Annotated in this window: 116 protein-coding genes, 1 rRNA gene, 1 pseudogene and 1 riboswitch (1 of these 119 running past the window's edge); of the genes and pseudogenes, 74 read left to right on the top strand and 44 right to left on the bottom strand. The window is 41.4% G+C overall.

What is annotated here, in order from left to right:
* Both gatA and gatB read left to right on the top strand, forming a co-directional pair.
* Window positions 1-738, top strand: partial view of an Asp-tRNA(Asn)/Glu-tRNA(Gln) amidotransferase subunit GatA gene (gene gatA, locus HNQ84_RS07735; RefSeq protein ID WP_435621727.1) — the 3' portion only. The gene continues 720 nt to the left of window position 1, outside the view; 738 of the gene's 1,458 nt are visible here — the last part of the coding sequence; the start codon falls outside the window, past its left edge; it ends in the stop codon at window positions 736-738.
* Between the two features lie 14 nt (window positions 739-752).
* Window positions 753-2,183, top strand: a complete 1,431-nt coding sequence (gatB, locus tag HNQ84_RS07730; protein WP_435621741.1) for an Asp-tRNA(Asn)/Glu-tRNA(Gln) amidotransferase subunit GatB — start codon at window positions 753-755, stop codon at window positions 2,181-2,183.
* Between the two features lie 40 nt (window positions 2,184-2,223).
* Here the strand turns inward: gatB and HNQ84_RS07725 are convergent, their stop codons facing one another.
* Complete coding sequence (locus HNQ84_RS07725; protein ID WP_435621726.1) at window positions 2,224-2,727, bottom strand: hypothetical protein; 504 nt, start codon at window positions 2,725-2,727, stop codon at window positions 2,224-2,226.
* A 180-nt stretch (window positions 2,728-2,907) separates the two neighbouring features.
* Here HNQ84_RS07725 and HNQ84_RS07720 point away from each other — a divergent pair, with 180 nt between their 5' ends.
* The 11 genes from HNQ84_RS07720 (at window position 2,908) to qoxD (ending at window position 17,742) form a co-directional block, all read left to right on the top strand.
* The gene (locus HNQ84_RS07720; protein ID WP_435621725.1) at window positions 2,908-4,389 is read left to right on the top strand and encodes a TIGR02677 family protein; all 1,482 of its coding nucleotides are present in this window, start codon (window positions 2,908-2,910) and stop codon (window positions 4,387-4,389) included.
* 11 nt (window positions 4,390-4,400) lie between these two features.
* On the top strand, window positions 4,401-5,567 hold the full coding sequence (locus tag HNQ84_RS07715; RefSeq protein ID WP_435621724.1) for a TIGR02678 family protein: 1,167 nt from the start codon (window positions 4,401-4,403) through the stop codon (window positions 5,565-5,567).
* Window positions 5,557-9,696 (top strand): TIGR02680 family protein, encoded by a 4,140-nt coding sequence (locus tag HNQ84_RS07710; RefSeq protein ID WP_435621723.1) that lies wholly within the window; start codon window positions 5,557-5,559, stop codon window positions 9,694-9,696. Before HNQ84_RS07715 ends, HNQ84_RS07710 begins: the two co-directional genes overlap by 11 nt.
* A complete protein-coding gene (locus HNQ84_RS07705) occupies window positions 9,680-10,912 on the top strand; it encodes a TIGR02679 family protein (RefSeq protein ID WP_435621722.1) in 1,233 nt (410 codons plus the stop codon). The genes HNQ84_RS07710 and HNQ84_RS07705 overlap by 17 nt, the downstream gene beginning before the upstream one ends.
* A 101-nt stretch (window positions 10,913-11,013) precedes the next feature.
* Complete coding sequence (locus tag HNQ84_RS07700; RefSeq protein WP_003398862.1) at window positions 11,014-11,316, top strand: ArsR/SmtB family transcription factor; 303 nt, start codon at window positions 11,014-11,016, stop codon at window positions 11,314-11,316.
* Between the two features lie 72 nt (window positions 11,317-11,388).
* Window positions 11,389-12,165 carry an SDR family NAD(P)-dependent oxidoreductase gene (locus tag HNQ84_RS07695; protein WP_032100975.1) on the top strand — a complete coding sequence of 259 codons (777 nt, stop codon included), beginning with the start codon at window positions 11,389-11,391 and terminating at the stop codon, window positions 12,163-12,165.
* Window positions 12,166-12,179: 14 nt separating this feature from the next.
* Window positions 12,180-13,529, top strand: coding sequence for an aldehyde dehydrogenase (locus HNQ84_RS07690; RefSeq protein WP_435621721.1), 1,350 nt, complete (start codon window positions 12,180-12,182; stop codon window positions 13,527-13,529).
* 377 nt (window positions 13,530-13,906) lie between these two features.
* Window positions 13,907-14,881: a cytochrome aa3 quinol oxidase subunit II gene (qoxA, locus tag HNQ84_RS07685; protein ID WP_435621720.1), complete on the top strand. Its 975-nt coding sequence runs from the start codon at window positions 13,907-13,909 to the stop codon at window positions 14,879-14,881.
* Entirely contained in the window at window positions 14,871-16,847 is a 1,977-nt protein-coding gene (gene qoxB, locus HNQ84_RS07680) for a cytochrome aa3 quinol oxidase subunit I (protein ID WP_435621719.1), read from the top strand. Before qoxA ends, qoxB begins: the two co-directional genes overlap by 11 nt.
* Window positions 16,837-17,442: a cytochrome aa3 quinol oxidase subunit III gene (qoxC, locus tag HNQ84_RS07675; RefSeq protein WP_435621718.1), complete on the top strand. Its 606-nt coding sequence runs from the start codon at window positions 16,837-16,839 to the stop codon at window positions 17,440-17,442. Before qoxB ends, qoxC begins: the two co-directional genes overlap by 11 nt.
* Complete coding sequence (gene qoxD, locus HNQ84_RS07670; protein WP_012573996.1) at window positions 17,443-17,742, top strand: cytochrome aa3 quinol oxidase subunit IV; 300 nt, start codon at window positions 17,443-17,445, stop codon at window positions 17,740-17,742.
* 15 nt (window positions 17,743-17,757) lie between these two features.
* On the opposite strand, the gene pstA is transcribed toward qoxD, so the two are convergent.
* From pstA to HNQ84_RS07650, 4 genes are all read right to left on the bottom strand, one after another.
* Window positions 17,758-18,597 (bottom strand): phosphate ABC transporter permease PstA, encoded by an 840-nt coding sequence (gene pstA, locus HNQ84_RS07665; RefSeq protein ID WP_435621740.1) that lies wholly within the window; start codon window positions 18,595-18,597, stop codon window positions 17,758-17,760.
* Between the two features lie 76 nt (window positions 18,598-18,673).
* Complete coding sequence (pstC, locus tag HNQ84_RS07660; protein WP_435621717.1) at window positions 18,674-19,594, bottom strand: phosphate ABC transporter permease subunit PstC; 921 nt, start codon at window positions 19,592-19,594, stop codon at window positions 18,674-18,676.
* Window positions 19,595-19,655: 61 nt separating this feature from the next.
* Window positions 19,656-20,528 (bottom strand): phosphate ABC transporter substrate-binding protein, encoded by an 873-nt coding sequence (locus tag HNQ84_RS07655; protein WP_183242865.1) that lies wholly within the window; start codon window positions 20,526-20,528, stop codon window positions 19,656-19,658.
* Between the two features lie 21 nt (window positions 20,529-20,549).
* Window positions 20,550-22,280 (bottom strand): stalk domain-containing protein, encoded by a 1,731-nt coding sequence (locus tag HNQ84_RS07650; protein ID WP_435621716.1) that lies wholly within the window; start codon window positions 22,278-22,280, stop codon window positions 20,550-20,552.
* A 199-nt stretch (window positions 22,281-22,479) separates the two neighbouring features.
* Between HNQ84_RS07650 and HNQ84_RS07645 the strand changes: the two genes are divergently transcribed.
* The gene (locus tag HNQ84_RS07645) at window positions 22,480-23,988 is read left to right on the top strand and encodes an HD domain-containing phosphohydrolase (protein WP_435621715.1); all 1,509 of its coding nucleotides are present in this window, start codon (window positions 22,480-22,482) and stop codon (window positions 23,986-23,988) included.
* A gap of 66 nt (window positions 23,989-24,054) precedes the next feature.
* Window positions 24,055-24,744 (top strand): hypothetical protein, encoded by a 690-nt coding sequence (locus HNQ84_RS07640; RefSeq protein ID WP_435621714.1) that lies wholly within the window; start codon window positions 24,055-24,057, stop codon window positions 24,742-24,744.
* A gap of 40 nt (window positions 24,745-24,784) precedes the next feature.
* Here the strand turns inward: HNQ84_RS07640 and HNQ84_RS07635 are convergent, their stop codons facing one another.
* From HNQ84_RS07635 to HNQ84_RS07620, 4 genes are all read right to left on the bottom strand, one after another.
* Window positions 24,785-25,417, bottom strand: a complete 633-nt coding sequence (locus HNQ84_RS07635; protein WP_435621713.1) for a PspA/IM30 family protein — start codon at window positions 25,415-25,417, stop codon at window positions 24,785-24,787.
* Window position 25,418: 1 nt separating this feature from the next.
* A complete protein-coding gene (locus tag HNQ84_RS07630) occupies window positions 25,419-25,901 on the bottom strand; it encodes a hypothetical protein (RefSeq protein ID WP_435621712.1) in 483 nt (160 codons plus the stop codon).
* Window positions 25,902-25,985: 84 nt separating this feature from the next.
* On the bottom strand, window positions 25,986-27,356 hold the full coding sequence (locus HNQ84_RS07625; RefSeq protein ID WP_435621711.1) for a sensor histidine kinase: 1,371 nt from the start codon (window positions 27,354-27,356) through the stop codon (window positions 25,986-25,988).
* On the bottom strand, window positions 27,346-28,017 hold the full coding sequence (locus tag HNQ84_RS07620; RefSeq protein WP_435621739.1) for a response regulator transcription factor: 672 nt from the start codon (window positions 28,015-28,017) through the stop codon (window positions 27,346-27,348). The genes HNQ84_RS07625 and HNQ84_RS07620 overlap by 11 nt, the downstream gene beginning before the upstream one ends.
* A gap of 204 nt (window positions 28,018-28,221) precedes the next feature.
* On the opposite strand from HNQ84_RS07620, the gene HNQ84_RS07615 reads away from it, so the two are divergent.
* The 12 genes from HNQ84_RS07615 to HNQ84_RS07560 all read left to right on the top strand — a co-directional run bounded on the left by HNQ84_RS07615 (window position 28,222) and on the right by HNQ84_RS07560 (window position 40,191).
* A complete protein-coding gene (locus HNQ84_RS07615) occupies window positions 28,222-29,184 on the top strand; it encodes an arsenic resistance protein (RefSeq protein WP_435621710.1) in 963 nt (320 codons plus the stop codon).
* A 17-nt stretch (window positions 29,185-29,201) separates the two neighbouring features.
* Window positions 29,202-29,639, top strand: coding sequence for an OsmC family protein (locus tag HNQ84_RS07610; protein WP_435621709.1), 438 nt, complete (start codon window positions 29,202-29,204; stop codon window positions 29,637-29,639).
* Window positions 29,640-29,778: 139 nt separating this feature from the next.
* Complete coding sequence (locus HNQ84_RS07605; protein WP_435621708.1) at window positions 29,779-30,978, top strand: NAD(P)/FAD-dependent oxidoreductase; 1,200 nt, start codon at window positions 29,779-29,781, stop codon at window positions 30,976-30,978.
* A gap of 12 nt (window positions 30,979-30,990) precedes the next feature.
* Window positions 30,991-31,515: a hypothetical protein gene (locus HNQ84_RS07600; RefSeq protein WP_032100990.1), complete on the top strand. Its 525-nt coding sequence runs from the start codon at window positions 30,991-30,993 to the stop codon at window positions 31,513-31,515.
* Between the two features lie 16 nt (window positions 31,516-31,531).
* Window positions 31,532-32,941, top strand: a complete 1,410-nt coding sequence (locus tag HNQ84_RS07595) for an MBL fold metallo-hydrolase (protein WP_435621707.1) — start codon at window positions 31,532-31,534, stop codon at window positions 32,939-32,941.
* Between the two features lie 66 nt (window positions 32,942-33,007).
* On the top strand, window positions 33,008-34,027 hold the full coding sequence (locus tag HNQ84_RS07590) for a PAS domain-containing sensor histidine kinase (protein ID WP_435621706.1): 1,020 nt from the start codon (window positions 33,008-33,010) through the stop codon (window positions 34,025-34,027).
* Window positions 34,008-34,640: a response regulator gene (locus tag HNQ84_RS07585; RefSeq protein WP_435621705.1), complete on the top strand. Its 633-nt coding sequence runs from the start codon at window positions 34,008-34,010 to the stop codon at window positions 34,638-34,640. Before HNQ84_RS07590 ends, HNQ84_RS07585 begins: the two co-directional genes overlap by 20 nt.
* A gap of 15 nt (window positions 34,641-34,655) precedes the next feature.
* Complete coding sequence (locus HNQ84_RS07580; RefSeq protein WP_435621704.1) at window positions 34,656-35,444, top strand: sulfite exporter TauE/SafE family protein; 789 nt, start codon at window positions 34,656-34,658, stop codon at window positions 35,442-35,444.
* A 101-nt stretch (window positions 35,445-35,545) separates the two neighbouring features.
* Window positions 35,546-36,472 (top strand): diacylglycerol kinase, encoded by a 927-nt coding sequence (locus HNQ84_RS07575; protein ID WP_435621703.1) that lies wholly within the window; start codon window positions 35,546-35,548, stop codon window positions 36,470-36,472.
* 64 nt (window positions 36,473-36,536) lie between these two features.
* Complete coding sequence (gene rlmD, locus HNQ84_RS07570) at window positions 36,537-37,907, top strand: 23S rRNA (uracil(1939)-C(5))-methyltransferase RlmD (protein ID WP_435621702.1); 1,371 nt, start codon at window positions 36,537-36,539, stop codon at window positions 37,905-37,907.
* Window positions 37,908-38,092: 185 nt separating this feature from the next.
* Complete coding sequence (locus tag HNQ84_RS07565) at window positions 38,093-39,304, top strand: MDR family MFS transporter (RefSeq protein WP_435621701.1); 1,212 nt, start codon at window positions 38,093-38,095, stop codon at window positions 39,302-39,304.
* 32 nt (window positions 39,305-39,336) lie between these two features.
* The gene (locus tag HNQ84_RS07560) at window positions 39,337-40,191 is read left to right on the top strand and encodes a transcriptional regulator (RefSeq protein WP_435621700.1); all 855 of its coding nucleotides are present in this window, start codon (window positions 39,337-39,339) and stop codon (window positions 40,189-40,191) included.
* 17 nt (window positions 40,192-40,208) lie between these two features.
* On the opposite strand, the gene HNQ84_RS07555 is transcribed toward HNQ84_RS07560, so the two are convergent.
* Both HNQ84_RS07555 and HNQ84_RS07550 read right to left on the bottom strand, forming a co-directional pair.
* Window positions 40,209-40,889, bottom strand: a complete 681-nt coding sequence (locus HNQ84_RS07555) for a formate dehydrogenase subunit gamma (RefSeq protein WP_055441763.1) — start codon at window positions 40,887-40,889, stop codon at window positions 40,209-40,211.
* On the bottom strand, window positions 40,867-41,919 hold the full coding sequence (locus HNQ84_RS07550) for a 4Fe-4S dicluster domain-containing protein (RefSeq protein ID WP_032100996.1): 1,053 nt from the start codon (window positions 41,917-41,919) through the stop codon (window positions 40,867-40,869). Before HNQ84_RS07550 ends, HNQ84_RS07555 begins: the two co-directional genes overlap by 23 nt.
* Window positions 41,920-42,092: 173 nt before the next feature.
* Here HNQ84_RS07550 and HNQ84_RS07545 point away from each other — a divergent pair, with 173 nt between their 5' ends.
* The 3 genes from HNQ84_RS07545 (at window position 42,093) to HNQ84_RS07535 (ending at window position 44,482) form a co-directional block, all read left to right on the top strand.
* Entirely contained in the window at window positions 42,093-42,737 is a 645-nt protein-coding gene (locus tag HNQ84_RS07545) for a peroxiredoxin (RefSeq protein ID WP_435621699.1), read from the top strand.
* 115 nt (window positions 42,738-42,852) lie between these two features.
* A complete protein-coding gene (locus tag HNQ84_RS07540; RefSeq protein WP_435621698.1) occupies window positions 42,853-43,338 on the top strand; it encodes a sigma-70 family RNA polymerase sigma factor in 486 nt (161 codons plus the stop codon).
* Window positions 43,325-44,482: an immunoglobulin-like domain-containing protein gene (locus HNQ84_RS07535; protein ID WP_435621697.1), complete on the top strand. Its 1,158-nt coding sequence runs from the start codon at window positions 43,325-43,327 to the stop codon at window positions 44,480-44,482. The genes HNQ84_RS07540 and HNQ84_RS07535 overlap by 14 nt, the downstream gene beginning before the upstream one ends.
* 19 nt (window positions 44,483-44,501) lie before the next feature.
* Here the strand turns inward: HNQ84_RS07535 and HNQ84_RS07530 are convergent, their stop codons facing one another.
* On the bottom strand, window positions 44,502-44,831 hold the full coding sequence (locus tag HNQ84_RS07530; protein WP_435621696.1) for a hypothetical protein: 330 nt from the start codon (window positions 44,829-44,831) through the stop codon (window positions 44,502-44,504).
* A gap of 227 nt (window positions 44,832-45,058) precedes the next feature.
* On the opposite strand from HNQ84_RS07530, the gene HNQ84_RS07525 reads away from it, so the two are divergent.
* Together HNQ84_RS07525 and HNQ84_RS07520 are read left to right on the top strand one after the other, a co-directional pair.
* The gene (locus HNQ84_RS07525) at window positions 45,059-46,120 is read left to right on the top strand and encodes a nitric oxide synthase oxygenase (protein WP_435621695.1); all 1,062 of its coding nucleotides are present in this window, start codon (window positions 45,059-45,061) and stop codon (window positions 46,118-46,120) included.
* A 116-nt stretch (window positions 46,121-46,236) separates the two neighbouring features.
* The gene (locus HNQ84_RS07520; RefSeq protein WP_435621694.1) at window positions 46,237-47,718 is read left to right on the top strand and encodes a methyl-accepting chemotaxis protein; all 1,482 of its coding nucleotides are present in this window, start codon (window positions 46,237-46,239) and stop codon (window positions 47,716-47,718) included.
* Window positions 47,719-48,009: 291 nt separating this feature from the next.
* Here HNQ84_RS07520 and HNQ84_RS07515 read toward each other — a convergent pair whose 3' ends face one another.
* Window positions 48,010-50,136: a bifunctional diguanylate cyclase/phosphodiesterase gene (locus tag HNQ84_RS07515; RefSeq protein WP_435621738.1), complete on the bottom strand. Its 2,127-nt coding sequence runs from the start codon at window positions 50,134-50,136 to the stop codon at window positions 48,010-48,012.
* A gap of 166 nt (window positions 50,137-50,302) precedes the next feature.
* Complete coding sequence (locus tag HNQ84_RS07510; RefSeq protein WP_435621693.1) at window positions 50,303-50,752, bottom strand: C40 family peptidase; 450 nt, start codon at window positions 50,750-50,752, stop codon at window positions 50,303-50,305.
* 225 nt (window positions 50,753-50,977) lie between these two features.
* On the opposite strand from HNQ84_RS07510, the gene HNQ84_RS07505 reads away from it, so the two are divergent.
* Complete coding sequence (locus HNQ84_RS07505) at window positions 50,978-51,667, top strand: TerC family protein (protein ID WP_435621692.1); 690 nt, start codon at window positions 50,978-50,980, stop codon at window positions 51,665-51,667.
* A gap of 127 nt (window positions 51,668-51,794) precedes the next feature.
* Here the strand turns inward: HNQ84_RS07505 and cdr are convergent, their stop codons facing one another.
* Window positions 51,795-54,236 carry a CoA-disulfide reductase gene (cdr, locus tag HNQ84_RS07500; RefSeq protein WP_435621691.1) on the bottom strand — a complete coding sequence of 814 codons (2,442 nt, stop codon included), beginning with the start codon at window positions 54,234-54,236 and terminating at the stop codon, window positions 51,795-51,797.
* Window positions 54,237-54,415: 179 nt separating this feature from the next.
* Here cdr and HNQ84_RS07495 point away from each other — a divergent pair, with 179 nt between their 5' ends.
* The 4 genes from HNQ84_RS07495 to HNQ84_RS07480 all read left to right on the top strand — a co-directional run bounded on the left by HNQ84_RS07495 (window position 54,416) and on the right by HNQ84_RS07480 (window position 57,621).
* Window positions 54,416-55,132 (top strand): arginase family protein, encoded by a 717-nt coding sequence (locus tag HNQ84_RS07495; RefSeq protein WP_435621690.1) that lies wholly within the window; start codon window positions 54,416-54,418, stop codon window positions 55,130-55,132.
* A 97-nt stretch (window positions 55,133-55,229) separates the two neighbouring features.
* Window positions 55,230-55,460 carry a FeoA family protein gene (locus tag HNQ84_RS07490; protein ID WP_006321986.1) on the top strand — a complete coding sequence of 77 codons (231 nt, stop codon included), beginning with the start codon at window positions 55,230-55,232 and terminating at the stop codon, window positions 55,458-55,460.
* Window positions 55,457-57,460 carry a ferrous iron transport protein B gene (feoB, locus tag HNQ84_RS07485; RefSeq protein ID WP_435621689.1) on the top strand — a complete coding sequence of 668 codons (2,004 nt, stop codon included), beginning with the start codon at window positions 55,457-55,459 and terminating at the stop codon, window positions 57,458-57,460. The genes HNQ84_RS07490 and feoB overlap by 4 nt, the downstream gene beginning before the upstream one ends.
* A 14-nt stretch (window positions 57,461-57,474) precedes the next feature.
* Window positions 57,475-57,621: a FeoB-associated Cys-rich membrane protein gene (locus tag HNQ84_RS07480; RefSeq protein ID WP_183242805.1), complete on the top strand. Its 147-nt coding sequence runs from the start codon at window positions 57,475-57,477 to the stop codon at window positions 57,619-57,621.
* A gap of 16 nt (window positions 57,622-57,637) precedes the next feature.
* On the opposite strand, the gene HNQ84_RS07475 is transcribed toward HNQ84_RS07480, so the two are convergent.
* The gene (locus HNQ84_RS07475) at window positions 57,638-57,916 is read right to left on the bottom strand and encodes an acylphosphatase (protein WP_435621688.1); all 279 of its coding nucleotides are present in this window, start codon (window positions 57,914-57,916) and stop codon (window positions 57,638-57,640) included.
* 113 nt (window positions 57,917-58,029) lie between these two features.
* Between HNQ84_RS07475 and HNQ84_RS07470 the strand changes: the two genes are divergently transcribed.
* Window positions 58,030-58,761, top strand: coding sequence for a DUF4397 domain-containing protein (locus HNQ84_RS07470; protein ID WP_435621737.1), 732 nt, complete (start codon window positions 58,030-58,032; stop codon window positions 58,759-58,761).
* A 12-nt stretch (window positions 58,762-58,773) separates the two neighbouring features.
* Here HNQ84_RS07470 and HNQ84_RS07465 read toward each other — a convergent pair whose 3' ends face one another.
* The 7 genes from HNQ84_RS07465 to HNQ84_RS07435 are packed head-to-tail and all read right to left on the bottom strand — an operon-like array spanning window position 58,774 to window position 64,252.
* Complete coding sequence (locus HNQ84_RS07465) at window positions 58,774-59,274, bottom strand: NAD(P)-dependent oxidoreductase (protein WP_435621687.1); 501 nt, start codon at window positions 59,272-59,274, stop codon at window positions 58,774-58,776.
* A gap of 4 nt (window positions 59,275-59,278) precedes the next feature.
* Window positions 59,279-59,986: a sirohydrochlorin chelatase gene (locus tag HNQ84_RS07460; RefSeq protein WP_435621686.1), complete on the bottom strand. Its 708-nt coding sequence runs from the start codon at window positions 59,984-59,986 to the stop codon at window positions 59,279-59,281.
* A 3-nt stretch (window positions 59,987-59,989) separates the two neighbouring features.
* Window positions 59,990-60,763, bottom strand: coding sequence for a uroporphyrinogen-III C-methyltransferase (gene cobA, locus HNQ84_RS07455; RefSeq protein ID WP_435621685.1), 774 nt, complete (start codon window positions 60,761-60,763; stop codon window positions 59,990-59,992).
* A 9-nt stretch (window positions 60,764-60,772) separates the two neighbouring features.
* A complete protein-coding gene (gene cysC, locus HNQ84_RS07450) occupies window positions 60,773-61,360 on the bottom strand; it encodes an adenylyl-sulfate kinase (RefSeq protein WP_183242954.1) in 588 nt (195 codons plus the stop codon).
* Window positions 61,360-62,436 (bottom strand): sulfate adenylyltransferase, encoded by a 1,077-nt coding sequence (gene sat, locus HNQ84_RS07445; RefSeq protein WP_435621684.1) that lies wholly within the window; start codon window positions 62,434-62,436, stop codon window positions 61,360-61,362. Before sat ends, cysC begins: the two co-directional genes overlap by 1 nt.
* 44 nt (window positions 62,437-62,480) lie before the next feature.
* On the bottom strand, window positions 62,481-63,527 hold the full coding sequence (gene cysP / locus HNQ84_RS07440; protein WP_435621683.1) for a sulfate permease: 1,047 nt from the start codon (window positions 63,525-63,527) through the stop codon (window positions 62,481-62,483).
* A gap of 17 nt (window positions 63,528-63,544) precedes the next feature.
* Window positions 63,545-64,252, bottom strand: a complete 708-nt coding sequence (locus tag HNQ84_RS07435; RefSeq protein ID WP_435621682.1) for a phosphoadenylyl-sulfate reductase — start codon at window positions 64,250-64,252, stop codon at window positions 63,545-63,547.
* A gap of 181 nt (window positions 64,253-64,433) precedes the next feature.
* On the opposite strand from HNQ84_RS07435, the gene HNQ84_RS07430 reads away from it, so the two are divergent.
* Entirely contained in the window at window positions 64,434-65,411 is a 978-nt protein-coding gene (locus HNQ84_RS07430) for an HD-GYP domain-containing protein (RefSeq protein ID WP_435621681.1), read from the top strand.
* Here the strand turns inward: HNQ84_RS07430 and HNQ84_RS07425 are convergent.
* A complete protein-coding gene (locus tag HNQ84_RS07425) occupies window positions 65,406-65,624 on the bottom strand; it encodes a DUF1128 domain-containing protein (RefSeq protein WP_032101018.1) in 219 nt (72 codons plus the stop codon). The genes HNQ84_RS07430 and HNQ84_RS07425 overlap by 6 nt on opposite strands.
* A gap of 57 nt (window positions 65,625-65,681) precedes the next feature.
* On the opposite strand from HNQ84_RS07425, the gene HNQ84_RS07420 reads away from it, so the two are divergent.
* The 3 genes from HNQ84_RS07420 to HNQ84_RS07410 are packed head-to-tail and all read left to right on the top strand — an operon-like array spanning window position 65,682 to window position 67,283.
* Window positions 65,682-66,152 (top strand): low molecular weight protein-tyrosine-phosphatase, encoded by a 471-nt coding sequence (locus HNQ84_RS07420; RefSeq protein WP_055441785.1) that lies wholly within the window; start codon window positions 65,682-65,684, stop codon window positions 66,150-66,152.
* Between the two features lie 13 nt (window positions 66,153-66,165).
* Window positions 66,166-66,429 carry a hypothetical protein gene (locus tag HNQ84_RS07415; RefSeq protein ID WP_032101020.1) on the top strand — a complete coding sequence of 88 codons (264 nt, stop codon included), beginning with the start codon at window positions 66,166-66,168 and terminating at the stop codon, window positions 66,427-66,429.
* A 20-nt stretch (window positions 66,430-66,449) separates the two neighbouring features.
* Window positions 66,450-67,283, top strand: coding sequence for a YihY/virulence factor BrkB family protein (locus HNQ84_RS07410; protein ID WP_435621736.1), 834 nt, complete (start codon window positions 66,450-66,452; stop codon window positions 67,281-67,283).
* A gap of 206 nt (window positions 67,284-67,489) precedes the next feature.
* Here HNQ84_RS07410 and HNQ84_RS07405 read toward each other — a convergent pair whose 3' ends face one another.
* Window positions 67,490-67,636: a BH0509 family protein gene (locus HNQ84_RS07405; protein ID WP_032101078.1), complete on the bottom strand. Its 147-nt coding sequence runs from the start codon at window positions 67,634-67,636 to the stop codon at window positions 67,490-67,492.
* 65 nt (window positions 67,637-67,701) lie between these two features.
* Window positions 67,702-68,874, bottom strand: a complete 1,173-nt coding sequence (locus tag HNQ84_RS07400) for an MFS transporter (RefSeq protein WP_435621680.1) — start codon at window positions 68,872-68,874, stop codon at window positions 67,702-67,704.
* Between the two features lie 140 nt (window positions 68,875-69,014).
* Between HNQ84_RS07400 and cax the strand changes: the two genes are divergently transcribed.
* Window positions 69,015-70,064, top strand: a complete 1,050-nt coding sequence (gene cax, locus HNQ84_RS07395) for a calcium/proton exchanger (protein WP_435621679.1) — start codon at window positions 69,015-69,017, stop codon at window positions 70,062-70,064.
* Between the two features lie 100 nt (window positions 70,065-70,164).
* A complete protein-coding gene (locus tag HNQ84_RS07390) occupies window positions 70,165-70,941 on the top strand; it encodes a YfkD famly protein (RefSeq protein ID WP_055441789.1) in 777 nt (258 codons plus the stop codon).
* A 35-nt stretch (window positions 70,942-70,976) separates the two neighbouring features.
* On the opposite strand, the gene yfkAB is transcribed toward HNQ84_RS07390, so the two are convergent.
* The gene (gene yfkAB, locus HNQ84_RS07385) at window positions 70,977-72,101 is read right to left on the bottom strand and encodes a radical SAM/CxCxxxxC motif protein YfkAB (protein ID WP_435621678.1); all 1,125 of its coding nucleotides are present in this window, start codon (window positions 72,099-72,101) and stop codon (window positions 70,977-70,979) included.
* Between the two features lie 113 nt (window positions 72,102-72,214).
* Here yfkAB and HNQ84_RS07380 point away from each other — a divergent pair, with 113 nt between their 5' ends.
* The 6 genes and pseudogenes from HNQ84_RS07380 to HNQ84_RS07355 form a co-directional block, all read left to right on the top strand.
* Window positions 72,215-72,409: an SE1561 family protein gene (locus tag HNQ84_RS07380; RefSeq protein ID WP_032101026.1), complete on the top strand. Its 195-nt coding sequence runs from the start codon at window positions 72,215-72,217 to the stop codon at window positions 72,407-72,409.
* 92 nt (window positions 72,410-72,501) lie between these two features.
* Entirely contained in the window at window positions 72,502-74,025 is a 1,524-nt protein-coding gene (locus tag HNQ84_RS07375) for a fumarate hydratase (protein ID WP_435621677.1), read from the top strand.
* A gap of 103 nt (window positions 74,026-74,128) precedes the next feature.
* Window positions 74,129-74,893 (top strand): delta-lactam-biosynthetic de-N-acetylase, encoded by a 765-nt coding sequence (pdaA, locus tag HNQ84_RS07370; protein WP_435621735.1) that lies wholly within the window; start codon window positions 74,129-74,131, stop codon window positions 74,891-74,893.
* A gap of 56 nt (window positions 74,894-74,949) precedes the next feature.
* Window positions 74,950-75,816, top strand: a complete 867-nt coding sequence (locus HNQ84_RS07365; protein ID WP_435621676.1) for a DNA-3-methyladenine glycosylase family protein — start codon at window positions 74,950-74,952, stop codon at window positions 75,814-75,816.
* Window positions 75,817-75,827: 11 nt separating this feature from the next.
* Window positions 75,828-77,186 carry a 23S rRNA (uracil(1939)-C(5))-methyltransferase RlmD gene (rlmD, locus tag HNQ84_RS07360; protein ID WP_435621675.1) on the top strand — a complete coding sequence of 453 codons (1,359 nt, stop codon included), beginning with the start codon at window positions 75,828-75,830 and terminating at the stop codon, window positions 77,184-77,186.
* Window positions 77,187-77,289: 103 nt separating this feature from the next.
* Window positions 77,290-77,685: pseudogene (locus HNQ84_RS07355) on the top strand (type I restriction-modification enzyme R subunit C-terminal domain-containing protein); the annotation flags it as partial.
* A 250-nt stretch (window positions 77,686-77,935) separates the two neighbouring features.
* Here HNQ84_RS07355 and HNQ84_RS07350 read toward each other — a convergent pair.
* Together HNQ84_RS07350 and HNQ84_RS07345 are read right to left on the bottom strand one after the other, a co-directional pair.
* On the bottom strand, window positions 77,936-78,172 hold the full coding sequence (locus HNQ84_RS07350) for a hypothetical protein (protein ID WP_032101031.1): 237 nt from the start codon (window positions 78,170-78,172) through the stop codon (window positions 77,936-77,938).
* The gene (locus HNQ84_RS07345; RefSeq protein WP_032101032.1) at window positions 78,163-78,717 is read right to left on the bottom strand and encodes a DUF3990 domain-containing protein; all 555 of its coding nucleotides are present in this window, start codon (window positions 78,715-78,717) and stop codon (window positions 78,163-78,165) included. The genes HNQ84_RS07350 and HNQ84_RS07345 overlap by 10 nt, the downstream gene beginning before the upstream one ends.
* Window positions 78,718-78,936: 219 nt before the next feature.
* Here HNQ84_RS07345 and HNQ84_RS07340 point away from each other — a divergent pair, with 219 nt between their 5' ends.
* From HNQ84_RS07340 to HNQ84_RS07325, 4 genes are all read left to right on the top strand, one after another.
* A complete protein-coding gene (locus HNQ84_RS07340) occupies window positions 78,937-80,379 on the top strand; it encodes a protein adenylyltransferase SelO (protein WP_435621674.1) in 1,443 nt (480 codons plus the stop codon).
* Between the two features lie 90 nt (window positions 80,380-80,469).
* Window positions 80,470-81,087: a Crp/Fnr family transcriptional regulator gene (locus HNQ84_RS07335; protein WP_055441799.1), complete on the top strand. Its 618-nt coding sequence runs from the start codon at window positions 80,470-80,472 to the stop codon at window positions 81,085-81,087.
* A 68-nt stretch (window positions 81,088-81,155) separates the two neighbouring features.
* Entirely contained in the window at window positions 81,156-81,344 is a 189-nt protein-coding gene (locus tag HNQ84_RS07330; RefSeq protein ID WP_435621673.1) for a YgaP family membrane protein, read from the top strand.
* A gap of 74 nt (window positions 81,345-81,418) precedes the next feature.
* On the top strand, window positions 81,419-82,156 hold the full coding sequence (locus HNQ84_RS07325; protein WP_435621672.1) for a FixH family protein: 738 nt from the start codon (window positions 81,419-81,421) through the stop codon (window positions 82,154-82,156).
* A 25-nt stretch (window positions 82,157-82,181) separates the two neighbouring features.
* Here HNQ84_RS07325 and adhP read toward each other — a convergent pair whose 3' ends face one another.
* Entirely contained in the window at window positions 82,182-83,195 is a 1,014-nt protein-coding gene (adhP, locus tag HNQ84_RS07320; RefSeq protein ID WP_435621671.1) for an alcohol dehydrogenase AdhP, read from the bottom strand.
* 233 nt (window positions 83,196-83,428) lie between these two features.
* Window positions 83,429-83,517: riboswitch (cyclic di-GMP riboswitch) on the top strand.
* Between the two features lie 111 nt (window positions 83,518-83,628).
* Between adhP and HNQ84_RS07315 the strand changes: the two genes are divergently transcribed.
* Window positions 83,629-85,320, top strand: a complete 1,692-nt coding sequence (locus HNQ84_RS07315; RefSeq protein ID WP_435621670.1) for a methyl-accepting chemotaxis protein — start codon at window positions 83,629-83,631, stop codon at window positions 85,318-85,320.
* Between the two features lie 58 nt (window positions 85,321-85,378).
* On the opposite strand, the gene HNQ84_RS07310 is transcribed toward HNQ84_RS07315, so the two are convergent.
* The 5 genes from HNQ84_RS07310 to HNQ84_RS07290 form a co-directional block, all read right to left on the bottom strand.
* Window positions 85,379-85,567: a YfhD family protein gene (locus HNQ84_RS07310; RefSeq protein ID WP_183242750.1), complete on the bottom strand. Its 189-nt coding sequence runs from the start codon at window positions 85,565-85,567 to the stop codon at window positions 85,379-85,381.
* A gap of 68 nt (window positions 85,568-85,635) precedes the next feature.
* Window positions 85,636-85,764 carry a YfhE family protein gene (locus HNQ84_RS07305; RefSeq protein WP_072242748.1) on the bottom strand — a complete coding sequence of 43 codons (129 nt, stop codon included), beginning with the start codon at window positions 85,762-85,764 and terminating at the stop codon, window positions 85,636-85,638.
* 94 nt (window positions 85,765-85,858) lie between these two features.
* Window positions 85,859-86,416: a GNAT family N-acetyltransferase gene (locus tag HNQ84_RS07300; RefSeq protein WP_339172750.1), complete on the bottom strand. Its 558-nt coding sequence runs from the start codon at window positions 86,414-86,416 to the stop codon at window positions 85,859-85,861.
* A gap of 245 nt (window positions 86,417-86,661) precedes the next feature.
* Window positions 86,662-87,789, bottom strand: coding sequence for an amidohydrolase (locus HNQ84_RS07295; RefSeq protein ID WP_435621669.1), 1,128 nt, complete (start codon window positions 87,787-87,789; stop codon window positions 86,662-86,664).
* 39 nt (window positions 87,790-87,828) lie between these two features.
* A complete protein-coding gene (locus HNQ84_RS07290; protein WP_435621668.1) occupies window positions 87,829-88,737 on the bottom strand; it encodes a TIGR01777 family oxidoreductase in 909 nt (302 codons plus the stop codon).
* Between the two features lie 68 nt (window positions 88,738-88,805).
* On the opposite strand from HNQ84_RS07290, the gene recX reads away from it, so the two are divergent.
* The gene (gene recX, locus HNQ84_RS07285; RefSeq protein ID WP_435621734.1) at window positions 88,806-89,606 is read left to right on the top strand and encodes a recombination regulator RecX; all 801 of its coding nucleotides are present in this window, start codon (window positions 88,806-88,808) and stop codon (window positions 89,604-89,606) included.
* Window positions 89,607-89,612: 6 nt separating this feature from the next.
* Here recX and HNQ84_RS07280 read toward each other — a convergent pair whose 3' ends face one another.
* On the bottom strand, window positions 89,613-90,281 hold the full coding sequence (locus HNQ84_RS07280) for an SDR family NAD(P)-dependent oxidoreductase (RefSeq protein WP_435621667.1): 669 nt from the start codon (window positions 90,279-90,281) through the stop codon (window positions 89,613-89,615).
* Between the two features lie 157 nt (window positions 90,282-90,438).
* Between HNQ84_RS07280 and HNQ84_RS07275 the strand changes: the two genes are divergently transcribed.
* Both HNQ84_RS07275 and HNQ84_RS07270 read left to right on the top strand, forming a co-directional pair.
* Window positions 90,439-92,085, top strand: a complete 1,647-nt coding sequence (locus tag HNQ84_RS07275; RefSeq protein WP_435621666.1) for an L-lactate permease — start codon at window positions 90,439-90,441, stop codon at window positions 92,083-92,085.
* Between the two features lie 52 nt (window positions 92,086-92,137).
* The gene (locus HNQ84_RS07270) at window positions 92,138-92,458 is read left to right on the top strand and encodes a YfhH family protein (protein WP_035048390.1); all 321 of its coding nucleotides are present in this window, start codon (window positions 92,138-92,140) and stop codon (window positions 92,456-92,458) included.
* A gap of 25 nt (window positions 92,459-92,483) precedes the next feature.
* On the opposite strand, the gene HNQ84_RS07265 is transcribed toward HNQ84_RS07270, so the two are convergent.
* The 3 genes from HNQ84_RS07265 to HNQ84_RS07255 form a co-directional block, all read right to left on the bottom strand.
* On the bottom strand, window positions 92,484-92,648 hold the full coding sequence (locus HNQ84_RS07265) for a YpzG family protein (RefSeq protein ID WP_006322047.1): 165 nt from the start codon (window positions 92,646-92,648) through the stop codon (window positions 92,484-92,486).
* A 1-nt stretch (window position 92,649) separates the two neighbouring features.
* A complete protein-coding gene (locus HNQ84_RS07260) occupies window positions 92,650-92,817 on the bottom strand; it encodes a small, acid-soluble spore protein K (RefSeq protein ID WP_435621665.1) in 168 nt (55 codons plus the stop codon).
* 81 nt (window positions 92,818-92,898) lie between these two features.
* Window positions 92,899-93,876, bottom strand: coding sequence for a metal-dependent hydrolase (locus HNQ84_RS07255; protein WP_435621664.1), 978 nt, complete (start codon window positions 93,874-93,876; stop codon window positions 92,899-92,901).
* A 55-nt stretch (window positions 93,877-93,931) separates the two neighbouring features.
* Between HNQ84_RS07255 and mutY the strand changes: the two genes are divergently transcribed.
* Window positions 93,932-95,020 (top strand): A/G-specific adenine glycosylase, encoded by a 1,089-nt coding sequence (gene mutY / locus HNQ84_RS07250; protein WP_435621663.1) that lies wholly within the window; start codon window positions 93,932-93,934, stop codon window positions 95,018-95,020.
* Between the two features lie 12 nt (window positions 95,021-95,032).
* Here the strand turns inward: mutY and yfhS are convergent, their stop codons facing one another.
* Entirely contained in the window at window positions 95,033-95,257 is a 225-nt protein-coding gene (gene yfhS / locus HNQ84_RS07245; protein WP_435621662.1) for a mother cell protein YfhS, read from the bottom strand.
* Window positions 95,258-95,356: 99 nt separating this feature from the next.
* Here yfhS and HNQ84_RS07240 point away from each other — a divergent pair, with 99 nt between their 5' ends.
* The 7 genes from HNQ84_RS07240 (at window position 95,357) to nikC (ending at window position 101,920) form a co-directional block, all read left to right on the top strand.
* Window positions 95,357-95,509 carry a gamma-type small acid-soluble spore protein gene (locus tag HNQ84_RS07240; RefSeq protein ID WP_435621733.1) on the top strand — a complete coding sequence of 51 codons (153 nt, stop codon included), beginning with the start codon at window positions 95,357-95,359 and terminating at the stop codon, window positions 95,507-95,509.
* A gap of 99 nt (window positions 95,510-95,608) precedes the next feature.
* Window positions 95,609-96,139: a nucleoside tri-diphosphate phosphatase gene (gene ntdP / locus HNQ84_RS07235; RefSeq protein WP_032101057.1), complete on the top strand. Its 531-nt coding sequence runs from the start codon at window positions 95,609-95,611 to the stop codon at window positions 96,137-96,139.
* A 191-nt stretch (window positions 96,140-96,330) separates the two neighbouring features.
* Window positions 96,331-97,344, top strand: coding sequence for an ABC transporter ATP-binding protein (locus tag HNQ84_RS07230; RefSeq protein WP_435621661.1), 1,014 nt, complete (start codon window positions 96,331-96,333; stop codon window positions 97,342-97,344).
* Window positions 97,319-98,287, top strand: a complete 969-nt coding sequence (locus HNQ84_RS07225; protein WP_435621660.1) for an ABC transporter ATP-binding protein — start codon at window positions 97,319-97,321, stop codon at window positions 98,285-98,287. Before HNQ84_RS07230 ends, HNQ84_RS07225 begins: the two co-directional genes overlap by 26 nt.
* Before the next feature lie 51 nt (window positions 98,288-98,338).
* Window positions 98,339-99,943, top strand: coding sequence for an ABC transporter substrate-binding protein (locus tag HNQ84_RS07220; RefSeq protein WP_435621659.1), 1,605 nt, complete (start codon window positions 98,339-98,341; stop codon window positions 99,941-99,943).
* 65 nt (window positions 99,944-100,008) lie between these two features.
* Window positions 100,009-101,013, top strand: coding sequence for an ABC transporter permease (locus HNQ84_RS07215; RefSeq protein ID WP_435621658.1), 1,005 nt, complete (start codon window positions 100,009-100,011; stop codon window positions 101,011-101,013).
* Between the two features lie 16 nt (window positions 101,014-101,029).
* Window positions 101,030-101,920 carry a nickel transporter permease gene (gene nikC / locus HNQ84_RS07210; protein ID WP_435621657.1) on the top strand — a complete coding sequence of 297 codons (891 nt, stop codon included), beginning with the start codon at window positions 101,030-101,032 and terminating at the stop codon, window positions 101,918-101,920.
* 29 nt (window positions 101,921-101,949) lie between these two features.
* Here nikC and HNQ84_RS07205 read toward each other — a convergent pair whose 3' ends face one another.
* The 3 genes from HNQ84_RS07205 to HNQ84_RS07195 all read right to left on the bottom strand — a co-directional run bounded on the left by HNQ84_RS07205 (window position 101,950) and on the right by HNQ84_RS07195 (window position 109,191).
* On the bottom strand, window positions 101,950-103,023 hold the full coding sequence (locus tag HNQ84_RS07205; RefSeq protein ID WP_435621656.1) for an FUSC family protein: 1,074 nt from the start codon (window positions 103,021-103,023) through the stop codon (window positions 101,950-101,952).
* A 139-nt stretch (window positions 103,024-103,162) separates the two neighbouring features.
* The gene (locus HNQ84_RS07200) at window positions 103,163-107,632 is read right to left on the bottom strand and encodes a glutamate synthase-related protein (protein ID WP_435621655.1); all 4,470 of its coding nucleotides are present in this window, start codon (window positions 107,630-107,632) and stop codon (window positions 103,163-103,165) included.
* A gap of 263 nt (window positions 107,633-107,895) precedes the next feature.
* Window positions 107,896-109,191: a glutamate-1-semialdehyde 2,1-aminomutase gene (locus tag HNQ84_RS07195; RefSeq protein ID WP_435621654.1), complete on the bottom strand. Its 1,296-nt coding sequence runs from the start codon at window positions 109,189-109,191 to the stop codon at window positions 107,896-107,898.
* A 133-nt stretch (window positions 109,192-109,324) separates the two neighbouring features.
* Here HNQ84_RS07195 and HNQ84_RS07190 point away from each other — a divergent pair, with 133 nt between their 5' ends.
* From HNQ84_RS07190 to perR, 6 genes are all read left to right on the top strand, one after another.
* A complete protein-coding gene (locus HNQ84_RS07190; RefSeq protein ID WP_435621653.1) occupies window positions 109,325-110,329 on the top strand; it encodes an ABC transporter ATP-binding protein in 1,005 nt (334 codons plus the stop codon).
* A complete protein-coding gene (locus HNQ84_RS07185; protein WP_435621652.1) occupies window positions 110,313-111,104 on the top strand; it encodes an ABC transporter permease in 792 nt (263 codons plus the stop codon). Before HNQ84_RS07190 ends, HNQ84_RS07185 begins: the two co-directional genes overlap by 17 nt.
* Window positions 111,105-111,108: 4 nt before the next feature.
* A complete protein-coding gene (locus HNQ84_RS07180) occupies window positions 111,109-111,894 on the top strand; it encodes an ABC transporter permease (protein WP_183242712.1) in 786 nt (261 codons plus the stop codon).
* A gap of 42 nt (window positions 111,895-111,936) precedes the next feature.
* Entirely contained in the window at window positions 111,937-112,335 is a 399-nt protein-coding gene (locus HNQ84_RS07175; RefSeq protein WP_435621651.1) for an ion channel, read from the top strand.
* Between the two features lie 10 nt (window positions 112,336-112,345).
* On the top strand, window positions 112,346-112,807 hold the full coding sequence (gene bcp / locus HNQ84_RS07170; RefSeq protein ID WP_183242708.1) for a thioredoxin-dependent thiol peroxidase: 462 nt from the start codon (window positions 112,346-112,348) through the stop codon (window positions 112,805-112,807).
* 184 nt (window positions 112,808-112,991) lie between these two features.
* A complete protein-coding gene (perR, locus tag HNQ84_RS07165) occupies window positions 112,992-113,435 on the top strand; it encodes a peroxide-responsive transcriptional repressor PerR (RefSeq protein WP_032101066.1) in 444 nt (147 codons plus the stop codon).
* 23 nt (window positions 113,436-113,458) lie between these two features.
* On the opposite strand, the gene HNQ84_RS07160 is transcribed toward perR, so the two are convergent.
* The gene (locus HNQ84_RS07160) at window positions 113,459-113,821 is read right to left on the bottom strand and encodes a DUF2614 family zinc ribbon-containing protein (protein ID WP_183242706.1); all 363 of its coding nucleotides are present in this window, start codon (window positions 113,819-113,821) and stop codon (window positions 113,459-113,461) included.
* A gap of 120 nt (window positions 113,822-113,941) precedes the next feature.
* Between HNQ84_RS07160 and HNQ84_RS07155 the strand changes: the two genes are divergently transcribed.
* Entirely contained in the window at window positions 113,942-114,829 is an 888-nt protein-coding gene (locus HNQ84_RS07155) for a nucleotidyltransferase-like protein (protein WP_435621650.1), read from the top strand.
* Window positions 114,830-115,017: 188 nt separating this feature from the next.
* A 16S ribosomal RNA gene (locus HNQ84_RS07150) occupies window positions 115,018-115,343 on the top strand; the annotation flags it as partial.

The raw sequence follows: 115,343 nt of genomic DNA, 5'->3' as shown, positions 1-115,343 counted from the left end.
GCAAATGTCGATGTACCAGATTACGTTTCTGCCTTAACAGGTGACATTCAAGGTTTAAAAATTGCGGTGCCGAAAGAATATTTAGGCGAAGGTGTATCAGAAGAAGTTCGCCAATCTGTTCTTCAAGCGCTAAAAGTGTTAGAAAGCCTCGGCGCAACGTGGGAAGAAGTATCACTCCCTCATTCAAAATATGCGCTAGCAACATACTACTTATTAGCGTCTTCCGAAGCATCGGCAAACCTTGCTCGTTTTGACGGTGTGCGTTACGGCTATCGGACAGATAATGCGAAAAATTTAATGGAGATGTACAAGCAAACGCGTAGCGAAGGATTCGGTAATGAAGTGAAACGCCGCATTATGCTTGGAACGTTTGCATTAAGTTCAGGCTACTATGATGCGTACTACAAAAAAGCGCAAAAAGTGCGGACGCTCATTAAACAAGACTTTGAAAACGTCTTTGAGAAATACGACGTCATTATCGGACCAACAACGCCAACGCCAGCGTTTAAAATTGGTGAAAAAACGAGCGACCCGTTAACGATGTACGCAAACGACATTTTAACGATCCCAGTGAACCTTGCTGGTGTTCCAGGTATTTCGATTCCGTGCGGATTTGTCAATGGTTTACCTGTAGGACTTCAAATTATCGGCAAACATTTTGACGAAAGCACAATTTACCGCGTCGCTCATGCGTTCGAGCAAGCAACAGATTATCATAAACAAAAACCAACGTTGTAAGGGGGGAATAAGTGATGAACTTTGAAATCGTCATCGGACTTGAAGTGCACGTCGAGCTGAAAACGAAATCGAAAATTTTCTCAAGCAGTCCAAACGCATTCGGAGCGCCCCCAAACACACAAACGAGCGTCATTGATTTAGGGTACCCGGGGGTTCTTCCAGTGTTAAATAAACAAGCGGTCGAATATGCGATGAAAGCGGCGATGGCATTAAATTGCGAAATCGCAACAGAAACGAAATTTGACCGGAAAAACTATTTTTATCCGGACAACCCGAAAGCGTACCAAATTTCACAGTACGACCAACCGATTGGACAAAATGGTTGGATTGAAATTGAAGTGAACGGTAAAAAGAAAAAAATCGGCATTACGCGCATTCATTTAGAAGAAGATGCAGGAAAGCTGACGCATACAGGTGACGGTTATTCGTTAGTCGATTTCAACCGTCAAGGCACGCCACTTATTGAAATTGTCTCTGAGCCAGATATTCGCTCGCCAGAAGAAGCGTATGCGTATTTAGAAAAATTAAAGTCGATCATTCAATATACAGGTGTATCCGATTGTAAAATGGAAGAAGGCTCACTTCGTTGTGATGCGAACATTTCCCTTCGTCCAATTGGCTCAGACAAATTTGGAACGAAAACGGAATTGAAAAACTTAAACTCATTTAACTTCGTTCGCCAAGGATTAGAATACGAAGCGAAGCGCCAAGAGAAAATTTTATTGTCTGGCGGCGTCATCCAGCAAGAAACACGCCGTTTCGACGAAGCGACGAAAACAACGATTTTGATGCGCACAAAAGAAGGTTCAGAAGACTATCGCTACTTCCCAGAACCAGATTTAGTGATGCTTTATATTGACGATGAGTGGAAAGAACGCGTACGTGCTTCTATTCCAGAACTTCCAGATGCGCGCCAAAAACGATATGTCGAAGAGCTTGGTTTGCCAGAGTATGATGCGAAAGTATTAACGCTGACAAAAGAAATGGCAGACTTTTTTGAGGCAACGGTTGCAAATGGTGCGGATCCAAAGCTTGCTTCAAACTGGCTCATGGTTGAAGTATCTGCTTATTTAAACGCAGAACAAAAAGAATTACACGACATTGCGTTAACGCCAGAAAGTCTTGCAGGCATGATTAAGCTCATTCAAAACGGCACGATTTCGTCAAAAATTGCGAAGAAAATCTTTAAAGAGCTTGTTGAAAAAGGTGGCGATCCAGAACAAATCGTCAAACAACAAGGGCTTGTACAAATTTCTGACGAAGCAACGTTGCGCAACATTGTGTTAGAAGTGCTCGATGCGAATCCACAATCAATCGAAGACTTCAAAAACGGAAAAGACCGTGCGATCGGATTCTTAGTCGGCCAAATTATGAAAGCAACAAAAGGACAAGCCAACCCGCCGCTTGTCAATAAGCTATTGCTTGAAGAAATTAATAAACGATAATAACAAAGCGGCATTGCCATCGGACAATGCCGCTTTATTTTTATAGGTGTACAAGCTTTTGTAAAGTGCTTTCGACTTTAAATACACGATTGTTTAATACTTGGATGCTCGATTCGTGGTCGGTGAGGGCAGGGAGTACCTTTTCTTCTAGTATGTTTGTTAAGCGGGTGATGTTTCCTTGCATATTGTGGACATCGAGCGCGAGTGCATCGTATTTTGCGGCGAGCGCCTCTTGACCGTGACGAACCGCTTCACAAATCGCTTTCGTTTCAAGTGTTCGTTCGTCAAGTAACTGTATTTTCTCATCCAGCGCTTGCACTTTCCCATCTAGCGCCTGCACTTTCCCATCTAGTGCTTGCACTTTTCCGTCTAGTGCTTGAACTTTCTTGTCCAGTGCTTGTACTTGTTGGTGTAAGGAAGATACTTCTTTTTCAATAGCTTCCACCCTTTGCTCGACTGCTTCCACTCGTTTTTCCAGCGATTCGACTTTTGCTCGAGTTGCTTTTACTTCATGAAGAATTTCGTATAGCAGCTGTTCTACCATTCCTTTCACCTCCTTTTCGTTTCCATTTTACACGAATCGACAGCGGATGACTAGCGAACATATTCGTGTTTTAAGCAAGCTTCTTATAGGCGAGCACATTTTCCCAACGACGTTTTAGTAGAGAACGGCTGGCGAATCGATTACAATGATAGTAGATGAAGGATAGAAGGGGAGCACAAGATGGATACGTCATGGCTAAAGCCGATTACGGAGGCGAAATATTTAGTAGTTGATAACGCGTACCGGTACCGCGCGATTTTACGCTATTTTTATACGCAACACGAACGAATGAGGCAATATTTGTTTCCAGAAGAAGTGTACGCTTTTTTAAAACAATTCGATGAATTTCAAAATTATACAGAAGAAGAGTTGCAACAAGACCTAGAGCAGCTCGTCAAATGGAGAAACTTAATCGCTAGACAAGAAACGGGTCATATTCGGACGATTGAGGAATTTAAAAAGAAACGGTTTCGCTATCAATGCAGCCCATATACGGTTGAAATCGAACGAATGATTCGCACGCTTGAGCAGCTAGGGGAGACGTTTGGCGGCTCGCTCGAAAAAACGCGGTTTGACCGCTTGTATGCGTCGCTTGTCCGAATGGAATCGATTATCCACGATGGATTTGCCGAAAAAAGGGAAGAAATGAATCAAGTGTGGGAAGAAACGTTTGATTATTTTAAAAAAATCATCCAAAATTCTGCCGACTATATTGCCTATTTAAACGGAGAAAACATGGAAGAACGGATGATGTCTGATTCATTTCTCGTCTATAAAGAACAGTTTACCGCTTATTTGCGCGATTTTATCGTCGCATTGCAAAAAACGTCGATGCAAATTGAAAAACTGCTCGAAGACTTGCCAGAGGACGGTGTTCGCCGTTTTATTGAGGAAGTGGTCGCTTACCAGCTTGCCATTCCACGCTTTGAAGGGGCGATTCTTTCGCGTGAACAGCTAGTAGAAGAGAAATTAGACACGTGGCGCAGTTTAAGCGAATGGTTTTTAGGACGAAACGGGCATGAAAGCGAACTGTCGTTTTTACAAAAGCAGACAAACGAAGCGATTCGGCGAATGACGCGCGTCGTTCAGCGCTTAGGGGAACGTCATCACCACTTCCGCAGCCGAAAAAAAGATTACTTGCATTTAGCGAAATGGTTTTCTTCATTAGAAACGATAGAAGAAGCGCATAAATTATCGGCGGTTGTGTTCGGCTGTTTTCATACAAAGCACATCGTCGCCGAAAACGATGCAACGGAAAATATGTACCGCGATATTTGGGAGGAACAGCCGGCAGAATGGCTCGTAAAACCGCGCGTTCGCCACTACCGAGAAAAGAAAAAGCCAGAAGCAATGATTGATCGGCGGAAAGAAAAAGAGGAAACGATGGCCGCCTACTTAGCAGCGAAACAACAGGAGGAAGAAGAACTCACACAGCTTATAAACGACGGAAAAATTGTACTTCAGGAGCTACCGGTCGTTGCTTCGCATATTCGCAAAACGCTGCTCGGGTGGATTGCAAAAGCGATGGGGCGAGAAGACCGGATGGTGCAAACGGAAAACGGATGGAAAGTGAAAGTAGTCCAACGTGAAGGGACGATTATACTGAAAGCAGAAGATGGTACGTTAATGATGCCAAATTACGAAATCCATTTGCTAGACTAGGAGAAGAGAGAATGGAAAAAGAGTTCGATGAGAAAGCGAAAGAAGCTTTAACGGCGCTGTTTGAACAGTTTTGGATTGTTCGGGAAAAAGAGCCGGAACTTTTTCAAAAAATACGGGAACGTGAAAAAGTGTTAAAGCGGTATGTGCAAGAGAAATTCGGCTATCGGCTCATTGTTCACCGCTATTTTGCTAAGCTCGAAAAAATACCAGCCGAACCAGAAGTGTGGATGGGAATGGAGTCGTTTCAAGAACCGCTCGACTACGCGTTATTTTGTTGCTTGTTAGCATATTTAGAAGGAAAAGCAGTCGAAGAAAAATTTTTATTGTCTGATGTATGCGAAGAAATAAAAGCGATGTATCCAGGCGAAACGGCGCTCGATTGGACGAACTACCAACATCGTCGCGCGTTAATTCGCGTCTTAAAAACAGCCGAGCAAATCGGGATTATACATCACGTCGACGGGGAAGTTGAGGCGTTTGCCAATCAAGAAGACGAAGAAGCGTTGTATGAAGTTCCTGTACTGTCCCGCTATTTTATGCGGTCCTATCCGAAAGACTTCATTCAATATGAAACGATCGAGCAACTGTTGGAGGAAGAGTGGAAAGTGTCACCCGACGACTACCGCCGCCACTTTATTTATCGGCAGCTCTTTTTATCTCCTGTTGTATATCGCCGGCAAAAAGACGACCCAAACTTTTATTATTTGCGCAACTTCCGCCATCGACTGCGCGATGACATCGAGGCGCATACCGATTTTCGCTACGAACTATATAAAAATGCAGCCTTGCTGACGATTCCAGAACGGCAACATGTGTATACGTTATTTCCAGATCAAAAGGGAACGTCGGATATTATCCTTCATTTTGCCTCTGTCGTTCGCGCTCATTTGGACAACTATCCACCGGATGAATACGGGCAAATCCACGTGACGATGTCCGATTTTCGGCAGCTGCTTCACCGGTGCAGCGAGCAGTATGGCGAAGGCTGGAGCAAAACGTATCGGGAAATGACGACGGCACAGCTCGCCTCTGAACTGCTCTCTGCTTTAAAAGACTGGAAGATGGCAGAATATGAACAGGAAACGGGCATGGTCGTGCTTTATCCGCTGCTTGGACGGCTTGTCGGTCAATATCCAGACGACTTTACAACGAAAGGAAGAGACGATGATGACAAATAAATGGGTGCTTCATCGCGCGGGATTAATTAATTTTTGGTATTACGACGAACAATATTTCGAGTTTGCCGACGGCAAGTTGTTGTTGCGCGGGACGAACGGCTCTGGGAAGTCAGTAACGATGCAAAGCTTGCTTCCTGTCTTATTGGACGGAAAAAAAACGCCCGACCGGCTTGACCCGTTCGGTTCTCGGGCACGAAAAATGGAAGATTACTTGCTTGGCGAAAAGGAAATTGTCGATCGCGATGAGCGGACAGGCTATTTATTTTTAGAATATAAGCGAATGCAGACGGAACAATACGTAACGACAGGGATTGGCTTACGGGCAAAGCGGCAAAAAAATATGGACTTTTGGGGGTTCGTCATTTTTGATAACCGCCGCATCGGTCGCGATTTATTTTTATATAAAACGGAAAAATCAGCGGATGGAACGGAAAAAATCCCGCTCACCAAACGCGAACTGGCGAATGTACTTGGCAACGGCGGAACGGTCGTGGATTCACAAAAAGAATATATGGAGCTCGTCAATAAGCACGTCTTCCGATTTGAATCGATGGAGGCGTTTCAAGAATTAATTGAGCTATTGATTCAATTGCGTAGCCCGAAGCTATCGAAGGATTTCAAGCCAACGGTCATTTACGAGATTTTAGAAAGCTCGCTCCCCGCGTTGACAGACGACGAGTTGCGCTATTTATCGGAAACGATTGAAAATATGGACCAAACGAAACAGCAGCTAGAGCAGCTAGAGCGCGATGAGCAATCACTAAAACGGCTTTGTGCGCAATATCGAGCGTATAACGAGTATATGATTGCGGAAAAAGCAAGCGAATGGATAAAGGCTGACAAACAAGTGAAGCGGCTAGCAGAAGAAGAAAAGCAATGGCTTGCGGAGGAACAGGAAAAGCAAGCGCACCTTGTCGATTTGAGCGAATACATTCAAACGCTTGCAAACGAACAGGACGTATTGCATCAACGAGAATTAGAATTAGCGAGCCACGAAGTGTTTCAAGCGGCGAAAGAATATGAGCGAGTCCAACAAGAAATACGCGACATTCATGACAAGCAACAAAAACTATTGCGGCAAATCGATGAAAAAGAGCAGCTCGAACGCCGCTATAAGCGCCAGTTAGAAGAAGACGAAGACCGGCGGTATCAGATAGAAAAGCAACTCACGCAGCAAGTAGAAGACTTACGGCATGATGCGATGGAAAGTTCCTTCTCTTCCCATGCTCTTAACGAAGCGGACTTTGCTCGACAGCGCCAAACGAAATTTGATTTTACCGTCTGGAAGCGAGAAGGACAAGAATACGTTGAAAAACTAGAACAAACGATTGCGCTTTGGCGCCGCCATGATGAAATGAAGGCGCGCTATGAAGAAACGAGTAAAGAGGCAGGGGAGCTGCAGCGGGAAGTAGACGAATTGCGCCATGAAGAAGCGAAATGGCTCGAACTGTTAGAAAACGAAAAAGCGCGTTTCCAACAAGAAGTATTTCGCTGGCTCGAACAATGCCAAGACGTTTCCGTACCGGGACCCTCTGTCCAACTATTTTTACAGCGTCTTCACGAACTATACGAAACGTATCACGTCGATGAGATGAAGCAACCGTTTACGGAAGCGTATTACGAAGCACTCAATCGAAAAAACGAAGAAAAAATGAAGCAAAAGCATACGTGCACGTTATTAGAAGAAAAAATTGCCGCAAAAGAAGCCGAATGGAACCAATGGAAAACGCAAAAAGACCCCGAGCTCATGCGCGATGAACAAACGATCGCAGCGCGGGCGGAGTTAGACGAAAAAGGGATTGCTTTTGTCCCGTTTTATGCAGGGGTGGAATTTCAAGACCATGTACCAGAACCGCTTCGGGAGCGGATTGAATCGGCATTGTATCATGCAGGGCTACTTGATGCGTTAATTACAGAAACCGATGTCGAAGTAACGTGTGACCGAGTGATTGTTCCACGTCCTGTCGAACTGGCGCATACATTAGCAGACTATTTGCAGCCGGATGTAGATGAAGGATGCAAAGTATCCAAAACGCGCATTAACGAAGTACTTCAAAGCATCGTTCTTGCCGATGGAGAAATGGACGGAACGTTTATGCTTCATGAAGAAGGGCGTTATACGCTCGGCTTAATCAAAGGGCATGCCCCGGCGCGGGAAAAAGCGTTGTTTATCGGACGCACTGCCCGCAAGCGTTGGCGGCTAGAAAAGATCGCCGCACTCGAAGCAGAACTCCACGAACTTCGCGCCCAGCTTCATGAGGGAACCGACATGCTAAAACAGCTCGAGCAGACGATTGCGCAAATAACCCGCTGGTTTCGTGCCTTTCCAACCGACCGCGATATGCGCGCAGCCTTTGAAGAACGAGAAAAAACGAAGCGAATGATAATAAGCAAACAACGCGAATGGGAAAAGAAAAACGAAAAGTTAGCCCAGCTTGCCCGCGATTGGCAACAAGCAAAACAAACGTTGCGCGAGCAAACCGAGGGGCTCGATTTAGAGTTTTCCAAGGACGGCTATGAACAGGCGCTTCTCTTTATGAAATCGTATATGCGCGGGCTTCACGAACTGCAAATGACGCATCGCGAATTTCTTCATTTGCTCGACATGATTCGTCATCGGACAGAGCAGCTCGAAACGTTGCAACAAGAAATCGACGAAACAAAAGGCGAACGGCATATGCTCGCAAAAGAGCAGCAAAAACTCGAACTAAAGCGGCAAGAAATCGAACGGACGCTGCAACTAATGGGCGCAGAAGAAATTCAAGCGGAAATCCAGCGCGTCCGCGACCGGTTGGCATTTTTGCAGCGAGAAATGCCGGCGAAAATGAACGAGCGCATTGCGCTAGAACATGAACTGAAAGCCATTCGGGAAAAATGCGAACAGCTTTCGGTGAAAGAAGCGTTTGCTAAGCGGCTCGCAGAAGCATGGAAGCAGTCGTTTGCGCGAGAAGTCGCTCTTGAACTAGTGGAACTTCATGGTGCTGATTTGTTAGAAAAAGCAAAAGAGGCGATGCAGCGGTATGGAGCGCTAGCGAAAGAAACGCGAACGTCGCTTGTGAACCGATTAAATAGCGTCTTTTTCCAAGAATCAGCGAATTTAACGGAATATCGGCTTAGCCAAGAGCCCGTCGCAGCTGAGGAGGACAATTTGTTTGCGGATATTGAGCTAGACGAGGAAATGGAATTAAAAGTCGCAGGGTGGAGAGAAAAGCAAGACCGAATCGTCCTTTTGCTTGATTATAAAGGGCAGCGCGTATCGCCATTTTATGTATTACATGAAATCGAGCATGACATTTTCTTACAGCGGGAATATATGAAAGAGCAAGACCGCGAATTGTACGAAGAAATTATTTTAAAAACGATTGGCCGAATTTTGCGTAGCCGTATTCAACGGGCGGAACGTTGGGTAAAAGATATGAACGAACTAATGCAGCAGCTCGATACGTCTTCGGGGCTTGTGTTGTTTATTCAATGGAAGCCGCGCACCGCGGAAACGGAAGAAGAGATGGATACGAAAGAGCTTGTCGAATTGTTGCGGATGAACTCGCGGCTATTAAAAGAGGAAGATTTGCAACGAGTGACGAAACATTTCCGCTCGAAAATTCATCGGGCGCGCGAATTGTTAGAAGAGCGCGGCCAAGGCAATACGCTCCACCAAATTATTAAAGAAGTGTTAGACTATCGGAAATGGTTTTCGTTTACCCTTTATTACCAAAAAACGAACGAACCGAAACGGGAGTTGACGAACCAGCGTTTCTATCAATTTAGCGGTGGGGAGAAAGCGATGGCGATGTATATTCCGTTGTTTGCGGCGACGTATTCGCGCTATCAAGAAGCTGCAGACGATGCACCGTACATTATTTCGTTGGATGAAGCGTTTGCGGGGGTAGACGAAAATAATATTCGCAATATGTTCGGGCTTGTCGAGCAGCTTGGGTTTAACTATGTGATGAACTCGCAAGCGCTCTGGGGCGATTACGATACAGTACCGGCGCTATCGATTTGTGAACTCGTTCGTCCGAAAAACGCCTCGTTCGTGACGGTCATTCGCTATTATTGGAACGGAAAAGTAAAGCAGCTTGTCGTCGAGGATGCAAGAAAGGGTGAGATCATTGAACCGATTAGATGAGGCGGTGCAATTTTTTCGCGGTGAACGTTCGTTTCACCGCCTTTTTTGCGAAATGAAAAAGAAATACGAATCGCTTGGCCGCATAGGGGGCACGATTTCCGTTTCGTCTCTTTCGGCGGAGGAAAAGGAAGCGATCGCGTCGTTTTTTGGCAAAGAAATGAGCCGCGTGTCGCTCGCGGCGTTTGAACAACAGCTTGCGAATACAAGGTTTGCCGGCATTTCTCTCGTGGAGTTGCTGTCATGCTATTTTGGCGAGCCGCTCGTAACGAAAAAAGAGCAACAACAAGAAATAGAGCGGGAAAAGGAAGCCTATTTTACCCGGCTTATGAATACGTATCGAGCACAGCGCGATTGGTTGATGGCGGTAGAAAAGCAGCGGTTTGTGCAATTAGCGTATCAACAAAACCATCACGCGTTAGAGGCGGCGCTTTCTGCTGTTTGCCGCGCGCTCGAACAGCTTCCGTCCACCTACGTTCGCTTGCCCGTTTTTGCGCAAAAAGTAGCGAACGATCCGCATATGTTTGATTTGCATACGCTTGCGGGGAAGCTATTGCTTTCGGCGCTGCAATTTTATGCGGATACCGAATACGACCTTTCGTCGGTAGAAGACGTGAACGAACTGTTGCAGTCGTACCGGCTGTTGCGGGAAGATGTATTAAACTTTGTGACATGCGCTGGCGTGATGGCAGAAACAGAGAAAGGCCGCCATCCTGTTTTCGCTGCCGCATGTAAAACGAATATGGCGCTAAATGTTCCGCTGCGGGAAGTGATGCCGCTAGTGCGGGCGTATCCGTCCGTAGGCAACAACGTCTTTGTCGTCGAAAATGCGGGTGTGTTTTCGACGCTGTTAGATGCGAACGTACCGCTCATTAGCACAAACGGTCAATTGAATTTAGCGACGAGGTGGCTGTTTGATTTACTCGTAAAAGAAGGGGTTACCCTTTATTATTCGGGCGATTTTGACCCGGAAGGACTAAAGATGGCGCAGCGCCTTGTCGAGCGGTACGGTTCATCTGTTCGGCTTTGGCATTACGACTGTTCTGATTATTTGGCGACCAAACCGACCGTTCCGCTATCCGATGAACGTTTGGCTAAACTGCAATCGGTGACGCTTCATGACTTGCAGCCAGTAAAACAAGAAATATTGCGGCGGAAAAAAGCAGGATACCAAGAGGCGCTTGTGGAACAGTTGAGGAGGGAGGTGAAGGGAAGGTAAAGGATCTATTTTTCGAATAATGCATTGACAGGCGTGAAGAAAAAGAATAGGATAAAGATATCAAATGTTTAAACTTTTAAACAAAAGAAAGGAAGAGGGGAATGGGACAAAAAGCGATCGAGGTGTTTCGATCGTGTATACCATTATTTCAAGCGCTAAGCGATCCTCATCGACAAGATATTGTATTGCTGCTTGCGGAACACGATAAGCTAACAGTCAATGAAATTACGGAAAGGTCAAGTTTATCACGTCCAGCGATTTCCCACCATTTGAAAATTTTGCGCGACCAAGGATTAGTGTCGGTAGAACAAAAAGGGACATTGAGATACTATGTATTATCTATCGAAAAAGCTGTTGAATTATTGAAAGATTTGATTCATGCTGTCGAGAAGGAGTGCCTTTAGATATGCTAAAGGCCAACTTTTTCGTTTTATATGTTTAAGTTTTTAAACATTTAAAAAAAGGAGATGTAGAGAATGAAAAAGAACGTATTAATCACAGGGGCATCAAGTGGAATTGGCTATGAATTTGCTGCACAATTTGCAAAGGAAGGGTATAACATTATTGCGGTAGCACGAAACAAGCAGAAGTTAGATGAACTAAAACGCCAGCTAGAAAAAACATACGGAATAGCAGTATGGATATATGCTAAAGATTTATCGAATCAAAACGAAGTTCATGATTTGTATGAAACATTAAAAAACGAACAGCTTGACATTCATATCCTCGTCAATAACGCAGGATTCGGGTTGTACGGAGAATTTGTGGAGATCGGGTTACAAGAAGAATTAAATATGATTGATCTAAATATAAAAACACTCACTCATTTGACGAAACTAGTCGTCGCAGATATGGTAAAAAGAAACGAAGGGAAAATTTTAAACGTTGCATCAACGGCTGCTTTCCAACCAGGACCATTAATGGCTGTATATTATGCGACGAAAGCGTATGTGTTATCTTTTTCAGAAGCGTTAAGTAACGAGTTGCGACACACGAATGTCACTGTGAGTGCGCTATGTCCAGGGCCAACTGCGACAGGATTTGCGGATCGGGCGAACTTGCAACAATCGAAATTGTTTAAAAGCGGTGTGATGGATGTTAAACAAGTGGTGGAGGCTGGGTACAAAGGAGTAATGAACAATAAAACCGTCATTATTCCGGGGATGGCGAATAAACTCCTTGCATTTAGTGTTCGTTTTATGTCACGTAAATTCGTTACGAATATTGTCAGAAAGGTTCAAGATCGGGTGTGACGAGGGTGAAATAAATGAACGAGTTGCTCGAAAAACAAAAGCGCTACTTTCGTACAGGAGAAACGCTTTCTCTTGATTTTCGTTTAAAACAATTAACACGATTAAAAGAAACGATACAAAAATATGAACCGACAATTACCGATACGTTAAAAAAAGAGTTGCATAAATCACCGCTTGAAGCATATACAACGGAAATCGGCATCGTTTACGAAGAGATTCGTTTTATCACGAAGCGACTGAGCGATTGGATGAAACCGCAACGTGTGCCGACACCGTTAACGCACTTTGGTTCAAAAAGTTACATATATCCAGAGCCATATGGCGTTAGTTTAATTATTGCGCCATGGAATTATCCATTTCAGCTTGCGATAAGCCCGTTAATCGGCGCGATCGCCGCAGGAAATTGCGCGGTAGTGAAGCCGTCTGAATATACGCCAGAAATGTCGGCGTTGCTGAAAACAATCATTTCAGAAGTGTTTCCAGAGGAGTATGTTGCTGTTGTGGAAGGAGGGGTAGACGTTAGCCAACAGCTGTTAGATTTGCGCTTTGATCATATTTTTTTCACAGGAAGTGTATCGGTCGGAAAAATCGTCATGGCAGCTGCTGCAAAGCATTTGACGCCTGTCACATTAGAACTCGGCGGAAAAAGTCCTGCGATCGTCGATGCTTCCGCGCATATTGATTTAGCTGCCAAGCGAATCGTATGGGGAAAATTTTTAAACGCCGGGCAAACGTGCATTGCTCCAGATTATGTGTTCGTCCATGCTTCTGTTAAATCTTTGTTGATTGAGCGAATGAAGCAGTATATAGAGCAGTTATATGGTCACAAAGATACATATAGTCGCATTGTTACTGTTCGTCATGCTGAACGGCTCGTTCGTTTTTTAACAAATGGTATTGTTGTACATGGTGGAACGTATGACATTGAGCAACGTTGGATCGAGCCGACGTTGCTAGACGATGTGACGTGGGACGATGACATTATGCAAGAAGAAATTTTTGGGCCGATATTGCCGATTCTTACGTTTGGGACGGTTGATGAAGCGATTCAAATGATCAACGATTACGAAAAGCCGCTTGCGCTTTATTTGTTTTCAGAAGATCGCGATGTGCAACAACAAGTATTGCAACAAGTTCGTTTCGGCGGTGGTTGTATAAACGATACGGTTGTACACGTTGCCAATCCTCATTTGCCTTTCGGTGGTGTTGGACAAAGCGGCATCGGTACATACCATGGGAAAGCAAGCTTTGATGCCTTCTCGCACTACAAAAGCGTATTAAAACAAACAACGAAATTCGATATTCCGTTGCGCTATCCAAACTTTCCAAATGCGCTCAAATGGGTGCGGAAGCTGTTGAGATGAAAAAGTGCTCTTCATGGGCGCTTTTTTTGTTTTTGGACAATAAATTTGAACAAATTTCGAAAAAAATTTAACGAAAATGTGACAAGATTTCAGATGAACAACCGATTTCTTTTTTTATTTCCATGTATTATGTAAAAGATAACGCTTTTCTCGCTCATTTTTTGATGTCGAGAAAAGTGTTTTTCTTTTTGTCAATGATTTTGCTTTTTGTTTCCCCCGCAATGCAGTTTCTTCCTTCCTTTTTTCGTCACAATTATTTTTACAATACATGTTAAAATCATTTCAATAGTGTTAATACTACAAAGTTAATTAAATTCGTTCGTTTTGTATTTGGTTTTTTGTTCAATGAATCACAATTTTTGTTGAGGTGAAGAGAGATGAAGTGGAAGTTCTGGATTGTGGGGTTGCTTCCGCTCCTTGGAGGCTGTGAGATGGTTGTGTTTCAGCCGCAAGGACCAGCTGCTCGAAGCATTACGGAGTTGATTAACTGGTCGATTTGGTGGATGCTTCTTGTCGTTGTCGTTGTATTTGCTTTGTTCGCTTATATCGTATGGAAATATCGCGATCGACCTGAGAGAAAGGGAGAGGAGCCACCTGAGGAACACGGAAGTACGGTGCTTGAAATTGTATGGACAGTTATTCCCATTTTAATCGTTATTGCATTAACGATTCCGACAGTTAGAACGTTATACGATTTAGAAAAACCACCGAAAGGGTACGAAGATCAAGAGCCACTTGTCATTCATGTCACGTCGGCAGATTGGAAATGGATTTTTAGCTACCCGGAACAAAATATTGAAACCGTAAACTACGTCAACATTCCAGCGAATCGGCTTGTGCTATTCAAAATGACCTCTGCATCGACAATGCAGTCGTTTTGGGTACCAGCGTTAGCTGGGCAAAAATATACGATGAACAAAATGGAAACGGAATTGTACGTTGTTGCGGAGCGCCCAGGATCGTATGAAGGACGAAATACGAACTTTAATGGACGTGGGTATGCGCATATGCAGTTTGAAGTGTTAGCGCAAACGCCAAAAGAGTTTGAAAAATGGGTGCAAGAAGTAAAACAAAAGGCACCGAAATTAACGAAAGAAAAATATGAGGAATTATTGTTGCCGACCCATTTAGGCCGACTCACGTTTGTGGATACGCATTTACAATGGGTGAATCATGCGGATGCACATTCCAAGACGTACACAAACCCAGAGCTATATCGTGGCCATGGGTATCAAGGAAAAACTTTTACTGATGAAGACAACTATAAATCTAGTTCATCATCCAATTGTAACGAAGAAGATGAACAACAAGCTTTAGAGAGTGATAGCGGAGGTGAACATCATGGGCATTAAGTGGAATGAAATGCTTGTTGGGGGAGACCCGCTTCTTGTCGGTTCACAAATTGCGATTGTGTTGACTGCCGTTGCGATCGTTGTTGGATTAACGTACTTTAAAAAATGGGGTTGGCTATGGCGCGAATGGCTAACGACCGTCGATCATAAAAAGATCGGGATTATGTACATTTTATCTGGTGTACTTATGTTTTTCCGCGGTGGAATGGACGGTTTGTTAATGAAGGCGCAAACGGCTCGTCCAGAAATGAACTTTTTAGATGCGCAACATTACAACGAAATTTTTACAACGCATGGCGTGATTATGATTTTGTTTATGGCGATGCCATTTTTAATCGGTTTAATGAACGTTGTTGTCCCTTTGCAAATTGGAGCGCGCGATGTCGCGTTTCCGCAGTTGAACGCACTTAGTTTTTGGTTATTTTTTAGCGGGGCGATGTTATTTAACATTTCGTTCGTTGTTGGTGGCTCACCAGATGCAGGGTGGACATCGTATTTCCCGCTAGCTGGAAAAGAGTTTAGTCCAGGAATCGGAAACAACTACTATGCAATTGCGTTGCAAATTGCAGGGCTCGGTACGTTAATGACGGGGATTAACTTTATCGTCACAATTTTAAAAATGCGTGCACCTGGCATGACATTAATGAAAATGCCGATGTTTACGTGGACGACGTTGATTACGTCCATTATCATCGTTGCCGCATTTCCGATTTTCACCGTTGCATTAGCGTTAATGACGTTTGATCGCTTGTACGGAACGCATTTCTTTACGCTTTCTTCAGGCGGAAGCGATATGCTTTGGGCAAACTTGTTCTGGCTTTGGGGCCATCCGGAAGTATATATTGTTATTTTGCCGGCGTTTGGAATTTTCTCTGAAGTCATTGCAACGTTTTCACGTAAAACGTTGTATGGATATACATCGATGGTCATTTCTATTGTTGGTATTGCATTTTTAAGTATGATCGTATGGGTGCACCATTTTTACACGATGGATGCAGGGCCTGCGGTAAACTCATTTTTCTCGATTACAACGATGTTAATTGCCGTTCCGACCGGGGTGAAAATTTTCAACTGGCTGTTTACGATGCGAAAAGGACGCATTCAATTTACAACTGCGATGTTATGGGCGCTTGCCTTCGTGCCAAACTTTGTCATTGGTGGAGTGACCGGCGTCATGTTGGCGATGGCAGCAGCAGACTTTCAATACCATAACACGTTATTTTTAGTCGCTCACTTCCATTACGTATTAATTCCAGGTGTTGTGTTTGCGGTATTTGCAGGATTGTATTATTGGTGGCCAAAAATGTTTGGCTTTATGCTAAATGAAAAGCTTGGCAAATATCATTTTTGGCTATTTACGATCGGATTTAACGTGACGTTTATGCCGATGTTTTTCCTTGGCTTAAAAGGAGCGGTTCGTCGCGCGTATACGTATTCAGCAGAATCCGGCTTTGCGCCGCTTTTCCTCGTATCTGCGATCGGCTCGATTATTTTAGCGATCGGTTTTGCGGTATTTTGTTATAACATTTATTGGAGCTTCCGTTATGCAAAGCGCAATGTGTCCCACGATCCATGGGATGCACGTACGCTTGAATGGATGACGGCATCGCCAGTACAGTTTTATAACTTTGCGGTCGTGCCAGAAGTGAAACAATTAGATGCGTTTTGGCATATGAAAAAACGTGGGGAAACGCTCACATTAAAAGAAAGCGACATCAAGAAAATTCATATGCCAAGCAACTCCGGATTGCCGTTTTATATGGCGGTTGTGTTTGGAATTACAGGTTTCTTCCTCGTCTTTGAGGCGCATATCGCGGCAGCTGTTGCGGCAATTGGAATTGTCGTTGGGCTTATTATCCGTTCGTTTGATTACAATGACGGCTATTACGTAAGCGTCGATGAAATTAAACAAACCGAACGGACGTGGAGAAATGTAGAAGGGGGGACGGAAAACCATGTCGGCTAACGTCAATCATTCGCTTCCACTTGAATATCAAACTGAGCAAAACCGATTAAATATTTTAGGGTTTTGGATTTTTCTTGGAGCAGAAATTGTGCTATTTGCGACGTTGTTTGCCGTCTATGGCGTGTTAGGTCACCGCTATGCCGGTGGCCCAACGCCAAGCGACATCTTTAAGCTGAATGATGTGCTCATTGAAACGTTATTGTTGTTGACAAGTAGCTTTACATGTGGTTTGGCAGTCTTTTTTATGCGACAACGTAATATGAAGCAACTGCTCGTTTGGTTTGTCATTACCCTTTTGTTAGGGGCGGGCTTTTTGTTTATGGAAATTCGTGAGTTTATTCATTACGTTCATGAAGGGGCAACGATGCAAACGAGCGCGTTTTTATCAAGCTTTTTCGTGTTGCTTGGTACGCACGGTGCGCACGTGACGTTCGGAATCATTTGGGCAGTGATGCTTATTATTCAGCTTTTTCAACGCGGTTTGACGCCAGTTACTGCAAGAAAAATGTTTATCATTAGTTTATACTGGCATTTCCTTGATGTCGTCTGGATTTTCATTTTCACATTTGTGTATTTAAAAGGGATGGTGGGGTAAATGGAGCATAAAAGCAAATATCCCGTTAGCCACGTTGTTGGATTTTTATTTTCGCTCATTTTAACGTTCGTTGCCGTATTTGTGGCGTTGAAAATGAACGTATCGTATACGATCGTTATGTGGATTATTGGTTCGCTTGCTGTTATTCAAGCTGGTCTTCAACTATTTATGTTCATGCACGTGACAGAAGGAGAAGACGGAAAAACAAACGTCATTAATATGGCTTATGCGGTGTTTGTCGCGATCGTCATTGTCGCAGGGTCGATTTGGGTATTAACATCCGGACATGCCGCGCATTAACATAAAACCCCTCGCTTAACTTTTGCGAGGGGTTGCTTTTATTTTTGTAATTAGTGTTTGAATCCAAAGTGGGAAGCGAACAGTAAAGCTAATGATTAATACGATGAGAACAAGAATAGCTGCAGATTTTTGAGCGATTTCTGTTGCATCTGGTACGAGTGCTTCGGATTGTACGTACCATAAGTGAACAGGAAGTGTACCACCTTGCGATAACAAGTTGAAATCCCACATAAAGCCAGATGTCGATGTTCCCCCTGCTAAAATAATGATGGCAGATTCACCAAATGCACGACATGCAACGAGGCTAATACCCGTTAAAATTCCGTTTAGCGCAGCAGGAAGGACAACTTTTAATATTGTTTGCGACTTTGTCGCCCCAAGCGCGAGAGATGCTTCTCGAATGTCTTGCGGCACGGCTTGGATAGCTTCTTCTGTGACGCGGGCTAGTACGGGTAAATTTAATAAAGCAAGCGTAACTGCAGCACCAATGATCGTCAAGCCAATACCGACATATTCGACAAACAATACATAACCAAACAAACCGAAAACGATCGAAGGAACAGATGCTAAACTTTCAACAGACGTGCGCACAAACTCTGTAAAACGATTGTTCGGCGCATATTCTGCGAGAAAAATGCCGGCTCCAATGCCAATAGGCAATGAAAGGATGAGAGATAAAATAAGAACGTAAAAAGAATTGAATAAAAATGGTCCGACACCGCCGCCAGCTTCTAGTTCGTTCGGTAATGTGAATAAAAAATCAAGCGATAGTTTCGGCAGTCCTTTCCCTAAGATTTTGTACAGCAATCCGATAATTAAAATAAATGTTGATACTGTAATTATGCCGACGAACATATGAAACAAGCGATTTGTGTAAATGGCGCTTGCGATTGATTTACGATGACTATGAAACAATGACTCTCTCATTATGTTACTCTCCCTTTGGACGAAGTTGACGAATAATGATAATTAATACAAGAGAAATGAACAACAATAAAAACGCCATCATATATAATGCATAGTTCCATGTGGAATCAAATTGAACGTTTGTAATTTGCATCACGATGTTGCTCGTTAATACCGATGTTGGTGTGAGCAAGTCCCATCCAAACTGTGCAGTATTTCCGATGACCATCACAACAGCCATCGTTTCACCGATTGCTCGTGTCATACCTAAAATAATTGCCGTTAAAATGCCTGGGCGAGCGGCAGGAAGAACGATACGTGTAATCACTTGAAGTTTTGTGCTTCCAAGTGCATAGCCTGCTTCGCGCAAATGTTGTGGCACTGCGCAAATGGCGTCATCGCTAATACGAGCAACAGTCGGTAAAACCATCATCGTTAACACGAGAGCAGCAGCGAAGAAACCATCGCCAACAAGTGTGCCCGTTGTCTCACGAATGAATGGAATTAAGATTGTTAAACCTAAAAATCCATACACAATGGAAGGAATGCCGACTAGCAAATCTAACATTGGACGCATAATATTTTTTAGCCAATTTGGCGCCATTTCAGCAATAAAAATAGCAATAGCTAAAGCAATTGGCGTGCACATGATCAACGTTAAAAATGTTAAATATAACGTCCCAGCAATAAAAACAGCTGCCCCATATTTTTCTTCAAACGGCTCCCACGTAGCGGAAAAAAAGAACTCTTTCCACGAGACGTCTTTAAATACGAGAAACCCCGTTTGGCTAATAAAAATGACGATCGAAAAAAGAGCAACACCTAAAGATAGTGCACTGGCTAAACAAGCGTAGCGAAAGGCGTTATTTTTCATATACTTCATGCGCCATTGTTTTGTTTTCGTTTGCTCATGTTGGATGCGAACATGTTCCGCAGGTAACGCCATATTGTTTCCTCCTCGTTCATCATATAAAAGACAGCCTCCTCATAAGGAGGCTGCAAATATGTTATTTTTTCATTGCTGTAATTGGGATGAATTTTAATTTTTTCAACGAACCTTGTTGGAACTTTTTGCTTTGGATAAAGTCGATAAATGCTTTATTTGCTCCAGTAGCAGGTCCTTTTGTTAACAAGTAGCCATAGCCCCAAACAGGGTATTTACCGTTGATCACGTTTGTTACTGTTGCCTCTACACCGTTGTAGGCTACCGCTTTAATGTTTCCTTTAATGTACGCAAGGTCTGTGTATCCAATGGCATTTGGTGTCGTTTCCACCGCTTTAATCATGTTTCCGTTTGAAGATACTTCTTTATAGTTTTCACCTTGTGTCATAAATGAAGAGCCTTTTAATGCTTTCATTTGATAGTTTACACGCGTCCCTGAACCGTGTGCGCGGTTGACGACAATAATTGGTTCATCTTTTCCGCCAACTTCTTTCCAGTTTTTAATTTTTCCTGCGAAAATATCTTGTAATTGTTTCGTTGTTAAATTTTTTACAGGGTTGTCTTTATGAACGATCGTTGCAAATGGAATAACCGCAATCGGGTAGGCGTTTAAACCTTGAAATGCACTAAAGCCAGGTACAGGTTTCGTTGCATCCCAGTCACAAGCACCGATTGTTGCTGAACCTTTTGAAACAGATTGTGGTCCAACGATAGATGATGTACCGGATACAGAGATTGCTACTTTTGGATTTGCCTTTTTAAATTCTTTCGCTGCTTGTTGGGTTAATGGAAGTAATGCCGACGAGCCAGCGACGACAATTTTCCCCTTTTGTTGAGCAGCTTCTGTTTTTTCTGTTACTGTAAGCGAAGAGCCGAATAATAAGCTAGAAGATAATGCGACAAGAGAGAACTTTTTAATAAAAGATTTTAAATTCATGATTTTCACCTCTTACAAAATTTATTTTGTAATATCAATTAATCGATTGTTTATGATAACAGCAACTTTTTCTCCTTCATCTGTTGGAATAGTTACGGCGATGTCATTACCGAATGGAGAAGGAGAAATAGATGTTATTGTTGTCTTTGTATTAAAAATGCGAGTCCATTGTGCTTGTGGTGCTGTAGCACGATAAATGGAATAAGATCCGTTTTTCTCTTCCACTAACACAAATACGGTATTTCCTTTTGTTGCAACGTAAGTAATGTTCATGTTTGTTGCCATGTTTTGTTCTGTGCCCGCAACAATGGCTTTTAATACAGGAAGCGTGTTTTCATCGTCTGGATTAGCACTTAAATAAACAATCGTATCTCCAGCGAAGGACGAGTATGTTTTATTATTTGTATCTGTTGTTACAGCTGTTGTTTTTTTATCCGCTGTTGTTAAATCAACAACATATAATTGTGGTTCTGTGCCTGTTGTATCGATTGTATCAATCTCTGTTTTCGAGTCATCAGTATAGTTTGCCTTTGCTTCTTTTGCGGCTGTGTATATAATTTTTTTTCCGTCATCCGATAGACGAAGGTCAGATTTATATTTCACTTTATCGTTGACGATTTCTGTTATCGCACCTGTTTGAACATTTATAGAAGCGATAATATCACTGCTACTTTCTTTAAAGAAGTAAATCGTTGAACCATCTGGTGACCATGTCAGTTCTACTTTTATATCATCATCTGTACCGATAGGCATCGCCTTCCTTGTTGCTAGATCGACAATGAAGAGTTGACCGTTATCGTCTACATATGCACCTTTTTTCTTATCTGGTGATAATGCAAGATCTCCACTTGCGATCGTTGCGATGGCTTTGCGAGATGGAACATGTACAATTTTTGACACAGGTTCATCGTTTTCATTTGTGACGATCACGTATTCGTTGCTTAACCATTGAGGATTAAAGTTCGTTCCTTTTAAAAATCCATTTGTTGCGATAAATAATAGACTTCCGTGCTCGATTTCGCCACCTAATTTCGTTACGACACCGTGCAAGTCAGCATAAAAGTTGCCGTTTACTTTAACTACGGACGAACCTTGTTGCTGAAGAAGGAAAGTAGCCTTTTTGCCTTTTCCACTTAATGTAATTGTTTTTGTTTTTCCATCGACATTCATTGCGACCCCGAACGCTTTTGCGATATCAGAGAGAGAATAAAGTGTTTTTTGTCCCATCGCTATAGCATTTAACTGAGTCGGTTGTCCATCAACTGAAACGGCTACTTTTTTTGTTTGCACATTGCCATTTGTAGAGAGAAGAATAGGGCTAGCATTTGTTTGTAACTGTCCCCCGAACGCTTGAACGATCGTCACAGCTGGAACGTATAAGACGTTGTTTACCGTTTTAGGTGCTACGTTCATCGTTACTTTTTTACCATTAATGACGGCAACTTTGTCATTTGCCTTTACTTGAACAACCGTTCCTTTTTTCGTTAGCGTGTACATTTTTGTTTTTTTGTTGTGAGAATATGTAGCTCCTAGTAATTTGGCGATTTCAGGAGCAGATACAATCCAGTTTCCACCAGAAACAGTCGTCACAGAAATAGAAACTACCGTCCCGTTTACATTCCAGTTTGTTTTTTGGATAGTTTGTTTTTGGACAGCCTTTGCTTCTGCTTTCCATTCGGTCGCGGGAATAAGCGGCGAAGCGAGGACAGCTGATGCGATCAGCGTATGTGCGAGCACTTTCTTCACGGACATTTTTTTCCCTCCTAGGTTTGTATATCAACAACGCCTATTATAGAAGGGCAATGTTAACCTCGTTTAATATTTTTGTAGACTTTGTAAATACAATGTTTGATTTTTTGGAAATTTTTATTAATGAATCGTAAAGGAATGTATGTCTCGTCATTTACTTTTTTCTTGTTATAATGAAAAAGAATAGGGAGGAGGGATGGGTATGCGCATGTTTGAAGAAACGCTAAAGAAATTGTTTATGAATTACACAATTGGTTCGATTTTAGCGGTTGTCGGCGTTGGTAGCACGTTAATGGTAATGGCGCTAAACATTCGGCAAGTAGACTTACTCATGTTGTTGCTTATTCAGTTTTTTTCTTTTTGTATTATGTTGTTTATCGAATATCGTGCCTTTCAAAAAGATATTCACCCCATTCGTCTCGTTTTTTCTGAAACGAAAGTAACGGAAGAACAATTTTATTGGGCGCTTGTCCAAGCTAAGCGCTTTCCGTTGTTGACGGTAAGACGTATCGCGCTTCCACATTTTTTAGGGCTTTCGATTCCAGCTGTTGCGATGACAGTTTCACTTATTTTTATCGATGTGTTGCGCATTCCGTATATGTATGTTGTTTATGCTTTATTTGGCGCATTGCTTATTGCGATGCTTCATGCGATGATCGAGTTTTTTTTAACGTTGCGCACGATGCGTCCGCTTATTCGCGATATGATGCAAATAGGGAGAATGCACGGGTTTCATGAAGCGATTCGAGCGACAAATGTCGTATATGTGCCGATGAAAGTAAAAATCGGGTTAAGTGTGTTATTTATCGGTATTTTCCCCGTTTTATTATTTGTGTTAGCCACTGAAGTGAAATGGTTTGCTGAAGGGAAAAACACATTTTCAGGTTATTGGACGTGGACGATTGTCGTATTAGTCATCTCCATTTTGTTCTCTTTATTTGCGGCCCGTGTCTTGTCTGAAGATGTGGAACGAAGCATTGAAGATTTGCTTCAATACATGAGTCGCGTGCAAAAAAAAGAATATGAATTGATGTGCGATAACGTTTATATTGATGAATTTTCCGAGCTCACAAGCGGTTTTAACCATATGGTCGATGCGATCGTTGAACGGGATGAGAAAAATAAGCAATTATTAAATAGTTTCATTTCCGTTATGACGACTGCACTCGATGCGCGTGATGAATATACAGCTGGTCATTCGCAGCGCGTTGCCGTATATGCTGTAGAAATTGGTAAGAAGCTAGGGATGACAGTAGAGCAACTCGCTCGTTTATATCGTTCTGCTATTTTGCATGATATCGGAAAAATCGGTATCCCTGATCACATCTTATTGAAAGACGGAAAGTTGACTGATGATGAATTTGGATGGATTAAAAAGCATCCGGTACTCGGTGAAAATATTATTCGACAAGTACAGCCGATTGAAGAAGTGCAAGATTTGCTTCCAGGTATTCGGTCGCATCATGAGCGAATAGACGGGAAAGGATATCCAGATGGCTTAAAAGGGGAGGACATTCCGCTATTTGGACGTATTATTGCGGTGGCAGATGCGTTTGATGCGATGACATCTGATCGTCCATACCGAAAAGGGATGAACGTAGAAAAAGCGATTTCGATTTTATTGGAAGGTCGGGGAACGCAATGGGATGCTCAAATGGTCGATTGTTTTATCGCATTTTTACAAGAGAGGGAACAAGAAAAAGTGAGTTAGATGCCGATATGATGGCATCTATTTTTGTTTGTAGGTGATATACTAAAAGAAAAAGGATGTGGGATTGTGAAACGATTAATCGTAGCGTTTATCATTTTACTTGCTGGCTGTACAGCCCAGCAAGACGAATCGAATGTCAAACAGTTGAAGCAAACAATTGCAAAACAACAAACGACAATTGAACAACTACAAAAGAAAAATAAACAGCTTCAACAAGAAAATGAGCAATTAAAAAGCCAGGTAAATCAAGTTAATCCGTCCTCTCTTTTATCTGTTGCTTTAGATGTCGTGAATGCGCTAAAAAATCACGATATGAATACGCTCTCATCTTACGTCCACTCCACAGCTGGTGTACGATTCAGTCCGTATGGTCATATTGATGTTCAACATGATTTACAGTTTTCAGCATCTCAATTTCCGTCCCTATGGTCCTCAACCCAAGTGTATCAATGGGGAGCATATGACGGTTCAGGTGATCCGATTCAGCTCACGTTTCAAGACTATTTTGATCGTTTCGTCTATGATGTCGATTTTGCGAATCCGCATATGATTGGAAATAATGTTGTTGTTGGGACAGGAAATATGATAAACAATATTCAACAAGCATATCCGAACGGGTCATTCGTTGAATTTCATTTTAATGGTTTTGACCCACAATATAACGGTATGGACTGGCGAAGTTTGCGTCTTGTTTTTGAACAAGAAAGCGGTCAATGGAAACTTGTCGGCATCATTCATGATGAATGGACGACATAGAGAAGATGAGGGTGTCCTTGATTTCGGACACCCTTCATTTTTATTTCTCTTTTAGTTGTTTTAACTGTTGTTCGACTTCAGCGTCAAACGATTGAGAAGGCATCGTTTGAATGACAGATCGTGCTTTTGCTTCTGCTTCAAGTAACATCACTTTTTCTTCCATGCGTGCAAAGCCTTTAATGATATGGTCATAACGGAAAGACGTCATCGCTTCATCTATTTGTTTCATCGTTTCTGCCACGTGAAAGCGAGTCATGAGCTGCATTTGTTTTACTTTTAATTGTTCATATGTTTCGTACAATTGTTTCACTTTTTCTGTTAAAGCAGTTGTTTTTTCTTTTAATGTATTGTATTGTTGCGTATATAGTTCTACTTTTTTTTCATAGGCGATTTTTTCTTGAAGGGCCATTTTTGCGATTGGCTCTTCATTTTTTTCAACGGCTAGTTTTGCTTGGCGAGCTCGTTTTGCGATCATTTCTTCTGCATCTGCGATGAGACGTTCGTATTTTTGTTCTAACATAAATTGGTGTGCAAGTGCTTGTTGTGCTTTTTCAAGTTGCTCTTCTAGTTCGCGAATGTATTGCTTTGTCATGCGAATGGGGTCTTCGCATTTGTCGATCATATCATGCAAATCAGCAAGGACGACATGTTTGACGCGTTTAAAAATGCCCATATTATTTTTCCTCCTTTTGTATTGTTTTTTCCCATTCATCTAAAAAGTTATGGTTTGGCACAGGTGGAACGAATGGTTCAAATTCGGTTGCCGGCTTCGTCTTCCCTCTAAATAAAATGTAAGCGGCAACGATCGCTACAACAGCGAGCAACGCTTTCGGTAAAAGTGCGACCAACCCGATTGCCATGATCGCACCGCCAATCCATTTGCCGCCGCTTTTTGTCGTTTTCCACACGATCCATCCGATGATGACTAATGCCAACTGAATAAGGAAAGGAATCCATCCGAAAATTGGCATGCCGTGTGGTCGCATCATTTGTGGATCGTGGTGGCCAAATGCGCGATGATGTTTCCCCATTCCCATCATGTGTTCTGCCGGCATTCGTCCACTCCAGCCGATGTGCATGACATAAGTAGCGATGTGCGCGAATACGGCGACGACAACTAGTCCACCGATCAAGAAGAAAATCGTTCGTTTTTTCACAACAATCACCTCCTTTGCTATTTACAGTTTGAATTGTACAAGCGAAAAGAGAAAATTAGGTGAAAAAGAAAAAACGTGCAACATTTATGCACGTTCATTCGGAAAAGTGATAGTGAATGTTGTTCCTTTGCCCAATTCGCTTTGTACTTGAATGTTTCCCTCGTGTGCTTCGACAATCCATTTTGCGATGGAAAGCCCAAGTCCGTGTCCGCCAATTTGTCGTGTCCGCGCTTTGTCCGCACGATAAAAACGATCAAAAATGCGCGGAAGATGTTCGGTGGCAATGCCAATACCTGTATCAGCAACAGATATCGTCACTACTTTCCGTTGTTTTATGACATGTTGAGCTAGTGAAAGGGAAACCGTCCCGCCTTCGGGTGTATATTTGATCGCATTATCAAGCAAAATGTATAACAGTTGCGTACATTTATCAACGTCCCCAACAAATTCAATTTGTTTAGGGGCATGAAAATGAAGGGCAATCTGTTTTTTGTTTGCGAGTTCTTGTAACGATTGTAACGTATGTTCTGCACATGCCCGCAAATCAAACGGTTTTTTTTCAATTTGGAGTTTCGCATCGTCTGTGCGTGCAAGGGTGAGAAGATCGTTAATGAGTTTTGTCATTCGTTTCGTTTCGTCTCCTAGACGTTTAATTGTTTTTCGGCTAAACTCATCGGACGTTAATGACATATCCATTTTTAGCGCCTCAACAGAAGAAAAAATAACGCTGAGTGGCGTTCGCAATTCATGAGAAGCATCCGCTACAAATTGACGTTGGCGATTGTAAGCATCTTGAATGGGGACAAGCGCCCGTTTTGACATGAAATAGCTAAAAGCAATAGCGACAGCGATGAATAAAGTACCAAGGCTAAGCAAAATAAATGTTGACCATTTTAGCAAACGGAACATGCTTGTGACATCCATGCCGACATATAAAACACCGACGAGCTGCTGATCAACAATCACAGGACGAGCGACAGTTAGTATTTTTAATTCATCCGCCCGAAATCGTTTTAACTCATGGCGATGATGAGGGACAGTTATTTCTACATATCTTAATTCGTTTTTTTCTGGCGTCCACGGTTGAAGCGTCGAAAGAAGGAGCGGACGCAATCCTTTATTTACTTCGTCCCCCATCATTAATCGTCCACGTGTGTCAACGACGTAAAAAAATAGTTGATCTTCACTTAAGAAAATAACATTTTGGTCGGCGGGCCACCCGATAAACGATTGTTCTTCTAGCATGTTTTGAATCGTTTGACTTTCTTGTTCGGCGAGTGTGTGAATGCGTCGCTCTTGGTCATTTGTAATAACGGTATGAATAAGAAAAGAAACAATCGCGATAAAAATGGCTAAAAAAGCGATGAGAATACCGCTATATGTGGCAGTTAATCGCCATTGTGTGCGGCGAAACATATCGGAATGATGGAAAAAAGATCGCATACTATTTTTCAATGGTATATCCCACCCCACGCACCGTTTTAATAAGCTGCTGATGTTCGTCGCCAATTTTTTTACGCAACAACTTCACGGTGGCATCAATTGTTTTCATCGACACATCGGCATCATATCCCCAAATGCGATCGAGAATGATGTCACGCGTTAGAACCCGTCCTCTATTTTGCAATAATAAATCAAGTAGTTGAAATTCACGTGGGGTTAATATAATTTGCCCTCCATTTTTCATCAACGTATGACTTGTGCGATTGACTTCAAACGCTCCCCAGCGAACGATTTCCTCTTGAATCGGCGCAAACGAACGTCGCGCTAACGCTTTCAGTCGCGCCATGAGCTCGTCGATTTCAAACGGTTTCACCAAATAATCGTCCGCTCCAGCTTCTAGTCCTTCAACGCGATCTTGAACCGCATCTTTCGCGGTTAACATTAAAATGGCTCCGTGATAACCATTTTTTCTTAAACGTTGACATACGCTCACCCCATCGCCATTTGGCAACATCCAATCTAAAATGATCACATCGTAAAATGATGCGAGGGCGTAGTCATAGGCATCTTCTCCTTCTTGCACCCAGTCTATATGCTCGACTCCTTTTTTCTTTAATAAATGGACGATGAGTTCACCTAAATATATATCGTCTTCTGCAAGCAACACTTTCATCCTCATCACCTTTTTTTCTTCCATAATATCAAATGTTGATGAAAAACGGGTGAAAACATCATAAATGAACAAGAAAGGGGAAATATAAAATCGTGAAAACGATATCAATATGACAAGTTTGTGAAAAAGGTTGCAAAGTTCTTGTATACCCCTTATAGTATATGTGTGAATACCTAATAGGGTATGTTAGAAAGGGGGACATGGATGAAAAAATTATATTTTTTCCCACAAAAATATTTGCTTGTTAGCGTTTCGGCAACGTTGTTACTTGGATTTATCGTTGGAACATTTGTCGATACAAGTTTTTTAAAGTCCACTATTTTATTTGCGACGATTGTCATGATTTATGCAACGATGGTTGGTTTCAAATGGAAGGAATTAACACATCTAAAAGAAAAGAAAATATTATTTGCTTCTATTGTTATTAACTTTGTTCTGATTCCATTTGTTGCTTTTCTCATCGGAAAGACGTTATTGCACAACCATCCGATTATGTTTGCGGGACTTGCATTGTCGGCATTACTACCAACAAGTGGTATGACGATCTCATGGACAGCTATTCAAAAAGGGAATATGACGGCAGCAGTAAAATTGACCGTATTTGGTTTAACTCTCGGTTCGTTACTAACACCGTGGTATTTGCTTGTGATGGTTGGAAAATACGTTGATATCAATGTCATGGAAACGTTCCGTACGATTTTGCTCGTTGTGTTTGTACCGATGATTCTCGGGCATGTCACATTTAAATGGCTAATGAGAAAATATACGCCAGAACAATTCCAAAAACAAGTAAAGCCAAACTTTGCGCCGTTGAGTGTATGGTCCATGTTATATGTAGTATTTGTCAGCATTAGCATGCGAGCAAAAATGATTGTATCGAACTTACAGCTTATTGTCATCGCATTGGCAGTATTGTTACTTTTCTATTTTATCAACTATGTGATTAGCACATTTGTGGCGAAACAGTTTTTTAACCGTGAAGACGGAATTGCACTTGTTAATGGAACAGTTTTACGTAATTTATCTATTGCAATTGGCTTAGCTGCAACGTCTTTTGGTGCGGAAGCAGCGCTCATTGTTACTCTCGCTTTTATCGTTCAGCAACAGTCGATTGCTTACTATGGAAAAATAGCAAGTAAATATTGGTTTAAGCAACAAAACAACTAAGAAAGGAGCTGTTGATCATGAATAAAATGGTATTTATCGTTCAAGCAACAGTAGAAGGAATTACAACACATGTGAAAGCAGGGAAACATGAGTTCGTTATTGATGAAGCAAAACAAATGGGTGGTCAAGATTTAGGGGCTAATCCGCTTCAAATGGTTCTTGGAGCGCTTGCTGCCTGTGAAAATGTTACTGCACGTGTTGTTGCAAAAGAAATGAATTTTGATTTACAAGACATGACGTTTGTAGTAAAAGGTCAAATAGATCCACGTGGATTTATGGGCGATTCATCCGTTCGTCCTTATTTTGAAAATGTGTCAGTTGAAGTGGCTGTGAAAACGAATGAAAGTGAAGAGCGTATTCAACAACTAAAAGAGAAAGTGGAAGCACGTTGCCCTGTATATACGATGCTTAAAGCAGCAGGAGTACAAATGAATGATCAATGGTATAAAGCGTAGTCGAGCGGTGTTTACCGCCCTTTTTTTATGTCAAAAAAGATAAGGGAAATCCCCTATGGGTATATAAGTTAACAACATATACAATGTAATTAAGTTAAGAAAATAATTTTGAAAGCGGATACAAAAGGAGCGATGAACGATGGCGAACGTCTATGATGTAAAAGTAGCAATTGTTGGAGCGGGTTCAGCAGGGATTTCCATTGCAGCACGTCTGTTAAGAAAAAATCGTCAATTACATGGACAAGTGCTGCTTATTGATCCATCAGATAAACATTATTATCAACCGCTTTGGACGCTTGTTGGCGGTGGGGCGGCTAAAGTTGAGGATTCTGTTCGCGAGCAGGCATCACTTATCCCAGACGGAGCGAGATGGTTGAAAGAAGCGGTCGATACGTTCTCGCCAGAAAATAATACGTTAAAAACGAAAGAAGGTTCAACGGTTCATTACGACTATTTAGTTGTTGCAGCGGGTGTTGAAATTTACTGGGATCAAATTAAAGGACTGAAAGAAACGATCGGCAAAAACGGTGTGTGCAGTAACTATTCATACGATTATGTGCAAAGCACATGGGAAAACATTCGCAAATTCCGCGGCGGCACTGCGATTTTTACACAGCCGAGCACACAAGTGAAATGCGGCGGTGCACCACAAAAAATTATGTATTTAGCTGACGATTATTTCCGTCAGTCCGGTGTGCGTGACAAAACAAACATCATTTTCGCCTCAGGGTTACCAAACATTTTTGCGGTGAAACGATATGCCGATACGCTTGAACAAGTTATTCAACGAAAAAATATTGAAACAAAATATCGTGTCGAATTAGTTGAAATTGATGGTGAGGCAAAAAAAGCAACATTTGAACATCTCGATACGAATGAACGTTTTACATTAAGTTTCGATATGATTCACGTGACGCCGCCAATGGGACCACCAGCGTTTATTAAGAACAGTCCATTAGCGGACGCGGCAGGATGGGTCGATGTCGATCCATATACGCTGCAGCATAAAACGTATGAAAACGTATTTGGCGCAGGTGATTGCACAAACTTACCGACGTCAAAAACAGGGGCAGCCATTCGAAAACAAGCGCCGGTTGTCGCTGAAAATTTACTAGCATATATGAACGGAAAACCGTTAAAGGCACGTTACGATGGTTACACATCATGTCCGCTCGTAACCGGTTATAATAAGCTCGTTTTAGCCGAGTTTGATTATGATAAAAATCCGCAAGAAACGTTTCCGTTTGATCAATCAAAGGAGCGGATGAGCATGTATATTATGAAACGAAACTTATTACCGATCGTCTACTGGAACGGCATGTTAAAAGGACTTATGTAGAGGGGGGAGAATATGTTACAACTAATTGAAAATGAAGAACAACAAGAGGCTCTCCGTTATTTTATTGAAAAACTCCCACAACTAAAAGAAGCGATGGAATCGGTAGAAGAAAAAATCGCAGTTGTTCAGCATGTCATGAACGATAAACAGTCGCTTGAAGCGTTGTTTACAGAATTTGAGGAAAAAACAGCGCCATTTCGATTGACAACAGAGCACATCGAAGCACTTGCAACCCTCATTCAACTGTTGCCGACGCTCGTTCAATGGTTGCAAAAGGCAGAAGAGTTCATTTCGTTCGCGACAAGCGTCATCAACGATCGTGAGTCGATGGCATATGCGATAGAAGGAGCAAAAGATATTGTTCCAATTGAAAAAGGATTGAACATTTTAAAAGAAACAAACGAACGCTTTCAACGTGAACGCGACTCATCTCATGTATCACTATTACGCATGTACCGTTTGTTAAAACACCCATTGATTCAAGATGGGGTGAAATATATAGAAACGCTACTTGATGTAGCAAGCAAACATAAATAGTTTGGAGGGGATGTAGATGTTATTTCGTTCATTTTTCGATGAGCAATTAGCGCACATGTCTTACTTAGTTGGTTGTCAACGTACAGGAGAAGCGATCGTTATTGATCCAGGTCGCAATGTGGATTGGTATATCGACACAGCGAGAAAAGAAGGATTGCAAATTGTTGCCGCAACAGAAACACACATTCATGCGGACTTCGTTTCAGGAGCGAAAGAATTAGCAAAACGTTGTGGGGCAAAACTTTATTTATCTGATGAAGGAGATGCGAACTGGAAATATCAATATTTAGATGAAGTCGATTACGAGCTTGTGAAAGAAGGAAGCGTTTTTACAGTAGGTAATGTGGAGTTTAAAGTGCTTCATACACCAGGTCATACACCAGAACATATTTCGTTCATTTTAACAGATAAAGGCGGCGGTTCAACAGAACCAATGGGTATTTTCACAGGTGACTTCGTTTTCGTTGGTGACATTGGTCGCCCGGACTTACTTGAAAAGGCAGCTGGAGTTGCTGGTACAGCAGATGTTGGCGCTCGTCAAATGTTCCAATCGTTGAAAAAATTCAAAGCGCTCCCGGATTACTTACAAGTATGGCCAGCACACGGGGCAGGAAGCGCATGCGGAAAAGCGCTTGGAGCCGTTCCTGTTTCAACGGTTGGATATGAAAAATTGAACAACTGGGCGTTGAAAATTGAAGATGAAGAAGAATTTGTGAAATTATTGCTTACAGGTCAACCAGAGCCACCGAAATATTTTGCGATGATGAAGAAAGTAAACAAAATTGGACCTGCATATTTAAATGAAGAAGAAGTACTGTCGTTACAAACACGTGAACAACTTGACGAATATAAAGCAAACGGAGCGTTTATTTTAGATGTCCGTCCGTCTCAAGAGTTTGCGAAGGCACATTATGCTGGAGCAATCAACATTCCGTTTAACAAGTCATTTACAAACTGGGCGGGTTGGTTAATTAACTATGATCAAGATATCGTGTTAATCGCTAATCAAGAAGATGTACAAGCGATTCGCAAGGCGCTTGCTTATATCGGATTAGATCGCGTTGTAGCATACATCGAGCCATCCGTTGCCTTAAGCGGTGAAGTGGAAAGCTACGAAGAAATTGATGTCCATCAACTACAACAATATTTAAACGATGATCGCTATCATCTCGTTGATGTACGCAATCAAGCAGAATGGGACGAAGGATACATTGAAGGTGCACAACATATTATGCTTGGTACGCTTGCGGACCGTTTACATGAGCTCCCAGAAGGAAAAACGTATATTGTTCAATGCCGTTCAGGTGCGCGTTCAGCAATTGGCGCAAGCATTTTGCAAGCAAAAGGATTCAAACAAGTACTCAACTTAAAAGGCGGATATTTAGCGTGGACGAGAGAAAAGCTTCCTGTTGTGAAGCAATCATAAGGGCTGACGTTGTCAGTCCTTTCTTTTCATCTTACTCCCCTCTTATAATGAAAGAGAGGTGAGAACATGCAATTTTTAGATAAAATTTTTGCGTATATTCAAGATGGAATTATTGTCATGGACCATGAGCGAACGATCGTCGAAATGAATCCAGCTGCCAAGCGGCTGACTGGTTGGCAACTTGGCGAAAAAGTACCGTATTGCTCGTTTTGCCAACAGCGCGATGTGAAAGAAGGGGAAGAGCGATGTTATTTAATTTCAACCGAAGAGGTACCGTATTTTTTATCGGAAATGCCGACGTATCACGGACATTTGATTGATGTGGAAATGAGTACAGCGCTCATTCTCGAACAAGATGATGCGAAATATTATTTGCTCGTTTTACGCGATCAAACAGCGAAGAAAAAAGAAGAGGAAGCACGTCGTTCGAAGTGGATGGTAAAAAAACTAACTGAAGCAAAAGAAGAAGAGCATAAACGCTTAGCACAAGAATTGCATGACGGCGTTGGTCAGTCGCTCTACAGCATTTCTATCGCTTTAGATAATATTATTCAACGTATACAAGATGAAAAGCTACATGCATATGTGAAAGAAGTGCGTGAAGAACTTGGGCGTGTCATGGAAGATGTAAAGCTATATGCCCAACAACTTCGTCCGAAAAGTTTAGATGCGCTTGGATTAATCCCAACAATTCAGTCGCTTATTCATTCGCTTCAATCAAAAATGCCCAATACGTCATTTTCATTTCAAACGAACGTATACACACGCTTATCACCGACGATGGAAATTAATTTATATCGCATCATTCAAGAGGCGTTGCATAACGTTATGAAATATGCTAAAGCAACAGAGGTGCGTGTTTCAATTAAACAAACAGAACGAGAATTACTCGTATCGGTCGAAGATGACGGCGTTGGGTTTCGTGTTGAAGAAAAGCGCGAGGGACTTGGGTTAAAACATATTCAAGAACGCGTTTTTCACCTTGGGGGGGAAACAACGATTACATCAGCACCGACAAAAGGAACAACCATTTTTGTACGCGTACCGTTAGAGGAGGGCGGAGAGGATGAAAGTGTTAATCGTTGATGATCATGATTTGATCCGTAAAGGCATTCGTTTGCTTCTTGAAGGTTTTCCGGACGTAGAAGTTGTCGGGGAGGCAAGCAACGGTTGCGATGCGATTACGCTCGCATTAAAGCACCATCCAGATGTTATTTTGCTTGATCTTTCGATGCCGACAGGGCTTGATGGATTTACAACTGCAAAAACGATTATGGATGAATTAGAAGATGTGAAAATTATCGTTTTGACGATGCATGATGAAGAAATATATGTGCAAAAAGCGATTCAATATAACATTCATGGCTATTTGTTAAAAAATAGCCAAACAAACGATTTATACGAAGCATTGCAAGCTGTATACGGCGGAAAACGGTTTTATCGCACACATATTCCTGACGAACATCTTGAAAAAATGTTTGCGGAAAAAGAGCCGAAATCCCCGCTCACAAATCGTGAACGAGAAATTGTTCGTCTGACATTTTTAGGGTATACGAACAACCAAATCGCAAACAAGTTAAAAATTAGCCCGAAAACAGTAGAAAATCATAAAACGAACATTATGCAAAAGCTCGGCATTAAAGAAAAACATGAGCTCATTCAATACGCCTTAAAAAATCATATTGCGGATTTAGTGTAAAGGGAGCGTTTCGTGATGGAATATACAGTTTCCTATTTGCTCGTTCTTTTCCTTATTGGTGCAATTGGGTCCATTTTATCAGGGATGGTTGGCATCGGCGGTTCAGTCATTAAATATCCGATGCTTTTATACATTCCTCCGCTTCTTGGTTTTGTCGCTTTTACGGCACAAGAAGTAGCGGCCATTAGTGCGGTACAAGTGTTTTTCTCGACGCTAGCTGCGCTCTTTGTATTTAAAAAAGGTGGATACGTATCGTTTCGACTTGTCGGCTATATGGGAACAGCCATTGTTATCGGTAGCTTTATCGGGGGATACGGTTCGAAGTTTTTAGCTGATGAGACGATTAACTTTGTGTACGCCATTTTAGCGTCGATCGCGGCGATATTAATGTTTTTTCCAAAACCAAAAGGAAGCGAAGAAGTATCAGCAGAGCGACTCACATTTAATCGCTTGTATGCAGTTGTGTTATCGTTTATCGTCGGAGTTGCTTCTGGCATTGTTGGAGCGGCAGGAGCGTTTATTATTGTTCCGATTATGCTCGTCATTTTAAAAGTGCCGACACGCATTGCGATCGGTTCATCTGTGGCGATTACGTTTATTTCATCGATTGGAGCGACGGTCGGGAAAATAATGGGCGGACATATGCTTCTCGTTCCATCGATTGTGATGGTTATTGCTAGTTTACTAGCCGCTCCAATTGGAGCAAAACTAAGTCAAAAAATAAATACGAAAGTGCTCGAGTATATTTTACTTGTATTAATTGTAGCGACTGTGATAAAAATTTGGTATGAAATGTTGACGTAAGCTGGCTCGTTTGAGTCGGCTTTCTTTTGTTCGTTGCAACATAAATGAAAATTTGGTATGATGTTAAATAGTGGAAAAATAAAACAAATAGGATGATGGGGATGAAACGAGCACGTATTATTTATAATCCGACGTCAGGAAGGGAAATATTTAAAAAGCATTTACCTGATGTACTTATTCGATTGGAACAAGCCGGCTATGAAACGTCATGTCACGCAACAACAGGGGCAGGAGATGCGACAGAGGCGGCGAGAAAAGCGGTTGAACGCGAATTTGACCTCGTTATTGCTGCGGGTGGAGACGGAACAATTAACGAAGTCGTCAACGGGCTAGCTGATGCAACGTATCGACCAAACCTAGGCATTATTCCAGTTGGTACGACGAACGATTTCGCCCGAGCGATCGGTGTGCCGCGCTCGATTGAAGGAGCATGTGATGTCATCGTAAACGGGGAAGCCGTGCCAATTGATATTGGGGCGGTAACAAACGAAGGAAAAACACATTATTTCATTAATATCGCAGGTGGCGGACGTTTGACAGAATTAACGTACGAAGTGCCAAGTAAATTAAAGACGATGATTGGCCAACTTGCCTACTATTTAAAAGGAATTGAAATGCTTCCTTCCTTGCACCCTGTTCACGTAAAAATCGAGTACGATGGGAAAATGTTTGAAGGGGCTGTCATGCTGTTTCTCGTTTCGCTGACGAACTCGGTTGGTGGTTTTGAAAAACTAGCACCTAATTCATCATTAAATGATGGTATGTTTGATTTAATTATTTTAAAAGAAGCGAACTTAGCAGAGTTTATTAAAATTGCGACACTGGCTCTACGCGGTGAGCATATTCATGATCCGCACATCATTTATACGAAAGCAAATCGAGTTAAAGTATATACAGAAGAAAATATGCAACTCAATTTAGATGGCGAGTATGGTGGCATGCTTCCGGGAGAGTTTGTCAATTTGTATCGTCATATCAACGTATTTGTTCCGAAAGAAAAAGCTGAACAAATGAGAACAGGGGGGTAATCCTGTTCTTTTTTGTTTGACTATGCTACAATCTTGACAGCATTTTGCGGAAGGAGAAAGAAACATGGAAGCACCAGTGGCAAAAAACGAGTATTACGATGTTATATTTGAAGATTTAACACACGACGGGGCAGGTGTGGCAAAAATTGATGGCTTTCCAATTTTTGTTCCAAATGGGCTCCCGGGAGAAAAAGCGAAAATTAAAGTCATTAAAGTAAAAAAAGGATACGGCTACGGCCGTTTAATCGAATTATACGAACGAAGCACAGATCGTGTAGAGGCACTGTGCACCGTTTATAAGCAATGCGGGGGCTGTCAGTTGCAACACCTTAGCTATGAAGGGCAATTGAAGGCGAAACATAAACATGTGAAAGAAGTATTGGCGCGTATCGGAAAAGTGGAACATGCGATCGTTCATCCCGTCCTTGGCATGAATGAGCCATGGCGATATCGAAACAAAGCGCAAGTACCTGTCGGTGAGCGTGAAGGTGGGCTTGTCGCAGGTTTTTATAAAGAAAGAAGCCATGATATTATTGATATGGATGTCTGTTTGATCCAGCAAGAAATGAACGATATCGTTGTACAAACGGTCAAACACATTTGCGAGCGGTATAACATTCCAGTCTACAACGAACAAACGCATAAAGGCGTCCTTCGGCATATTATGGCGCGCTACGGGGCAACGACGAAAGAAGTCATGGTCGTTTTCATTACTCGTACTGAGGAGTTGCCGCATAAAAACAAAATCGTTGAGGAGATTGTAAAACGCGTACCGCATGTGAAGGCGATCGTGCAAAATATAAACCCGAAGCGAACAAATGTCATTATGGGAGAACAGACGCGCGTCCTTTGGGGCTCGGAATATATTTATGACTATATCGGCGACATTCGTTTTGCGATTTCTGCCCGTTCATTTTATCAAGTAAACCCGGAACAAACGAAAGTGTTATACGAAAAAGCGTTGGAATATGCAGAGTTGACTGGAAAGGAGACAGTTATTGACGCCTACTGTGGCATCGGAACGATTTCGCTCTTTTTAGCGAAAAATGCAAAAAAAGTATACGGGGTCGAAGTTGTTCCCGAAGCGATTGAAGACGCAAAGCGAAACGCTGCATTAAACGGCATGACAAATGTACAATTTGAGGTCGGAGAGGCCGAAGTCGTCATTCCGAAATGGTACGAGCAAGGAGTAAAAGCGGACTGTATTGTCGTCGATCCACCGCGCAAAGGCTGCGACGAAACGTTATTACAGACGATGATCGCCATGAAACCGAAGCGCATCGTCTACGTCTCGTGCAACCCAGCCACCCTCGCTCGTGACTTGCGCATGTTAGAAGACGGCGGCTATCAAACGCTCGAAGTCCAACCTGTCGATATGTTCCCTCATACTGTGCACGTCGAGTGCGTCGCGAAGTTAGAGGTTAGTAAATACTAGGAAAACATTGATAAAAAGGAAAGGGCATCTCCTTTCCTTTTTCATTTGTGAAATCGCTCTTCTGCGTGACAATAATGGTGTTTTCTGTCACGTATATGTCTACAATTTTATTAAAATATTGTTAATTTGTTCTAAAGTATAATATAATCTTAAACAAAGTTCATTTTTAAGATAGAAGGGGAATTATGGGGAACATAAAAAAACTACATCCGATCAGCATAACGATTATTATCGGAACATTATTTGCAAGAATGGCGATGTTTATGACCATTCCGTTTTTAGCCATTTATTTAACGAGTGTCAAAGGGGTTAGCGCTTCATTAACCGGAGCGATGATTGGGATCAGCTCGATTGTTGGGTTGTTTGGCGGGTTCTTTGGCGGGTATTTTTCTGATCGATATGGACAAGAAAAAGTGATGAAAATGTCGCTTTTTATGTGGGGATTTGTTTTTATTGGTTTTGCGACTGCTGAGAGCGTTTTTACTTTTTTTCTATTAAATGCATTAAACGGATTATGTCGCTCGTTTTTTGAACCGTCTTCGCGATCATTGCTATCGCAAGTGACAAACCAAGAAAATAAATTGCTCGTGTTTAACTTGCGATACGCTGCGATTAATGTAGGGGCAGCAATTGGTCCATTAGTGGGGTTAAAAACCGGTAGTTCGTCATCAACAGCCGCTTTTTTTATCACTTCTTTTGTCTATTTTCTTTATTTTATTTTACTCATCGTACTTTTTTCAAAATATGCGATTGAAAAACATAGCGATGCATCTGAACGTGTAACGCTTCAAAACGCTGTCAACGTATTAGGGAATGATCGCGTTTTTTTATTCGCTGTGATCGGAATGATTCTCGGTGTTACTGGGTATTCACAATTTAATTCAACGATTCCACAATATTTTTCGCAATATAAAGATGGTGTACAGCTTTTTTCTTATTTAATCGTCTTTAATGCCATTACTGTGCTCGTTATACAGTATCCTGTTTCAAGAATTGGCAAGCATTATTCTGCATTAACATCGATTATGCTTGGCATTGGTGCGGTAGCTTTAGGTCTTCTCGGATTTGGTTTATTCACTGCTGTTCCGATGTTATTTGCGTCTATGTTTGTATTAACCGTCGGAGAAGTGATGATGTTTTCGATGGTTGAAATATTTATTGACCAAATCTCACCTCAACATATGAAAGGACTATATTTTGGTTCTATGGGGTTTACGGCAATCGGGAATGCTGCTGGGCCTTGGATTGGAGGATTAATGCTTGAACACCTCGGTTATGGCAACCATCTACTTATTTTTAGCTTGTTAGCCTTATGTACTTCCATCGGTTTTCCTGTTTTCTTATATGTTGGTCGTCTAATGAGGGCGACGAAACGGCATATGGAATATAGTTTGTAACAGTTTGTTTGTACGACGGAGGGGGTGGAGAAATGAGGAAATTTGCAATCTTTAGTTTGCTCATTGTAGCCATGATTGTAGCGATGCTTTTTTATGGCGGGAACGATTTTAAAGCAAAGGATGCCATACCTATTCTTGATGAAAATGGTTCCAGTTCGTATGAACTAAAAGATGCCACAAATGTTGAAAAAGCAGTAAGCGAAGCGATTAAAGAACATGGGAAAACGTATGGAAAGGGAGAATACATTACGGAAGGACACATCATTCTCGGTACAGAACGAAAAGAAAATGAAGTGAAAGCATATACGATCGCAAGTGTTGGTGTATTTGAATTTCAAGACCGTATATTTACCATCGTATCAGGCAGCGGAGCCATTCCGACTGTGATGACATTTTCAATCGATGAGCATGGGCAGTATAAACTTGTCGCATACGAAGAGCCACTTGATGGAGAAGAATATGTTGAATCCATTAAGAAAATGTTTCCGAAAAAATATGACTCAAAGGTATTAAATGCAGAGAAATACTATGGTGAACTTGTTAAGCAGCAAGAAAAACAGGCAAAGGAGTATTTAAAAAAGATTGGTCGAGATGCAAAAGTGATCACATCTTATGTGGAAAAACAGCCGCTCAATATTTCTGTACAAGCGATGAACTATTTTCTTCAAATGCGTAGTAGTGATCCATTTTTGAATGAGTGTCCAGATTGGCTTGGGACACGTGAAGTAATCGAACAAGGAGTTCGGTATGTGTATGAAACATCTCAAAGTAAAGCAAATGACGGACGAGATGTCGTTGTTTTTCGGAAGATGAAAGAAGATGGAACGATAATCGAAATGAGAAAGCATGTGATTGAAGAAAATCAAATTAAACGCATAGAGGAATAAAAAAGCAGTCCGCTTGCTTAGGACTGCTTTTCGTATCTTTTCTTTAATTCCTTATACCAAAGCGAGTGACGTTCTTTTACATATTCTTCGTCTACATAGCCGGTAAACATACCAGGCAACAGTTTGCGATTTTCTTTGACGATAAACGCCGCTAAATGCATAACGACACCGAGGATGACCATGACTGTCGCTAAATTGTGCAACTGCGCTCCCCAAAACAAAATGCCATTTGTCGGCTGAACGCCCATAATATTTTTAATAACTTTAATGACGCCTGTGACGATGACAAGACCGATGGAAATAACGAAATATAAGTAGGCGATTCGTTGTTCAGGTAAGTACTTTTCGCTTGGAGGTTCTTTTTGCCCTAAAATCATCGCCTTTATAATGAGATAAGAACCTTTTACGTCTCCTTTTTTCGGCCAAATGTCAAATTCTTTTTTCATCACGTGATAAACGATATGATACGTCGTAAAGAACAGGAGTGTTGCCGCGAAAAAGTAATGCACTAATAACGTAATCTCATACGATGTGAGCCATTTTGTACCGAACGGCTGGACGATTAAATAGCGACCGTATACAGGCATTTGGCCGATCCCTGTAATGATAAGCATGATGATTGAAATGGCAACACCCCAATGGACGAAGCGATTCGGAAGCGGTTGGCGGTAAATTTTATTTTTCTTCTTTTGACTCATGTTGTTTTTCCCCTTCCTTTTTCTTCTGCCCAGATAATACTTTGTAAGCAGTAATGCCTGCGGCTGCTGCACCAGCGATTGGAGCGATGAGCGTGGCGAGCATATATCCGTGTGTCGTTTCTAGCATATTTTCAACTTCAGGCTTCATATGTGGACGACCGAAGCGAGTATCATTTTCTTCTTTTTTCTTTGCTTCAATCGCTTCATCAATTTTATCGAATGGTACATCTGAAACGTAAAGTGTTAGCGTTCCACTATTTTCAACATCCCCATAAATAAAGCCATCAATTTCTTTCGCTCGTTCGTACGCTTTTTTTCGAATTTGTTCGTACGGGCCGAATTCAATCGCTCCTCTCGGACAGGCAGTTTCACATGCTGGGCTTTTTCCTTCTTCAAGTAAATCTGCACACATGTCGCATTTATACATGACACCGCCTCCAGCTAATTCTGGAACGAGCTTCATATATAAACCGACACCTGCTTGACGTTGTGGAATGTCCCAAGGGCAAACAGCACGACACTTTGCCCCACCCATGCAGAAGTTTTCATCAATTTTCACCGCTCCATGTTTCGTTTTTTCGATGACTCCAAACGGACAAAGTTTTTGACACGGTGCATCAAGACAATGCATACATCTTCTTGGTATAGCGACATCTTTCGTTTTACCGTTCCAATTTACTTGCACTTTTTCAACGTATGTCCAGTTGTAAGGAGTGAGGCGATCAGTGCGGTCTTTTTCGTTGGACCAGTCTTCATGCTTTTTTTGTGGCCAATAATCTTTGATTGGTTTTTGTGGCTGTGGGAAACGGTGTTCATTTTTTTGTCTACAAGCTGTCACACATAATGGTGTGTCATAAGCTGCGCAACCATCACATTTTGTTAAGTCAATAAGTGAGCCGATTAACGTGTTTTCGTCTGATTTGTCAGTTTGTGCGTATCCCGGTGTTTTTGTCGCAAGCAACATCCCAGCTGTTGCACCAGCAACTGTTGAACGTTTTAAAAACGTTCGACGACTTATTTTTTCACTCATAGAGCTATCCCTCCTCATGCATATACATCTATGGGTATTTTAATTAAAATGAAATGCTTTGAAAAGATGAAATGTATTTTTGTTTGTGACAAAATTATGACAAAGTGAGGACAATGTTCATGCCTATGGGGAGATGCATAAGATGAAACGGTAAAACGTATGGAGGGATGAGCATGCCATTTATTTCAGACCGCTTTCCAACGATGACGGTAGTGACGACTGTTGGAACGATCACATTGCCAGATGATTATGCTGGGCGTTGGTTTGTCCTCTTTAGTCATCCAGCTGATTTTACCCCGGTTTGCACGACAGAGTTTGTGGCGTTTGAGAAAATGAAGCCACAATTTGACGAGATGAATACAGAGTTAATCGGCCTGTCAGTTGAGCAAGTGTTTTCCCATATAAAATGGATCGAATGGATTCGTGAAAAGCTTCGTGTTCGCATTTCGTTTCCGATTATTGCAGATGAACTTGGATATGTGGCGAAACAGCTCGGGATGATTCATCCAACGAAAGGGACAAGAACGGTGCGCAGTGTATATGTTGTCGACCACGAAGGAACGATTCGTCTCATGTTAACGTACCCTGAATCAGTCGGAAGAAACATATACGAAATTGTGAGAGCGGTGAAAGCGTTGCAGACAGCGGATGCGTATAAAGCAGCAACACCAGCGAATTGGCCACATAATGAACTAGTAGCAGATCGGCTTATTATGCCGCCACCGCGCACCATTCAACAAGCAGAGGAACGATTAAATAAAGCAAAACAAGGGGAAATCGATTGTTTTGATTGGTGGTTTTGTACGAAACAAAGATGAAAAGACGGCGAGCGCATGATTCGCTGTCTTTTTGTATACTTAGGATAAAAAATTTTGATCGGTCGCAACATTTTCACCTGTTCAGTTGTATATAGAGTGAAAGGAGGTCGTTTCGTTGTGCACAAAAGAACAAATTAAACGTGCCATGGATGAGTATGGGAATATGGTATTGCGCCTTGCGTATACGTATATGAGCAATCAACATGATGCGGAAGATGTATTTCAAGATGTATTTATTAAGCTATATGAACATATGGATCGGATACAAAGCGAAGCGCATATGAAGGCGTGGTTGATTCGCGTTACTATCAATATATGCAAAAACAAACTGAAATCGTTTGTATATCGAAAAATGGATGCGTATGAAGATGGGGCTCATTCCCCTTATATTGATAACAATGCCAGCTTTGAAGTCATATCAGCAGTCACATCGCTCCCGACAAAATATCGAGAGGTTGTCCATTTATTTTATTATGAGGGGTATCAGACGAAAGAAATCGCCCATTTGTTGAAAAAGCGTGAAAGTACGGTTCGTTCGTTGCTTGCTCGTGCGCGAGAAATGTTAAAAAACAAATTGAAAGGGGAGTATGATTTTGCGTGAGCGATATAAAAAAGAGATGGAACACATTGTCGTGACGGAGCAATTGAAAAATAAAGTGATCGCCCAGATTGAAAAAAGAGAAAAACAACCGAAGCGAAAGTCATTTCGTCCTGCATATGTTGCCATGGCTGCGGCAAGTGTATTATTGGCGATTAGTTTGTATCCGACCATATCGACTAAAGAAAAAGAGGAAATCATGATGGAAAACGCGCAAGGAGAGGATATGGTGAAAATGGAAGTAGCCGATTCAAATATAACGATTCATGATGTCGCATACGATGCGAACACTCAAAAACTAACTTTCTCGGTAACGAATAAAAGTGATGCTGTCATTTCATTTGGGTATGCATATACAATCGAGCGATATGATGAGACAAAGCAAACATGGCAACCAACAACGTTAACGAATGATCTCGCATTTATCGAAATGCTTGCGTTAATTGGCAAAGGACAGACTGTGAAAGATGTGATTGATCTTTCATTGTTAAATCAACCATTAGAAAATGGAAAGTATCGCATCGTGCGCACGTATTACGCTGATGCAGCTCATTTAACAGGTTACATTGAATTTGACGCTGTCGATCAAAAGTTGTTGAACTTTCACACGTATATTGAGATGAAACCGACTGAAACGAGCGAAAGTAAAGATGTGAAATTGACATGGGAAAAAGATCCGCGCTTTTCTCTGTATAGTGCTCATAACGGACTTGTCTCAACAAGAACAGGTCGTCAAGGACTGCACATATATCCGATGTATGAAGGAAACGAACAGGTAAATTTCTCGATGGAAGCTAGCGATGGCACGTTATTTACGGACAAAATGGTCGACGATGCGACAACTATTCACGGAGCGGAGCAATCGGTATCGTCCGATGAACAAATCATTGCTGACTCCATGCCACCTGACAGCGGACAAGTGAAGGGGATGGAAGGATATGCAGGGCCGAAAGTGTTGTTTTTAAATGGAGAACGAGTTGTCGTTGTCCCGTCTATCGTCTTTTGGGAGCCAGATGAAGCGAATAAAAAAGAGGAAGTCAAAGTGAAAGTGAATGTGATGAACGCGCATACAAACGAATCCATTGGTACATTTTATGTCGTTATCGTTCGACAAGGAGATGAATATATGTTACACCATATAGAATAAACGAGGGGGAGCCCCTCGTTTATTTCGTTAAAATGAAACGAATGCTAGTAATGGCCGCCTCATGCTCAAGAGAGCGGTGTGAAAGAAGAGTTAACAGTTGCTCATGGGTGTCGATTTTACTTTCTAGTTTTTTGACGATTTCATTTGTTTCAAGCACTGCTTGTTGGATAAGCGCTAAGTCTTGTTTTGTTGCCATATTAGCTTTGATTTCTTCAAGCTCTTGCTTTGTTGCCATATTAGCTTTGATTTCTTCAAGTTCTTGTTTTGTTGCCATGTTAGCTTTGACTTCTGCCAGTTCTGCTTCCATGTTTTCAAGCTTGTCCAAAATGCGTTGTAGCATATGCTCCATGCTTACCCTCCTTTCGTTTGGAAAAGTAGAGAGGGAAACAGTTGTGTGGCATGTCGTACGTTGAAAAGAGGCTTTGTTTGATGTGGCAGTACAGATGAAGACCGTTCCCCATTCTTATTATAAATGATAAGAATGAAGAGCGGAACAGGAAACGATATGCTCTTTCTTTTCATTTTCTTCATACATGATGTATTGTATAAGAAGATACGAACATGGAGTGATGGCATATGTTATGGAAAGAAGCAGAGCGATTTATTACATTATGTTATAAAGAGTTAGGAAAAAGCGATGATGACATTCATGAACGTTTGCAACAAATTAAGCGTGAGATTGAACAAAAGGGGACGTATGAACATACGTATGAAGAACTTGAGCACGGAGCGCGTATGGCATGGCGCAACAGTAATCGTTGTATCGGGCGTCTATTTTGGCAAACGCTTCATGTGTTTGATGCACGTATGATTGAGCGGGAAGAGGATATCGCTGAGCGACTGTTTTATCACATTGAATTTGCGACAAACATTGGGAAAATTCGTCCGACCATTACTATTTTTCGTCCTGAGCGGGTACGCATCTGGAATCATCAACTAATTCGCTATGCAGGTTATGAAACAGAGCATGGAATAATCGGGGACTCATCGTCTATCTCGTTTACGAAAGCATGTGAGCAACTCGGATGGAGAGGGGAACGAACGCATTTTGACATCTTGCCTCTTGTCATTCAAGTGGATGGGCGCAAGCCGAAGTTATTTCCGATTCCAAAAGATATTGTGCTGGAAGTGCCGATTGAACATCCGATGTTTTCATGGTTTCGCGATTTACAATTAAAATGGTATGCAGTGCCGATTATTTCAGATATGTGTTTAGAAATCGGAGGCATACGTTATACAGCAGCCCCGTTTAACGGCTGGTATATGGGAACAGAAATTGGTGCGCGCAATTTTGCTGATGATTACCGCTATAACATGCTTCCGAAAATTGCTTCATGCATGGGACTTGATACGTCAAGAAATAGTACATTATGGAAAGATCAAGCGCTTATTGAATTAAATATCGCTGTTTTATACTCATATAAAAAAGCAGGGGTAAGTATTGTCGATCATCATACCGCCGCACAGCAGTTTAAGCGGTTCGAACAGCAAGAGCAAGAAGCAGGAAGGAAAGTAACAGGCAGTTGGACGTGGCTCATTCCCCCACTTTCTCCTGCAACGACGCACATTTTTCACCAACATTATGATAATACAATCGTCAAACCGAATTATTTTTATCAACAACGTCCATATGAGTAACACCGCTATTGACGCGGTGTTTTTTATATGAATACATCTTTAATTTTCAGAATATTATTTACTAACTTCTTATTTTTTTGATATAGTATAGGAAAAAGGAAAAGGGGGAGGTTTGAGTGGATTTTATTGGGCAACTCAAAATGGAAGAAATGCGAAGGAAAAATTTTTTCTTGTTCCTTATTTACACATTTAGCGCGATAACAGGTGTGATCGGACTTATTTTTATTGGAGAGAAAGTTGAGAAGATTGCCATTTATGGTGGAAGTCTTGTGCTAAATGCCCTCGTGTATATGGCGTTAAAAAAGATAAAAAAATACGAACATATCTATCCATATTTTATTATTTTTATATTATTTTTTGCGACATTAGGTAGTTTATTTACGACAGGGGGGAGTTTAGGAACGATTGCGCTCGCTTTTTGTTTAGTTGTGTTATCCGTGTTACATTTAAATCGCACGTTGTTTGTAACAGGACTTCTGCTTGGCATTATCATTTTAGTTGTCGGTGCGCTTGTTCCTTCTTCTTTTCAGCAAGTATTTCAAAAAACAGGACATACGGTTTTTATTGTTTATGTGATGATTGGTATCGCCCTTTCTGTGTTATTACATTTAAGTCGCAAACAATTTCATCAACTCGTTGAACATGTAGGACAGACGCATGCCGAAAAAGAAAAGCAAATGGCAAGAAGACATGAACTTGAAGACCAGTTAAAGCATATTATTGAAAATGTTGAACATATTCATCAACAAGTACTTCAAAATGTACAAGCACAAGAAGAAATGAAAGAAGCGATTCGGCAAGCAGCGGTAGCAGGTCAAGCGCAAAGCGAACAAGTCATTGATATTCATGATGAAGTAGCGGAAGCGAAAGCAATGAGTGAGCAGATTTATGAGACTTCTAAACAATTAAAAGAGCACTCATCACAATCGAGCGAGATGGCACAAGCGGGTATGCAAAAAATGCATCTTTTATTGACACATACAGAAAAATTTCATGACGCGATTCATGCTACAAAAGCAACATTACATGCGTTAACAAGTAAAATTGCCAATACAAATGAGTTAACGAAACAAATTAAACAAATTACAAATCAGACGAATTTATTAGCTTTAAATGCAACGATTGAGGCAGCACGAGCAGGAGAGTATGGGAAAGGATTTGCGGTTGTTGCTGAAGAAATTCGCAAATTGGCTGTATTGACGGAAGAAACGACACAACACATCGTTCGTAATTTAGCGGAAGTCAATGAAAGCAACAATGAACTATTAGAGAGAATGAATGAAACGAGTGAACAATTAACGAAAAATGAGACGTTAACGGATGAAGTGAATGTGTATTTTGAAAAATTGTATCAGTCGTTAAATCATTTGCAAGAACAATTATCTTACTTTTTTATCATTAGCGAAAAGCTAGAGAAGCAAGGGGAGAAGATGGATCGTTCCATTAGCGATTTTTCTGTCTTTATTCAGCAGTCGAGCGCATCGCTTGAAGAAGTAAGTGCGACAGTTGAACATTTAAAAGATGCGAATGAAAAAATGGCAGCATATGTAACAGAAACCGCCCAACGTGCTGCAATCATTCAGCGACAAATGTTATAAAAAGGAAAAGCACCCCGAAAAAGCTGGAGGTGCTTCTCTTTTTAAAAAGATTCATGCCAACTGCTCTCTTGTCTCAAGAAAATCGTTCCACATTGTAAGGAACAAGTCAATGAGTTTCGGATCGAATTGTTTTCCGCGACCATCAAGCAAAATTTCTTTTACTTTCTCTGGTGGAAATGCATCTGTTAGTTTCTAATAATATAAATTGATTGTAGCTTTTCTTCTGTTACCCCTGTGTAACTTATCTGTTGCAGTCGCTTATGGTCTGTTACCATCCCCCAAGTACTCCCCTTATCGTATATGAGCTGTTTGTAACTGTTTTACCACTTGTTCAAAAGGAACAGGTGGACTAAATAAATAACCTTGCGCTTTGTCGCAATGAGTGGATTGTAAAAACGATACGTGTCGATCTGTTTCTACTCCTTCAGCGACAATGTGAAGTTGCAAACGATGGGCAAGTGCGATAATCGCTTCTGTTAATTTTGCGGTATGTTCGTTTGTAATGACTTCGAAAATAAACGATTTATCAATTTTTAGTGTGTCAACTGAAATATGGCGTAAATAGGCAATGGATGAGTAGCCGCTTCCGAAATCGTCAATTGCGATGCGAATGCCTATTTGTTTCAGTGCCCGGATCGTTTCAATGACTTGTTTTTCATCGCTTAAGGCGACATTTTCTGTAATTTCTAGTTCAATATATTGTGGTTGTAGACAAGTTTGTTCTAATAGCTGTTGTACAAAAGAAAAGAACTGCTCGTTTTTTAACTGACGAAGCGATAAGTTAATGCTTACATATATGTGAGACATGCCTTGTTCATGTAGCCGTTTTAAATCTAATACAGCTGTTTGGAAAATATATTCTCCAAGCGGAATAATAAAACCGTCTTCCTCAGCGATACTAATAAATTCATCTGGTGGAACGAATCCGAGTTCTTCGTCTTTCCAGCGAGCGAGTGCTTCTATGCCAACAAGCCGATTTTGTTTCATATCGATAATTGGTTGGTAATATACAGAAATGGCACGTTGCTCTAGCGCAACGTGTAGTCGCTGACGAATGAGCGATTTTCGCATCCGTTCTTTTTCAAACGTTGGATCGTACATCGCCCATTGATTTTTCCCTTTTTTCTTTGCTTCATACATTGCCATATCCGCATGTTGAATCAATGTCATTTCATCTTCACCGTGCGTCGGATATATGCTTATGCCGAGACTTGTTGTAATAAACAGCTCTTTTTGACGGACGAAAAAAGGTTCACCAAGTATATCAATCATCTGTTGTGCTACTTGTTCAAGTGAAGGAACATCAGAAACAATGACCGCAAATTCATCACCCCCAAGGCGAGCGACAAAATGATCGTGCAAATGGCTTAATCGTTTCGCCACCAATTGCAACAAAAGATCGCCAGCCGCGTGACCGAGTGAGTCGTTAATGTTTTTAAAGTTATCTAAATCAAGGAAAAAAAGCGCCACCGTTTCGTTTTTTACTTTCGCTATTTCCAATCGTTCACGAAGTGTATCGATAAAATAACGACGATTTGGTAAATTCGTTAGTTCATCGAATAACGCCTGTTTTCTTAGCTGTTCCCGACTTTTAGCGAGCGCTTGTTCAGCGCGCTCTCTTGCCTGAAACGGTTCTTTAAATGATGCCAAGTATAAGCCACGTAAAAAGTAAGAAAAGCCGATCACTTTATATATATGTCCGAAGATGTTTAGCACATCATAAACGTTACGATATAACGTAAAAATCAGCTCGCTTAAAAATAAAAAGACGAAACCAGCAATGACATCAAGCGTCGGTGCTAATCGTTTTTCTTTATATTGGCCGATGAGTACAACGATTGTGATAACATGCAACGTTGTAATGATATATTCTATCCCATTTTTAAATGGTGTTGTTCCTACCCCTTCGATGACAAGCGGAGGAAGCGAATCTGCAGCGTGCACAATTCCCACCGACACTAGCCCGATATATAGGAATGGAACGAAGAAAGCAAGAAACTTCTCTTTTTCCTGAATCGGACCGTCAGGAAGCAAGAAAGCGAGCAATAAAAATATGGCTTGGGTCATACGGGCAGCTAGCCAGAAAGAAGTTGAAAGTTGAACCGAGCTATCGGCAACGATAATGCCAGGCATTTGTTTATATGTAAGCGTATGCAATAAATCGAGAAAAGCAACAGTTAAAAATGTTGTTGCAATACGTAAACGACGGCGTGACAATGCTTGGGGAAATGAAATCCACCCTTGAAACGCAATGGCCATGGCTACCGTAATACTGAAAAACTCAAGTAATGTATGAACCGATAAAAAATGGTTCCGCTCAAATGTCATTGTTAACGATGAGCTAAATAGTAAAATGCCTAAAAAACAAATGAAAGCAAAAACAGTTATGGTCACCGTTCGCTTCTCTTTTTTTGTCATCAATGTTATGTCCCTCCACCATCCCCATGTTACATACATTATATATCGGAAAAACGGGAGAGGAAATGAAAAAATAATGAAAAAAGCAGGGAATGTCCCCTGCTTTTTGTCGAGAGCAAGCACTTCGCGTCGAAATGACGTTCGGCATGAAGTGCTTGCCTTCGCATTATAATCGTTTTGCACCTACAAAACGTTGTTTCCAATAAGCTTGGTGGATGGAGTTTACTTGAACGCCTTTTGATGATGTTGCATGAATCATACGACCATCGCCGATATAGATCGCTACGTGGGAAACCCCTTTATGTTTCGACGTTTTGAAAAATAGTAAATCTCCTGGTGCTAATTGGTTAAGAGAAACAGGCTTCCCTTTCGCATACATTGCACTCGAAGAATGCGGAAGCGAAACTCCTACTTTCTTATATGTATAGCTAACAAAACCGGAACAGTCAAATCCTTTTGGCGTCGTTCCTCCTGCACGATACGGTGTGCCAATAACCTTATGGGCTTCAGCGATGAGCGTATTTGCTGAAAAGGCAGCCTCTGTTTTGAAAGGGCTTGCAAAATACGTGAAACATAGCAACATGAAGAGAGCGGTAGTGGCTAGAGCTTTTTTCATTGCTTGAACCTCCAAAAGACTTGTTCCATGGACGACTACATTATAGCAAAAAAGATGTCGAAAAATTGTTACATAGCCATTAAATTATGTTACAAATACATTACAACGATCGTTTTTTGTAAAAATAAAGAGAGAATTTAACATATATGTCGGAACACAAAAGTTGAATGTAGACGGGCTTCACGATAAGATAGGGGAGAAGTACATTGAAAAAGGGGAACTGTAATGGGTGATTGGATGATTTCATCAGAAGCGCTTCTTGCTTTGTTAAAAATTATTGCCATCGACATTATTTTATCTGGAGATAATGCAATTGTTATTGCGATGGCTACACGTCGGTTGCCAGAAAAACAACGCAATCGAGCCATTTTATTTGGTACAGCTGGAGCGGTTATTTTACGCGTATTATTTGCCGCAGTCATTGTATTGTTATTACAAATTCCGTTCGTCCATCTTGCCGGGGGATTATTATTGCTTTGGATCGCATATAAAGTGTTGATCAATGAAGAGGAAGAAGCGAACGTACAAGCTGCCGATCGTTTATGGAAGGCGATTTGGACAATTATTGTAGCCGATGCTGTCATGAGTTTAGATAATGTCGTGGCGATTGCAGGGGCGTCAGGCGGGCATATTGGCATGATCGCTTTCGGTGTCGCCATTAGCATTCCGATTATGATTTTTGGGTCGAAGGCGATTGTGTTGGCGATGGAGAAGTATAAATGGATTCCTTATGTTGGATCAGGTATTTTAGCGTGGACAGCGGGGGAGATGTTATTAAAGGATGAACAAATAAAAAAATGGATGATTTTTTCCAAAGATTCACAATCGCTCGTATTCCTTATTGTTGTGACAGCTTCTATTTTACTAGCGGGATATGTAAAAAATAAAAAAATAGATAAACGAAAAATGGCATAAAAATTTTATGAACATATGTATAAAACAAAAAAGAACGGTCATAATGAATAATGCTAAGTGTATTCCCCCGATCCCCCTGTGAATATACTTGAAAGGGCTATCTCCGTAGCGAGATAGCCCGATTTTTTTAAATAAACAAGTTTAATCCTGCTTCTTCTGCATCACCTAAATATGTGGCGACACCGCCCACTTCGATTCCATTGATTAATTCCTCTTTTTTAATGCCCATAATGTCCATTGACATCGAGCAGGCGACAAGTTTAACTCCTGCAGCCATGGCGTTTTTCATTAATGTTTCAATGTCATCTACATGTTTCTTTTCCATGACGTATTGAATCATTTTTGGTCCCATGCCTGCCATGTTCATTTTTGATAACGGGAGGTCATGGACACCTTTTGGCATCATCATGCCGAACATTTTTTCAAGCATATCTTTTTGTACGGGAGGTGCATCTTTTTTTCGTAAAATATTGAGCCCCCAGAATGTAAAGAACATTGTTACTTTTTTGCCCATTGCAGCAGCCCCTGATGCGATAATAAATGATGCGATCGCTTTATCTAAATCTCCGCTGAAAACAACAAGTGTTGCGCCGTCTTTTCTTGTTTCTTTTTCAGGTAAAGTGATTTTATTCGTTCCTTTTTGAATGTAGGCAATAAACATTTTATTTTCAAAAGTTGTTTTTAACAGCGTATTACCTGTTTTTTTGCACCATGATTGAATATCGCGTGCAAACCCTGGGTCCGTTGCTTTTACTTCTAGTACATCTCCATCTTTTAACTGTTCCATCGTTTGATATACTTTCATAATTGGTCCAGGGCATTGGAGTCCACATGCGTCTAATGTTGTTGTCGCTTGAACATTCATGACGTCTACACGCTCCACTTGTTTTTCTGTTTGTTCCTCTTTTCGTTGCTCTTGTTGTTCGCTATAAACAGCTGCATATGTTTTATATCCGCCATCTAAGTTTTTCACGCGGAAACCGTGCTGACTTAATATACGTGCAGCTAAATAACCACGTAGTCCGACTTGGCAATATACGTAGATCGTTTCATCTTTAGGCAATTCATGAAGTCGTTTGCGTAATTGTCCAAGCGGAATATTTATTGAGCTTGGAATAAAGCCCATGTCGCGTTCTATTTCCTCACGAACATCAACAAGACATGCTCCGCTCTTCACTAATTCATTGACTTCATGCCATTGAATCGTTTCAACCATATCTTCAATGATGTTTGTTGCGACATAACCAGCCATATTCACTGGGTCTTTAGCAGATGAATATGGCGGTGCGTACGCTAATTCTAAATCTGGTAAGTCAAACACAGTCATTCCGCCTTTGATTGCTGTCGCAATGACGTCAATTCGTTTATCGACACCGTCATAACCAACTGCTTGTGCCCCAAATATGCGACCTGTTTGTCGATCAAATAATAGTTTTAGAGCAATTGGAAATGCACCTGGATAATAGCTTGCATGTGAATTTGGATGAATGTGTATCACTTCATATTGTATGCCGAGACGTTGTAACGTTTTTTCATTGTTTCCTGTTGCCGCTACCGTCATGTCAAATACTTTCGCGATCGCTGTGCCAAGCGTTCCTTTGTAGTTTGTGTTTCGACCATTGATATGGTCAGCAACAATTCGTCCTTGCCGATTTGCTGGCCACGCGAGCGGAATGTGAGTCGGTTTGCCGTTAACATAGTCCATCACTTCGATTGCATCGCCAATGGCATAAATCGATGGATCAGATGTTTGTAAATATTCATTTACTTGAATGCCACCCCGTTCGCCAATCGCTAATCCTGCCTGTTTCGCTAATTCATTTTCTGGTTTTACGCCAATTGCTAATACGATCATGTCCGTATCAAGTGTTGTTCCGCTTTGTAGGCGAACAATTTTTCCTTGCTTTTCAAATGCTGCGACACCGTCTTCTAAAATGAGTCGCACGCCTTTATCTCTCATATGCTGATGGAGAATCGCCGCCATTTCGTAATCGACAGGTGCCATAATTTGCTTCGCCATTTCAACAAGCGTGACATGTATGCCACGTTCCCATAAGTTTTCCGCCATTTCTACCCCGATAAAGCCGCCACCGATGACGACCGCTCTTTTCGGTTTCTTTTCATCTACATATGCTTTGATCCGATCTGTATCTGGAATGTTGCGCAATGTAAATAAATCGTTCGCTTCTTCGATACCTGGGATGTTTGGTTTTATTGGGCTTGCCCCTGGCGATAAAACGAGATAATCATAGTTTTCTTCATACGTTTTTCCGGTTGGCAAATGTTTTACAGTTACCGTTTTACGTTCACGGTTAATGGCAATGACTTCGCTTTGAATACGAATGTCAAGATTAAATTTTTCTGCCATGCCTTCAACCGTTTGTACAAGTAAAGCATCACGCTCTGCGATTGCACCACCGATATAATATGGAAGGCCACAGTTTGCAAATGAAATATATTCTCCACGTTCAAACATTACGATTTCTGCTTGTTCATCTAAACGACGTAAGCGAGCAGCTGTCGTTGCGCCACCAGCTACGCCACCAACTATCACGATTTTTTTGCTCATCTTGATCAGCCCCCTTACATTGTGAATTGTATCACAAGAATATATATAGATAAAGGGGTATTAGTATTTGTTTTTTGACAAATATGTGAATTCTTTCACGAAAAACGTCGTTGTGCATGTGATTAAGATGTTTGTATAATTTGATTGAAGAAAAAACTTGCACAAGGGTGGGGAGAAGTATGCATCCAAGTGTAACGTTTTTAAACTTCGATCATACGTATACGTGGCAACGAAACCTTCTTCGTTTTCCTCATGAATGGATCGAGATGGATGACATTAAAGGAACGAATTTATATTGCGATGACGGTGCGATGCAAGAAATTGAAAAACGACTAGCATGTCGCCATACAAGAGGGATAACGTTGATCGGAAGCGGGAATTATCATTACGTTTCATACGCATTACTTAAGCCGTTTCGTGAGCCGTTTACGCTCGTATTGTTTGACCATCATACAGACATGAATGAGCAAACGTTGTTTCCACTTCTTTCATGTGGTTCATGGGTATTATATGCTCAAAAACACGTTCCGACATTAAAACATGTTGTCATCATCGGTTCTGCAACTTCACAAACATCTTCACATGTTACGATCTTTCCAAAAAGCAATTTCATGTATGCGCCAATGACGATTGTGCGCGCAATTCCGACAAAACATATATACATTAGCATTGATAAAGATGTGCTTCGCCCTCAAGATGCACAAACAAATTGGGATCAAGGGACAATGTCGCTACGCTCCCTTATCACTTACGTTGACTATCTTTTCCGATTCAAGCATGTGCTCGGTGTTGACATATGCGGTGAAGATCGTTTGTTTTGTGTAAAAAACGAACGAGCGAATGAAGCTATTATACAGACATGTTTTAAACATATGCCTGTGTCCTCCGCATCGTAATATTTTGTGAACACAATAAAAAAAGATAGATGTTTTTGTTTACTCGTACTATAATGATTAATGAAAAAGGTTATCATTATTAATTGGGGGATTACGTATGGTTGCGATGACGCAATTACGAGTTGGGGAACGTGCGAAAATTGTTGATTTATCGCGAGTAAGTGATTTAGTAAAAAGAAGATTGTTAGATATGGGGGTAACGGAAGGGGCAGAAATTTGTTTGAAATGCACGATGCCGCTTGGTGGCCCATTTATGATCGAAAATTGTGGACAATGTGTCGGCATCCGCCGTCATGAGGCGATGAACATTCAGGTGAAGCCGCTATGATGCGTATTGCACTTGTAGGTAACCCAAATACAGGGAAAACGTCATTGTTTAATCAATTAACAGGAACGTACGAGTATGTGGGAAACTGGAGCGGCGTTACCGTTGAAAAAAAAGTGGGTGTTTTGCGTAGCAAAAAAGCAAAAATGATTGATTTGCCGGGCGTATATTCGCTTCATCCACTTTCCCGCGATGAGCGTGTCGTGACGCAATTTTTATTGACTGAATCGTTCGATGAAATTTTAAATATCGTCGATGCGTCACAACTAGAACGAAATTTATTGTTAACTGTGCAGCTATTAGAATTCGGTAAACCGCTGACAGTCGCTTTAAATATGGTGGATGTCGCAGAAAGACGCGGCATATTTATCGATCAAGCCAAATTAGCAGAAGCGTTGCGCGTTCCTGTTGTTCCTGTCATTGCTCGAACAGGGAAAGGATGCGATCAAATAGAACACACGTTGCTTGAAAAAGTGACAGGGCAAACGGAGCCTTTCACTCTTTTTTACGGTGAGGCGATGGAACGAGCGATTGAACGATTTATCGCGTCATGGGGCACAGAGGAACAATTCCCAGTTCGTTGGTTAGCCATTCAATTTTATGAAGGAAATAGCTACGTTCGTGATTATGTTGCAGAAAAATGGCCGGAGGCAACATGGCGTTCATTATATGAACAAGCAGAAAAAGAAGTTCAGCATACGGAACGAATGTCGCTTGCTCAGTTTATTTATGAAAAACGCCGTTCATTTGTAAAAGAGGTCATCGAACAAGTTGTGCAACGCACAGAAATCGGACAGGTAACGCTGACGGATCGCATCGATGCAGTTGTGACGAATAAATATATCGGTATTCCGCTTTTTTTACTAGCTATGTATATGTTATTTCAACTTACATTTGATTGGCTCGGAGCACCGCTTTCCGATTTGCTTGATGCCTTTTTCGCTGGTCCGTTAACCGATTCGGTGACAGCGATGTTAGAAGTGATCGGTGCTTCTGAATTTATCCGTGCGCTCGTTGTTGATGGTGTGATTGCAGGAGTAGGCGGTGTGCTTGTGTTTGTTCCGCAAATTTTCATTTTATTTTTCTTCATTTCTTTCTTAGAAGATTCAGGGTATATGGCGCGTGTAGCGCTTGTCATGGATCGATTAATGGAAGCAGTTGGATTGAACGGAAAAGCATTTATCCCGCTTATTATCGGATTTGGTTGTAATGTTCCGGGTGTCATGGCGGCACGGACGATTGAGCAGCCACGGGAGCGGCTTGTGACGACATTGTTAACACCGTTAATGTCTTGTTCCGCACGCTTGCCGGTATATGCTCTGTTTGTCGGTGCATTTTTTGCAGCACATCAAGCTATTGTCGTTCTTTCTTTATATGTTCTAGGCATTTCACTTGCGCTTATACTTGCAAAACTTTTTTCGTTAACGATTTTAAAAGAAGAAACATCGGTATTTGTCGTGGAATTGCCGCCATATCGTATGCCACAATGGCAAGCACTATGGCGTAGCACGTGGGATAAAGGAAAAGGATTTGTGAAAAAAGCAGGAACGTTTATTTTTGGTGGTTCCGTTGCCATTTGGTTATTATCTTATGTTGGTCCGCACGGTGTTAATGTAAATATGGACGACAGCTTTCTGGCGATAATCGGTGGTATACTTGCCCCGCTGCTTGCCCCACTTGGATTTGGAACGTGGCAAGCTGGAGCAGCGTTGTTAACCGGCTTTTTAGCCAAAGAAGTCGTTGTATCAACGATGAACATTATTTATCATGTGCCGGATGTTGAATCGCTCCAAGGGTTGATGGCAACGCACTTTACTCCGCTATCAGCGTTTAGTTTTATGGTGTTCGTTTTACTATATGTTCCATGCTTAGCCACTGTCGCAACGATTTATAAAGAGACAGGTTCACGAAAATGGACGATGTTTTCGATTGGTTATGCGCTCGTGCTTGCATATATCGTTTCGTTTGTCATTTACCAAGTTGGAGGCTTGTTCAGCTTCTAAAGGAAGGGATATATATGATTGTAAATGTTGTTATCGGATCAATCATTTTCGGATATGCGGGATGGACGATTTTTCGTTTTATTCAAAAAAGTAAACGTGGTACATGTGCGGCTTGTTCTGTCAAAGGATCATGTAGCACTAGTTGTCATGAAAAAAGCTGACCTCGGTCAGCTTTTTTCAGTATATTATGCGAAAAGCTGTTTCATGAGAGACGGTAGGAATGGCGTACTGTTCTATGCGTTCTACATACGCAAACGGTGGTCCTTGTTTTATTTTATCAACAAACACTTCAACCTTTTCCACTTCCCCTTGAACTTCCATTTCGATCATATGATCGGCATCACAATTTTTTATCCAGCCAGTTAATCCTCGTTTTCTTGCTTCATATTGGGCGAAGTAACGAAATCCTACACCTTGTACGCGACCGTGCACAACAATGGAATAACGAACGACCATCTATTTATCTCCTTCGCAAAAAATTTTCTATAAAAATCATACAACAGCCTACCTTGTATTGCATACGTTGAATACGTAAAAAGATTTACGAGGGAGGAACGGTTGTGAACGAAATGGATCGTTACATTCAAAAAGCAGTTATGTATGATTTGTTGGCGCGTTATTATCAATATAAAGATTGGGATCAGTATGAAAAGTATATGCGAAAACATATGGAGTATGTAGAAAAGGTCGTGAAGTCACGCGAAGAAGATAGAGATGATGACGCCGGACGAGTTCGTTTATTTCATGCATCGCCTAATGCTCCTGCGGTTGATGTATATGTCAATGGGCAAAAAATATTACGGAATGCGAAATATAAACAACTCAGTCAATATATGAAAATACCAAAAGGAGAGCATCGCATCGATGTGTATCCAGCAGGACATACGACGTCTCCAGTTCTTAGTCAAACGATTCAAATATTGCCGAAAATGACGTATACGCTTGCGGTGATCGGTGATGTTCATCGCTTACAACTTCTTTCTATGCTCGACCAACCATATGCGCCGCACGGAAAAGCGAAAGTGCGTTTCGCCCACTTTTCCCCAGATGCCCCAGCGGTAGATATTGCGTTGCGCAATGGCGATGTGCTATTTCGCAATGCCTCATTTGGAAAGGTGACGGATTACATTGAAGCGCCAGTCAACGAAAAATTACATGTCGATGTGCGAGTGGCAGGAACAAATCAAGTGGTTTTATCGATTCCCAATGTACGCTTCCAACCAAATAAGTCTTATACGGTCGTTGCCGTTGGTTACGTATCCCGCACTCCTTCATTAGAAGTATTGTTGCTAGAAGCATAAAAGAAAGAGCTGTCAATGCTCTTCTTTTTGCTTTTGGCGTTGTTTATATAGTTGTTCGACATGCTCGGCAATCGATTCGTCAAATATTTGTTCTAGTTGTTTTTTTATTTCTTTCGCAAGTGCAGGGTTTGCTCCACCTGTCGTAATGGCAATTTGTAATTTTCCACGCGAAAAAGATGCAGGTACATGAACGTTGCCGAGAAGATGGTTGCTCGCTACGTTGACAAGTTGGTTTGGTGATGCATATGTAGCGATTTGCTCATTGACATTCGGGTCGTTTGTCGCCGCAATAATCAAAAAAGCATCGCTATAATCGGTTGGCTCAATGGGACGGGGGTGCCACGTAATTCGTTTTTGTTCGGCTAAATGAACAATGGCATCGATCGCTTCTGGACTAATGACGGTAATATAAGCTCCCTCATGTAAAAGAGGGAGAAGGCGGCGATACGCAATCTGTCCCCCGCCAGCAATAACAACTTTTTTCCCTGTCATGCGTACAAAAAAAGGGAGCATACTTTCATCCCCATTCCTTCACTTGTTTTTCAACGAGGTGATCTAAAACATCGTATGTTCGAACGGGAGGATACAACGTAAACGACACTTCGCTCGTTTGGTTTGCTTGCAACGTCTGATGAATGTAGTCAAGCAACTGGCCAAAAAATAAAATGTACGGAACAACAGCTACTCGCTTACGCTCTGTTGTTTGAGCAAGCGAAGTGATAACGTCGGAAAAAGAAGGGAAGGCAGCCGCTAAATAGCACGGATATACAGTGATGTTTGTCTCATGTTGTAGTAAATGTGCGATCTGTCTAAAATCCGCTTGTGCCTCAGTATCGCTACTTCCGCGACCAACTAGTACAATGGCATCAGCGTGTTCGATCGTCGCGGACAGAGCAGAAACGATATCATATTGTACACCGAATGGCTTTCCGTATGTAATCGTCACAGAAGGAAACATCTCTTTTGCTTTTTCTAATTCATACGGAATGTCGCGTTTGGCATGATTCGCTGACAATAGTAAAAGTGGAACAGCTAAAATCGTTGTTGCTCCGTCGCGAACACAACGTTCCACCCCTGCGACAATATTCGGCTCGCATAATTCTAAAAAGCATACATGTTGAATGGGGATGGAGATCGAAGAAGAGAGGCGTTCAACAAAAGCGATCGCCTCTCTTTGTCCTTCTACTGAACGGCTTCCATGACAAATATATAATACAGCTTTCATACGTTACCTCATTCCATGTGCCATTTTTTCTTCTAACATCGTTTCAAACCATTGCAGCTGCTCATGTAGCTGAACAACTTCTCCGACAATAATGATACTTGGATTAGAGATCGCCTGTTTCTTTACAGTATCTACAATCGTCTGTAACGTTGCTACAACTGTTTTTTGTTCAGGGATCGTTCCCCATTGAATGATCGCAACAGGGGTTTGCGGTCGTTTTCCGTATCGCTGTAACTGTTTACAAATCGACGGAAGATGTTTAACACCCATATAAATGACGAGTGTGTCCACGCCTTTCGCTAAATGTTCCCATTGCACAGCGTCTACGGCGTCGAGTCGGCGATGACCTGTGACAAATGCCACGCTTCCACTAAAATCACGATGAGTCACAGGAATGCCAGCATACGCTGGAACAGCAATGCCAGATGTGACACCTGGGACGATTTCAAAAGGAATGCCGTGTTTTATAAGCGCTTGTGCTTCTTCACCGCCACGTCCGAATAGAAAAGGATCGCCACCTTTTAATCTTGTTACAATTTTACCTTTTTTTGCATACTTCACTAAAAAACGATGAATCGTCTCTTGTTTCATTGTATGGTAATTTGGTAGCTTCCCACAATAAATTAAATCGGCATCATGTTTCGCAAACGATAAAAGCTGTTCGTTAATAAGGCGGTCATATAAAATGACATCTGCTTGTTGAATACATCTTAATCCTTTTACCGTAATAAGTTCAGGATCCCCAGGACCAGCGCCGACTAAATATACTTTTCCCATTGTCTTCACCTAAATCCATTGTTTATTTTTTAAGTAAGAAATGATTTGTTGAACGCATTGGTCAATTGAATATTGATCTGTATCGACGACGAAGTCTGGCGATAACGGCGGTTCATATGGAGAATCGATGCCAGTGAAGTCACGAATTTCTCCATTTCTCGCTTTTTTATATAATCCTTTTGGATCGCGTTGTTCGCATGTTTCAAGTGGACAGCGGACATAAACTTCAACAAATTCATCTTGTTCGAGTTTATTACGAACGAGTTGGCGATCTTGGCGAAACGGAGAAATAAAAGCAGTGAGCACGATTTGGCCGCTATCGACGAACAATTTCGCGACTTCGCCAATGCGACGAATATTTTCAGTGCGATCTTTCGTAGAAAAACCTAAATCGCTATTTAAACCGTGACGCACGTTATCACCATCAAGTACGTAACAGTGAATATTTTGTTCAAACAACGTTTTCGCGACAGCGTTTGCTAACGTGGATTTCCCGGATCCTGATAATCCCGTAAACCAAAGGACAAAACTATGATGGTTGTTTTTCTTTCTTCGATCTTCTTTTGTTACACTTTCTTTATGCCAAATAATATTCATCATCGCCCACCTCCGACCGTTTGTAAACCATCCATGAGCACACGAACGACTTCAGGGCGACTAAATGTACTTGGAGGCATGTCACCAGCGCGCAACATTTCTCGTACTTTTGTTCCTGAAAGAACAACGTGAGCCGTCGCATCATGCGGGCATGTTTTTGTTGACGCCATCGCTTCGCATTTTGTACAGTAAAAGCTATGTTCGAAAAAGAGAGGAGTAATGCCGAGTTCTTCGTTTGTAAACTGCAAGAAAATTTTTTGTGCATCGTATGTGCCGTAATAGTTGCCAACCCCCGCGTGATCACGACCGACAATAAAATGTGTGCAGCCAAAGTTTTTGCGTACGAGTGCGTGAAAGATGGCTTCACGTGGCCCGGCATAACGCATGGCAGCTGTAAATACTCCAAGAAAGACACGATCTCTTGGATAATAATGTTCGAGCAATACTTGATAACTTTTTAGACGAATGTCTGCAGGGATGTCGTCATCTTTTGTTTCGCCAACGAGCGGATTTAAATAAAGACCATCGACAATTTCAAGTGCACATTTTTGAATGTATTCATGAGCACGATGAACCGGATTGCGTGTTTGAAATCCAACGATTGTTTTCCAACCAAGCTCTGCAAATCGTTGTTTTGTTTCTTTAGGGGTAAAAAAGAACGACGAAAAAACCCCTTTGTTTGTTTCACGTACGAGCGTTACAGGCCCAGCAATGTATACATCCGGTTTTTCAAATAATTTTTTGACGCCAGGGTGTGCCAAATCTTCCGTCTGGTAAACAAGCAGCGCTTCTTTTCGTTTATCTGGTCGATATATATCTTGCACTTCTATTGTGCCGTATACCGTTTGATTAAAAACGAGCTCGACTTCATCCCCGAGCGACAGCTGTTTCGCTTGTTGTTCGGTTACCGCAAGTGTGATAGGGATGCTCCATACGGCTCCGCTTGTTAGTCGCATCGTTTCAACAACCGACTCATAATCGCCCTTTCCCAAAAAACCAGTGAGCGGTTCGTATCCACCAATTGCAAGTAATTCGAGGTCACTTAATTCTGCCTTACTTAATACAATTTGTTTCATTTTTTATGCCCCCTAAACTTATTATTCTTATCAAATAAATAGGATTAAATGCCGCCGCCATGCTCGTGAAACGAACGACGTTCCTCTGTAATCGTCTTTTTTAAGCTAATCGTTCCGAGTGTGGCAAAGCAAACGCTAACGATCGCAATCGTTGTATAAACATCGCTATGAAGCAATAATTTAATTAAACTATATGAAACCGCTAAGGAAAAAATAGGAGAGACTACCCATACTTTCAGCACTTGAATAACAATTTGCTTTTGCCAAATCGAAAAACCGCTTTTCGTTGTGCCGATACCGATAATGGCTGATGTCGTAATTTGTGTTAACGGAACGGGGAGACCAAAAATAGATGAAACGATAACGAGCGTTGCCCCGATTCCTGAAATAACACATCCTTCCAATTGAGAGAAGGTTGTAATTTTTTTTCCGTTCGTCTCTAACACGCGACTTCCAAGTAAAAGCGCCCCAAGTGCAACGAACAACCCGCCAAAAATGATGCCATGTTTGACGGATAATAAACCTGCTCCGACGAGAGGACCGACAGCGTTGGCAACATTGTTCATTCCTGCTGAAAATGCCTCGAAAAATCCAGCGATAATAAGCAAAAAGCTGACCCATTTGTTTTGTCTCAATGTTTTTCCTTTTAACCATTTGCTAATGAAAAAAGCTAAAGAAAATGCAGCAAGTGGTGTAATGAGCCAAAATGATACGATCCAAAGAAGTTTGCTGATGTACAAACTTTGGTACGCAATGCCTACGCCAACGACCGCCCCAACTGTAATTTCGCTCGTTGATAACGGAATGCCGAGCACGTTCGCGGCAAATAGCGAAATGGTTGCCGCTGCTAAAACGATGACGACAAGATCTGTTTTCAAAATCGATGTAGGAACAATCCCGGAACCGATCGTCTTAACGACTTCTCCTCCGCTTAAGCTGCCGAGAAAAATGGCAACGGCACATATGAATAGGGCGATTCGCTTATTTGACAATGTGCCTGATCCGTAAGCAGCACCCATTGTTGCTGCGGCACCGCTTCCTCCAATGTTCATAGCAAAGAAAAAAGCGATAATAAAAGCCACTGTAACCAACGCATTCCCCCCTTTGTTTACGACTCATGCAAGCCGCATTCTGTTTTCCCTAGCCCAGCCCATCGGCCAGAACGTAAATCTTCTTCCGTATAGGCGGGGGATGTACATGGTGCACAACCGATGCTTGGATATCCGCGATCATGAAGCGGATTGTAAGAAAGATTGTGGCGATGCACGTAGCGCCAAACGTCTTTCCATGTCCAATGAATAAGCGGGCAAACTTTAATGTTGTGAAACTTTTTATCGAGATTAATGAATTCAACATGTTGTCGCGTTGGCGATTGCTCACGGCGCAGTCCCGAAATCCATGCTTTTTTTTCTGCCATCGCTTGACGAAGGGGGATAATTTTTCTTAGTTCACAACATTTGTTTGGATTCATTTTCCAAAGTTCAGCGCCGAATTGCTGTTCTTGTTCCTCAAGTGATAACGCAGGTGTTTGTAAATGAATGCGCAAGCGGGGATATGCTTGTTTAACCCGTTCAATTGTTTCATACGTTTCAGCGAAATGTAACTGTGTATCGAGGAACACGATGTCAGCGTCATCTTTCACTTGAGAAATAAGGTCAATAAGCACAATCCCTTCAATCCCGAAACTGCACGCATATAAAAGGTCTTTACCGTAATGTTCATAAGCCCATGTGAGCACGTGTAATGCCCCTTTTTCGTCATTATCTATTGGAAAAGTAGGTTTTTGTTCACTATCCCATGTTTCATACGTAATCATGTGTTATCTTCCTTTCCCATACCACCTATAATGTTTGATTGTTTTAAATTTTAACACAATTCACTCGAATGTCAATCCTAGTTTTTCTATCGGAATTTATTTTTTAAAAAACGTCATGGCAAATGAAAAAAAACATGATTATACTGTTTGTATGGGAGATGTTGAAGGGAGTGGAATATGTTTGCGACTCATTTTATTAGAAGAATACGATGAACGAACGATGGAATTGGCACGCCCGATTTATGATCGCCATCGTCGCGTGTTATTAGCAGCAGGAAGAAAAATTCATCCAAAATATGTTGAACGACTAAAACAGATGGATATTTGTTACGTATTTGTAGAAGATGCGGTATCCGAAGGGATCACGTTGGAAGAGTTGCTCGATATGCCATCGTGGATGGATGCGATTGAAGTTGTTCAGCAAGCGTTTGATGCTGTACGAAAGGGAGAAGAATTACCGCTTCGTTCGTTGTTTAAACTAGCGGTAAAGCTCGTTGATGAAGTGAAAAAAAGAAAAGTGTTAGCGGTCATTCCAGCGACATCGCTTGCAATGGACATGCAACCGTACGCTCATGCGGTCAACGTCGCATTATTGTCGTTGCAGCTAGGAAAGAAGCTGAATTTCAACGATTTACAATTGCGTGACGTAGCGATTGGGGCGTTGTTTCATGACATTGGAAAAGAAATAGAAGGCGAAGAGCATCATACAGTGAAAGGATTTGAATATTTACGAAAAGAGCGGGAAGTGAGTTTATTATGCGCGCATATGGCGTATCAACATCATGAACATGCAGACGGATCTGGTACACCGCGAGGACTAAAAGAAACGAACATTCATTTGTACGCTCAAATTTGTGCGATTGCCAACGAATATGAAAATTTAATTTCTTCCGAATTTGTGCCACCGCACGAAGCGCTTGAAATTATTATGGCACGGAGTGGAATTCGCTATAGCCAACAACTTGTGCGGCTGTTTGTTGACACCATTCCTGCTTATTTGCCAGGAACAACAGTGAAAATGAGCGACGGAAGAAACGCCATCGTGACAAAAATTATTGAACATATGCAACGTCCATATATACGATATACGGATACGCATGAAGAAATTGCACTGGCAGATCATCCGTCGCTACTCATTGTCGGACAAACAATTTTATAATTTTTTTCGCAAGTTTCCAAGCTCTTCAGCGATCGCTTGCATTTCGCTTGGACTAAATGATTGCTTTCTCATCACCATATCGTATATATCTTTTAATTCGTCGTATAGTTGTTCATCAAAATGGTCTGGTTTAATGGCATCAAAATTTAATACTTTTAACTTTTCTTTTATTTGCTCGATCATTTGTTCAACCGATAAATGCACATTCGTCATCCTTTCATGAGTAATTTCGTTCATTGTATCATTGTTTTATATGTGAGGTGAAGTGAAATGATTCGCGTACTATTCGTTTGTTTAGGAAATATTTGTCGTTCTCCGATGGCGGAAGCTGTATTTCGTCATCTTGTAAAACAGGAGGGGCTTGATCAAGTCATTTCCGTTGATTCGGCAGGAACAGGCAATTGGCATGTGGGGAAACCACCACATCATGGGACTCAGCGCATTTTAAAGGAAAAACAAATTGATTTTACAGGGTTAAAAGCACGTCAAATTTCAAAGGAAGATTTCCATACATTTGATTATATCATTGGCATGGATAGCGACAATATCGCCCACCTTCGTCGCCTTGTCGGCGATCCGTCACAAGCTATGATTGCCCGTTTTATGGATTTTGTGCCAAACCGTCGTATAGACGATGTCCCTGATCCGTACTTTACAGGAAATTTTGAAGAGGTGTACGAATTAGTCGAAGAAGGATGTAAGCATATATTGGAGCGAATAAAACGGGATCATTCGTTATAAGGAGGTAACAGCGATGGGGAAGGGGAAATGGATTGCATTAGCAGGCATAGCTTTGTTGTTAGCTGATAAAAAAACAAGACAATTCGTTAAAGAAACGTGTCGTGAGTGGATGGATAGCGTAGAAGAAATAAAGGAGACGGTTCATCAAACGAGACAACATGTGGACGAAATGATGAATGATTTGCAGTTTATTGTGAATAAACTAAGTGAAGTAAAAGAAACAACACCGCAAGTGATGGAGTGGATTGGAGAGCTAATTCGCAAACGCTCCACATAAGGAGCGAGGTGGTGAGAAAGATGGTTATTAGCTTTTCCGTTGTCCGTGAGCTAATGAAACGGTTTGATGAAGATGAAGTTTTTGACTTATCTGCTGAGTTGGCATATTTCTTTTTACTTTCTTTATTTCCATTTTTACTGTTTCTATTGACGTTTTTATCATATTTGCCGATTCCGCATGAAGATGTGATCGCCTTTTTAAGTCAATATGCCCCAAGCGAAACGGCACATTTGATTGAAACAAACGTGAAACAGTTGATGGAGTCGCAAAGTAGAAAATGGTTGTCCTTTAGCGTTCTGGCGACGGTGTGGGCTGCATCAAATGGCATGTCGGCCATTATTCGCGCTTTAAATCGTGCATACGATGTGAAAGAAACGCGCTCTTTTCTCGTTTCGCGAGGTATTTCGATTTTACTTACATTTGCGATGATTTTTGTCATTATTGTTGCCCTTGTTTTTCCTGTATTCGGTAAAATGATTGGTACATTTCTTTTTTCATCGTTTGGGCTTTCCGATGTGTTTTTGCACGTGTGGGAAACACTTCGCTGGTTTGTGAGCTTTGTCATTTTATTTTTTGTTTTTTCTGTGTTATACGTTTTTGCCCCTAGTAAATATGTTCGATTCCGTGATGTGTGGAGTGGATCACTATTTGCGACGGTCGGTTGGATGATCGTCTCGCTTGCTTTTTCGTATTATGTGAATCAATTTGGTAACTATTCTGCTATGTATGGTAGCCTCGGTGGCATTATTGCATTGATGGTTTGGTTTTATTTATCGGGAATGATGATTGTATTAGGTGGAGAGTTAAATGCCATTTTTTGTTGTAAACGAGAAGGGAAAATGCGCATTCGGTAGTCATTTCCTCACATAAAAAAAGTTGTACAAACCACATTAAAAGTGAAGGCAGTTATGAAGGGGGCATATACGTGACGAAAAAAACGAAAAAAGACGGCGGAACAAAGCAAAAAGGAAAAAGTCGTCCGAAACATAAAACAAGCAGTAGCGCAAACGGACAAAACGGATACCATTAAAAAGAAGAGGGATGTGTTGCACATCCCTCTTTATTCTGCGATCTCTTCGTAATGATAGTATGTTTGGTTGTAAATATGTTCAATTTCTGCATCTGTCATATAGATGAGTTGCTCTTGATTAAAGCTACGTAATTTTGTAATAAATTCAATCATATTTTTTCTCTCTTCTCTGCTCATTATAATCGCTCTCCCCTCTGTTTTAAAACAGTTTGTTTTGTTTAATTGTATTATATAACAGAGGGTTAAAAAGCGTCAATGTTTTTTTCGTTTTTTTTAGAAAAATATTTTGAAAATTTTGTGAACGGGCGTTGTGCAAATAATAAAAGAAGTAGAAGACAGCTGACGCTAATGAAAAATAGTTGGTCTTGATGTTGTAGTACAACACCGCCAGTGGCAGGGCCACATATGCTGCCAACGCTGTATAACATTCCGCACAAAATGTTGCCGACAGGAAGAAGCGATTTTGGCAATAAGTCTGTCATATACGCCATACCCAGTGAAAAAAGCGAACCGACAAACATGCCAGCGATAAAAAAGGTTGTTGTCAGTTGCACAGGGGAAGTGAGCCACAGTGCAATCATAAAACAAATGGCTCCAATGGTTAACGAAACGACAATGATCGTTTTTCGTGAAAAACGATCGCTTAACGTGCCGAGCGGAAGTTGAAAAGCGATCCCGCCAAGCGCAAACGCTGGAAGTATCATGGCGACCGTCTCAATGTTTAGGCCGTGTCGCAACGCATACACAGGAAACATGCTATGAAGTGATGCCTCTAAAAAGCCGTAACCAAACGGCAACAACAATGCGGGCCATGCTTGTTTCCAAGCATGAAAAAAGCGAACTGCTCCGATTTTCTCGGTCTCGCTCGTTTGTGGATACGTATGTGGTAGGAAAAATAATAATATCCATCCACATAAGCTAAGCAATGATGAAACGATAAACGGTAACGCTTCGTGCATGTGAACGAGCGGAACGAGAAGCGGTCCGATCATAAAACCAACGCCAAACGATAAACCATACAACGAAATGTTGCGACCGCGTCGATGAATAGGGGAGGCATATGTAATCCACGTTTGCGAACCGAAATGAAGAATATGATCGCCAATTCCGATTAACAAACGAAGGACAAACCAAAACGATAGCGATGATGACATCGGAAACATCGCTAAAGAAACGATGACGATTGCCCCGCCGATCATAATGAAACGTTTAAATCCGTAGCGACGAAGCGGACGTTCTAAAAATGGAGAAACGATTAGAACTCCGATATACATCGCTGTCGCATGTATGCCACTAAGCGAGGAATGCACACCGCTCTGCTCAAAAATGACAGAAATAAGAGGCAACAATAGTCCTTGAGAAAGACCTGAAATCATGACAATGCTAACTAAAATGAAAAAGTGACGTTGTCGCATAGTTTCCTCCTGTAACGTGTTCACTATGTTCGATGTTAAAATGTTTGATGAAAAGAAGCAATAAAAAAGAAAGATGAAAACGGAAATGAATTTGTGTAAAATATGGTTAATATTCCACAATTGAAAAAGGGGACGATTCGATGGAACGCATCTTTTTTTTATTGACGGCGATTGGTGTGCCGCTTTCTGTTGCAGGAAGTTTGCTTCATTGGCCTGCAACGCCGATGTTTGTCGTTTATTGTGTCACAATTATTGCGCTCGCTAGTTATATGGGACGAGCGACAGAAAGCTTAGCTATCGTAGCTGGGCCACGCATTGGCGGTTTGTTAAATGCGACATTTGGCAATGCAGTAGAATTGATTATATCCATTTTTGCGCTCAAAGCTGGCTTAGTGAGTGTCGTGTTGGCGTCGTTGACGGGTTCTGTGCTTGGCAACTTATTGCTTGTGGCAGGATTATCGTTTTTTGTTGGCGGTCTGAAATATAAACGACAATCATTTAACGTATATGATGCGCGTCATAATTCAGGTTTACTAACATTTGCTATTTTAGTTGCTTTCGTTATCCCAGAAGTATTTTCGATGACGATGAATGAACAAAAGACGCTGTCGTTAAGCGTAGGCATTTCAGTCATTATGATTGCTCTTTACTTAGCAGCGTTATATTTTAAACTCGTTACGCATCGCGGTGTATATCAACATAAAGAAGATGTGGAAGAACATGAAGAGCCCGAATGGTCAAAAGGAAAAGCGATGCTTATTTTAGCGCTTGCTACTGTAGCTGTCGCATATGTATCAGAAAGCTTAGTTCATACGTTTGAAGTCGTTGCTCATTCATTTGGTTGGAGCGAATTGTTTATTGGTGTCATTATTGTCGCGATTGTCGGAAATGCCGCTGAACATGCTTCCGCCATTATTATGGCATATAAAAATAAAATGAACGTCGCTGTTGAAATTGCTGTCGGCTCAACGCTTCAAATCGCGATGTTTGTTGCACCTGTTTTAGTACTTATATCACTTTTGTTTCCAACGAAAATGGCGCTCGTCTTTACACTCCCAGAACTTGTTGCAATGGTGACAGCGGTATTGTTAACAATTGTGCTTTCTAACGATGGAGATACGAACTGGTTTGAAGGAGCGACATTGCTTGGAGCATATATGATTATGGGAATCGGATTTTATTTGCTGTAATCCGTCAGGAATGGCTGACGGATTTTTTTTGTAAAGAGGATAAATTGTTCACTTTTGAAAAAAATAACGATGAACGACGCAAAAAGAAAGGAGTCTGCGCATGAAAAGATGGTTTGCTTTAAGCATCATGTTCGTTTTCTTATGTATGCCAACGATTAGTGAAGCGACGGTCAAACTTCCATCATCGGTCATCGACATTTCAAAAGAAAATACGTATCCAAATCCGACGCAAAACTTACCGTATTTGCAACCAAGCGAACTAGCTAAGCAACTGCTTCAGTCGGCGAATGTTAAAATTGAAAATCCGGAATTAATTCGTCTTTTAAACGAATCGTCGATTTCAAGCACACCGTTTGCGATCGGTTATGAAGCGACGATTTATTTAGGGCAGTGGCCGCTAAATTATGAATCGACAGAAACATCGACAAATTGGGAGTATCAAAAAGTGAATACAAACTTTATTGACAATCGGGGCGGAAAAACAACGGTGCGGCTAACTTATCGGCAAGAGATGCAAAAACAAGTTCGGGGCGGATTAACCGCAAGCATTCCGAATGAAGAAGATGTGAAAAAAATGATGCTTTTAACAGCGATGAAAAAGACAAACTTGCCACTTTCTTTTAGCACGTGGATCGGCATGGGAACAAAAAAAGAGCAAGCATATAACGTCCCACCGAAAAAATTAGGATACTTATATGCCTATGCCCCTGCGGTCAATGAAAAAGGGAAAGTGACATACGGGGAAGTATATATCGTCTTAAAAGGCAAGAAAAAAAGCATTGTCGTGAAAAACGTCACATCGCAAGGCATCGGTGCCTGGATTCCTGTACAAGACCGGATCTCATTCGCTTTTGTCGCAAGCGACGTACCACGATGACAAGAGAAGCTTGTCGAGATGTTCGACAAGCTCTTTTATCGCTCAATTTTTGCTTTTCTTGTTGTAAAATCGACATTCGGATAATAACGGTTTTTTACAAGCACGTTTGGTCCTAAACATTTGACGGACGGACAATGGCAGTTTAGCGATTTTGCTAAATCGGATTTCATCCATTTGTCATAAGCAGAAAGAAGCGAGTCGGTTTGAATGTTTCCGAGCGTCGGTTCATCACCGAAATCAGTAACAATAATGTCACCAGTAAAGATGTTGACATTTAGCCTTGAACGTCCATCTGGATCGTTTCTTACCGTTACGTTTTTACTTTCATATAAACGTTTTAACAATGCTAAATCTTCTTTGTTGTCGCTGCATGGATAAAATGGCAATGTACCAAATAACATCCAAACATTTTCATCACGTATATCGAGTAAATGATGAATCGCTTCGCGCAGTTCATCTAACGTTAACGTTTCTAAACTGCTAGCGAAGTCGCTCGAATACATCGGATGCACTTCGTGGCGTTTACAGCCCATTTCATTCACAATTTGACGATGAATCGTCTCTAAATGTGGTCGCGTTCGCTTATTTAGCATTGTTTCTGCCGACACAATTACTCCCATATTCGAAATCGCACGTGCATTTTCGATCATGCGTATAAAATAACGTTCACGCTGTGCGACGGTTGGTTTTTTTTCCATCATCGCAAAGCCACCTTCAACGAAATCATCAATTGTGCCCCAGTTATGCGAAATATGCAAAACGTCTAAATAAGGAATAATTTTTTCGTATCGTTCTAAATCGAGCGTTAAGTTCGAGTTAATTTGTGTGCGTACGCCACGCTCATGCGCGTATTTTAACAACGGCACGACGTATTGTTCGACAGACTTAAGTGAAAGCATCGGCTCGCCACCTGTAATGCTTAACGAGCGCAAATACGGAATTTCATCGAGGCGGCGAAGAAGAAGTTCAAGCGGCAGCGCCTCAGGATCTTTCGTACGCAACGTATAACCGACCGCACAATGCTCACAACGCATATTACAGAGCGTCGTTGTCGTAAACTCGATATTTGTCAACTGCATGCTTCCGTACTGTTCAACATCCATATATGCTTCCCACGGATCAAATGTAGGGGTGATCGCTTGACGTAATAAAGTTCCCATAACCAAGCTCCTTTTATTTTAAAATCGGACTAACGATAATTATGCAAAGTGAAGTGAATCGTTGTCAATGATGTTTCGATCGTGTACGATAAAGAAAAAGCGAGGTGACGACGTTGGGCAACGCAGTATCAGATGAAAATCTACAACTATCCTATTTAAAAACGCGCTTAAATATGTTTCTTGAAGTGCTTGAGGCGCTTGATCCGGAAACAGCTGAATTAGAAGACATCGACCGGCTCATTCAAATGATTGACGACTTAGAAATGAAATACGAGCGGTTTAAAAAAGATTGGGAAAAAAGTCGCTAGGCGACTTTTTTTCATATTTGAAAAAGATGTATAATACAAGTGGAGAATTCAAAAAATTGTTACATATTGAGCAAAGGGGAAGGGGCATGGTGATGGAAAAGTTTCAAGAGAGTATGTACAAGCTGATCGTCGAAACGTCAACGAAGTTGCCAAAAGATGTACGACGTGCCATTGCGAAAGCAAAGTTACGTGAAAACGCAGGAACGAGAGCAGCAATGTCGCTCGCGACGATCGTGCAAAACATTCAAATGGCAGATGAAAATGTATCGCCAATTTGCCAAGATACAGGTTTGCCGACATTTAAAATTAAAGTGCCTGTAGGTGTCAACCAAATGGAGATGAAAGAGGCGATTCGTCGAGCGATCGCTCAAGCAACGAAAGACGGCAAATTGCGTCCAAATTCGGTTGATTCGTTAACAGGGGAAAATAGCGGTGATAATTTAGGAATTGGACTGCCTGTCATCAAATTTGAGCAATGGGAGAAAGACTATATTGATGTTCGTTTAATTTTAAAAGGTGGCGGCTGTGAAAATAAAAACATTCAATATAGTTTGCCTTGTGAATTAGAAGGGCTTGGTCGCGCAGGACGTGATTTAGATGGCATTCGCAAATGTATTTTACATGCGGTATATCAAGCGCAAGGACAAGGCTGTAGCGCGGGATTTATTGGCGTTGGCATCGGCGGTGATCGTTCTGCTGGATACGACTTAGCGAAGGAGCAGCTATTCCGCCCTGTTGACGATGTGAACCCGAACGAAGATTTGCGCAAATTAGAAGAATACATTATGGAAGCAGCGAATAAACTCGGCATCGGCACGATGGGATTTGGCGGAGAAACGACGCTACTCGGCTGTAAAATTGGCGTCATGCACCGCATTCCGGCAAGCTTTTTCGTTTCTGTCGCATACAACTGTTGGGCGTTCCGTCGCTTAGGTGTAACCATTGATCCGCATACAGGTGACATTCAAGAATGGTTATATCAAGAAGGAGATGACGTTGACTTCCAACAAGAAGAAACAGAGGTTGTAGGAGAAGCGCGCGAAGTTGTACTTGAGGCGCCAATTACAGAAGAACAAATTCGTTCGCTAAAAGTAGGCGATGTCGTTCGCATTAACGGCATGATTTATACAGGTCGCGATGCGATTCATAAACATTTAATGGACCATGATGCCCCAGTTGATTTAAACGGTCAAATCATCTATCACTGTGGACCGGTGATGTTAAAAGATGAAAACGGAAAATGGCACGTGAAAGCAGCTGGTCCGACGACGAGCATTCGCGAAGAGCCTTACCAAGGGGAAATTATGAAAAAGTTCGGCATTCGTGCCGTCATCGGAAAAGGCGGCATGGGTGCAAAAACATTGGCAGCGTTAAAAGAACATGGTGGCGTGTACTTAAATGCTATCGGCGGTGCAGCTCAATATTATGCGGATTGCATTCAATCTGTTGAAGGTGTCGACTTTTTAGAATTTGGTATTCCAGAAGCGATGTGGCATTTGCGTGTAAAAGACTTTACAGCCGTCGTCACGATGGATTCACATGGCAACAGCTTGCACGAAGACGTCGAAAAATCATCGCTTGAAAAATTAGCCCAATTTAAAGAGCGTGTATTTTAACGAAAATCCGTCTAGCGAGTAGCTAGGCGGATTTTTTATGCTTCTTTTTGCACAACCTATCATTGAAATGAATACGGAGGTGTAAGAAGTGAAAAAAATCATCATGTTGCTTTTCTTCTTTTTATGTTTGCCGCTTAGTCAAGTAGAGGCGATGTCATGGGGATTTAAGCGAAGCGAAAATCACATTCCTCCTTCTGCAGGAAAACAATTGGACGAGTTACTCGCCAAATACGATGCATTTTATTTAGGTGATCCAACGAAAAAATATATTTATTTAACGTTCGATAACGGATATGAAAACGGCTATACCGCCCAAATTTTAGACATACTCAAACAAAAAAAAGTTCCTGCGACGTTTTTTGTGACCGGTCATTATTTACAATCTGCCCCTGATTTAGTCAAACGCATGGTCAATGAAGGGCATATTGTCGGCAACCACTCGTGGCACCATCCCGATTTAACGACCGTCAGTGATGAAAAGTTGCGTGAGGAGCTTGAAATGGTCAGAAAAAAAACAGAGCTGTTGACGGGACAAAAGCATATGCGCTATGTGCGTCCACCGCGCGGCGTTTTTGACGAACGGACGCTTGCAGTTGCGCGCGAACTCGGCTATTATCATGTTTTTTGGTCATTAGCGTTCGTCGATTGGCACGTTCACGATCAAAAGGGATGGTCATATGCTTACAATAACGTCATGAAACAAATTCATTCGGGTGCCATTATACTGCTGCATACGGTGTCAAAAGATAATGCCGATGCGCTTGCCAAAATTGTTGACGATTTGCGAAAAGAAGGATATGTTTTTAAGAGCTTAGACGATCTCATGCTGCAAAAAATGAATGTTCCTACTTGGCTTTTTTCCCTTTGACGATGTGCAAAGGGATTTGTTTCGTTATAATAGAAGGAAAAAAGGTAGGAATAGACATGTGGCAACAACGAATTGAAGTAGAAGCTCCATACGATTTTTCACGTGTATTAGAGCGGTTAGCGCAAGACCCGTTAGCCAAAGTAGACATCGAAAAGCAACAACTAGTGATCCCGCTTTATATAAATGAAACTCCAGTTGCTGTTTTCGTTCGCAGTATCGGAACAAAACAAGTACCGGCTTTTCTTGTTGAAGCGCAGTACGAACAATTAAAAGAAGCAATATTATCCCGTCTGTTTCACATATTGCATTGGGATCGCTCCCTTTTGCCGATTCACGAGCATTTTTTGCAAACGGAATTGCGGGAAATTTTCCGTGAACATGAAGGAACGCCACTTGTGTTAGAACCGGATTTATATTTTTGCTTAATTAAATGCATTATTCATCAGCAGCTACATATGAAAGTGGCGTACAAAATGACCGAGCGGTTTGTGAAAACGTTTGGGCGTGAAATAGATGGAATTTGGTTTTACCCACGCCCTGAACAAATCGCCCGCTTATCGTACGATGAGCTGAAAGCGTTGCAATTTAGCCAAAAAAAGTCAGAATACATTATCGATATTTCGCGGCTCGTTGCTGAAGGAAAATTAGCACTAAACAAGCTAGCGGAGGCAACGGATAAAGAAGTGATGGACACCTTGCTTCCGTTGCGCGGCATCGGACCGTGGACGGTGCAAAACTTCCTGTTGTTTGGGCTCGGTCGTCCGAACTTGTTTCCAAAAGCGGATATTGGCTTACAGCGAGCCGTACAAAAACTGCTTTTGTTAGAAACGAAACCTTCAATGGCGCAAATGGAGGCGCTAAGCAAGCGATGGGGGCCGTATTTAAGCTACGCGTCGCTATATTTATGGAGAAGTATTGAATAGGAGAGATCGCCATGTTACAACAAGGACAACAATTTCCACTCACCATTAAACGATTAGGTATTAACGGAGAAGGTGTCGGCTATTTTAAAAAACAAGTCGTGTTCGTTCCGGGAGCGCTTCCGGGAGAAGAAGTCGTCGTTCAAGCGACGAATGTGTATCCGACGTATGCCGAAGGAAAAATCGTACGCATTCGAAAACGCTCACCGCACCGCGTCAAACCGCTTTGCCCTGTATATGACCGATGCGGTGGCTGCCAGCTGCAACATTTAGACTACCATGCGCAGCTCGAAGCAAAGCGCGATATCGTCATTCAAGCGCTTGAGCGCCATAGTCGATTCAATGTAGAAGAACTTCATATTCGTCCAACGATTGGCATGGATGACCCGTGGCACTATCGCAACAAAAGTCAATTTCAAGTCGGAGTGAAAAAAGGGCGCGTCATCGCCGGGCTTTACAGCATGAACTCGCACGAGCTCATTGACATCGACCGCTGTTTCATTCAACATGACGCTACCAACCGTGTCACAACGGTCGTGAAAACGATTTTGCAAGATTTGCGCATTCCGATTTATCACGAGCGAAAAAGAACAGGTGTCGTGCGCACGATTGTAGCGCGCGTCGGGTTTTTTACAGGCGATGTGCAACTTGTCATTGTGACAGCGACAAAAGAATTGCCGCGCAAAGAGCTACTTGTAGCTGAAGTGAAACGTCGGTTGCCAGAAGTGAAATCGATTGCCCAAAACATAAACGGACAAAAAACGTCGCTTATTTTTGGCGATGAAACTATTGTGCTTGCCGGTGAACCGTACATTCAAGAAGCGCTTGGCGACTTATCGTTTGAACTATCCGCCCGCGCTTTTTTCCAACTCAATCCGATTCAAACGGTGAAGCTATATGATGAAGTAAAAAAAGCGGCTGCGCTCACGAAAAACGAACGAGTTGTCGATGCGTATTGCGGCGTCGGCACCATCGGTCTATGGCTTGCTCGTGAGGCGAAAGAAGTGCGCGGCATGGATACGATTCCAGAAGCGATTGACGATGCGCGCCAAAACGCCGAACGCCACGGCTTTACAAACGTCACCTATGCGGTCGGAAAAGCGGAAGTATTGTTGCCAAAATGGGTGAAAGAAGGTTGGAAACCAGACGTCATCATCGTCGACCCACCGCGAACAGGCTGCGACAACGCTTTATTAAAAACGATGTTACAAGTCAAACCGAAAACGGTCGTGTACGTCTCCTGTAACCCATCCAGCCTCGCTCGCGATATCGACACACTCGCAAAACAATATCGCGTCGAATACATTCAACCGTTTGACCTTTTCCCACATACGGCACATGTCGAGAGTGTGGCGAAGTTAACGCTCAAATAAATTTGTTCCAAATTTAATGCATGTTGTGGAATAAAAATGTTAGTATAAGAGTAGTGATTGTTCAAAAATATTCAGCTCACTTTATGATGTGGCTGAATAGTTACATAAAAAGTTAACCGTGCAAGATTTGCACATGTTAGAACACATTCTTTGGAACGAACTTGGGACAAAAGAAGATTATGAAAAAGAGTTTGGGGATACACCAATTATGAAACTTGTGCGCAAAACGGTCGGTCTTGACCCACAAGCAGCAAACGAAGCGTTTTCGGAATTTTTATCAAACGAACGGCTAAACATTTACCAAAGCCGCTTTGTCAAATTGATCGTCGATTATTTTGTGAAAAATGGAGTGATGGACAAAAAAGTATTACAAGAAGAACCGTTTAAACCGGTTGGAAGCATTGTCGAGTTGTTTAAAGAAAACTTAGACGATGCACGTAGAATTATTAGCATTATCGATGAGATTAATCGAAATTCAGAAGATATTGTGGGGGCGTAGCAAAAGCGTTACTTGTGATATCTAGTTAGCCGTTGGGGTTGTTGCTAACGTTTCAATATATTTTTTCTTCGGTGTTAAGGCATCTTTGAGTCTGAAGTATCTCAAAGGTGCCTTATTTCGAATAAAACACTCTTGAGTAATTTTTATTCTCCACCCAAACACGAAAACAACGTTCATGGATCGTTTATTTTGAGTTTTGGTTACAGTATAAAAAACCCCCAGGGAGCACGCCATTCATTCTCTGGGGGTATTAGTGATTTAAATATTTTTCTAACGCTTCTACATCATTTGCATCGGTTAATATGCTTAAAGCCCAATTGTAAGGAGATTCGTGAAAGCCCATTGGATCTATCATTAACGAACGAACAACATCTGATTTTTGGATAAGCTCTTTTGCTTCTATTTCACTTTTACCAAATTCTTCGACTAATTCGCGTATAATGTGTTGAACCATCATTTTGATATCTTTTGAAATGATTATGGACATGTAATCACCTCCGAAATTTGTAAGTACTGTATAGCTACATTCGTGAGCACGGCTAGCTGATCTTTGTCTTTATAAGCACGTATATTTTTATAATCTGTTGACTGTAACCCGCCGTCTGCCACTAGCCCATAAATCCAATCGTAGTCGCATGGAGGAAAAGAGTGATTTATTTGTCTCATTGTCCATACAAAACGTTGCCATTGTTCATTCTCTTGATCAAAAATGCGATGTTTTAAATTTAACCAGTTATTTTCGTTTTTAACCGTTATTTTAAGTACAACAGGCTGAAAATCTTTTTTCATTCCTAGAAAGTCTCTAATAGTAATTCCTTCTCGTTCAAGCGCGTGTGGAATAGGAATAGGCCTTTCTTTTCTGCGAAGTGCCCATTCTCGAGCTTGATTAAAATGAGTCGTTACATAAAAACCAGGACCGAAGTCCGCCCCACCCTTGCCTCTAGGGTATATTTGAATTCCTTGTTTGGCAATGATATTTGCATATAAACTAATTGTTCCATGATACAGTGGTAACTGAGGATCGTAATACATTGTTAAATTCCCCAAACTTTTTACACTATTATACATTCATTATATCACATAAGATAGCTATCCTAAAGCCAAATTTCTATTGCTGGGCTATGCAAACAAAATGAGCTCAATGACATTCACCACGACAATCCACCTACACAGCACTATTAAGGAAAATAGGATATACTAATACATACAACCAAAACGTTAATTTGAACGTTTCATAAGGGAGGTAGCACGTTGGACGCAAATTGGAACTTTGACAATAGTTATGCCCGCTTGCCTGAGCGGTTTTTTGCGAGGCTTCAACCAACGCCTGTTAGTGACCCGGAACTTGTCATGCTCAATCGTTCGCTTGCCGAGGAGCTTGGGCTAAGCGTAGAGGCGTTAGCGAGTGAAGAAGGGGTGGCGGTGTTTGCTGGAAATCGTGTGCCTGAAGGAGCAGAGCCTTTGGCGCAGGCGTATGCGGGGCATCAGTTCGGGTATTTTAATATACTTGGCGATGGGCGCGCTATTTTGCTTGGGGAGCATGTGACGCCAAGTGGAGAGCGAGTCGACATTCAACTGAAAGGTTCGGGGCGGACGCCGTATTCGCGCGGTGGGGATGGTCGGGCAGCGCTTGGGCCGATGCTTCGTGAGTATATCATTAGCGAGGCGATGCATGCGCTTCGTATTCCGACGACGCGTAGTTTAGCGGTCGTGACGACAGGGGAAGTTGTGATTCGAGAAACAGAACTTCCAGGTGCGGTTTTGACGCGCGTGGCAGCGAGTCATTTGCGTGTCGGGACGTTTCAATATGCGGCTCGTTTTTTATCGAAAGAGGAATTGCAACAATTAGCCGATTATGCGATAAAGCGCCATTATCCGAACGGTGAACATGCATCCAACCGCTATGTTTTTTTACTTGAAGAAGTGATGAAAAAGCAAGCGGCGCTTGTGGCGAATTGGCAATTGGTTGGATTTGTTCATGGGGTGATGAATACGGATAATATGACGATTAGCGGCGAGACGATTGATTACGGACCGTGCGCATTTATGGATGTGTACGATCCGAAGACGGTGTTTAGTTCGATTGATACGCAAGGGCGATATGCGTACGGCAATCAGCCGTATATGGCTGGATGGAACATCGCCCGCCTTGCAGAAAGTCTTTTGCCGCTTTTACACGAAGAAGAAGAAAAAGCCATCGAACTTGCGCAAGAGACGATCGCTCCATTTCCGACGTTGTATGAAACGTATTGGCTACAAGGGATGCGCGCGAAGCTCGGACTTTGCACGGAAGAAGAGGAAGATAAAAAACTCATTGGGGAGCTTCTTCATTTGATGTACACATATCACCTCGACTATACGAATACGTTTCGCGCGTTAACGCTAGATGAATGGAATTTCAACGAAAAAGAGTTTCGGGACTGGTATGTACGTTGGCAACAAAGAATTGCCCGCCAAGACATTACGAAAGATGAAGTACATGAACGAATGCGGCAACACAACCCTGCAATTATTCCGCGCAACTATCGGGTGGAAGAAGCGCTTTCGGCAGCGGTCGAGTATGGGGACGATACGGTCATGGAGCGACTGCTTCACGTGTTGAAATATCCGTATGCCTACACGAAAGAGCAAGAAGAATACGCCAAGCCCCCTGCACCGTCTGCCCGACCGTATCGGACGTTTTGTGGGACTTAGAAAACTTCTCTTATTTTAGGGAAGTTTTTTTGTATGGAAAGGGGCGGTTGATACGTTGTAATATTATTAAGAAAGGAGAGGGGAGAAATATTGTTTCCATTTTTGTACGATAACTTATACATAAACGTAAAGCTCCCGAAAGGAACCGTTGTTTTTCGGGAGGGGGATATGTGTGAACATGTAGCATTCATCGTTTCTGGCGTCATCCGAGTAGCAAAGATTGGAGAAAACGGAAAAGAAGTCAATTTATATCGTGTTTGTCGTGGAGAGTCATGCGTGTTGACCATTTCAAGTGTATTGTCGCATTCACCTTTTCCAGCTACTGCAATTGTGGAAGAAGATGCGGAAGCGATAATCGTTCCAAAAGATACGTTTGCAACGATGATGGCAACAAACACACAGCTACAAACGTTTGTTTATGATATGATGATGAATCGGTTTATGGCGATGATGCAAATGATCGAGCATATAGTATTTGAAAAAATGGATAAGCGTCTCATTGAATTTTTGCTTGACAGATGCAAGAAAAATAAAACAAATATGATCGAGATGACGCATGAGCACATTGCGATCGAGCTTGGAACAGCGCGTGAAGTTGTCAGCCGCATTTTAAAACAGCTCGAGCGAGAAGGATACGTTCAACTCGCGCGTGGGAAAGTAAAAATTGTGGACAAAGAGAGACTATGTGACAAATTTGCGACAATGTGATTTTATCACGGAGCGATTCGCTTTTTTCCTCTATGATAAAGATAGAAAGGTGAGGGGAGGAAGAGAAAATGAAAGCGAATGTTGGTTCAGTTGATCGCATGATTCGTTTCATATTAGGTATTGCGTTATTAGGATTATTTTTCCTCGAAGGAAATATCAAATATGTTGGCATTTTAGGAGTTGTTCTGATTGCTACGGCATTTATAAGATTTTGTCCGCTCTATGTACCGTTTCGAATCAGCACAACGAAAAAATAGCCTAGGCAAATGCTTGGGCTATTTTTTTCTGTTTGTTATAATGAATTGTGCATGAAGTGGAATGGAGGAAAAAAATGAAGAAATTAGCATGGATAGTTATTTCGCTTATGTTCATTTTTAGTGGCTGTACGTCACCACAAGATGCACCAAAAAACGAAAAAGAACCGCCTAAGCAAATCGAGGTCGTATTTCAAACAAACCCTAAAGTGATTTATGTTAATGAGCCGACGACGCTTCAAGTTGTCGTTACAGATGGAGAAAAACCGATTGAACATGCGAGTGATGTCCAATTTGAAATTAGACGAAAAGGGGAAGAACATGACGAGATGATCACTGCGCGACACAAAGGAAACGGTGTATATGTTGCTGAGAAAACGTTTGCGGCTGATGGAGTGTATGTTGTTACATATCATGTGACGGCGAATAATTCGCATCGTATGGAAAAAAATGAAGTTCGTGTAGAGCAAAAGCAAGGAGCAACAACCCAAGCACGAAAGCAATCCAATCATTCGCATACACACGAACATCGTGTGTATATGACATTTTCGCCAAAAGAAGCAAAACAAAATGAACGTACGACGTTTCAGGTGCAAATGGTATACGATGAAAAACCGTTAACGGAAGGGCAAGTAACGATGGAATATTGGAAGGGAGAAGATAAGAAACATACATATGTTACAATGAATGAACAAGGAAATGGAACGTATGTTGCTGAAGTTTCATTCGCATCTTCAGGAATTTATCAGTTTCGCGTGCATGTCATTAAGGAAGACCTTCATGACCATCAAGTATTTTCTGTTGAAATCAAATAAGAAGGCGCTCATAGACGCCTTCTTTTTAATCTACTTTTAACACGACGCGGCCGTTAATTTGCCCTTTTAACATACGATCGAATACGTCGTTAATGTTTTCAAGTGGTTGCACTTCGACAATTGTTTTTACTTTCCCTTCTGCCGCAAATTGAAGTGCCTCTTGTAAATCTTTGCGCGTACCAACGATGGAACCAATAATTCTTACTCCATTTAACACAGTATCGAAAATTGGAATAGGCATTTCTTCAGGTGGCAATCCGACAAGTACGCAAGCGCCACCACGACGAATAGCTTTGTAGGCCGATTCAAACGCTGCTTTTGATACAGCTGTCACGACAGCCGCATGCACACCGCCAATTTTTTCTTTCATCCATTGCGCTGCATCTTCAAGTTTTGGATTAACGACAAGATCAGCACCAAGCTGTTTAGCTAATTCAAGTTTTTCATCGCCTAAATCGACAGCGACGACGTTTAATCCCATTGCTTTTGCATATTGAACAGCGACGTGTCCAAGCCCGCCGATACCGTAAATCGCTACCCATTCACCTGGTTTTGCGCCTGTTACTTTGAGCGCTTTATATGTTGTTACACCAGCGCAAAAGATTGGAGCGGCTTCTTCAAACGATAAGTTATCAGGAATTTTTACGACATAATCGGCTGCAGCACGGCAATATTCAGCATAACCACCATCAACGGAATAGCCAGCGTTTTGTTGACGTTCGCATAATGTTTCTTGTCCGCTTAAGCAATAGTCACAATGACCGCACGCCGAATAAAGCCAAGGGATACCTACGCGATCTCCAACTTTTAAATGTGTCACCCCAGGACCTACTTCTTCAATTACACCGACACCTTCATGTCCAGGAATGAGGGGCAGTTTAGGTTTCACAGGCCAGTCGCCATGCGCGGCATGCAAGTCTGTATGACATACTCCACACGCTTTGATGCGTACTAACACTTCGCCATATGAAATCGTTGGTTTTTCCACTTCTTTAATTTGTAGCGGTTCTTTAAATTGCTCTACAACTGCAGCTTTCATGACGAGTCCTCCTTAAAACAAAAAGGGATTTTTTGGTCTATGCAAATTTAATGTAACATGTGCTATTTTTGTGAAAAATAGCACAAAATGATTGTTCAAAAAAATGTAAAAAAATTTTGGATAAAAAGGTAAATTTTTATCTCGTATATTGACGATAGGAAAAATTGCTTTTTTGGTCACAACTACCTACTTCTTTTTTCATAGTTGTTGTGATAAAATGAAAATGTAAAAAATTGAATAATCGGCAAACTACTCGAAAGGGTAGGGCGCAAAGCTATAGGGGCTACGTCTATGTGTATAGATATGCCAGCCAGTTGCCCTTCTTGTGAAGTATAAGAAGGTTCCATTCTCTAGGATACGTGTCGAACTATAGCTGCCTCTATTTACTTTGTTTGGGCAGCTTTTTTATTTTACTAAGACAGGGGGAAGCATCATGAGTTTAACGGTAAGAAAAAAATTAATTGCGACGTTTCTTTCAGTGTTATTGTTATTTTTTGTCGTAAGTATGCTTACATATAATAGGTTAGAGCAAATTGATGAGCAGTATTCCAATGCGATGAAAGAAGGGTTTGAACGAATAAATATTGTTACAAATATGCAAAATGCGGTGTTGCGCGAACAAATTGCTGTAAGGGGATATTTAATTAACGGAAAACCTGAAAGTTTAAATGCATTTGAACAAGCAGCGAGCGAATTTGTGGATAATCAAGAAAAAATGACATCATTACGGTTAGAGAGCAAAGCAAAGGAAGCGGTTGATCGGTTAGTAAAAGCAGAGCAAGACTATCGTGATATTGCGAAACAGGCAGTGGAGTTCAAAAAGCAAGGTCAAATGGCTGAAATTTCACGCCTCATGAAAGAGCGAGGAAATGCCATTACGTTAGAAGTAACTGAAGCAGGTGAGCAAGCTCGGGCCGTTCAACAAAAATATTTACAACAAATGAGCGAAACATTATCTAAACAAGCTAAAGACATGAAATATATGACGCTTATAACAATGGGCATAGCCTTTTTTGTCAGTATTGCCATTGCGTTATATATTAGCGAAAAAATCGCAAGACCAGTGAAACAAATTTCCGATCATGCTGAAAAAATTGCACACGGTGATTTGTCGGTTGATGATATTCATGTGACAAATCAGGATGAAATTGGTGATTTGGCGAAGTCGTTTAATCGAATGTCTCACAATTTAAAACAGCTTATTCAACAAGTAAGCGCAGCGACAGAGCATGTGTCTGCTTCGGTACAAGAACTCATGGCAAGCGCTGAGCAGGCAAGTGCAGCGACAGAAGAAGTAACGACAGCGATTCAAGAAGTAGCTCAAGGAGCAGAAATCCAAGGAAAACATGCAGAAGAAAGCGTGCATGCGATTGGTGAGATGGCGGCAGGAATTGAACGAATGGCTCAAACGGCTACTGTTGTAGCGAACTCTGCGACAGAGACGACGAAACAAGCGGCTGTTGGACAACAATATTTACGAAAAGTCGTTATGCAAATGAATACGATTAACGAATCAACGAATGCAACGAATACCGTCATTAAAGAACTAAACGAAAAATCCACACAAATCGGCAAAATTGTTGACGTCATTGTCGGTATTGCTGAACAAACAAACTTATTGGCGCTTAATGCAGCCATTGAAGCGGCACGTGCTGGAGAGCATGGGAAAGGATTTGCAGTTGTAGCGGATGAGGTGCGTAAATTGGCGGAACAGTCGCGTGAGTCTGCAAATCAAATTGCGCAATTAATTGAAATGATTCAACAAAATACAGGGCATGTCGTCAACATTGTTGAAAAAGGAACAGAAGAAGTGAAACAAGGGACAAAATTGGTAGAAGAAACAGGAACATTTTTTGAGCAAATTTCGCTTTCAATTGAACAGGTAAACGAACAAATTCAAGAACTATCAGCGGTTTCAGAACAAATGTCGGCTGGTGTTCATCAAGTTCATGCTTCTATAGATGAAGTATCATCAATTGCGAAACGATTCGTTGAACGGACAGCTGAAATTTCCGCATCTTCTGAAGAACAGCTAGCATCAAGTGAAGAAGTAACGTCCGCAGCTACATCGTTAGCTGAAATGGCAGAAAAACTACGCGATGCGGTTGCAACGTTTAAAGTTTGAAATACGTATTCATGAGAGAAAGGTGTCCTTAGAACTTTCGGGACACCTTCTCTTTATTTCATGATTTTCTTCTTTTGCTTTGGCGAATACCGGCTGCTTCAGCACGCGCTTGTGCCTCTAAGTCTTCATGATCGGCAAATTCGGCAGAAAACTCGACATCGTGACCGTCTGATTTCATCGTTTTTGGTACTTGTGGCATTTTTGATTTGTTTTTATCGCGCGCTTTTTGACCACGTGAACGTCCCATATGTGTCGCCTCCTTTCTTTCGCTACTAGCATGTGATGAATAGCGAAAAAAATGAATGGACAATGTTGTTAATGGCGAGCATGTTTGTCAGTAAATCCACCTGCTTGATCTGCTCGTTTAAAGTCGCGAGCGTATGTCACTTCTTGTGCGCTAGATAGCGTGCTTTTCGTTTTCTCACGTTTCTTTTTGTCAGTCATATGTATCCCTCGCTTTTGTAAAATGTAACATTAACATTATGAACAGAAAAATAAAAAATTATCCAAATAAAAAAACCTGTTCGCACAGAACAGGTTACGCTTCTTTTAATTGTTGTTCATCATCAGCTTTTTGTTGGCGCATCGCATATAACGTATAGTTGTCCTTTGAAATTTCATATAAGTTATATATGTCTTCACCTTGATTAATTTCTTCCCATAATCGCTTTCTTGTTTCATTAGCAAGGGTGACGTAAGGAAGTTTTTCGGCAGCTTTTGTGGAGCGGACGTTGACTTTGCGAATGCGCATGAAGATCGTGTTGATGGAACGTTCATAAAACAGTTCGTTAAAGAAGGCGTCTTTGGCAAGTTGGTTGTATCCTTTTCCATGATACGGTTTTCCGAGCCATGTGCCTAAAAAGCCAGCGCCATCTTCAATATCAAATAAGTTAATCGTTCCAATCGGATTGCCCCACTCATCTAAAATGGTGCGCGAAATGAGTTCACCGCGTTCTTCGGCTTCGATCGTTTGTTTTGTAATAAATAAAAACTCCTCGTATGAATATGCTTTATGGCGCACGAAAGGGAAGACGTCCGGGTGCACCATAAGCTCATACAACGCTTGACAATCTTGCAGTTCGCGTTTTTTTAACATCGTATCTCCCTCCATTCACGAGGGCAGTCGACCATAGGGAACGAGCCACCCTCGAAATTTTTTAATTTATGCAAATCAAAAAATTTCGGGGTGGGAATCGAACCCACTAGAACCAGCACATTGCTGGTGGCGCACCATTTGCCTTCCCTTACTGTCGCATCAGTATATAATTTTGAACGTATATATTTCGTGTATAACCTTTTATATCATACTTGAAACAGTGTAAAAAATAAATAGTTTTTTTGTTAATTTTTTTTGTATATTATTTCTCCATTTATCATGGTGAATATAGGAGTTGCGAGGTAGTGGAACGGATGATAATTCCAAACGACAATATCGGCATCTTTTCCAATCTCTAAGCTGCCGACACGGTCATCAACTCCTAAGTTGCGTGCTGGTAAAATCGTAATGCCTTCGAGCGCTTTTTGTTCATCAAGCCCTTCACGTACAGCAATCGCAGCGCAAATATGCAAATATTGAATTGGCGTGTACGGATGGTCTGTTGTAATGGAGACGTGAACGCCGGCATCAGATAAAATTTTATACGTTTTCCAACTTTTGTTTTTAAGCTCTACTTTTGAGCGGCGTGTGAGTGTCGGTCCAACGGAGACGTGCAAGTTCCTTCCTTGGAGTTCTTCCGCAATGAGATGCCCTTCCGTACAATGTTCAATGCGCAAATCAAGCCCAAACTCATCTGCTAGACGAATGGCCGATAAAATGTCATCAGCACGATGAGCATGAACACGAATCGGAATTTCACGATTTAGCGCTTGAATAATAGGGATTGTGCGAAAATCGTGCGGCCAATCGCTATATTTAGCATTATAAAACGTTTCACGAAGCATTCCCATAATGCCCATGCGCGTCAGTGACTCTTTATTCCCTTGACTATGCATGCGTTTTGGATTTTCACCGAGAGCGATTTTTAACCCAGCTGGTTGTTTGATGATCATGTTTGCGACATTTTTTCCGTGTGTTTTAATGACTGCTGTCGTTCCGCCGATGACGTTCGCACTTCCAGGCATAATGTGAACTGTTGTGATGCCGTGTTCGATCGCATCACGAAAACCAGGATCGAGAGGGTATACGCTATCAATGGCACGTACATGCGGAGTCATCGTTTCGATTGTTTCGTTTGCATCGTTACCCGCCCATCCTGTTCCTTCGTCGTATAAACCGAGATGGGTATGGACGTCGATAAACCCAGGAAAGACGTATTTTCCTGAGACATCGATCACTTCTGTTTGCTCATCCGCAAGAAGATTATAGCCGATTTCTACAATTTTTCCGTTTTCAATACGTACATCTGCTCCTTTCATCGGAGGAGATGTAATTGGATATACCGTACCATATTTGAGCAATATGTTTTTCATGTTAAACTCCTTTATTTCTTTTTTCGAATAGTGTATTCGTCACGATTGTAGTATGTTCGCCAATGCTCGATCAACAGTTGGAAATGAAAAATGATATCCTCTTTGAAGTAATTTTTCTGGGATGACACGCTGTCCTTCTAACACAAGCATGCTCATCTCTCCTAACAATAGTTTGAGAGCGAAGGATGGAACAGGAAGCCAATGTGGGCGATGTAGAACTTTAGCGACTGTTTTTCCGAACTGTTCCATCGTCACAGGAGATGGAGCGGTGACGTTGACCGGGCCAGAGATCGTTTCATGACGAATAGCAAAATCAATTGCCCCAATGACGTCGTCTATATGTACCCATGACATCCATTGTTTCCCGCTTCCAATCGTTCCACCAATAAACCATTTGTAAGGAAGAATGATGCGTGGAAGAGCTCCGCCACCTTTCCCTAAAATAATGCCAAAACGCATAAATACAGTGCGCACGCCAAGTGCCTCGATACGCTGGCCAGCTTCTTCCCATCGTTTTACTGTTTGTGCTAAAAAGTCTGTTCCCATTGTATCATGACGTTCTGTAAATGTTTCGTTAAGCGATGTACCGTAAATACCGATTGCGCTTGCTTGAATGACAACGCTCGGTTTTTTGTTCATTTTGGCGATCAGATCATAAATCGCATATGTTGCTTGTAATCGACTTTCCATAATTGCGCTCTTTCTTGTTTCATTCCAACGTCCGCTATTAATCGATTCACCAGCTAAATTTACGACCACATCAATAGAAGGCAGTTGTTCATATGGTTTAGCGTCCTCCGCTAGCCATTGTACATAATGAATATACGGATCGTTCTCCCGTTTTTGTGCATTTCGCGTTAATATATACGTATGATACCCGTTTTGTGAAAAATATGTCGTTAACGCCTTGCCGACGAATCCAGTACCCCCAGCAATCAAAATATTCATTATTTTCCCTCCTTTCCTTTATTATGCGTTGTTTAAAGGAAAAAAGAAAGAAAAGGTGTGTTCTAATGATGTGGATTGAAAAAATTGAAGTAGATCGAAAAAATGCCGAACGTTTTTACGTTCATTTTGTCGAAGAAGATGGCGGTAAACAAGTGGTGTCTGTCGATCAAGATATACTAATTGAATATCGAATAAAAAAGGGAATGGCAGTAACCGCGGAGCAATGGGCAGAGATGATGAAAAAAGATGACGAAAAACAAGCGTATAAGTTGGCCCTTCGTTTTTTAGCTTATCGCATGCGCTCGAAAAGAGAAGTGGCTGATTATTTAGCAAAAAAAGACATAGATGCCCGAACGATTGAACGAGTGATTGTAAAACTACAACATGAGCGATATATAGACGATGAGCAATTTGCACATGCATACGTACAAACACAAATGAATACAACGATGAAAGGCCCTTATGTGATTTGTAGAGAGCTAATGGATAAAGGGATAAGTGATGATGTGATCGCAAAAGCGATGGAACGTTATACGGAAGATATGCAACGACATAAAGCGATCAAATGGATTGAAAAAATAAATAAGCAATCGAAAAAACGGTCGCATCAAGAACAAAAATTATATGTTGCGCAATTGTTGCATATGAAAGGTTTTCCTTCGCATATTGTTGAAGTGGCAAAACAACATGTGGCGGCAAATGACGAAGCGGAATGGGAAGCGCTCATGTATCACGGGGAAAAGGCACATCGTCGCTACAAAACATATGACCGTTATACGTATGAACAAAAAATGAAACAAGCATTGTACCGAAAAGGTTTTTCGCTTTCGTTAATTGAAAAATTTTTAGAAAAGAAAAAGGAGGACTAATTCCTCCTATTCCACAATAATTTCTGCTTGTCGTTTATATTCGTTTATAATTGTTTCGGCTACTTGTTTTGGTGAGCGAAGGCGGGAACGGTCTAGAATATGGTTAGAATCGTCCCAAAACGGTGTATTCATACCGCCCATATATACAGCCGTCACAGCGACGTTTGTTTCCGCCAGCTCTTTTACGAGACTTTCGCTAAAACCGCGTACAGCAAATTTACTTGCGACATATACACTTTCGTTTACTTTACCGCGCAAACCGGCTGTTGAAATAATGTTCATGATATTGGCTTCAGGTAACGTTTTAAAATATGGAAGAAACGCTTTTGTCATATATATCGTGCCTTTGACGTTAGTATCAATCATTTCGTGAATATGTTGCTCCGTCATTTGTTCTAGTGGACCGAAATGGCCAATGCCTGCATTGTTAATAAGCATCGTAATGTTGTATGTATGACAAAGTGCTTCAGCTGTTTGGTGAACCTGTTCATAATTTGTAATATCAAGCGGGAAAGCAACGGCTTTTCCTCCAAATGATTCAATTTGTTGTTGAACACATTGCAATGGTTCTTTTCTTCTCCCGACTAAAATGATTTCGTATCCCTTTTGTGCATATAAAAGTGCAAGTTCTTTTCCGAGCCCTGTCCCAGCTCCTGTAATAACGATACTTTCCATGATTTTCATCCTTCCGTATGTGATATATTTACAAAAACAAGGAAAACGTATACATAAACAGTTGTCAAGAAGTAGTCAAATGTCATTGTGAATATATGCACAAATATGTAGTATAATGTCTTATGTCATTATATTACAACAAAGAAAGGGGAACAATATGAGCTTTCTACAAGTGATTACAGCTTCTACACCGGTATTAGCTGTCTTTATTTTTCTTGTTTTACTTCGTCTCCCAGCGGCCAAAGCGATGCCGATTAGTTTTTTAATTACCGTTGTTTTATCGTTATTTGTTTGGAAAATGCCCGGCATTCAAGTAGCAGCTGCCACAATTGAAGGCGTCATTGTAGCAATCTCAATTTTATGGATTATTTTTGGTGCCATTTTATTGTTAAACACGTTGACAAAAAGTGGAGCAATGGATACGATTCGAAATGGATTTTTAGGCATTACGCGTGACCGCCGTGTGCAAGTGATCATTATTGCATGGTTGTTTGGTGCTTTTATTGAAGGTGCGGCAGGCTTTGGAACGCCTGCAGCGATCGGTGCTCCGCTTCTTGTCGCTTTAGGTTTTCCGCCGCTTGCAGCGGTTGTTGTTGCCCTCGTTGCAGATAGTAGCCCTGTTTCGTTTGGAGCTGTCGGCACACCGATTATTGTCGGGGTCGATCAAGGGCTTCGGGAAGGAAACTCTGTTGCCGAACGAGTGCAACATGTTATCGGCACAGCGGATTTATCATCATTTCTTCAAACATTAGCTAAACAAGCGGTGTCGTTTGATATTATTATCGGTACGTTTATCCCGCTTATTTTAGTGCTTATTTTAACGCGCTTTTTTGGTGAAAATCGTTCGTGGAAAGAAGGATTAGAAATTTGGAAATTTACGTTATTTGCAGGGCTTAGTTTTACCGTTCCTGCGTTTCTCGTTGCTTCTTTTCTTGGACCAGAGTTTCCATCGATGATCGGTGGATTAATCGGTTTAGCGATCGTCGTTCCAGCGGCGAAAAAAGGATTTTTATTACCGAAAGAGCCGTGGGATTTTAAGAAAACAGATGTACATGAACAAGTAACGAACGTGCAAAAAAGTGACATGCCGCTTTTACTTGCGTGGATGCCGTATATTTTAGTTGCGCTTATTTTAGTGTTAACTCGCCTTCAAAACTTACCGTTAAAAACATGGCTTCGTTCGGTAAAACTACAGTTTAACAACATTTTAGGAACGAACATTAGCACATCGATTGAGCCGTTATATTTACCGGGAACGATTTTTCTTGTCGTCATCTTCATTACAGTGTTTATGCATAAAATGAAGCGCGAAGATGTGGTGGAAACAATAAAACAATCAGCATATACGCTCATCGGTAGCGCCATTGCGCTCGGAACGGCGGTGCCGATGGTTCGAATTTTCATTAACTCCGGTATAAATGACGCCGGGCTTGCAAGTATGCCGATTGAGCTAGCATCGATGGTCGCAGGGGCGGTTGGTGCGGCTTGGCCGTTAGTTGCTCCTTTAATTGGGGCGCTCGGTTCATTTATTTCGGGTAGTGCAACGTTTAGTAACATGATGTTTTCATTATTTCAATTTAGCATTGCTGATCAAATTCAAGTGCCTCATCATATCGTTATTGCTGGACAAATGTTAGGGGCGAATGCGGGGAATATGGTTTGTGTACTAAACGTTGTTGCTGCCGCTTCCGTCGTCGGTTTAGCTGGAAAAGAAGGGACAATCATTCGCATGACGCTCATTCCGATGCTTTATTACGTATTGATGACGGGAATTTTTAGCCTTATTTTAATCTATGTATTTTAGCTTCACTTATGGTACGATGAACATGAAGCTGTCATAAAGTGGAGTGAGAAGAATGGAACAAAAACGATATAGTGAAATGAGCGAATGGGAATTAAAACAAGAGATCGCCACGTTAACGGAAAAAGCCCGAAAAGCGGAACAAATGGGAATGGTGAACGAATACGCGGTATATGAACGGAAAATTGCGATGGCGAAAGCGTATTTGTTAAATCCGAATGATTTTCAACCGGGAGAATTTTACGAAATTGAAGGGGATCCACAGTCGTTATTTAAACTTCAATATATGAATGGTGTGTTCGCATGGGGCTATCGTTTAAACGATCCAAACACAGAAGTCGCGCTACCGATTTCATTATTAAAGAAAAGAGGTTGACAAGCGTGTCAACCTCTTTCTCATTTTAAATTTTCCGTTTGCTTACTTCAGAATGTAAAATCATTAAACTCTGCGATTGTTGTGTTTCGCCGTTTACTTGCGCATGGGCGTGTTTCGGGTTTGCCCATGGTTGTGGAAAAGGATCGGAATAACGGTTATCATAAAATTTTTTACGCCAATGTTTACCCATTTTATTCCTCCTCGATGTCGCCACGTTGACTTGATGCGTGCATTCGTTCTTGAGGGTGCGTATTAATCGTGCCGTTTGCACGTTTCGATGCGTATTCCGCTTTTGCGCGTGGCTCGCCTTCTAATTTTTCGTTGTTTTGGTTTGGAAAGCTGCGTTCTTTATTGCTCAATGTTAGTCCCCCCAGACGTCCATTTCGTGCTTTCAAAGCACACGTATAGTATTTGTCGAGAGGGATGACTTTACGCCTACTTTAGCTTGGAATAAGTTCTAGTTTTTTGCGCAATTTTTTCTCACTAAAAATCCAACCTGTATATGAACTAACGATATTGAGGTTGCGATCAAGTTGCACAACTGCAACGAACGGATAATAATCTTTACTTCGGTAACGCAAGTCGATGAAACGCACTTCATAATGATCGTCATATTCATGAATTTCCCAACGATATACGGGCGAAAATGACAAAAAGGCAGCTAAATTTTCATCTTGTTTCGCTTTTTCAATGACCGAGATGTTTGGAACGGGACATTTTTCGAAAACGTCAAGCACATCAATCGCTCCGCTTTGTGCTCGCGCAACGTAAAAATGAGTCGATGTCGTCACAGCTAAATGCCACTCATTCCATTTTATTGTCGGTACGGTAATGATTTGTTCGACATCCGAGAACATTTGTTTTAATTTTTGTTTTATCGCTTGTTGTTGACGATAGCGAATGATATAGTAACCAATGAGCACGATATATACGGAAAGAAACGTGTATCCTGCATGGTATCCGCTCAACCATAATACAACACCAGCGACATGGATAATAAAAATAAATGGATCGAATGTGTTAATGATACCAAGGGCGACCCATTTTCTCGAAAAAGGGCGTAACGCTTGCGTGCCATACGAATTAAAAATGTCAACAAATACATGTAAACTAACGGCAATCCATGTCCAAAGTGCGACGTGAAAAAAAGACGTGTCATACACATAAAAAAGAACAACGCTAATGAGCAACGTCCAAACAAATAAGGCAGGGATAGAGTGAGTGATGCCACGATGGTTGCGAATATATTTGGCGTTATTTTTTAATTTTAAAACAGTGTCCATATCAGGTGCTTGCGAGCCTAGAAGCGTGCCGATGAGTACAGCGTGAGCAAGTGTCGGATCATGAGCGATTGTTGGATCTAGCGTAGCTAATCCACCTAATGCAAACCCCATCAAAACGTGTGTACCAGTATCCAAATAAAAGGCCTCCTTTTTCCGATTGAACTTACTTTTAGTTTACCACCTTGGAGGAATGAACGTGAGAGAAAATTTACAACAAATATTGGCACATTTTCATATTGAGTTATTTCAGCACGATTTAATTCAGTGGTTTCAAGCAGAGAAACGTGATTTGCCGTGGCGTAAAGAAAAAGATCCATACAAAATATGGGTATCAGAAGTCATGTTGCAACAAACGCGTGTCGATACGGTCATCCCTTACTTTTATCAGTTTATCGAAAAATTTCCGACTTTAGACGCGTTAGCTGACGCAGAGGAAGAGGAAGTGCTAAAGGTGTGGGAAGGGCTCGGATATTACTCCCGTATTCGCAATTTACATGCAGCAGTAAAAGAAGTAAAAGAAAAGTACGATGGATGTGTGCCAGCGTCTAAGGAACAATTTTCTTCATTGAAGGGCGTCGGACCATATACAACCGGGGCGGTGTTAAGCATTGCTTACGATATTCCTGAGCCTGCGGTAGATGGAAATGTGATGCGAGTATTATCGCGTATTTTTTATATTACAGACGACATTGCGAAAGGGAGTACAAGAAAAAAGTTTGAACAAATTGTATCCCATATTATTGCACATGACAATCCGTCTGACTTTAATCAAGCATTAATGGAACTTGGCGCACTTATTTGTACCCCGAAAAATCCAAGTTGTTTATTATGTCCCGTTCAACGCCACTGCCGCGCGTTTGCAGAAGGGGTAGAAAAACAGCTACCGATAAAAACGAAAGCGAAAGCGCCAAAGCACGTGGCCTTTCGTGCTGTCGTACTTGTTAACGAAGAAGGGCGTATACTAATTGAAAAGCGATCAAGTAGCGGATTGCTTGCGAATCTCTGGCAATTTCCAAATGACGAACATGCTCCGACATTGAATGAACAGGAATTTATAAAAGAAATAAGTGAACGATACCATGTTTTCATCCGCTCGATGGAACGAATCGATACATTCGAGCATGTATTTTCTCATATCGTTTGGCATATTGAAGCATATAAAGCAAGGGCACTTCAATTGCAAATCGATGAGAAAACGACCAGATGGGTAACAGCTGATGAACTAAAACAATATGCTTTTCCAGTCATATATCAAAAAATATGGCAAGCGTATGAGTAAAGGCGTTTGCCTTTACTCATAAAATACGCGTGTTCCATTTGTATATGTGGCTTCGTTTCGCTGGAAACCGCCTCTTGCTTCAATTTCTTCAATAATTTCACGATGCATCGTTTGTCCTTCGGCATTTAAATACGGCGTTACTTGTTGAAGGGCATGATGAAAAAATGCTAACTCGCTATCTTTCCACTCCTGTTTTGAAATCATTTGCAAAGCTGCTAAATCGCGGCCAATATACATTATTCTCACCTCTTTATGTAGTGTAGGAAGCAAAACAAAAATTATTCATATGGATATTTTTTGAGCGAATGATACAAAGTAATAAGCGTGGAGGTGAGTATCGTGAAACCAAACAAAACAGCAGCAGGAACAAACATTCAACATGTTAAACAACAAAATGCTGGTCAATACGGAACAGAGTTTTCAACTGAAACAGATATTCAACACGTTAAACAACAAAACGCAAAATCAGAAGCAAAGAAAAATCAATAACGCGCAAAGGGCATCGGTTTTCGTCCGATGCTCTTTTTCTTCCTCGCTTATTAACGTTATAATAGAAGAAAAAGCGTCGAATGAAAGTAGGGAATATGTATGGATTATCCACAGACAGGGGCGATCATTCAAATTCATAGTTATAAACATGATGGTCATATCCATCGTGCATGGAAAGAAACGGTCGTTTTAAAAGGAAGCGAAGATGAAGTGATCGGTGGCAACGATCGTACACTTGTGACAGAATCAGATGGGAGAACGTGGGTGACGCGTGAGCCAGCCATTTGTTTTTTTTATGCAGAACATTGGTTTAACATTATTGCGATGATTCGTCCAGAAGGTGTGTATTACTATTGCAATATTAGCTCGCCTTACGTTTGGGATGGAGAAGCGTTGAAATATATTGATTATGATTTAGATATTAAAGTATTCCCAAACGGTCAATATGAAATATTAGATCGTGATGAATACGAACGACACCGCAAACAAATGAGCTACCCTGAAATTATTGATAAGATTTTAAAAAATAATATTCAAAAATTAATTCAATGGATTAAAGAAAAAAAAGGACCGTTTGCTCCTGAAGTGGTCGAACATTGGTATAAAAAGTTTATTATGTATGGAAAGTGAAAACGATACATATATTTGTTGAAGACAACGGTTATACGCTTTTAGCCGTTGTTTTTTTATTTTTTGTCAAGAATGATAAAATTTTTTGAATTTTTTTATTGTATTTTTTTAATATTCATGTAATAATTTGAAACGTATATAAAAATTATTTTAAAAATATAAATTTTCTGCATATAAAAGGAGGGGCTTCCGTGGGGGATGAGGTAATTTTACGAGTCAAAAATTTAAAAACGTGCTTTTTCACAGACGAAGGGGAAGTTCCTGCGGTTGATGGAGTGGACTTTTACATAAATAAAGGTGAAATTTTAGGTGTTGTTGGCGAATCAGGCTGTGGAAAGAGTGTGACATCGCTTTCTATTATGGGATTGTTGCCGAAAGGAATCGGGAAAATTACGAATGGAGAAATATGGTTTAAAGATGAAAATATTGTGCTGGCATCGGAAAAACGGATGAAAGAAATACGAGGAAATGAAATCGCGATGATTTTCCAAGAACCGATGACGTCATTAAATCCACTTTTTACCATTGGAAATCAAATGATTGAAGCAATTCGCATTCACCAAAAAATAAGTAAGGCAGAAGCACGGAAGCGAGCCATTGATATGTTGAAACTTGTTGGTTTACCTCGTGCTGAGGAGATAATTGATGAATATCCACATCAACTATCTGGTGGCATGCGACAGCGCGTCATGATTGCGATGGCGATGGTATGCAATCCGTCTTTATTAATTGCTGATGAGCCAACGACCGCTTTAGATGTGACGATTCAGGCACAAATTTTACATTTGATGAAGCAGTTAAACGAACAATTCGGCACAGCAATTATGATGATTACGCACGACTTAGGCGTCGTCGCAGAAATGTGTCATCGTGTCGTTGTGATGTATGCGGGAAAAATTATTGAAGAAGGAGATATTCAAACGATTTTTCGCCATCCAAAACATCCGTATACGATTGGGCTTATTCGTTCCGTTCCAGATATTCGGGAAAGAAAAGCACGTTTATATTCTATTCCGGGAAGCGTACCTAAACCGGGTTCTATTAAACATGGTTGTCGTTTTGCGGCAAGATGTGAACAAGCATTCGAGCGATGTTTTTCCGAAAATCCTGATTTATACGAAGTAGAACAAGGACATCGTGCGCGTTGCTTTTTGTATGCAAAGGAGGAACATACGATCCATGAACGAACCGTTACTACAAGTTAAAGGACTAAAAAAATATTTTCCGATTACAGCAGGTTTGTTTAATAAACAAATCGGTCAAGTGAAAGCGGTTGATGACTTATCGTTCGTTGTTTACAAAGGGGAAACGTTAGGCATCGTCGGAGAGAGCGGGTGTGGAAAATCAACGACAGGAAGAATGCTTTTGCGGCTCATTGAACCGACAGAAGGATCTATTGTATTTGAAAATGAAGAAGTGACGAAGCTATCCCCACAACAATTAAGAAAGTTGCGGCGCGATATGCAAATGATTTTTCAAGATCCGTTTGCATCGCTTAATCCGCGCCATACAGTCGAAAAAATTTTAGAAGAACCGCTCATTGTTCATGGAATCGGTTCAAAAGAAGAGCGGCGAAAAAAAGTGCGTGAGATGTTAGAAGTCGTCGGATTAAGTAGCTATCATGCCAAACGTTATCCGCACCAATTTAGCGGAGGGCAACGGCAACGCATCGGCATCGCTCGCGCATTGATGACGAAACCGAAGCTCATTATTGCGGATGAGCCTGTTTCAGCACTTGATGTGTCTATTCAAGCCCAAGTGCTGAATTTGCTAGAAGACTTACAAAAAGAGTTTGGTTTGACATATATTTTTATCGCTCATGACCTTGGTGTTGTTCGTCATATTAGCGATCGCGTTGGCGTCATGTATTTAGGGCGGATGGTCGAGCTGGCTAACAGCGAGGATGTATACCGCAATCCGAAACACCCATACACCCAAGCATTGCTTGAAGCCGTTCCGATTCCAGATCCAGAATATAAAAAAGAAAAGCAACTGCTTAGTGGAGATTTACCAAGTCCATCGAATCCGCCAGCAGGATGCGCTTTTCATACACGATGTCAAGCATGTATGGATATTTGTAAAACGATAAAGCCAGAATGGAAAGAAGTTGAAAAAGGGCATTACGTCGCTTGCCATCTTTATACATAAGGATGGATGGCTAAGTGATGAAATATATTATTTCACTAAGGGGGAAAAGAAATGAAGAAAAAGTGGTTATTAACCATGCTCACGTTTCTTCTTGTGGCAGCGACTGCGCTTGCAGGTTGCGGCAAGTCGGAACAAACAGGTGGAGAAAAAACAGAAGAAGCTGAAAAGCAAACGACACTCGTCTATGGACGTGGTGGCGACTCTGTTGGGTTAGACCCAGCGACAGTAACAGATGGTGAATCGTTTAAAGTCACGAAAAATATTTTTGACACATTGTTAGATTACAATGATGGAGACACGTCGATTCAACCGGCATTAGCAGAAAAATGGGAAGTTTCTCCAGATGGACTCACCTATACGTTTACGCTTCGCAAAGGCGTGAAGTTCCACGACGGAACAGATTTTAACGCGGAAGCTGTTGTCTTCAACTTTGAGCGTTGGGCAAACGGTAATGCGGATACGTTCCCATACTACGGCTCCATGTTTGGTGGATACAAAAATGATGAAGGACATGTTATTAAAGAAGTAAAAGCGTTAGATGAGCATACTGTGCAGTTTGTTTTAAAACGTCCGCAAGCGCCATTCCTAAAAAATCTTGCGATGGTGCCGTTTGCGATTGCTAGCCCTGAAGCCATTAAAAAATATGGCGATAAATTTGGTGAAAATCCTGTTGGAACAGGTCCATTCGTCTTCAAAGAGTGGAAGCGCAATGAGCGTATCGTGCTTGAGAAAAATAAAGAATATTGGTTAGAAGGGCATCCAAAACTAGATAAATTAATTTTCGTATCGATTCCAGATAACTCTGCTCGTTTGAATGCATTGTTAAAAGGCGAGATTGATATTATGGAAGATTTGAATCCTTCTGATTTAGCGCAAGTAGAAGGAAATAAAGATTTCCAAGTGTTTAAACGCCCTTCGATGAACGTTGGCTATGTTGGATTAACGGTTACACGTGGTCCGTTAGGCAATAAACTTGTTCGTCAAGCATTGAATCATGCAGTAGATAAACAGGCGATCATTGATGCGTTTTATGCGGGTCAAGCACAACCTGCGAAAAACCCATTGCCACCAAGTATTCCTGGCTATAACGATGCGATTCAAGATTATCCGTATGATTTAGAAAAAGCGAAACAATTACTTGCAGAAGCTGGCTATCCAAACGGATTTGAAATGGAGTTATGGGCTATGCCTGTTCCACGTCCATACATGCCAGATGGACAAAAAGTAGCGGAAGCATTACAAGCAAGCTTCGCAAAAATTGGTGTGAAAGCAAAAATCGTGACATATGAATGGGCAACATACTTAGATAAAGTAGCAAAAGGAGAAGCAGATGCGTTCTTGCTTGGTTGGACAGGTGATAACGGTGACGCTGACAACTTCTTGTATGCGCTACTTGATAAAGACAGTATCGGTAGCAACAACTACACGTACTATTCGAACGATGAATTGCACAACATTTTAATCGAAGCGCAAACAGTTAGCGATGAAAGCAAACGTAACGAATTGTACAAAAAAGCGCAAGAAATTATTAAAGAAGACGCACCATGGATTCCGCTTGTACACTCAACACCATTGTTAGCAGGGAAAGCAAACATTGAAGGATTTAATCCGCATCCGACAGGAACGGATAAATTTACAAAAGTACAGTTTAAATAATATTTGTGTTGAGGGAGGGGAGGGAATCCTCTCCCTTTCCATCATGTAAGAAAGGAGTGAAACGTATGTTTTCATATACGATCAAACGCATGTTAACAGTCATTCCCGTTTTGCTTGGCATGTCGCTCGTTGTGTTTTTTATGATTCGTGCCATTCCAGGAAATCCTGCGCAAGTCATTTTAGGACAAAAGGCGACGAAAGAAGCAGTTGAAGCATTGACGCATAAACTCGGATTAGACCAACCGTGGTACATTCAATATATCAAATATGTTGGCGGATTATTAAAAGGAGATCTGGGGGAATCGCTTCGTACAGGTGTGGCCGTCTCGCAAGAAATTTGGCCATATTTGGCGGCGACATTAGAATTATCGCTTGCGGCCATGTTGATTGCTGTCGTCATCGGTGTAAATGCGGGTATTATTAGTGCGTGGTTTCAAAACTCTTGGTTTGATTATGTGGCAATGGTCCTGGCTTTAATTGGTGTTTCGATGCCTATTTTTTGGCTTGGATTGATGGAACAATGGATTTTTGCGATTAATCTAGATTGGTTTCCAACATCTGGACGTGAAGATGTTCGTAATCCAATTGACCCAATTACCCACTTATATGTGATTGACACGTTAATTCAAGGAAATACAGATCAGTTTGTTCAAACGTTGCAACATTTAGTGCTTCCGAGCGTGGCTTTAGCAACAATTCCAATGGCAATTATTGCCCGCATGACTCGCTCGAGCATGCTTGAGGTGATGAAATCAGATTACATTCGTACAGCACGTGCGAAAGGATTAAGCATGTTTTGGGTAGTGTACAAGCACTCGTTAAAGAATGCAATTATTCCGGTGTTGACAGTCATCGGTCTGCAAATGGGATTGTTACTTGGCGGTGCGATTTTGACAGAAACGATTTTCAGCTGGCCGGGAATTGGTCGTTATATTTATGAAGCGATCGGCTATCGCGATTATCCTGTCATTCAATCAGGTATTTTAATTGTTGCGATGATTTTTATTTTTATTAATTTAATTGTGGATTTGTTATATGCTGCGATTGATCCGCGCATTAAATATAACTAAAAAGGAGGGGAGCGCATTGGCTGAACTTGCACGAAACGAAGCAAACATCGTACAAGAAGAACAAGCAACATCGCTATGGAAAGAAGGATGGATTCGCTTTCGGAAAAACAAAATGGCTCTCGTTGGAAGTGGTATTGTGCTATTTTTCATTTTGCTTGCTGTTTTTGCTCCGTTTATCGCCCCGTACGATATGAACGATCAACAACTTTCGTTGCGTTTACAAGCGCCGTCGAAAGAACATATATTTGGAACAGATGATTTCGGACGAGATATATTTTCTCGTGTCGTTTATGGGGCGCGCATTTCGTTATGGGTTGGATTTTTTTCTGTATTAGGTTCGGTTGTCATTGGCTCTTTGCTTGGAATTATTGCAGGATACTACGGACGCTGGATCGATGCGGTTATTTCACGTATATTTGACATTATGCTTGCGTTTCCAAGCATTTTATTAGCGATTGGAATTGTCGCTGTTTTAGGACCTTCATTGAAAAATGCACTTATTGCGATTGCGGTCATTAACATTCCAAACTTCGGTCGTCTCATTCGTTCCCGTGTATTAAGCATTAAGCAGGAAGAATATATTACAGCAGCAAAAGCAATCGGTATGAGTGATGCACGCATTTTATTTCATCACATTTTACCAAACAGCATGGCACCAATTATTGTACAAGGCACGCTTGCAATTGCAACAGCAATCATCGAAGCAGCAGCGCTCGGGTTTCTCGGATTAGGAGCTCAGCCGCCGAACCCTGAGTGGGGGAAAATGCTAGCCGATTCAAAAGCATATTTAACACAAGCACCGTGGACGATGGTTTTTCCAGGATTAGCTATTATGTTAACGGTGTTAGGATTTAACTTAATGGGCGATGGATTGCGTGATGCGCTTGATCCGCGTATGAAAAGTTAAAAAGATGTCCCCGTGTGTCGGGACATCTTTTATTCTTGTTCCGGGGTAGGGACGACATGTTCTTCTTTATGGTAATGGTGAAAGCTCTCGATGAGCGTGTCCAAATGTTCGAGTTGGTGACTATATTCAATAATTGCTCCGATAAGTGGAAAAAGTTGATAATTTTCTTGTTGAACACTTTGTTCGGCGTAATGGTTTAGAAACGAGTGAATTAATCCTTTTTTTCCAGAACACGCTTCTGTCGCAAATTGTGACTGTGGATCAGATTTTGCTTTTCCAATGAACTTCAGCAATATTTGATCATGGTAGTTTAATAAACAGTCGAGTTCGTTTTTTATGGCATCTTGAAGTTCCGGAGATGTATGTGCCAACTCATTTTCTAAACGATGCAGCAACTTTAACGTCTCTAGGGCGCGATTTGTTGCGACAATCATTTGGCGATACAATACGAGTTTACGCGATTTACTATATTTATGTTTACGAAAATACGTCCGTTCTTCTTTATAAAGTAAATAAAGTTGATCAAGTTTCATCATATTTTCTTTTAATTTTTCAATGTCTTCTTTCAGTAAATGATGCTCAGAGGCATGTCGAACATTCATGCGAATCCATTTCAAAATGTGTTCCGTATATTCAACAATTTTTGTATATAGCTTTTTTTCATATTTTGGTGGAAGGAACACTAAATTCACGACAAACGCTGCAAGTACGCCTAGCATAATGGTCGAGAAGCGAATAAGTGCAAATTCAATAAAATGCTGTTCTGTATATTCCATAATGGCAATAACCGTCACAAGTGCGACAGAAATAGAAGATTCTAAACGAAGACGAAGAAACAACGCAATAACTAAAATGGCAGTTAACCCGATAATAAACGGATCGTGTCCGAAAATAAGTGTAAAAACGATCGCGAAAATCGCACCGATGACGTTAGCTTGTATTTGCTCAATTAAAGATAAATATGAACGGTAAATCGTCGGCTGCATCGCAAATACAGCCGAAATGCCAGCAAATACAGGAGAAGGCAATTGAAGTAATTTCGCTAAAACTAATGCAAACGTAATCGCAATCCCGGTTTTAAAGACGCGGGCTCCAAGTCTCATCGTCGCTCAAATTCCTTTCCTTTTTATCATCTTGTGAGAACAACAAACAAATATACATGTTTTTCGTCAGTATATCAAGAAAAAAGGAAAAAAATTAAAAGAACTGCCCCATTTTATTGTTGAGGCAGTTCTTTTATGTTTATTCCGTTGACACAGACGGATCAGCTTGTTCTTTTTTCGGAATGACTTGGAAAAAGTGTTGCTCTGGTTGTTGCAACAACGGTTGAAGTGTTGCTACTTCATCGTGCTGTTCATGTTCGATAAGCAAATCAATATATGTGCTAAGTAGTTCTTTGACGTCCGCTTTTCCTTTTTCGTTCAGCGATTGAATCGTGACATTTGCTCCTTTAGCGATTCGACGTTCAAGCGCCGCTTTTGTTAAGCCCATTTCTGGTTGATGACGCAAATAAACGACACCACCTGTCATTCCTGCGCAAATCCATGGACCTGGGTCGCCGAGAACGAGCCCGCGTCCGTTTGTCATATATTCAAAGGCAAACCCTTTAATGTTTGCGTTGACACCGATATTACCATGTTCCATTTCAGGAATTGGTTTTGTCACTTGACCACCAATAATCATATCAGCTCCTGACAAGCGAATGCCTGCGCGCGCATCGGCATTTCCTTGCACGACTAATAGTCCTTTTTGCGCTCCGTAGCCAAACCCTTTTCCGACCGATCCGTTGTAAAACTTACCGTCTTTTCCTTTTGATTTAAAGACGAAGATACCGCCACCAAATGATGTTTTCCCAACGCCATCTTGTGCTCCACCATCGACGTGGATATGAATGCCGGTGACGTTATACGCACCAAGCCCATTGCCAGGTACCGAGCCATCCTTATAACGCAGAGAAATATTCGGAAGTTTTTTATACGATCCATCTAATCGCCCGCGCACGCGATGACATGCAACACGGCTACCGAGCACACGCTGTTCAGCAGTGACAGTTGAAAATTCACGTGAACGGTGCAAGTCTTCAACGTGGTAATCTAAATATTCAGCACCAGCAGCAACAGCGAGTTTTCCTTCTTCCGATGTCGCAGCTACTTCTTTTTGGTACCATTGGCCGATGTCTAACGGTTTTAATAACGTCGTTAAATCGAGGCGATCTCGGCCACGTGTTTGTTCAAGCAGATCGGAGCGACCAACAAGTTGTTGCAAGTTTGTATAACCGAGCGATGCAGTGAGCGCTTTAAGTTCCTCACCGAACGCTGTAAAGAAACGAACTAAGTTTTGTACTGCTTGCTCGAATTGTCTTGGAACGAAGCGACGCAAACCGTGTTCTTTTGCTTGTGCTTCCGATTCAATTTGCGTAGCGATCCCGACATGGCACGTATCTAAATGACAACCGCGACATGTCGTACAACCGATTGCGATCATCGCTAACGTTCCAAAGCCGACGCGATTAGCACCGAGTAACATTACTTTTATAACATCCATCGCGCTCTTTATACCGCCGTCTGCCCAAATCTCTACTTGATGGCGTAATCCTGCTTCTAAGAGGGCATTATGTGCTGCTTTGACGCCAATCTCTACAGGTAAGCCGACGTGTTGAATAGCATGGATGCGTGCTGCTCCCGTGCCACCATCGAAGCCACTTAGTGTAATAATGTCAGCGCCAGCTTTTGCGATGCCGACAGCGATCGTTCCGATATTAGGGACGACAGGTACTTTTACCGCCACTTTTGCTTGATCGTTTGCTGTTTTTAGTTCTGCAATCATTTGGGCTAAGTCTTCAATCGAATAAATATCATGGTTGTTTGACGGTGAAATTAAATCAGATCCGATCGTTGCGTTGCGTGCTTCAGCAATTTTCGCTGTTACTTTGGAGCCAGGTAAATGACCGCCTTCACCTGGTTTTGCGCCTTGCCCGATTTTTATTTCAAGTAAATTCGATGAATTAAGCAGTTCAGCGTTGACGCCAAATCGTCCAGAAGCGACTTGTTGGCCGCGAGTGCGCGGATACTTGCCGAGCATATCTTTAATTTCGCCGCCTTCGCCGTTTAAACTGATCATATTGAGCCGGTTAGCTGCTTCGGCATAAGCACGGAACGCAATTTCGTTTTGTGAACCGAATGACATCGAAGCAATGACAAACGGCAAGCTATGTTCACCGACCGAAATGTCGACATGTTCTTTTTTCACTGGCACGTTTGCTTGTTTTAAGTCGGTTAAATGGCGAATAGCCGTCGGTGTTTCAGTTTCAATTTCTGTTAATTTTTCGCGGTATTGATCGTATGAGCCTGTTTGCGCCACTTCGCCAATCGCTTTCCAAATGCGTGGGAATACGTGAAACGTTTTTCGTAACTTTGCTTGTTCGGTTTCAAAATCTTTTGCTCGTGCGAGCGCATCTTGCTTTAATGCCTCGAAATCTTGGGCAAGAGAATCCGAACCAAAAAAGTTCACGATATTTAATACAGCTGCGACTTCTTCATGTAATCCAATAGACGAGAATAGACGGCTATATCCGCGCAATTCATGAATACCGATCGTTGAAATGACCTTTTCGAGCCCTTTATTTAACGCTTGGAACAAATGAATGGCTGGTCGAGTTGACGAATCAGCAACTGTCGCAAACATCAAATACGGGCTAATGACATTTGCGCCAAGTCCGTAAGCAACGATGAAATCATGCAACGAACGAATCGCTCCGGAACGAAGAAGAAGCGAACAATTTCTTCGTAAGTTTGCTTTTGTCAATGCTTGATCAATGGCCGATACGACAAGGAGTGGATCAATCCATAAATGTCCGTTTTGATGCGCTGTCGCATCGTCAATGATGAGTAACGTTTTTCCATTTTCAACAGCTTCACATGCTTCTTTGCTTAAACGGGTGAGTGCCGTTCGAATCGTTTCATGTTCAAAAAAAGTTGCTGATATAAAGTACGTTAATTGTTTTTCTTCAAATGCATGAACGAGCTGATCGTATGATGGCTGTCGCAACGTTTCTGCACATTCGTTTCCAAGTTTTCCTTCTATTAAAATAGGTGAAAGAAGCTCAACGGTGTACGGGTGTTCTTCATTTGAGATGATACTTGGTCTTTTTCCAACGACAACGCGAGTAGAAAAATGTTCTGTTTCGCGGTCGCGGTCAATGGCTGGGTTTGTAACAACCGCAACACTTTCTTTTATGAAGTCAGCAATATTTTTTCGTTCAGGATCAATCGCTGCCAGCGGGGCATCGTGACCAAGGGAGCGAATAGGCTCTGCCCCTTTTTCTGCCATTTGTTCAAGCAGTTGAATATGTTCGCGATCCCAACCAAATGCAGCGTATTGCCCATTATGCACTTTTGTTGGTTGAGCAACGAGCACATACGGTTTTAGTGAAGGTGTTTGTAAACGATGACGCATATTCTCGATGTTTAAACGATTCCGAATACGACTGTATACTTCTTGTTGATAATCGGCGTATTCATAAATACGAATCGTTCCGTCCGCTTGCCATTTTAAGCCGATTTTCTCTCCAGGTGCGAGCGGTTTTGGTTCTCCTGTGTATTCGCAAGCTGGAATAATACCTGGTTCAGAAGCAAATACGTAACGGTGTTCTGTTTCAATTTTCCAAAGTGGACGTAATCCAAGTGCGTCGACACTAAACACCGCTTCATCAGCATGACGCGAAATAATGCCTGCCGGTCCTTGGGCAAAATGTCCCCAAGCTTCGCGAATGTAAGTATATAAATCTTGTAAATGGACTGGATAATGTTTGATTTCGTTTACAATCGGTGGGAATAAAAAGTCCATCGCTTCGAATAGCGTATAGCCTTCGCGATAAATGAGCGTTTCCATCGTCCGACTTAAGTCTTGTGAATCGCTTCCGCCGTTTGTGAGCGGAACGCCAATCATTGTTGCTTCTTCACGTAGTTTAGCTATTGTGTTAATTTCACCGTTATGGCCGAGGACGCTAAACGGTTGCACACGGAAAAAGTTTGACAGCGTATTCGTTGAATAGCGATTATGACCAAGCGTCATCGTTGATGCAACGAGAGGGCTTGCTAAGTCGTGATAGTATTTTGGTAAAATATCTCCAGCGCCCATTACTTTATAAATCGCATGGTGATTGCTTAACGAAGCGACATGAATATGCTCGTCTTTTTCTATTTCAATAGTTAATTCAAATAACGTTTTAGATAATGTTCCTTTTTGATTTGGTAAAAGGGCAACTTGCCAAAATACTGGTTCTTCACGTAAAGCAATTGGACCGAGTGCTGAAGAAGAAGTTACGCGATCAGATTCAAAAATGAGTGTCAATTGGAACTGAGCAAACAATTGACGCATACGTGCTTTTTTTTCTTCCACGTTCGTTGTTCGTGTAATAAATATATGACCAACAATAAAATCGTCGCGGTCGACGAGTTGAGGATTAAGTTGGGTAGCAGCAAATTTTTCTTTCCAAAGCGCTTTTGGAATGTCAATATGAATGCCGACGCCATCTCCTTCTCCATTGATGAATCCAGCGCGATGATTCATTGTGACGAGGGCGTTAATACACGTTGTAATGTTTTCTCTTGTCGGAATGCGTCGTTTTTCAACCGCAGCGACAATTCCACACGCATCGTGTTCATGTTTATAAAAGTGTTGAAATGAAGTTGGGTTCCATTGTTGTTTCATAGCATGCGGCTTGCAAGCGACTATCGTTCGCTTCTCGCCTTCGCCACCTCCTACACAAAAACTTTTTTAAAAAATAAAATTTTCTAAATTTTATAGTTTATATTAACATGATCACAACAGAAAATCAATTATTTATTCATGTTTTTGGATACGATATTCAGTTTGTGTAACAAAACGTTCACGATATTTGTAAGCGTTTTCATTTAATTTGAGCGTGAAAAACGAGGTGGAATATATGTTCCCACCTCGTTGTGATTGTATATTTATTCATTTTTTAAGGATTTAAATGCACGTTCTACAGCTTTAATTGTATATTCAATATCCTCTTCTGTATGAGCTAATGTAATGAACCATGCTTCATATTTTGAAGGGGCAAGGTTGATGCCTTGATGAAGCATGAGCTTGAAAAACTTAGCGAACATTTCTCCATCTGTTCGTTCGGCTTGCTCATAGTTTTCTACTTTTTCTGTTGTAAAATATACAGTAAGCGCACCTTTTAGGCGATTAATTGTCACAGGAATATCGTATGTGTTGGCGTGTGTTAAAATGCCCGCTTCTAACATTGCGCCGAGATGATCGAGATGTTCGTACACGCCTTCTTGTTGTAGTACTTCTAAACAAGCAATTCCTGCTAAAATGGAGGCTGGATTGCCAGCCATCGTTCCTGCTTGGTAAGCAGGACCTAATGGAGCTACTTGTTCCATAATGTCTTTTCTACCGCCATATGCCCCGATTGGTAATCCCCCACCAATGATTTTTCCGAGTGCAGTTAAGTCTGGTTCGATGCCGAGCAAGTTTTGGGCCCCCCCATACATAAAGCGAAAAGCTGTAATGACTTCATCATAAATGACAAGTGCTCCAGCCGCATGAGCGATGTCGTTAATTGCTTGTAAAAAGCCCGGTTTTGGCTCAACGATACCGAAGTTACCGACGATAGGTTCGACAAGAACGGCAGCGACTTCGTTTCCCCAGCGATCCATCGCTTGTTTAAATGCATTGACATCATTAAAAGGAACAGTAATCACTTCTTGTGCAATGCTTTTTGGTACCCCTGCTGAATCAGGCGTGCCTAATGTGGACGGACCAGAGCCAGCAGCGACAAGAACGAGATCGGAATGACCGTGATAGCAACCTGCAAATTTCACAATTTTATCGCGCCCGGTGTATGCGCGTGCGACCCGAATCGTTGTCATGACAGCTTCTGTTCCTGAGTTGACGAAACGCACTTTTTCGAGAGAAGGGATCGCTTCTTTCAACATTTTGGCGAATGTAATTTCATATGGGGTTGGTGTCCCGTATAACACACCGTTTTCAGTTGCATGTTGAATCGCTTTTGTAATGTGTGGATGGGCATGTCCAGTAATAATTGGACCGTAAGCTGCTAGGTAGTCGATATACTTGTTGCCGTCTACATCCCAGAAATATGCCCCTTGTGCTCTTTCCATAACGACAGGCGCACCGCCTCCGACAGCTTTATATGAACGAGAAGGACTGTTGACGCCACCGACGATATGCTCAAGCGCTTCTTGATATAATTGTTCAGACTTCGTAAAATTCACGCGAAGCCTCCTCCTTTTATGTAAAATTTCTTTCATGGTGTTTATTTTATCACATTTATTTGAGCACACCATTTGTTGAGTTTCAACATTTTCGTTACACTAGTAAATAGTGATTTCATAAGAGGTGAGGAACATGTATGCTATTGAAGTAGAAAAACTACGAAAAGAATTTAAATCGTACTCTAGTCGCTCTGGTTTAGCTGGGGCGTTTCGTGATTTGTTCACGAGAAACTATAAAATCATTCGAGCTGTCGATGATATTTCATTTACGGTCAAACAAGGAGAAATGGTTGGCTACATCGGGGAAAACGGAGCAGGTAAATCGACGACAATCAAAATGCTAACAGGAATTTTAACACCGACATCTGGACGAGTTGTTGTGAATGGAATGAATCCGCATAAAGAGAGGGAACGTTTCGTGCAGACGATCGGCGTTGTATTTGGCCAGCGATCACAACTATGGTGGGATATTGCAGTACAAGAGTCATTTCGATTGTTAAAAAAAGTATATCGCGTCTCCGACCAGGCTTATAACGAACATATGGATCATGTCATTGAAACGTTAGATATCGGTCCTTTACTCGATAAACCTGTGCGCAAACTATCGCTTGGACAGCGTATGCGTTGTGAGTTAGCCGCTGCCCTCATTCATAATCCACCGCTTTTATTTTTAGATGAACCAACGATCGGTTTAGATGTGCTTGTGAAGCTAAAAATCCGTCAGTTTTTAAAAGAAATTAATGAGAAGTACAACACGACGATTTTATTAACGACACACGATATGACAGATATTGAAGCGCTTTGTGAGCGCGTTATCATGCTTGATGAAGGAAAAATCATTTATGACGGTTCATTGCAACATTTAAAGCAAAATTGGGGAGAAGGAAGACAAATTCACTTTCAATTTCGCGATATGGTTTCAAAGGAGGAACTTACATCACTTGTTCATGTCACATGGGAAGAAGGGGAAGATCGATATAATTGGATTGCGCATGTTCGGACGAATGATATGGCACATGTGATTGGACAAGTTGTTTCTTCCTATGAACTAAAAGATATTCACATTCGTGAAGTTTCCACGGAAGAAATCATTCGCAACATTTATGAAGAAGGGATTCATCATGGGGAAATACATTGAAATGATTCGTATGCGTTTTTTAATGATGTTAGCTTATCGAACGAATTATTATAGCGGCATTTTTATTTATAGTATCAATATTGGAGCATATTATTTTTTATGGTCTGCCATTTATGGAGGGCAGCCGTCTATTCAAGGTATGACGGTAGAACAAATGACGACATATGTGGCAATTGCATGGATGGCAAGGGCGTTTTATTTTAATAACATTGATCGAGAAATAGCGATGGAAATTCGTGAAGGGAAAGTAGCGATTGAACTTATTCGTCCATACAACTATTTAATTATGAAAACGATGCAAGGGCTTGGAGAAGGCATTTTTCGTTTGATTTTCTTTTCACTTCCAGGAATGATTATTGTCACATTCGTTTTTTCGCTTCACTTTACAACGAATGTCCAAACATGGAGTTATTTTGCTCTTTCGACAGTGCTCAGTTTTATTATTAATTCCCAAATCAATTTACTAGCAGGTATGGTGACGTTTTTTACATTAAATGGTGAGGGATTGCTTCGTGCAAAACGATTTATTATTGATTTATTTTCAGGACTCATTTTGCCGATTAGTTTTTATCCACAATGGGCGCAAAGTGCGATGCACTATTTGCCTTTTCAAGCGATTAGCTACATTCCAAGTATGATTTTTACGGAAAGCTTTACAGGGGATGAAGCGATCAAAGGAATGATGTTTCAAGCTGTTTGGTGCGTCGTATTGATCGTTCCGATTTATTTATTATGGAAAGCGGCTAAACGAAAACTCATCATTCAAGGGGGGTGAGCACATGTTTTATATGTCTATTTTTCTTCAGTATATGAGTCAATATATAAAAACAAAGTTGCAATATCGTGCGGATTTGTTTGTGGAGTTTTTATCTGATTTAATGTTTCAAGGTGTGAATTTAATTTTTATTCTTGTTGTATTTGGGCATACACAATTTTTAAACGGATGGACGCGCGATGAAATTATTTTTATTTACGGTTTCTTCTTAGTTCCGTTCGCCTTGTTCGCCTCATTTTTTAACATTTGGGATTTTAATGAACGATACATCGTACGAGGAGAGATGGATCGTGTATTAACTCGCCCTGTGCATAGTTTATTTCAAATTGTGCTTGAACGTATGGAGCTCGAGTCGCTTCTTGGAGGTATTACCGGCTTAATCATTATGGGTTATGCTGCATCGCGGTTACATTTAACGTTTCATTGGTATGATGTAATTTTATTTGTTCTTTTTGTGTTAGGAGGCACATTTGTTTACGCAGGCATTTTTATTTCGTTAGCAAGTATTAGTTTTTGGTCGGATGCACGCAGCTCAATTATGCCAATGATGTATAATATAGGAAACTACGGGAGATACCCTGTCGATATTTATAATCGTGTCATTCGCTACATTTTGACATGGGTTTTGCCATTTGCATTCGTTGGTGTATATCCAGCAGCGTACTTCTTGCGTAAAACGGAATGGTACACGTATTCGTTTTTGACACCAGTAATGGGTGTCGTATGTTTTACTTTATCGTTGCTGTTATGGAACGCGGGTGTCAAACGTTATCGAGGTGCTGGGAATTAAATAAAACATCCCCTCGTATATATGAGGACAGGAGGGGATAGTGTGAAGTACGTATGGATCAGCATTATTATTTTTGTAATAGGTATGAGTTTCTTGTCATTTTGTCAAACGAAACGTTCTGTTATTTCAGTGAAAAATTTTATTGCTATTTTATTTGTTTATTCAACGACAATGATCGGTTTTGCACTTGTTTATACAATTTTGCATATAAATGGACATGTTGTTATGATGGAAAATGGGAAGACTATAGTCGCTTCTAATTTTTTTCAATATGTCGAAACGAGTTTATATTTTAGTGCAGTGACATTGCTTTCCGTTGGCTATGGCGATATTGTTCCGATTGGAATCGGTCGGTGGATTGCGATGGTTGAAGCTTTGCTTGGTTACGCGCTACCTGCTGCTTTTGTTGTTCGAACGGTGATGGATGTGGAAAAAAGATAGGAGGAGAAACATGGAAGCGCCTAATTTTACATTACCAGCGAGTAATGGGGAAAACGTCACATTGTCGCAATTTCGTGGGAAGTATGTTGTATTATATTTTTATCCAAAAGACATGACGCCAGGATGTACGACAGAGGCTTGTCATTTTCGAGACCATTACGAATCATTGACGGATTTAGGGGCTATTGTGATTGGAATTAGCCCTGATTCCATTGAACGACACAAAAAATTTATTGAAAAGCATCACTTGCCGTTTTTACTCCTTGCTGATGAAAAACAAGATGTAGCGAAAGCATACGGAGTATGGAAGTTAAAGAAAAACTTCGGGAAAGAGTATATGGGGATTGAGCGTTCAACGTTTTTGATTGATCCAAACGGTCAAATTGTACAAGAGTGGAGAAAAGTGAAAGTAAATGGGCATGTCGAAGAGGTGTTAAACGTTTTAAAACGGGCGGTTGGCTCAAACAAATAATAAAATTGTTGCGTACGATAGAGTAGAGCACACACCTCCTCAAATATGTATGCGGCGATTGTTCAACGATCGCCCTTTTTTTCTTCCCTAAAAATCCAATTGACAAATGGTTTCATTTTTTTGTACACTATTTATAAAAATTATAAATTAATAATTATAATTTTTATAAATGAAAGTGAGGTGCATGACGGTGACGCACGCACATCAATTAAAAGAAGCGCTTCACACATTGAAAGAAACCGGCGTCCGTATTACACCGCAACGTCATGCGATACTCGAATATTTGATCCAGTCAATGTCCCATCCAACAGCGGATGAAATTTATAAAGCTTTGGAAGGAAAATTTCCAAATATGAGTGTCGCAACTGTGTATAACAATTTGCGTGTGTTTAAAGAAGTCGGTCTTGTTAAAGAATTAACTTATGGTGATGCGTCTAGTCGTTTTGATTTTGTTACGACACATCATTATCACGTCATTTGCGAAGCGTGTGGAAAAATTGTCGATTTTCATTATCCTGGTTTAGATGAAGTAGAAGATTTAGCGGCACATGTGACAGGGTTTAAAGTAAGTCATCATCGTATGGAGATTTATGGAACGTGTCCAGACTGTCAAAAGGGACATCATTAAAAAAGCTGGTAGCATCGATGCTATCAGCTTTTTTTGTTTCTTGTTTTTCGATTATATTTTTCATCAAATTCTTTTCCTTCAAGCGTCGGATCTAGTGTCAGTGGCTCGTTGCAATACATACATACATCGACTCGGCCTAGCATTTTTGTTACTTTGTTGCATGAAGGGCAAACGACTTGTACCGTTTTTGTTGACAACATACCAATCCAAAAATAAACAACTGTACTTGCGATAATAAACAACAGCCCTAAAATCATGAATATTGTCATAACGATAGGGGACGTACGAAAAAATATACCGCCATACATGACAAAAAATCCAATGAAAATTAAACTTAGCGCAAACGTACGAATTTTGTTGATCTTGCTCGAATATTTTACACCCACGTTATTCCCTCCTATGCATAACTATATCATAAGTTTTGAATGATAAGCATTAACAAAGCAGGAGTTTTTTTAAAATTGTCGAATACCGTCAAACAATGTTGAAAAGTGGAGGAGTCGGTTATGGAAGATGTGTTGCGTCCAATTTACCAAGAGCGAGCTAGTCAGTCACGCACCCTCGGTATTTTAATGGTTGAAAGAGGGTCGGATTATTCTCCAGAGACGGATTTATTTGATGTTGTTTTATTTGTTATTGTTCGAGAAGGGGAGGAAACGGTTTTTATTAAACATTATACCTTCGGAGAAAAAAGTGCATCATTGTACGTTGTAGACGAACGTCAAGTGAAAGAATGGGTGTTGCTCGGTTCTAACCGAAAAGTAATAAATTGGTTGTTGAATGGGAAAATTTTGTTCGAACGAAATGAGTATATTGAACAATTGCGCCAACGTCTATTGCAGTTTCCTGAAGAGGAAAGAAAGGTAAAGATGGGGATAGAGTTCGCTAGATTGGTGCGGCGCTACATCGAGGGCAGGAGTTTTTTTGAAAAAGATCAATGGCTTGATGCATACAACCATGTGTTGCATGCCCTCCATCATTTAGCTCGTCTATCCATTATCGAAAATGGCTTTTATCCCGAAGTGACTGTATGGAATCAGGTAAAGCAGATTGAGCCACAAATTTATAAATTGTATGCGGAATTAGTTGGGAGTGAGGAGTCGCTTGACAAACGATTACAATTGTTATTTTTAGCAAGTGATTTCTTCATCCATTCGAAGCTTAAACAAGGAGCGAGTCATCTCATGCATGTGCTTGAAAAAAAAGAAACATCATGGTCTATGGCGGAGTTGTTAAATGAAAAAGAGTTGACAGTGTATGGTGTTGATTTAGAGATTTTGCTTGAATTTCTCGTTGAAAAGCATATGCTTTCTGTTCAAAACATCGCAACGAAAGGGCAAGGGATTTTTCATAGACATTACATAGTTGAAAAAAATAATAAAGAAAAGTATTGACCTTTAGAAATGTTCGTGATATATTTTTAATCGTCGCTACCGAAGATGTGGCGGCGGTTAAAAAAATGAAACTTATTGTTGACATTGGAATGCTGATGTGATATTATGAAAAAGTCGCCCAAAGAGCGAAGAGATGTTCCTTGAAAACTGAACGAAGCGAAAAGCGTACAAAAGCTAAGGATAACTTTTCTATGGAGAGTTTGATCCTGGCTCAGGACGAACGCTGGCGGCGTGCCTAATACATGCAAGTCGAGCGGACGAATCAAAAGCTTGCTTTTGATTCGTTAGCGGCGGACGGGTGAGTAACACGTGGGCAACCTGCCCTGTAGACGGGGATAACACCGAGAAATCGGTGCTAATACCGGATAACACGAAATGTCGCATGACGTTTCGTTGAAAGACGGCGCAAGCTGTCGCTACAGGATGGGCCCGCGGCGCATTAGCTAGTTGGTGAGGTAACGGCTCACCAAGGCGACGATGCGTAGCCGACCTGAGAGGGTGATCGGCCACACTG

It is taken from the genome of Anoxybacillus eryuanensis, from assembly GCF_051200995.1.
In the GTDB taxonomy this organism is placed as follows: domain Bacteria; phylum Bacillota; class Bacilli; order Bacillales; family Anoxybacillaceae; genus Anoxybacillus; species Anoxybacillus tengchongensis.
The sequence above is the reverse complement of the archived record's forward strand: the minus strand, read 5'-3'. Positions and strand labels throughout refer to the sequence as shown.

Excerpts from the sequence above, each read along its gene's own strand:
- gatB (WP_435621741.1), top strand. The coding sequence starts at position 753 with ATGAACTTTGAAATCGTCATCGGACTTGAAGTGCACGTCGAGCTGAAA.
- HNQ84_RS07725 (WP_435621726.1), bottom strand. The coding sequence starts at position 2,727 with ATGGTAGAACAGCTGCTATACGAAATTCTTCATGAAGTAAAAGCAACT.
- HNQ84_RS07720 (WP_435621725.1), top strand. The coding sequence starts at position 2,908 with ATGGATACGTCATGGCTAAAGCCGATTACGGAGGCGAAATATTTAGTA.
- HNQ84_RS07715 (WP_435621724.1), top strand. The coding sequence starts at position 4,401 with ATGGAAAAAGAGTTCGATGAGAAAGCGAAAGAAGCTTTAACGGCGCTG.
- HNQ84_RS07710 (WP_435621723.1), top strand. The coding sequence starts at position 5,557 with ATGACAAATAAATGGGTGCTTCATCGCGCGGGATTAATTAATTTTTGG.
- HNQ84_RS07700 (WP_003398862.1), top strand. The coding sequence starts at position 11,014 with ATGGGACAAAAAGCGATCGAGGTGTTTCGATCGTGTATACCATTATTT.
- HNQ84_RS07695 (WP_032100975.1), top strand. The coding sequence starts at position 11,389 with ATGAAAAAGAACGTATTAATCACAGGGGCATCAAGTGGAATTGGCTAT.
- HNQ84_RS07690 (WP_435621721.1), top strand. The coding sequence starts at position 12,180 with ATGAACGAGTTGCTCGAAAAACAAAAGCGCTACTTTCGTACAGGAGAA.
- qoxA (WP_435621720.1), top strand. The coding sequence starts at position 13,907 with ATGAAGTGGAAGTTCTGGATTGTGGGGTTGCTTCCGCTCCTTGGAGGC.
- qoxB (WP_435621719.1), top strand. The coding sequence starts at position 14,871 with ATGGGCATTAAGTGGAATGAAATGCTTGTTGGGGGAGACCCGCTTCTT.
- qoxC (WP_435621718.1), top strand. The coding sequence starts at position 16,837 with ATGTCGGCTAACGTCAATCATTCGCTTCCACTTGAATATCAAACTGAG.
- qoxD (WP_012573996.1), top strand. The coding sequence starts at position 17,443 with ATGGAGCATAAAAGCAAATATCCCGTTAGCCACGTTGTTGGATTTTTA.
- pstA (WP_435621740.1), bottom strand. The coding sequence starts at position 18,597 with ATGTTCGTCGGCATAATTACAGTATCAACATTTATTTTAATTATCGGA.
- pstC (WP_435621717.1), bottom strand. The coding sequence starts at position 19,594 with ATGGCGTTACCTGCGGAACATGTTCGCATCCAACATGAGCAAACGAAA.
- HNQ84_RS07655 (WP_183242865.1), bottom strand. The coding sequence starts at position 20,528 with ATGAATTTAAAATCTTTTATTAAAAAGTTCTCTCTTGTCGCATTATCT.
- HNQ84_RS07650 (WP_435621716.1), bottom strand. The coding sequence starts at position 22,280 with ATGTCCGTGAAGAAAGTGCTCGCACATACGCTGATCGCATCAGCTGTC.
- HNQ84_RS07645 (WP_435621715.1), top strand. The coding sequence starts at position 22,480 with ATGCGCATGTTTGAAGAAACGCTAAAGAAATTGTTTATGAATTACACA.
- HNQ84_RS07635 (WP_435621713.1), bottom strand. The coding sequence starts at position 25,417 with ATGGGCATTTTTAAACGCGTCAAACATGTCGTCCTTGCTGATTTGCAT.
- HNQ84_RS07620 (WP_435621739.1), bottom strand. The coding sequence starts at position 28,017 with ATGAAAGTGTTGCTTGCAGAAGACGATATATATTTAGGTGAACTCATC.
- HNQ84_RS07615 (WP_435621710.1), top strand. The coding sequence starts at position 28,222 with ATGAAAAAATTATATTTTTTCCCACAAAAATATTTGCTTGTTAGCGTT.
- HNQ84_RS07610 (WP_435621709.1), top strand. The coding sequence starts at position 29,202 with ATGAATAAAATGGTATTTATCGTTCAAGCAACAGTAGAAGGAATTACA.
- HNQ84_RS07605 (WP_435621708.1), top strand. The coding sequence starts at position 29,779 with ATGGCGAACGTCTATGATGTAAAAGTAGCAATTGTTGGAGCGGGTTCA.
- HNQ84_RS07600 (WP_032100990.1), top strand. The coding sequence starts at position 30,991 with ATGTTACAACTAATTGAAAATGAAGAACAACAAGAGGCTCTCCGTTAT.
- HNQ84_RS07595 (WP_435621707.1), top strand. The coding sequence starts at position 31,532 with ATGTTATTTCGTTCATTTTTCGATGAGCAATTAGCGCACATGTCTTAC.
- HNQ84_RS07590 (WP_435621706.1), top strand. The coding sequence starts at position 33,008 with ATGCAATTTTTAGATAAAATTTTTGCGTATATTCAAGATGGAATTATT.
- HNQ84_RS07585 (WP_435621705.1), top strand. The coding sequence starts at position 34,008 with ATGAAAGTGTTAATCGTTGATGATCATGATTTGATCCGTAAAGGCATT.
- HNQ84_RS07580 (WP_435621704.1), top strand. The coding sequence starts at position 34,656 with ATGGAATATACAGTTTCCTATTTGCTCGTTCTTTTCCTTATTGGTGCA.
- HNQ84_RS07575 (WP_435621703.1), top strand. The coding sequence starts at position 35,546 with ATGAAACGAGCACGTATTATTTATAATCCGACGTCAGGAAGGGAAATA.
- rlmD (WP_435621702.1), top strand. The coding sequence starts at position 36,537 with ATGGAAGCACCAGTGGCAAAAAACGAGTATTACGATGTTATATTTGAA.
- HNQ84_RS07565 (WP_435621701.1), top strand. The coding sequence starts at position 38,093 with ATGGGGAACATAAAAAAACTACATCCGATCAGCATAACGATTATTATC.
- HNQ84_RS07560 (WP_435621700.1), top strand. The coding sequence starts at position 39,337 with ATGAGGAAATTTGCAATCTTTAGTTTGCTCATTGTAGCCATGATTGTA.
- HNQ84_RS07555 (WP_055441763.1), bottom strand. The coding sequence starts at position 40,889 with ATGAGTCAAAAGAAGAAAAATAAAATTTACCGCCAACCGCTTCCGAAT.
- HNQ84_RS07550 (WP_032100996.1), bottom strand. The coding sequence starts at position 41,919 with ATGAGTGAAAAAATAAGTCGTCGAACGTTTTTAAAACGTTCAACAGTT.
- HNQ84_RS07545 (WP_435621699.1), top strand. The coding sequence starts at position 42,093 with ATGCCATTTATTTCAGACCGCTTTCCAACGATGACGGTAGTGACGACT.
- HNQ84_RS07535 (WP_435621697.1), top strand. The coding sequence starts at position 43,325 with ATGATTTTGCGTGAGCGATATAAAAAAGAGATGGAACACATTGTCGTG.
- HNQ84_RS07530 (WP_435621696.1), bottom strand. The coding sequence starts at position 44,831 with ATGGAGCATATGCTACAACGCATTTTGGACAAGCTTGAAAACATGGAA.
- HNQ84_RS07525 (WP_435621695.1), top strand. The coding sequence starts at position 45,059 with ATGTTATGGAAAGAAGCAGAGCGATTTATTACATTATGTTATAAAGAG.
- HNQ84_RS07515 (WP_435621738.1), bottom strand. The coding sequence starts at position 50,136 with ATGACAAAAAAAGAGAAGCGAACGGTGACCATAACTGTTTTTGCTTTC.
- HNQ84_RS07510 (WP_435621693.1), bottom strand. The coding sequence starts at position 50,752 with ATGAAAAAAGCTCTAGCCACTACCGCTCTCTTCATGTTGCTATGTTTC.
- HNQ84_RS07505 (WP_435621692.1), top strand. The coding sequence starts at position 50,978 with ATGGGTGATTGGATGATTTCATCAGAAGCGCTTCTTGCTTTGTTAAAA.
- cdr (WP_435621691.1), bottom strand. The coding sequence starts at position 54,236 with ATGAGCAAAAAAATCGTGATAGTTGGTGGCGTAGCTGGTGGCGCAACG.
- HNQ84_RS07495 (WP_435621690.1), top strand. The coding sequence starts at position 54,416 with ATGCATCCAAGTGTAACGTTTTTAAACTTCGATCATACGTATACGTGG.
- HNQ84_RS07490 (WP_006321986.1), top strand. The coding sequence starts at position 55,230 with ATGGTTGCGATGACGCAATTACGAGTTGGGGAACGTGCGAAAATTGTT.
- feoB (WP_435621689.1), top strand. The coding sequence starts at position 55,457 with ATGATGCGTATTGCACTTGTAGGTAACCCAAATACAGGGAAAACGTCA.
- HNQ84_RS07480 (WP_183242805.1), top strand. The coding sequence starts at position 57,475 with ATGATTGTAAATGTTGTTATCGGATCAATCATTTTCGGATATGCGGGA.
- HNQ84_RS07475 (WP_435621688.1), bottom strand. The coding sequence starts at position 57,916 with ATGGTCGTTCGTTATTCCATTGTTGTGCACGGTCGCGTACAAGGTGTA.
- HNQ84_RS07470 (WP_435621737.1), top strand. The coding sequence starts at position 58,030 with ATGGATCGTTACATTCAAAAAGCAGTTATGTATGATTTGTTGGCGCGT.
- HNQ84_RS07465 (WP_435621687.1), bottom strand. The coding sequence starts at position 59,274 with ATGCTCCCTTTTTTTGTACGCATGACAGGGAAAAAAGTTGTTATTGCT.
- HNQ84_RS07460 (WP_435621686.1), bottom strand. The coding sequence starts at position 59,986 with ATGAAAGCTGTATTATATATTTGTCATGGAAGCCGTTCAGTAGAAGGA.
- cobA (WP_435621685.1), bottom strand. The coding sequence starts at position 60,763 with ATGGGAAAAGTATATTTAGTCGGCGCTGGTCCTGGGGATCCTGAACTT.
- cysC (WP_183242954.1), bottom strand. The coding sequence starts at position 61,360 with ATGAATATTATTTGGCATAAAGAAAGTGTAACAAAAGAAGATCGAAGA.
- sat (WP_435621684.1), bottom strand. The coding sequence starts at position 62,436 with ATGAAACAAATTGTATTAAGTAAGGCAGAATTAAGTGACCTCGAATTA.
- HNQ84_RS07435 (WP_435621682.1), bottom strand. The coding sequence starts at position 64,252 with ATGATTACGTATGAAACATGGGATAGTGAACAAAAACCTACTTTTCCA.
- HNQ84_RS07425 (WP_032101018.1), bottom strand. The coding sequence starts at position 65,624 with ATGACGAATGTGCATTTATCGGTTGAACAAATGATCGAGCAAATAAAA.
- HNQ84_RS07420 (WP_055441785.1), top strand. The coding sequence starts at position 65,682 with ATGATTCGCGTACTATTCGTTTGTTTAGGAAATATTTGTCGTTCTCCG.
- HNQ84_RS07415 (WP_032101020.1), top strand. The coding sequence starts at position 66,166 with ATGGGGAAGGGGAAATGGATTGCATTAGCAGGCATAGCTTTGTTGTTA.
- HNQ84_RS07410 (WP_435621736.1), top strand. The coding sequence starts at position 66,450 with ATGGTTATTAGCTTTTCCGTTGTCCGTGAGCTAATGAAACGGTTTGAT.
- HNQ84_RS07405 (WP_032101078.1), bottom strand. The coding sequence starts at position 67,636 with ATGAGCAGAGAAGAGAGAAAAAATATGATTGAATTTATTACAAAATTA.
- HNQ84_RS07400 (WP_435621680.1), bottom strand. The coding sequence starts at position 68,874 with ATGCGACAACGTCACTTTTTCATTTTAGTTAGCATTGTCATGATTTCA.
- cax (WP_435621679.1), top strand. The coding sequence starts at position 69,015 with ATGGAACGCATCTTTTTTTTATTGACGGCGATTGGTGTGCCGCTTTCT.
- HNQ84_RS07390 (WP_055441789.1), top strand. The coding sequence starts at position 70,165 with ATGAAAAGATGGTTTGCTTTAAGCATCATGTTCGTTTTCTTATGTATG.
- yfkAB (WP_435621678.1), bottom strand. The coding sequence starts at position 72,101 with ATGGGAACTTTATTACGTCAAGCGATCACCCCTACATTTGATCCGTGG.
- HNQ84_RS07375 (WP_435621677.1), top strand. The coding sequence starts at position 72,502 with ATGGAAAAGTTTCAAGAGAGTATGTACAAGCTGATCGTCGAAACGTCA.
- pdaA (WP_435621735.1), top strand. The coding sequence starts at position 74,129 with ATGTTGCTTTTCTTCTTTTTATGTTTGCCGCTTAGTCAAGTAGAGGCG.
- HNQ84_RS07365 (WP_435621676.1), top strand. The coding sequence starts at position 74,950 with ATGTGGCAACAACGAATTGAAGTAGAAGCTCCATACGATTTTTCACGT.
- rlmD (WP_435621675.1), top strand. The coding sequence starts at position 75,828 with ATGTTACAACAAGGACAACAATTTCCACTCACCATTAAACGATTAGGT.
- HNQ84_RS07350 (WP_032101031.1), bottom strand. The coding sequence starts at position 78,172 with ATGTCCATAATCATTTCAAAAGATATCAAAATGATGGTTCAACACATT.
- HNQ84_RS07345 (WP_032101032.1), bottom strand. The coding sequence starts at position 78,717 with ATGTATTACGATCCTCAGTTACCACTGTATCATGGAACAATTAGTTTA.
- HNQ84_RS07330 (WP_435621673.1), top strand. The coding sequence starts at position 81,156 with ATGAAAGCGAATGTTGGTTCAGTTGATCGCATGATTCGTTTCATATTA.
- HNQ84_RS07325 (WP_435621672.1), top strand. The coding sequence starts at position 81,419 with ATGAAGAAATTAGCATGGATAGTTATTTCGCTTATGTTCATTTTTAGT.
- adhP (WP_435621671.1), bottom strand. The coding sequence starts at position 83,195 with ATGAAAGCTGCAGTTGTAGAGCAATTTAAAGAACCGCTACAAATTAAA.
- HNQ84_RS07315 (WP_435621670.1), top strand. The coding sequence starts at position 83,629 with ATGAGTTTAACGGTAAGAAAAAAATTAATTGCGACGTTTCTTTCAGTG.
- HNQ84_RS07310 (WP_183242750.1), bottom strand. The coding sequence starts at position 85,567 with ATGGGACGTTCACGTGGTCAAAAAGCGCGCGATAAAAACAAATCAAAA.
- HNQ84_RS07305 (WP_072242748.1), bottom strand. The coding sequence starts at position 85,764 with ATGACTGACAAAAAGAAACGTGAGAAAACGAAAAGCACGCTATCTAGC.
- HNQ84_RS07300 (WP_339172750.1), bottom strand. The coding sequence starts at position 86,416 with ATGTTAAAAAAACGCGAACTGCAAGATTGTCAAGCGTTGTATGAGCTT.
- HNQ84_RS07295 (WP_435621669.1), bottom strand. The coding sequence starts at position 87,789 with ATGAAAAACATATTGCTCAAATATGGTACGGTATATCCAATTACATCT.
- HNQ84_RS07290 (WP_435621668.1), bottom strand. The coding sequence starts at position 88,737 with ATGAATATTTTGATTGCTGGGGGTACTGGATTCGTCGGCAAGGCGTTA.
- recX (WP_435621734.1), top strand. The coding sequence starts at position 88,806 with ATGTGGATTGAAAAAATTGAAGTAGATCGAAAAAATGCCGAACGTTTT.
- HNQ84_RS07280 (WP_435621667.1), bottom strand. The coding sequence starts at position 90,281 with ATGGAAAGTATCGTTATTACAGGAGCTGGGACAGGGCTCGGAAAAGAA.
- HNQ84_RS07275 (WP_435621666.1), top strand. The coding sequence starts at position 90,439 with ATGAGCTTTCTACAAGTGATTACAGCTTCTACACCGGTATTAGCTGTC.
- HNQ84_RS07270 (WP_035048390.1), top strand. The coding sequence starts at position 92,138 with ATGGAACAAAAACGATATAGTGAAATGAGCGAATGGGAATTAAAACAA.
- HNQ84_RS07265 (WP_006322047.1), bottom strand. The coding sequence starts at position 92,648 with ATGGGTAAACATTGGCGTAAAAAATTTTATGATAACCGTTATTCCGAT.
- mutY (WP_435621663.1), top strand. The coding sequence starts at position 93,932 with ATGAACGTGAGAGAAAATTTACAACAAATATTGGCACATTTTCATATT.
- yfhS (WP_435621662.1), bottom strand. The coding sequence starts at position 95,257 with ATGTATATTGGCCGCGATTTAGCAGCTTTGCAAATGATTTCAAAACAG.
- ntdP (WP_032101057.1), top strand. The coding sequence starts at position 95,609 with ATGGATTATCCACAGACAGGGGCGATCATTCAAATTCATAGTTATAAA.
- HNQ84_RS07225 (WP_435621660.1), top strand. The coding sequence starts at position 97,319 with ATGAACGAACCGTTACTACAAGTTAAAGGACTAAAAAAATATTTTCCG.
- HNQ84_RS07220 (WP_435621659.1), top strand. The coding sequence starts at position 98,339 with ATGAAGAAAAAGTGGTTATTAACCATGCTCACGTTTCTTCTTGTGGCA.
- HNQ84_RS07215 (WP_435621658.1), top strand. The coding sequence starts at position 100,009 with ATGTTTTCATATACGATCAAACGCATGTTAACAGTCATTCCCGTTTTG.
- HNQ84_RS07205 (WP_435621656.1), bottom strand. The coding sequence starts at position 103,023 with ATGAGACTTGGAGCCCGCGTCTTTAAAACCGGGATTGCGATTACGTTT.
- HNQ84_RS07200 (WP_435621655.1), bottom strand. The coding sequence starts at position 107,632 with ATGAAACAACAATGGAACCCAACTTCATTTCAACACTTTTATAAACAT.
- HNQ84_RS07190 (WP_435621653.1), top strand. The coding sequence starts at position 109,325 with ATGTATGCTATTGAAGTAGAAAAACTACGAAAAGAATTTAAATCGTAC.
- HNQ84_RS07185 (WP_435621652.1), top strand. The coding sequence starts at position 110,313 with ATGGGGAAATACATTGAAATGATTCGTATGCGTTTTTTAATGATGTTA.
- HNQ84_RS07180 (WP_183242712.1), top strand. The coding sequence starts at position 111,109 with ATGTTTTATATGTCTATTTTTCTTCAGTATATGAGTCAATATATAAAA.
- bcp (WP_183242708.1), top strand. The coding sequence starts at position 112,346 with ATGGAAGCGCCTAATTTTACATTACCAGCGAGTAATGGGGAAAACGTC.
- perR (WP_032101066.1), top strand. The coding sequence starts at position 112,992 with ATGACGGTGACGCACGCACATCAATTAAAAGAAGCGCTTCACACATTG.
- HNQ84_RS07155 (WP_435621650.1), top strand. The coding sequence starts at position 113,942 with ATGGAAGATGTGTTGCGTCCAATTTACCAAGAGCGAGCTAGTCAGTCA.